This is a genomic window from Grimontia sedimenti (genome assembly GCF_011045095.1).
Taxonomy (GTDB): Bacteria; Pseudomonadota; Gammaproteobacteria; order Enterobacterales; family Vibrionaceae; genus Enterovibrio; species Enterovibrio sedimenti.
Genome location: NZ_JAALDL010000001.1, coordinates 115,344 through 230,686 on the forward strand (window position 1 = coordinate 115,344; position 115,343 = coordinate 230,686).

The following is a 115,343-nucleotide window of genomic DNA, read 5'->3' on the forward strand; positions in this document are numbered from 1 at the left end:
CTCAATATCACTTCTGCGTGGATGCCGATAACGGTGTCAGCCAAAAATTGAAGGCAATTATTCAACAGAAACCTCTGGCAGTGTTTCATCAAATCCAAAACACTCAAGCCCAGCCACCTGGGTGCCATATTGTTTATTCCACTACCGATCAGGCTGACCAAGTGTCGGCACTGAAAGCGCGCTTTCCTGATGCGTTGCTAGTGGGAGAAGGGCGCCGCTTCGTCAGGGCGGGTGGCATGATGGCATTTGTTCGTATGAATAACCGGATTAAGCCGTTGATCAACAGAAGTCATTTAGTGGGTGTTCCGTTCTCGCTTCGTTCTCAACTGCTTTCAATAGCGGTAATCGATGAGGAGGACAAAGCATGATTGTTCGTTGGCTGAATAACCTCCCGCTCAGAATCAAACTGGTGTTACCGACCTGGTTTTTGATGACTGCAGGTGTTGTGCTGCTGGGCTTTGCGATTGAAAACGTCGCCGAAGACAAAATGGAACAAAGCCTGATTGGACGAACCAAAATCCTGACTAATGCTGCGGCAGTTAACCTGACGGCAGCACTGGCATTTGATGACAAACAGACAGCATTGGAACAGCTTGAAGCGCTGCGTGTTGACCCAGACCTGATTGGCGCAAAAGTGCGCACGTCCAATGACGCCAATTTTGCGTCTGTCATGGACTTACCAGAAGACTGCCAGTTGGTGGGCGCTGCCATTAGCTGCACTGACACACAGTTTGAGCGCGTGAAAAACCGATAGTGCTTGGCGAAGAAATCCTTGGTTTTATCGAGGTGTATGTCTCCCGCGCTGCGATTGAAGAGGAGCGCCATTTCTTGGTGGGCTATCTCACTGCAGGCACCAGTTTGCTTTCTCTGTTGGCATTGGTTTTTGCGCAATTATTGCACCGTCTGGTTTCTCATCCACTGGCTTCACTGCATCAGTCGATGTCTTCTATGCTGCGATTGGGTGTATTCGGGCGTGCGATTCCCATCAAACACAACGACGAGCTAGGGCAGTTGACAGCGTGCTTTAACGATCTGGTTTCCAATTTGTCTGAGCGCGATTATCAGTTAAAGCAAACCCTTAACCAGTTGGAAAATAAGAGTCAGTACATTGGAGAGGTGCTGGATACTATGGAGCATGGGGTCATGGTTATCGCACCGGGCGATGTCGTGACTTATTTCAACCCTGCGGCGGAGTATTTGCTGCGTCAGGTAAACTGCTCACCGAGAGATCTGCCACAGCTATTACAAACCTTCTCGCCTGCCTCCCGGGTTCATGCGATCTCTCATGCTATTGACAATCACCAGCCGATGAAGGGCATTGAGCTGACACATACGTTGACTGGAAAGATCTTTCAGATCAGCACTCAACCCATGTTGGCGGCGCAACATTCTCTGGTGCAGTTTGAAGATGTCACGGAGCAGCGAGAGGCTGAGCAGCGCCGTAAACTGGCTGAGCTGATCTTCGATAAGAGTCAGGATGCGACCTTGGTGATGTCTCGTGATCTCACTATCAAAACACAAAACGCTGCCTGCATTGATACCTTCGGTGTCCACTACTCGTGGCGTACCCTGTCGACAGACAGTGAAAGCCATCTGAGCTTTGCGGAGCTGAAGACGTTGCTGACCGAGGGCACCATGGAGTGGCACCGCACACTGGTTGGACACGGTGGCATTGAAATGCCTTGTCAGGTCGTTGCGCGAACCCTCACTAATCATCGAGGTAGTGTGGAAGGTTTCGTGATTACCATTGTTGATTTGTCGACAGAAATGGAGATTCAGCGCCTTAACTACATCGCAAACCACGATGCGCTGACAGGCTTGGCGAATCGCGCTCATGCGCTGGAAAAGTTAACCCAAGACCATGATAAAGAGCGCGACATGCACATTCTGTTTATCGATTTGGATGGCTTTAAATCGGTGAACGACCAGTTTGGTCATCAGGTGGGTGACGAGCTGTTGAAAGTGGTGGCTGAACGTATGAAAGCGTCTGTGTCTCGTCGTGATTTCGTTTCCCGTTTATCTGGTGATGAGTTCCTGATTGCGTTGTATGGCAATGCTCCGGTCGATACCGTTGCCAATCGACTTCTCGAAAAGCTCAGCGATGAAATTGTGATTAACAACTGCAAACCAAGGGTGAGTGCGAGTATTGGTGTACGTTATTGGTCAGCGAATGATCCGTCATCGCTGGCACAAGTTATCGAGCAGGCTGATAAGGCCATGTATGACGCGAAAGCCAATGGCAAAAACCGTTTTTCAAAGTCAGAAAAGAGTGCATTAAACCTTAGCTCAGTGTGAGCGTAAAAACTCAGTCAAAACTCAACTCGAGGCAACCGGTACATTTTGCTAGTGTCGATCAAAAGAGCAACAATACGGGACGTTAAAATGACACTGGAAGGCGCGATTACATTCACCATCGCCATCTTCATTTTTGTTATCACACCGGGACCGGGCATTTTTGCGATTCTGGCGCGGGCGATGATATCAGGCTGGCGTGATTGTGTGGCAATTTCGGCAGGGATGGTGACAAGTGACCTTATTTACCTGACGTTGGCATGTTTTGGTTTGGCAACGATCGCTGAAAACTACGCGACGTTGTTTACCATTATTCGCTATGTCGGCGCGGCGTACCTGATTTACCTTGGTTACAAGATGTTTAAGGCGTTGCCACAAGCGGCCGAGCTTACTGAGAAGCCAGCCAAGAAATCTTCAGGTGTGATGGCTGACTATATGCAAGGTGTTCTGATCTCAGCGTCTAACCCGAAAGTGATCCTGTTCTATATCGCGTTTCTGCCGACCTTTATGGACCTGACGATTCTGAGTATGGGTGATGTGGTGTTGGCGAATGTGCTGGCAGGTTTTGCTTTGATGAGTGGCGCGATGCTGATTGCTGTTTGTGCAGACAGAGCCGCCAAGCTACTGAAAACTGAGAAAGCCATTAAGCGCATGAATCGAAGTGCCGGCTCTATCATGATTGGTGCGGGTGCCTATTTGGCCGTCAGCCGGTAAGTTTAAGAATTCGACAGTAAAAAGCAGCCTAAGGGCTGCTTTTTTTGTTCCCTTGATTCCCATTAAGCAATTTTGGTCTGAGAAGCCGTGAACTGATGTGAAATGGAGGAAATCACAGATGGCGTAATCATTGGATGTGAGTGGGTCGCTGAAACAATCACAATATCAATGGCAGGGAGTGGCGGTAAATTAGCGCCTGAAAGCACCTTTAGATCTGGTGGTACGCTTCCCGTCGCCATCGCGGAAAGTGCTTGTTGGCTTCGTACCAAGCCCACCAAGGTTGAAGCACTGGTGGTGAAGGCGACCAAATCGACATCAATACCAAACTTGCCGAGTCCATCGAGTGCGGTAGTGTGGAACTTACAGCTCTTATCAAACAGTGCCATTGGCAGGGGGCGGCGCTCCACCAGTGTTGTGTCCTTCCCACATACCCAGACGCCTTTATCATGCTTTAACAGCCAACCTTCGTCTGAATCGGGGGCTCGGGTGACGATGGCTAAGTCCAAATCACCACTGTCGAGTCGTTGACGCAAACGTACACTGGACGCGCAAAGCACATCAAAGGTCACCTTGCCGAGCTGCTGTCTGAAAGCCTCAAGTAGCTCAGGCAGCAATGATTGGGCGTAGTCGTCAGGGCATCCGATACGGATAGGGCGGGTATTGTCTTCACGTTTGAATGCATCTAATGCTTCGTCATGTGAGGCAACCAGCCTCCGGGCGTGGCTGACCAAACGCTGACCGGCCAGGCTCACGGTAAGTGGCCGTTTATCTCTATCAAACAGCGGACTGCCAAGTTCTTCTTCCAGCTTTTTAATTTGCATACTGATGGCAGATTGCGTGCGGTGAATCTGTGCCGCGGCGCGGGTAAAACTGCCTGTGTCCACGATGGCTAAAAAGCTTCGCAGTGAATCGATATCCATTCCCGATCTGTCCTTGCATCATGAAATCGAATACTAGGTATCAAAACTATGCGTTAGAAACCTGTCCTGCTTCTGAGCATACTCGTTCACATCAACAAAAAGCAAAAGGAAAGGAGAGCCTGATGAAACTGATAATCGCCAACAGGAATTACTCAACATGGTCACTACGTGGCTGGCTGGTTCTCCGAGGCTTTGATATTGATTTTGAAGAAGTTGATCTCGATTTGTTCACGGATGCTTTCTACTCCGAAGTGGGAAAATACTCAGGTGCTGGAAAGGTCCCTGTGCTGGTGGATGGTGAGGTTGCCGTTTGGGACTCTCTGGCTATCTCTGAGTATGTCAACGAACAATATCTCAACGGAAAAGGCTGGCCTGAAGATGTCGCACATCGTGCCAAGGCGCGTGCACTCTCTGCCGAAATGCACTCTGGATTCACCGCACTTCGCGAAGAGATGCCGATGAATATCCGTGCGCGCCGCAACGTTTCACCTTCAGATGCGTGCTTAAAGGATATCGCGCGCATAGATGCCATCTGGACTGAGCAAATGGCACAATTTGGTGATAAAGGTGGCTGGCTGTTTGGTGACTTCTCGATTGCTGATGTGATGTATGCACCTGTCGCGTTGCGCTTTTTGACCTATGGGGTTTCTGTGTCCGCTGAAGCGCAGCGCTACATGGACAAAGTGTTGGGTGATTCGGCTATGAAGCAATGGATTCAAGAATCCAAGCTGAACACGGTTGTGGTTCCGCAGGGAGAAACGGGCGAAGAGATCACAGTTTAGGAGGAAAGGATGCTTGTATACGGAGACATGAAGTCCGGAAATTGCCTGAAAGTGAAACTGATTCTTTCATTTCTGGATATTGAACACGATTGGCAGCATGTCGATATCTTGAAAGGCGAGACGAAAACGGCTGAATTTCTGGCGGTGAACCCAAATGGGAAGATACCCGCAGTGGTTTTGGATGATGGCCGTGTATTGTCAGAATCAAACGCCATATTGGGCTATTTTGCAGAAGGTACTTCTTATCTGCCGACTGACAACTTCTTGAAAGCCAAAGTCTACGAATGGCTTTTCTTTGAACAATACTCGCATGAACCTTTTATTGCGGTAGCCCGTTTCATTCAAAAATATCAGGGAATGCCTGCAGAGCGGCTTGATGAATACCACTCGCTTCAGGCTGGTGGACACAAAGCACTGAAATTGATGGATCAGCAGCTTGGAAAATCGGCTTTCCTTGTTGGTGATACCATGACGATCGCAGACATCTCGCTATACGCCTACACACACGTGGCGCACGAGGGCGGGTTCAGCTTGGAAAACTATCTAAACATTCTGCGTTGGATAAATGCTATCACCGACAGTGAGCGCTACGTCGGCATGCCCGATTGAAGCTCTGACAAATCCAACATTAAAACCGCCGCATATGCGGCGGTTTCTCATTCAATTCACAATATCCATTACTGCGCAGCTTGAATGCTGATCTCTACTTCACCAAAGCCAAGCGCACGCATTTCATCAGTGTCCAAATTGGTTTCCAGCTCAATATCACCCTGACGAAGTGTTTCCGTCACACTGCGTTTAGAGCGACGCGACTCAGAGATAGATTGTGCCTGCCCAATATCGATGGTGCCTGCATACTGGGATTCTGCATAGAAATCACCGGAAACAACAGCTTCGAACGGACGAAGGCTTTGGCTGGTGACGCTCTGCATGTTCTGTAAACCATTTTCCTGAATGGCCCAGCTCCAATCCCACCATTGTGATGCGCCCGGTATATGACGAATATTCCACTGGTGCCGAATATCGGCAGAAGGCTCACTGGCTCGTCCCATGGTGAAAGTATGTTTGTGGGTAGGGCGGTTGGTTGGGTGGGTATGCCATGCGTTACCACTCCAGCGAAGGAAGCCGTCGAATTCGACATCATAACTAACGTCTGCGCTGAACCGGTAAGGGTAGGAGATACTTGAACGGTATAGCTCCACGCGAATGGGGATCTCAGAATTGGCAGGTACCATAGGGCGAGCCTGAAGCGTGACTGCTTCTGAGGTCGCACCACCATTGGTGTTCGCCCAGCTTTGGTTAGCTTCCAGTTTGATCGTCAATTCTGTTTCGCCGACCAAAGGCCACTGGAACGTGTTTTTGGTTTGCACGGATTGTGAGAAACCATAAGTGTTGGTTTTCGACCAGTTGGTGGATTCATCCACTTTAAGGTCAATGACCACCTGCTGTGCAATGTCGCTGCGGTTTCTAGCCGTTACATACACGGTTTTTACCAACTGCTTGCTGGACTCAGTCACATCACCGTGCCAGAAATCATCACTGTTCAGTGTGTAGTTGAAGTTGCTGACTTTGATAGCCGTTTTCTCGTCGCACCGGTACCCGTCACAGGAACCACGGTTGTTGCCTTGAATTACCCATTTGTCACCTTCCTGACGGACCGACATGTCTCTGCCAACATAAGGGCTACTGTTTCCGCCGACCCAAGCGTACCCTAAGTTGTGAGCTAGATTGCTTAGCGGGCGGATAAACTTGCTTTCATCCGAAACCAGATTGTATTGAATATCGATTTCTTCTCCTTCAGGCAAAGTATGTTTCGCGACGTCAGGAATCCCTGTATTTCCCGTGTTGGTTGGATGGCACCACGTACTGTAGTTGGGTAAATCCTGTTTTATTCGCCCTTCATGTCCAGTCCCCATGATGACCCAGTTATCTTTCAAACCGGTAATTTGCCACTGACCCATTCTCGATAGCAGATAGTCGCGATGTAAAGTGGCTTCACTGCGTGTGATAGGACGATAACCAGAGCGACATACATCTTCTCCCTGGTAGTCGACAACAAGCTGATCAGGAAAAATCTTCGCAAAGCTGGGTGTAGAAAACGCTGAAAACAGAGACAGGGTGATCAGCGATAGGGTGACTCTAGGCATGGCTTTTTCTCCATTGTTTTTAGATGTTGTGTTCCTGCGTTATTGGTAACGCAGAGTCAGCATGGCACCGCTCTTGGGTGGTGCTAACTGAAAAACAATGAAAAGTAATCACCAATAAAATCATCGTATTACGATTATATTTTCAAACTTACTCTTGCTTCATAAGCGGGTAATTAACTGGGTATGCTCGGAGACTTCATCCTTGATGAGTAAGAATTCTGGATCTTCATAGATGACATCCAGTTTTGCCAGACAGCTTCCCTCTTCGAAAAACAAGTAAGGCGTCGCATACAAAAAATTGGTGGTCTTGTTTAGGTTATCGACATAGACCAATTCGACATCACATTGAAAAAGGAAACTGGAATCGAGTGTTGATGCTAGGTGTCCCGTCAGCTTCACCAAACTGGTTTGTTCAGTACTACCATCTTCTATGCTTGAAACATGAATGATGGAACGACCATCAACAGCAGTCTGGCCTTTGGCAATGGTAGTACTGCGATCGGGATGAACTTGCACGAGGAAGTGCTGGTAATGACCCGACATTAATTGTTGTTGCCAGGGTAAGGCCAGTACACCGATAAACACGCTAGTGCTAAGAACGAGAAAAGCAATGGTGACTTTCATTTTCTTTGCTCCACAAATTGAGTGATTTGAGCTGCGACGACGGGAAACTGCCCCGAGCGATAAGTGAGGTTAATGGCGTCTTGTGCTTGGCGATGGAACCATGAAAGCTCATTTTCACCACCTCCGAGCCCGACAAAAACGACACAATCACACTGGTTTGAAGCGAGTAATCGCCTGAGAGGTAGTGAGAGCTTTACGGACGGGGATTTAATCAGCACCAATTCACCAACATGCTGTTTGGTTAATGTTAAGTGGGAGGCTGGCCAGGGCACGAGATCCAGTTTGACGGAGAGAGTGGCAAGTGTGGTAAATGCCAAGGCGATAGAGAGTGCGTTGAGTGCTGCTTTAATATAGCTACGGCGGATGGGGAGCTGATTATTTTGATGATTGCTCTCCAAAGCGACTTGTTGTTGCTCGGGCAAGGAATCGAGATCCATCTTTGGATTGGGTAATGCTTCTGAGTGGCTCTGCTCGACGGTACTTTCCAAAGGAATCTCAATGCATTGTACTCTGCCCGGTAGTGCGCGATATCCCACTCTTGGAGCCGTAACGATTGGGCTCTCTTTGACACCAAGTTTTAAAAAAGCGTGCCTTAAAGTGCTGATGGATTTGGCCAGTGAGGTATCACCCACACAGACGTTTCCCCAAGCGTGGGTAATAATTGTTTGCTTCTCGAGCACATCTGGAGCGCGCTCTAGCAGTAACTCGAGAATCAGTCCTTCCCGGTGACCAATACCCACACTTCGTGTATCAGTAAATATCCGGTTTTCTACTGGATCAAATTTTATCATTTGCATTCCTGCTTGTATTGTAAATTTAACAAATGCATAAGAGATAGAATCTCCCTAAAGGATATCTATATGGGATTTTAGTTGATTGTTAAAGCGAAATTTACAACGTTAAAAATATATTCTTTGTTTGGTGTTTATATTTAAATTTCATTGTTAACTAATATATTAATAAAGTGGTTATGACATGATCTCTCTAAGTGTTTGAAAAATCTCTAGGTGAATCATAAGTCTATTATCTTATATTTATCAGTGTGTTGGGTGTAATTTGTTGCATGGTTCGAATGTGGTTTTAACTGAATGCCATTACTTGCATAAATTCGAGAAAAGGTGTGTAAATAAACTTCTGACACTGTTTTTCTAGATTCTATTTCTACTGCATTGTCATGGTTTTGTTATTTTTATGTCATTCCTAAAATTTACTTTTCCACCATAAAAAGGGTTCTTTTATCTGCATGTCATTCTAGTCATTAATATTTCTGTTTTTAAGAGGGATATTTCGATGACCTTGATGGACAAAACCGATGTGTAAGGAGCAAGTTGAGGCTTTTGGTAACGACGGACCTGATAACTGGAAGATTTCGGCGGATAGACAACCAAATCGACCTTTTCTTTGATGTAGCCCATCAAAATGTTCTGCGGGATAGGTTTAAGGTGTTGCCTCATCCCGCAGAGAAGAAGTCGCACACCGATGACAAAGATTAATCAAGAAAGACTGGTTGAGCATTTTATTGAGCTGGTGAAAATTGACAGTGAATCTGGCAATGAAAAAGCCATGGCAGAAACACTGGCAGAGCAACTGGGTCAAATGGGCTTTGAAGTCACAAAACTTCCTGTGCCTGAGCACATCACTAACGGTTTCAACATCTATGGCAAGCTGGCAGGCTCGCAGGAAGGCAGCATTGTGTTCAGTAGCCACATGGATACTGTTACCCCTGGCAACGGCATCGAGCCAGTGATTGAAGACGGTATTATCCGCTCGAAAGGTGACACCATTTTGGGTGGCGATGACAAATCTGGTATTGCTGCTGTTATGGAAGCGGTTCGCACTATTCAGGAAAATGGGGAAGCGCACAAGACCATCGAAGTTGCGTTTACCGTATATGAAGAGCTGGGCTTGGAAGGTGCTAAACACTTCGACATGAGCAAAATTGAATCCCAGCAAGCGATCGTGCTGGATTCAGGCGGCCCAATCGGCACCATTATTACAACTGCTCCTGGTCAGCAAAGCCTGAAAATCACCATCAAAGGTAAACCGGCGCACGCTGGCCTTGCGCCTGAAACGGGCATCAATGCCCTGACTGTAGCATCTGATGCGATTAGCCAAATGAATCTGAGCCGTATCGACGAAGAAACCACGGCTAACATTGGTGTAGTTCGTGGCGGTCAGGCGACAAACATTGTGATGCCTGAACTGTATATAGAAGCAGAAGCGCGCTCGCTGAATGATGACAAGCTGGCGAAGCAGGTTGAGCATATGGTTTCAACCTTCGAAGCTGCGGCGGAAAAACATGGTGCCGGTATTGAGATCGAGTCTACCCGCTCTTACAACGCTTACCAGATTGCAGACAGCGATCTACACGTTGTTGCCATCAAAGCAGCCTTCGAAGCCAACGGTGTTGAGCCTGTGACTAAACCAACAGGCGGCGGCTCAGATGCGAATATCTTCAACGAGAAAGGCCTGAAAACCGTGAACCTTTCTACGGGAATGGCGAAAGTGCACACGACAGAAGAGTTCATCGCCATTGCAGATCTGATTGCGATCAGTGAATTTGTGCGTACCTACCTGACGCGTTAATCGGCTGATAAATAAAAACCGCCTTCGGGCGATTTTTTAATCCTTCCTTTATTGTCCAAACCAAGGAAGATAAGTTTGCTGATGGGCGATGTCTAATGCAACGTAGACCAACAGCATCGACATGCTGATATTGAACACCCAGAAATAAATGGGGTTCGCGATGCGTTTGCCAAGCAAGCTGCCGATGAGCGAATAGGAGGCGGGAGCGCCAAAAGCCAGTATGGTCAAGATCCCAATCCAGAACAGGCCCTCTATCCCGTGGATGCCAGCAGCAGGAAACTGTATCGTCACAATAGGAAGCGTCGCAATGATGCCCTTTGGGTTAAGCAATTGCAGCACTAATCCATCGCGGAACGTCATCATATTTTGATTACGTGAACTCTCATCGATGTCCACTTTCGCCTTTGCCAACTTCCACGCGATGTAAAGAATATAGCTGCAACCAATAATGCTGATGTAAGGAAGGGACGTGGTGGAAACCAGCGTACCACCAACCAGTGACATTGAAACGAAGAGGATCAGCATTGCGGTAGCGACGCCTGCGAAAAATCCGAGATCCTCTCGTGTGCGATTTTGAAGTCCGCCATTCAGGCCTAGAAGATTCACAGGGCCTGGAGAATACATAATGCCAAAGGCATATGCCCAAAGTTCGAACATAGGAAGTCCTTTATAGAATTCAGAGAGGGAAGTTAGTCAGAGATTTGAAGCTGGTATTGCTTAGGCGTCATACCATAGACGCGCTTGAACCTTCGATTGAAGTGGCTACTGTCGGCAAAACCGAATTCCTGAGCAACATCGCTTGCGGGCTGTCCGCTTTCCAGCGCTTTGCGAGAACCATTGATACGACAATTGATGACGTATTGGTGAGGTGTAATACCAAACTGTGCCCGAAACTGACGGATAAAGTGATACTTTGACATGTTGGCAGCATCAGCAAGATCATCAATGGCGATATCTCTAGCTAGGTTGTCCTGCACAAAATCTTTGGCGCGTGTTAGCAAGGTATCTCTGCGGTTTGTTGGCTTAGCTTCATCTAACATGCCAGCTAATGACACTAGAGTATGTGAGAGGTTAAAGAGTGCAGATTGCTGCTCAATACGATGGCAGGAGGGATCTTTAATCAGGCTGGAAAGGATCAACGCCTGATTGCGGAGTTTAACATCGTTGAGTAAGCAGCCTTTGATTCGTAGCGACGATGGTGCCTTCACGCCAAGCGCTTTGATTTGAGCAGTAATACTGTCTGGGTGGACATAGAGCATCAAATACTCGAGGTTTTGGTCTCCTCCCGAACTCCCATCATGAACATCTTCCGGATTGAATAGGATAACGCCGCCTTCAGGACTTTTATGGAAAGCGCTCTGACAGAAAAAATCCTGCCTGCCTTTAAGCGTCACACCAATAGAAAACTCTTCGTGGGCGTGTTTGTCGTAAGTGAAGTCGCTCATATTTGCGTCAAGCACAGCTACACCTTCAAGGTGCTCACTGTTTACAAACTGGAAGCGATTGTCTGTGTCCACGTCCGTTCCCTCATCCATCTCTTTAACATCTTTGCAGAATATAGAAGGGAGAGGAAACGAAAACTTGAACAAAATTGCGCGATTTTTCTATTTATCGCGCTATTCGGTGGGTATTACCATTTGGCGAATATGCTGTCGAAGCTCCTTCGCGTTCGACTCTGTCAGTAAGAGATTGGCGAGAGAGACCATCGCGATGGAAAAATAGGCGCCTGACGATAAAAATGATCCCCAGCTAAAGGAAGCAAAGGTCATAAACGAAAAAAGGCCGATAAGAAAAAGTTGGGCGAGCTGATTATAACTAACACTCAGGATCCCACTGACAGGGTCATTTCCTATGGTGACTGGCAAGGTACTCCATCCCCATTTCACGCGCACCTTGCCGTCTTTCAATACTGCGTTAAAGCCGTTTTCCCTTAGATGCTGGCTGAGTTTGTCTAAATCCACTAAATGCCACCGATACTGTCTGTGTGTCCAAATGTAGAACCACAACAATCGCATTGCTGATAAGAACTGCCAAGTACCATATCCATAGAGTTCGAAAGCACTATCGTTGCGCGCCGAAACAAAGTTGCATCCGGCTCTGCCTTTCTTGGCTCAAGTTGCACCAGCGTGTGGGCAGTCATTTTCCCGCAATCACTGCAGTAAAGTTTGTTCTCTTGTTCTGCCATATTTACCTTCCTTGGTTGATAGGCGTACATCCTTTCTGGTTAAAACCCATGAAAACGCCGTTCAAACAGAATTTCAGACTACTTGAGCCATCTTGGTGAAATGAAGCCAAGGCGATAAAAGTGTGAAGTGATTCGAAGTTTGGATGCACTATTGTCTAATACTTGTCCGTTTAGTCTCTGGGTACAGACATTCTGACGCATTCAAATGCTCTTGGTATGGATCTAATGATCGGGCGTAAAAAAGATCCAAATGTTAAGGAATATCGACATGAAAAACTGATGACAAGGCTCTCAATGATCGAAGAAAATAAGATGGATTGTTCTCAATAACTATTGGCAATAATGAGAAAAGAGAAAAACTTTAGTGATATTTGCCTAATAAATGTTGATAGAGGTCTCATTAATAAAATAAAAACGGATCAGATCGCATTTTCTGTTGCGTGATCATCAAAATGATAAAAAATAACAAAGTGTGGTGAGGAAATAATTAAAAACGCATCCAGCCACATCAATATCATTACCATCCAAAAAGGAAAAAGGATCGTTTCCCGGTGATGATATGGATCCTTTCTTAGTTTTGTACTTAGAAAGGATCGTAAATAAGTTAGTGTGTATTGTTCGGTGATAAATAATTTGATCGTTTACAGCGATCAATATTCTGAACATACAAACCTTGAAAACGCAGCGGTGCACTGGAAGCGAATTTGTTGGAGATGTGGCATGTTTGGGCAAGGCGATCTACGAAATAAGCTCGTTGATTACGGTCGTAAACTCTTTTTGCAAGGACACGATACAGGAGAATCCGGAAACCTGTCGGCTCAATTAGAAGATGGAACTGTCGTGGTAACGACGAATGGGCTGAGAATGGGTCGTTTGAAGCAAGAGCATTTCTCGGTGGTCTCTCTTGATGGGAAACTTATCTCCGGCGACTCTCCTAGTTGGGAAGTCGATCATCACTTAGATATTTATAATGCCAACCCGAAACATAAAGCCATATTTACTATTACACCAAAGCATATTTCCAAGTTAGTTCAGAAAGACGAACTGGATGTCGAAAACGTACTGCCGACTCTCTCTCCTATCGTGGCAATGAGAACGATGACGCTTCCTAAAATTCCGCTATTTAGATCTTCTGGATCTTTTTATCTGGCAGAGAAAGCCAAGCATCACCATGCCATTTTAATCGCCAATTTGGGGTTAGTAGTTATGGGAAAAGATCTTGAAGATGCACTTTGTAATGTTGAAGAGTTGGAAGAGACTGCAGCACTGAGAATGCAGGCTGCGAACGACAACTTCCAATATCTGAGCAACGAAGAAATTGCTGAAATAAACTCGGTATTCGCGCATTAAAAAACTGACAATATAGAAAGGATCCTAAATAGAAGCTGGCTATCATGCCAGCTTCTTTGTTTGGGTATCTTAATAATGGATCGCGCGAGGAAGATCTTTCGCTTGTGCTATCCAATCTTCTACTTTGCTTTCGCCTGGCAATTGGCGAACGAGATTTTTCTCTTCATTTACCTCTGCCATTTTCGCGGTTAGATTTGCTGCGTTGCGCTGTGCTAATTCTGGCACAGTATCAACCCCTGCAAATTCCAGAAGATCAGCATATTGAGTACTGATCCCTTTAACACGTGCCAAGTCAGCGCGGTTTAGCCACTTCAGCACGAGTTTGCTGCTGATGCCACTGTCTTCAGCAATGGACTTACGACCTGAAGGTTGAGCGCCTTTTTCCAGAAGTTGCTCAATGGTTGAAATACCAATTGCTTCAAGTTTTTCCGCGTAGGTTTCACCAATACCTTCGATATCAACAAGCTTAGTCATTTGCTCTTTCTCCTTAACTAGTGAGCGAGAGGCCAGCATTTCCTGAGTGAAAAGAGACGAATTGCGGTGGTGGAAATACAGGCTCATTTAATCTACTCAAGCAACTCCTCATAAAAGTGTCTTGAACTTGGTACTGGGATAGAAAGAGCTGGTGGGCAATACAATTGAGCTCAAATAACCTGAAAATGCTGGGTAGGGGAGCTCTGAATAAGGAGGTTTGATTTACGCGTGATCACAACGATGTCAAAGTCACAGTACCCTGCATTATCAGGTTTGTTTTAGCGTTAAAGGTAGCAAGGAAAAGAAGCCAACATCACAGTAGATGATGTTAGAAAATGAAGGCGGTTTACATTAAAAAATAGTCACTTAAGATGAATTGTATTCGTTATCGCAAAGGATCCATTTATGTCATTTGACTATCAGATTGAGGACGACCCGAGCCCAACGCCGCGCGGCGCACTTGAACAATTCAGTTTCGACGCTCCCTCATTAAAAGACAACGTTGCGGGCGAAAATGCTAACAGAGAGATCATTGTTTATCTTCCTCATGGTTACTATGCCGATACCAACCGAACTTTCCCTGTCATCTATGTCCTTCATGGTTACGAAGGTGAACCGAGCGCCTGGTTTGATGAAGGATTGAATGACGAAGCTGGCCTTGACGATATTTTGGATGAACTTATTGATGAAGGGGATCTTGAGGCTTCCATTGTTGTGGCTGTTGACGGCCGAAGTTCATTGAATGGCTCTTGGTATATCAATTCACCAATATCTGGGAATTTCCTTGATTACCTGACGACGGATATCGTTAAGGAAATTGATATCCGTTATCGGACCCAGCCAGGAAAGATAGCGATCATGGGACATTCGATGGGAGGTTTTGGCGCGATGATGGCCGCCTTTGAATTCCCAGAGCGATATCGCACCTGCGTTGGCTTAAGCCCGGCAGGCATGATGATGAAAAGGCATGACTATCAGCAGCATTCAGACTTTTTCGAGCAGGAGCTCGCCAAGCTCACAAGGGGAAGTGAACCGGAATGGTTTATTTATGCATATCTCACGATTCTCCGTGCCATTGCACCTGATCCAGAAAATCCGCTGCTTTATATATCAAAGGACATCAATCAAATTGTCGCTGCATTGGAAAGCTTCCAGCTTTCAGAAATGGCAATAAACCGGGCAGAGAAAATAGCCGACTTACCGATTTACACTGAGATAGGCGATAACGAAGGGGAGTCCGTCGGTGAGCCTATATTAGATAACTTTAGCGCCATGATTGAGACGTTTGAGACACTGCAACTTAATGTTACTTCCCACGTATTTGCTGGTGGACACACAGATAAAGTGATTGAACAAATCTATCGAGGTCTTAGATTTATTGGTGGTGTATTTCGGGATAAATCCTCAGTGTAAATTCTATTTAGATATTGAAAAGACGAGCTTTTTTTACAGCTCGTCGTTTTTATTTGCCCATTGATTTATACAGGGGAATTCAATAAATAATTCTGTAAATTCGCAAACTTAAAAAGTCTGACCACTTAAGCCTCATACATAATCAGCCATATATTCAGGCAGCAAAAACTCGTTTTCGACGGCTTGCTGAAGTGCTTTGGGTATAACCAAAACATCAAACGCCACTCTGGCGTTTTTCTTTAACAAGAAGAGGCTTGGCTATGGAAAATCATTCAACTATTACAAAAAAACTCCCTTCTTTTATCGATGCGCGTCTTAACTCTTTTTTGCGGGATATGACGGAACCTTATAAGAATGCCAGACCGCTACCAGTGAGTAGCCGGCCGGGAGAAGGCGCTGTTGTGATGCAAAGTAACGATTATTTATCGCTGAGTCTTGATGACAATATCCAATCAGCTCATCTCAATGCCATTGCCAGTTCCAGTGAGAACGTGGTGATGTCAGCGGTATTTTTACAGGACGAGGATCATAAACCTGATTTTGAAAATAGATTGGCAGAATTTGTCGGTATGGATGGCTGCGTGCTGTCTCAGTCGGGGTGGGCTGCGAACGTTGGTTTGCTTCAAACCATTTGTGAGCCTGGAACCCGCGTATATATCGACTTTTTTGCTCATATGTCGCTTTGGGAAGGGGCGAGAATTGCCGGCGCACAAATTATTCCATTCATGCATAACAGCGTGAGTAATCTAAAACGTCAGATTAAAAAGCACGGTGAAGGCATTATTTTAGTGGATTCGGTTTATAGCACCATTGGCACGGTGGCACCGCTCCCTGAAATCTGTGATGTTGCTGAGGCACTCGGTTGTGCTCTGGTTGTGGATGAATCTCATTCACTAGGAACACATGGACCAGAAGGTTCTGGCCTTATCAATGAAATGGGCGTGCGTGACCGGGTGGACTTTGTGACGACCAGTCTTGCCAAAGCTTTTGCCTATCGCGCAGGCGCTGTGTTGGGGCCGCATAAGTTGATTACATCTTTGCCTTTTGTGTCGTTCCCCGCGATCTTCAGCTCTACTGTACTACCACAGGAAATCGCACGCTTGGATGCCACGCTTGACGTCATTATGAAGGCTGACCCTAAGCGAAGGCGACTGTTTGAAATTTCCGACTTACTGCGTGCTGGGCTGCAAAACATTGGGTTCAAGATACGAAGCGACTCCCAAATCATTTCTTTAGAGTGTGGTGATGAGCAAAACACAGAATTGGTGCGGGATTTTCTGGAAGCCAATGGCGTCTATGGCGCGGTGTTTTGCGCGCCAGCCACGCCAAAAAACAAAGCGATCATCCGGTTCTCTCTGAGTGCCGACATGAGCAACAGGGATATCGATCAAGTGCTTACTGTGTGCCAGGCAGCGTATGATCATCCTGACCTTTGTTTCTACTAACTTTGTTGAGCCTCTAGGGTCAACAGACCCTAGAGGCTTTTACTGCAGCCAGATAGTGATTTTGTCGCGTAGCTTACAAAGATCTGATGGCTTCAAAATGAAGTCAGACATGCCTGAGCTAATGATCTTATCGAGTGTGGGCTTAGAATCATCACCAGTGTGGGCAATGATGGGGACGTTAGCGTGGCGATGTTTCGCATCACGGATCCTTCTGGAGGTTTCAAGTCCATCCATAACAGGCATTTCAACGTCCATCAATATCAAATCAATGGATTGGTCATCATCCATTAAGGTTTCTAACGCACTATTGCCGTTGGGGCACTGGATGACTTTAAATCCCTGCTTCTCTAGCAGTATTGATGTGAATTGCCGCAGTGTTTCACTGTCATCAACGACCATAATGGTCTGGTTGAGTGAATGTCCTGGCGTGACCACTGGACCGGTTGGCGCCACTTCTGCGGTATCAAAAAACAGCTGCTCGATAACAGCAGGGGTGTTGATACGCCAGACCAGCGTTTCAATCCAGATAGGCTGATAAACCGAGTGCGATGAGTGGAGTGCAACCGAGCCATTGTGTAGATACACAATTTGCGCTTCAGTGAACGACAGCAAAGGTTCGATGTGGCTAAGCACATCGCCGTTAGATTTAACGCTCTCAAGGTCAACCACAATCACATCGTATTCGAATTCGTAGTCCCGCCTCTGCAATGCTTCCAGTACGTTGAATACCTGCAGTTTAAACCCGGCTTCCTTGCTGATTTTGTTGGCACGCGCAATCAAGTCTGTTTCGTCACTGACGACCAACATCGACTTCAGTTTGATGAGGTTAGATTTAATGTCATCAACTGTCGGGGAGTCGATATTTGGGAAAGTCAGGGTAAACGCTGACCACTCGCCAAGTTTTGAATCGCAGGAAATTTCGCCCCCAAATGAGCGCATCACTTTCCGGCAGAAGGGGAGGCCCAGACCGTAATTTCCTGTCCTGCCTGTGGTGTAGAAATCTTCAAAGATAGTTTCAAGCAGTTCTCGTGGAATGCCCTGACCACTGTCTCTGACAATGATGCGGTTATCGTACTGATCGCTTTCCAAAATGATATCAATCGTGAAGTTTTCATTGCTGCGATGGTGAAAGGCATTTTTGAAAAGATTGTAAATGACGTACTTGAGCAGGGTATCACTACCTAAAAACTCAAAGTCTTCCTCAGTGCGTAATACGATAGCGGATTTATCGGTTGTGCTCTTGTAACCGAAACTGTCTATTGCCCCTTTCAATACATGATTGGCCGAGTGGCGTCTGAAGGTGGATCGAGAGACACGGCTTTCGTCAATAGAAGTGAGCAGCAGGTCGATGGTTTCGTTTCCAGCGCGGATGATGTTCATTGCATCGCTACTGACTTCTCGCATCAGCCTGATGTCTTCTTCGCTGAGTTGATAGACCTGTTTGTTGCTGTTGGATGGGTCGGGCAGGGTAGAGCGAATTAAATCCAGCGTGGAGCAAAGTCCACCAAGTGGATTTCGCATCTCATGGGCAATGCCAGCGCCAAAGACCTTGGCAATCGAGACTTTGGTTTCATGTTCCTGCTGGTTTCTGAAAAAGAAAATATTGCCGAAAAGATAGATGAAAAGAAAAACCGGCACATAAGTCCAGTCCATCGAAAACTCAAGGTGATACCCGCTAGCTACCCATGCGAAAAGCATTGCGGAACTGAGGCCAATCAGGGTCTGAGCAAACATGACCCAAGTGATGTGTACCATCAGAATATGCAGGAAAACCGCGGCCATAAATGACAATAACCAGACGGTTGACCAGTTGTTCATCAGCAACATGTAGAAGAAGAAAAACGGTAAAACGATGGTGATAGCAATTTGATAAAACCAATGCATTTGGTCTTTGAGAGGCGGCTTGATTTTGTTTCGCATCAATACGATGACAAAAAACACACAGCAAAAAAGTCGTAATGGAAGATTCTCATAGGTTTGCGGCAGGAAATCAGTCCAGACAAAGTAATAGAGGGGAAAGCCAATAAGCCCCATCCACCCGACCAGTGTCAGGTTGGGTTCGGCGTATTGGTAGACTTTGCGGAAGGCCGCTTCCATGCTTTTGATAAATGCTGTCCTAATCCAAACGTTTCGCCACAAGCGTTTTTGTCTTTGATATCGAGAAGTTGCCATTTTTATTTCGGTTACAACATTGAATAGAAAATTGGCTAACTCGCTTATTGGCCTCGTTTATTTTTCTTCTGCAATGAAAAATAAGAGAAATTCAATAAATCAGTATGTTAGTCCGAGTTGCTTATATGATGTCATGTTCATATTTTGGTCTGCGCTTTTTAAAATAATTAGACGCAATAGCAACTGTTGAAAGAAACTTTATACAATGGTTAATCAGTGGGTTGTCTTATTAATCGTACAAGATTTGTTTTTCATGAAAGGCAACTATTTGACTTCAAATTTCTATGATAAATGCGCGGATAGGACAGATTTTAAGGCCATTTTTAGACAAAAAAGCCACTTTCGAAAAAGTGGCTTTTGACAAAGATATTTGAGTATCCCCAAACCCGCTGAATTCTATATCTTCAGGCTGTTTTGGGTATGAGGGTCAAATTGAAAATTGGCTGGTGTGATGTTCCAACGTTTTCGCCAATTTCGTCAGTTCTGTACTGGCTTCGGTGATCTGGTGCATGGCTGTTGCTGTACTTTGGGACATTGAATTGATGTCGACCAGATTTTTATTGATGTCGATTGCGACTGTAGATTGTTGTTCTGACGCGCTCGCCATCTGAATCGTCATATCCGCAATACGCTCGACAGAAGCGACAGCTGATTCCAAACGCTCAGTGCTTTCCATGGCTTGATTCGCCACCTGCTCGGCATTTTGCGCGCCGGTCTCCATTGCTTTGCGGGTTTCATCAGATACTTTTTGTAACGAGTTGATCAAGCTAGCGATTTCTTCGGTAGCATTTTGCGAACTTTGCGCCAAGCTCCGGACTTCATCTGCCACGACGGCAAAGCCTCGTCCCTGATCCCCTGCTCGAGCCGCTTCGATGGCCGCGTTCAGTGCAAGTAGATTGGTCTGCTCGGCAATTTGCCCAATGGTCACCAAAATGCCGGAAATATCATCGGCACTTTTTACCAACAAATTGGTTTTTTCTTTGGCGACATTGAGATCAGAAACCAGGTTCATCATTTTGTTGGAAGCGGAATGAACGACCTGATTACTCTCTTTGATGAGCTCCTGCGCGTCAGCCGCTGCACGGGCGGTTTCAGAGGTATTGTTGGAGATTTCATTGGCAGTCATGGTCATTTCTTCCATGGCAGTGGCAACTTGGAGCGTACTGCTGTTTTGCTTCTCAATGTTCTGCAAGGTATCACGCGTGCTTTGCGACAGCTGATAAGACGCCGAAGATTGCTGCTCGGTCGCTTTCACCACACTACCTGTCAGCGTCTTAAGATTGTTCGTCATGTCGTACATTGAGCGATAAACACCACTGCTGGCGTCATCAATCGCGAAGCTGAGTGTCAGATCCCCCTTAGAGATAGTATCTGCAATTTTCTGCATTTCTTTTGGTTCGCCACCGAGTGGACGGGTGATGGCTTTGGCAAAATAAATCGCCACAGCCGCGATAATGCCCAACGCGATGGTAATGGTGACCAATACCGAGTTACGAAGCGTTGTCACAGATGCAAAGGCTTCAGCCACATCAATTTCAGCCAGAATCGCCCAATCTGCTCCCAGAATGGAAAGGGGGGCATAGGCTGACAACACGGGATTTCCGTTGTAATCCATAATGGTTTCCACGGAGGAAATACCATTCAACGCTTGTATCGCAGCCTGTGTTTTCACCGCGCCTTTAACTGGGTTGCTGAATGATGCAATCACAGAGTGGTTGACGGGATCGAGATAAGAATCAGAACGCATCAGATTGTCAGCCCCGACCAGATAGGTTTCACCGGTTTCGCCCAGCCCAGCGCGTTCTCCCATGATGGCGTTGAGGCGATCAATTGGAAATTGGTAAGCAAGGATGGCAACGGCCTCACCTTTGTCATAAATCGGCGTAGCGATGAAGCCTGCGGGGTCATTGAACGATGGCAGATACTTCGCGAAGTCGACAAAAGCGACTTGTCCTTTCTTCAAGCTTGTTGCTTGTTGATATGCATCCGCCAGACCGCTATCTGAGAATGGCCCTTTTTTAAGCGAGGTGGCGAAGTCAGTTTCCTTACTGACGGAATAGACAACGTTACCGCTTTCGACGTCGATCAGGAAAATATCGTAATAGCCAAATTTCTCTTTGGTCGAAGCGAGGTACTCATGAATGGCCTTGTGGTGGAAATCATAGCGTAGACCAAAATTACTAGCCGACATAAAGGCCTTGTTGCTGTTGTCGTTATCGACAAGGTAAGCGTACTGCAGATATTTCGCAGAAGTGCTGAGTTCATCGACGAGAGACGAAGCATTTGTGTCGAGCCTGGTTCCGCGTTTTTGCTCAGTCGGTGATATCAGTGTTTTTTGGTAGTAGGAGACAAGTTTTTGTTCTGAAATTTGGTCAGCATTGATTTCAGTTGGCGCGGTTCGATAGGCATCAATCATTCCAATTGCACTTTCTGCCAATGCAGATGAATTTGCAGTAGTGGTCAACTGAGCAGCTGCACTGTCAAAGTAACGCACTACGGCATCTTTTTTCACTTCACGAAGTGCTTCAAGTTGACTGAACGTTTGCTGCTCCAGCGAGGCGCTGGCCATTTGTAACGAAAACACAGAAATAATGGCAGCGGGGATTAACCCGATACCAAGAAGGATCAACAACATTTTCTGCTTAAGCTTCATTCTTAGTCCTCTAGCCAATGTTATTTATTTGTTAATTATCTGTGTATCAATAGCGAGAAATTGTGCTCAATGAAATGAAAATAGTGTTAGTAACTATTAACTGCCAATAAATGAAAGTGATTCTCATCACGAATCTGTCTTGTAATGCATATGTTTGTGTCGACAAATATGAACATTTGTTGAGCGAAAAATGGGTGGTGTTTATGGGGGATTTGTACTAACTGCCTATTTGCAAATAGATGAATTAGAGAGAGGTTTTAATGAAATGCATTGTACGGGATGTTAGTTCCAAAAATACAAAAGCGAGCCGATGGGCTCGCTTTTGGTGGTGATACCGTGTCACCTGCTAGTCTTCAATGTAACTCTCAATGCTCGGGCAAGAGCAAATCAGGTTACGGTCACCGTAGACGTTATCGACACGGTTCGCGGTTGGCCAGTACTTCGCATCTTTCGATTGTGCGCTTGGGAAGCAAGCCAACTCACGGCTGTAAGGGCGCTCCCACTCTGCAGCCATCAGGTCATTTTGCGTGTGTGGTGCGTTAACCAATGGGTTGTTTTCCAGTGGCCATTCACCATCCTGAACTTTAGCGATCTCTTCGCGAATCGCGATCATCGCGTCACAGAAGCGGTCCAGCTCAGCTTTGTCTTCACTTTCTGTTGGCTCAATCATCAGTGTGCCAGCAACTGGGAAAGACATGGTTGGTGCGTGGAAACCGTAGTCCATGAGACGTTTTGCGATGTCTTCCTCAGAGATGCCAGATGCATCTTTGAGAGGACGAATGTCGATAATACATTCGTGCGCAATGCGACCGTGAGTACCGCGGTACAGAACCGGGTAGTAAGGACGCAGACGCTCCATCACGTAGTTTGCACTCAGGATGGCAACCTTAGTTGCTTCCGTCAGACCTTGCTCGCCCATCATGGCAACGTATGCCCATGAAATTGGCAAGATGGATGCGCTACCAATCTGTGCAGCAGAAACTGCGTAGTTGGTGCCTTCAATCACGTGTCCTGGCAGGAATGGTGCAAGGTGCGATTTCACACCGATTGGACCCATACCTGGACCACCACCGCCGTGCGGGATACAGAAGGTTTTGTGCAGGTTCAGGTGAGAAACGTCTGAACCGATAAAGCCTGGGCTGGTGAGGCCAACCTGTGCGTTCATGTTCGCACCGTCCAGATAAACCTGACCGCCAGCTTCATGAACCAGTTCGCACACTTCCTGTACCGCTTCTTCATACACACCGTGCGTAGAAGGGTAAGTGATCATGATGCACGATAGGTCTGTGCGGTGTTTCTCGATTTTTGCTTTCAGGTCTTCAATGTCAATGTTGCCGTCTTCATCACAGCCAACGACAACAACTTTCATGGACACCATGGCAGCAGATGCCGGGTTAGTACCGTGTGCAGAGCTTGGGATCAGACACACGTTGCGATGAGCTTCGCCACGGCTTTCGTGGTAGCGCTGAATCGCAATCAAACCTGCGTATTCGCCCTGTGCGCCTGAGTTAGGCTGCAGAGACATTGCATCGTAGCCTGTGATTTCACACAGCATCTTGCTGAGAGAATCCGCTAGTTCGCCGTAACCTTGTGCTTGATCAGCAGGAACAAATGGATGCAGTTCTCCGAATTCTGGCCACGTCACCGGAATCATCTCTGCTGCGGCATTCAGCTTCATGGTACAGCTGCCGAGCGGGATCATGCCGTGGGTCAAGGAGAAGTCTTTGTTTTCCAGCTTCTTCATGTAACGCATCAGCTGGGTTTCACTCTGGTGAGTGTTAAACACAGGGTGCGTCAGGTAGTCGCTGGTGCGGCGGCATGATTCCGGAATCGCCGCGTATTCGTCTGCTTCGACAGAAGAGGCGTATTGCGCTACGTCCGTTTCGTCAGTCAGCGCGGCAACCAGTGCGTTCACTTCAGCCAATGTGGTGGTTTCGTCGAAGCTCACGCCCAATTGGCCATCCAGCTTGCGAAGGTTGAAACCTGCGTCCTGCGCTTTTTGGAACAGTGCGTCAGTCTGATCGCCCGTGTTTAGCGTAATCGTGTCGAAGAAATCATGGAATGCCAGCGCGATACCAGCATGGTTAAATGCTGCTGCAGCCAATGCTGTCAGGTGATGTACGCGACGACCGATTTTCTTGAGGCCTTCTGGGCCGTGATATACCGCATAGAAGGCAGCCATATTTGCCAGCAGTGCCTGTGCAGTGCAGATGTTTGAGGTCGCTTTCTCGCGGCGAATATGCTGCTCACGGGTCTGCATTGCCATGCGCAGCGCCTGGTTGCCTTTTGAGTCGATAGACACACCAATCACTCGGCCAGGCATAGTGCGCTTCAATTTGTCACGTGTTGCCATGAATGCAGCGTGTGGGCCACCGAAGCCCATAGGTACGCCGAAGCGTTGTGCAGAACCAATCACGACGTCTGCGCCCATTTCACCCGGCGCTTTCAACAGGGTGAGTGAGAGCAGGTCAGCAGCAACCGTCACCAGCGTTTTGTTCGCTTGTGCCGCAGCAATAAGAGCGGTCAGATCACGCACTTGGCCCGTTGTGCCAGGGTATTGCAGCAGGGCGCCAAACACATCGTGCTGAGGCAGGTTATCAGCAGCATCAACGACGACATCAAAGCCCATGAAGCCAGCACGGGTGTTGATCACGTCAAGCGTTTGCGGGTGAACGTCATCTGCCACAAAGAAAGTGTTGCTCTTACTCTTACCACCACGCTTACACAGCGTCATGGCTTCTGCAGCAGCCGTTGCTTCGTCAAGCAGGGAAGCGTTAGCCAGTTCCATGCCGGTCAGGTCCATCACCATTTGCTGGAAGTTCAGCAGTGATTCAAGGCGACCCTGAGAAATTTCTGGCTGGTAAGGGGTGTACGCCGTGTACCAACCTGGGTTTTCCAACACGTTACGGAGAATAGGGTTTGGCGTGTGGGTGCCGTAGTAACCCTGACCGATAAAGCTGCGCTTGATGACGTTTTTGCTGGCAATAGCTTTCAGCTTGCTCAACATCGCCACTTCACTCAGTGGCGCGTCCAGAGTCATAGGTTGCGGCAGGCGAATACCCGCTGGCACAGTTTCTTCGATGAGATGCTCAAGGCTGGTGGCATTTACTGTGTTCAGCATCGCTTGCTGGTCTGATAAGCGCGGCCCGTTATGACGGGAGACAAACTCGTTGTCAGCCTGCAGTTGATCAAGTAAGCGTGATTCTGTCATGACCTTCGTCCTGAATTAGTCTTCGATAGTTTCCTGATAAGCGTCAGCGCTCATCAGATGATCAAGGTTGCTGTCGTCAGCCAACTTGATTTTTGCAATCCAACCGCCTTCAAAAGGTGCTTCGTTAACCAGCTCTGGGCTATCTTCCAGATCTTCGTTAACTTCTACCACTTCACCGTTTACCGGGCCGTAAATATCTGACGCTGCTTTTACAGATTCTACGAGTGAGAAACCTTCGCCGATTTCTACTTCAGAACCTACTTCTGGCAAATCAACGAATACCACGTCACCAAGCAGACCTTGTGCGTGATCAGAGATACCGACAGTCACAGTGCCGTCGCTGTTGTCTTTTACCCACTCGTGGCTCTCAGTAAACTTCAAGGTTGCATCCATTTTTACTTCTCCGTGTGAAACGTGTTATTCGCCGCGTTCAATCGCGACATAAAGTGGTTGCGGGTTGAGGGCTTCACCAACCCGCAAAAATCTGTGTTAACTAACAGGCGACAACATTGATGCGATCGCATTGGTAGCAAGGCCTCCTTGGGACGTTTCCTTGTACTTGCTCATCATGTCGAGCCCTGTTTCGTGCATGGTTTTAATCACGCTGTCTAGCGAAACGTGGTGCTCGCCGTCGCCATTGAGTGCCAGTCTTGTTGCGTTTATCGCTTTCACCGCACCCATGGTATTTCTTTCAATACATGGCACCTGAACCAGACCGTTGATTGGATCGCAGGTCAGTCCCAAGTTATGTTCCATGCCGATTTCTGCAGCATTTTCTATTTGTGCTGAGGTCGCGCCCATGGCGGCGGCTAATCCACCTGCTGCCATTGAACAGGCAACACCAATCTCACCCTGACAACCCACCTCTGCAGCGGAAATAGAGGCATTGGTTTTATAAAGAGAACCAATCGCTGCTGCGGCTGCCAAGAAGGTTCTTATCCCTTCCATATTGTTCGGTGACACAAACTTGTTGTAGTACGCCAACACCGCTGGAATCACGCCAGCTGCACCATTGGTTGGCGCGGTAACAACGCGACCACCTGCTGCATTTTCTTCGTTGACCGCCATGGCAAACATATTGACCCAGTCATTGGTGTCGAGCGGCAGGCCGTCCAAGTCTTTCTTGATAATGCAGTCGTGCAATTTCTTTGCCCGGCGTTTTAACTGTAAGCCGCCTGGCAACACACCATCTTGCACTATGCCTCGCTCAATACAGGCGTTCATCACATGCCAGATAGCATCAATGTGTTCGTTGACCGTTTTCATGGTTGCCTTTTTGTCGTGCGCTTTGGCACGAGCCAGTTCATTGGCAAACATGATCTCGGCGATACTCTTTTTCTGTTGCTCGCAATGGGCGAGCAATTCCACCGCGCTATTAAACGGAAACGGCGGGGTAAAATCTGATGCAAGGGCATCAGTTTCACCTTTTTCTACGACAAAACCGCCACCGACTGAGAAGTAAGTCCGACAAAGCAGCACTTCACTGTTGTCGCCCTTCACGGTCAATGTCATCCCGTTTGGATGTTCTGGCAGCACTTTGTCGAAATGGAAAACCAAGTCAGTGTCCCAATCAAAAGGAACAAAGCGGTGTCCATCTAGTGGTAGCTCTTTGCTGCCTTTCACCATGTTAGTCATGGTAGGGATGTCGTCTGGGTTAACGCTGTCAGGCCATTCGCCCATCAGTCCCATCACACACGCGACATCCGTAGCGTGACCTTTCCCTGTCAGTGCCAACGAACCGTAAAGTTCGACTGTCACGGTTTCCACATTGTGGAGGATTTCTTTATCGCGCAATTCTTCTGCAAATCTTGCGCTGGCAACCATTGGCCCCACAGTGTGGGAGCTAGACGGACCAACGCCGATTTTAAACAGGTCAAACATGCTATGACTCATTGCACGTCTCCTTGCTTTTTGTAGGTTACGCACCACCGTTCTTGGCTTGGGTGCCGGTTGATGACTATCCCGTCATCGCTTGCCCATTTGTCACCAAGTGATGGCGATTACTTTGGGTATAGCAAGCGTGGCGTTTTATTGTTATTTGGACTTCAACATTTGCGTAACATACAAAAGGTGTTTGCGCCCTGCAAAACAAAATTTCCTATAGGAAACTCTTGATGTGATCTCCTAAGCACTTCTGACAATTTGCTCATTATCAGACTTTCTTGAATTGACCACTTTGCGCAAACGTTTGCTTTTTTACTCTTTTACACGCAAGATTGCAAATGCTAAATCCTTTCAGGATAAGTGTGGACAATGAATTCAATGCTTTATGTGATTGCAGCCACAGTCGATTTATATCGGCAAGAATGGGGTGTTTATCGGTGTAAATTCATGTGCTGATAAGTTGACCTCAATTCGATGATGAAGATTTAGCCAAGTTTCCAATAGGAAACTTTTTGTTAAAAGTGTTAACTTGTTCGTGTTGGTCTTCGTGATGACTGTGTCAGAATGGCCGCCACCAGCAACATCAAGTCGAGAGTCGAGCTATGTCAGAGCCAGATGCACAGGACGTGTATCCGTCAGTTACCGTTGAAAGAGCCAGCGTGCAGGCCGATGCGCCAATTGCTCCGCTGCGTTTGGGTGAACGGCTGAAAGAGATCAGAACCAATAGTGGTTTGACGTTAGAAGAAGCTAGCAAGCTGACCGGTCTGGCTCGCTCCACGCTGTCGAAAATCGAAAATGAACAGATCTCTCCAACATTTCAGGCCATGCAAAAACTGGCGGTTGGATTGAAGATTGATATTCCGCAGCTGTTTGCGCCACCAAAGTCTCGCCAGGCAACCGGACGTCGCGATATTACCCGCGTAGGCGAAGGTAAGTGCCGCCCGACAGGGACATACGAACATGAATTGTTAGCGACGCAGCTCACTAATAAGAAGATGTTTCCGTTCAAATCCCGTGTGAGGGCACGCTCGTTTGAAGAGTATGACGAATGGATTCGCCACGATGGTGAAGAATTTCTTTTAGTGCTGGAAGGCAGCATTGCTTTCTACTCTGAATTTTATGAAGCGATTGAACTGAACGAGGGCGACAGCGTTTATTACGATGCTGCGATGGGGCATATGCTTGCCTCGCTCAGTGAAGAAGATGCTCTGATCCTTTGGGTCACTGCATCTTAAGATTGGATTTTATCCCCCGCAGATTAAGCGGATGATTATTTAGCAAGTCGGCAAGCGCCGTGATCATGGAGTGAAACATGTCTCAGGATCTACTTAAAACCCCACTGCACGCCCTTCACATCGAAATGGGCGCGAAAATGGTTCCATTCGCTGGCTATGACATGCCAGTGCAATACGCACTTGGTGTGCGTAAAGAACATATTCATTGCCGTGAACACGCGGGCCTGTTTGACGTTTCTCACATGGGTCAGCTGCGACTTCACGGTGAGAATGCAGCGAAGGCGCTGGAAGCGCTGGTGCCGGTAGACATCATTGATTTGCCAGAAGGTAAGCAACGTTACGCGCTGTTTACTAACGAACAAGGCGGCTTGATGGACGACCTGATGGTGACCAATTTTGGCGATCACCTGTTTGTGGTGGTTAATGCTGCCTGTAAAGAGCAAGACATCGCACACTTGCGCGCGAACATCCCAGCAGATGTCGAACTGGAAGTGATTGAAGATCGCGCTCTGCTTGCACTGCAAGGCCCTGAAGCCGCTACTGTGCTGGCGACGCTGAACCCAGCGGTTGCTGACATGGTGTTCATGGATGCAGCGAAAATGGATTTGGCAGGCATTGAATGTCTGGTCAGCCGTTCTGGCTATACCGGTGAAGACGGTTACGAAATCTCTGTCCCATCAGACAAAGCAGAAGAGTTTGCACGCCGACTGCTGTTGAAAGAGGAAGTAGAGTGGATTGGTCTGGGGGCTCGCGACTCACTGCGTCTAGAGTGTGGCCTTTGCCTGTACGGGCACGACATTGATACCACGACGACGCCGGTAGAGGGCAGCCTGCTTTGGGCAATCAGTAAGCCACGCCGTGCCGATGGCGAGCGTGCAGGCGGTTTCCCTGGTGCAGACATCATTCTTGACCAAATCGCGACTAAAGATGTTTCCCGCAAGCGCGTTGGCCTATTGGGCTCAAGCAAAGCGCCAGTGCGTGAAGGCGCTGTGTTGTTTGATGCTGACGACAACGAAATTGGTGTAGTGACCAGTGGTACATTTGGCCCAACCAAAGGCCAGCCAGTTGCCATGGGTTATGTGGCAACAGCCAGTGCTGCTATTGGTACTGAAGTCTTTGCAGAAGTACGCGGTAAGAAATTGCCGATGACCGTCGAAAAAATGCCGTTTGTTCCTCAGCGTTACTATCGCGGTTAACGCTAGAGAATAACCCCAGAGAAAAGGCTGATGCTATGCATCGGCCTTTTTCTTTTGTCTCTCAATCAGCTGCGAGATATGCGCACTTTTACTGTCGAAAAAATTTACACCAAGTTGCAAAACTGGCACCGGATATGCTGGCCCGATTAAGTGAGCTTTCTATCAATAGGAATGCAATTTCTTTGGCACAGGAAGCAAGAGACTGTGAAATCGGACAGAACCGCTTAATTAAGCAGGCGATTCACGGAATTATGGATTAATGTCTTATATGTACGACATGAGGTCGATAGGAGAAAGAGTTGTATGCTTGCGGAACAACGGGATGATATTGATAACCCTCTGATCTGGCCGATTTTGAGTGTACTTGAAGCGTCAAACCAAAGCTGGAAAGTGCATTACCTGATGGCAGAACTGCAGAAAAATACCATCATGGACCATCTAGATGACGACCCTCAGCTGGACTTGTTCAAGCGTAATTTTCTTATCATGAACGCGCTTTACCAATTGCAGGAAATGTTGCTGCCACAGCAATGGTTGCAGGTAGAGTCGATGGATATCCGCCTCATGTGGCGTGGTGCAGGATCGGGTTTTGTACAACATGAAGTGAATCGCGATGACCCACTTCGCGGCTACTACATGGATTGGAATAACTACGACGCGCAAACGGAAGACGTTCGCGAACTGTTGAGTTCATTCTGGAAACGCTATCAGCAACATGTGGGCCATTGCAGTGAAACGACTGTTGAGCGCCGAAATGCACTGGCAGCTTTAGGGTTGGCTGAAAATGCATCTGATTCAGAAATCCGACGCCAGTGGCGTAAGATGGCGCTGAAATGGCATCCAGACAGACCGGAAGGGGATGCTGCCACCTTCCGCACTATGTGTGAAGCCTGGCAGAGCCTGCGGTTATGATGGCAAATGGGTATCAAACCCAGCTTATACCTAGCTGGGTTTTTTGTTTAATGTGCGATGTTTTTTGGCAGCAGACAGCGTAAACACCACCAAAGTCAACAACACAATCCCACCACCAATCAGCACATTGTTACTTGGTACTTCTCCCAAAGCGGCCCAAACAAACAGCGGTCCAAGAATCGCTTCAAGGAGCATGAACAAGTTTGCGTGCGCAGCGGGTAGGTATTTGGGGCCAATTGAAATCAACACAAACGAAATTGGTACGACAACACCGCATAGCAGCAAGGTGTATTTCCATTCCTGGGGAGTCAGTGAAAAAGGCTCTGCACCCGCAAACAGTGAGATCGTTGAAGTACAAAGCCCGCCTAGAACCAGATAAAGCGGAGCATTGGCACTTTTACTTTTCCTCAAAATCACAAAGTAAGTTGCCAGCATAAATGCAGTTATCAGCGCCATCAAATTGCCAAAGGAGGCCGAAGGCATCGCCTTTCCGTAGAAAACGAAACCAACGCCGACCATTGCCGCCACGATGGCGATGAGGGTTCGGCTATCAACCCGCTCTTTCAGAAACAGGAATGCAAGAAGGGCAGAGATCAGCGGACTGATGTTGATAATAATAAGGGTGCTGGCGACCTGGGTATGGTCGATGGAAAGGACAAAGCAAACTGTCGAAATAGAGAATGCAAATGAGCCTACCAGCAACGCTTTAGTGGGCTTTTTAAGTGCCGAAATTGTCTGGGCAGGGCGGGTCGCCATCATAAAGCTAGCGATGATGAGGGCAGAAAGCAGCCCTCGCCAGAACAGCAATGTCCAACCGGACGCTTCAATCAACCGAATGAGCAGCGCATCAACACTGAGGATCGTGATCCCCACCAACATGGCTGTGGTGCCTTTGAAAATCGGTGTCACGCCTGTTTCTCCTTGTTTTTATGCCCAATTCCTTGCGGGCAAACTACCAAACTGATGCAAAAATCTTCACCAAAGGTCAACAGCCCCTAGGGACAGTTAGGTAGTAAAAACGCTATGTTTAATTTTTATTCGATGACAGTAGCCCATTTATTCTGAGTTAAGTCAATAAGTGCAAACAAGTTTTGTCCTTTCTCACTTTATCAAGCAGCAAGTGGGGTCTACTCTTATTTGATAAGAGTGTCACCATATAGAGAATTTGGAGACAAAATGAGATCTATACGCCACATCTTTTTCGCGTTGATGGGATTAATCCTTTTTCTCGGCGTAGCAATCATCATCGCCCATTTACGTTCTGATTCGTTGACTCAGCAAATCAACGCCATCTATGAGCAGCGTTATCAGCAATACAAATTGGCTATTGAGCTGAAACACAGCTCTGAACTTCTGACAAAATTCGCGCGTAGTTACGCGGTGACATCTAACAATCGTTGGCGCTATCTGTTTGAACAGGTTCAGGCGGCGCGTAACGGGCAACTTCCTACACCTAACAACTACAATTTTGACTACTGGTCACAGCAGTCTGATCCCAATAAAGAAATTATTCAGCCTGATATCCCAAACCGTCCCGCTCACCCCTCACTGCTAGCGAGGATGCGTGAGGCAGGGATCAGTGAAGCGCACATGTCTTTCTTGACCCAAGCGCTCTCACGCTCACAGGATCTCATCAGTATTGAGCAAACGGCGATGGATTTGATCCAAGGCCGAAAACGTACAGCCCGTGGCATTGAACGTGTGATCCCAGACCCGGAACTTGCCCAGCAAATGCTATTTGGACCGGACTATATTCACGCTACCAATAAAATCATGGGCCCAATCGGCGCTTTCTATGATGCAGTTGAAAAGAAGACTTCCGACGACTTGAAAGTCTTGAAACAAGAGCGTGCCAATATGGATGGCATCGCCATTACCATGGCTGGCATGTTATTGATTGCCGTGCTTGCTACAACCACCTTACTTTGGTTTCGCTTCCTCAAACCACTCGATAACATCCGAAGTACGATTGTCAGCAAGGTACGCGACAAAGAATTTGAATTTAAGTTGGATGTAGATAGACAGGGCGAGTTGAAAGACCTTGCCCAGGCGCAGAATGAAGTGTTGCGTGAAATTGCGGAACGCTTTGAATTCAGCCGCCAGGTTAAGGCATTTTCAGACTTGATTCGCGGTTGTTCTGGCATGGAAGAACTTGGCTTCCAGGTCGCGAATTTCTTTTCTCAACGCCTAGAGTTACCGTATTCGGCGCTTTATGTCGTAAGAAATGACAGCATGAATCTGGTCGGTGGCGTCGGTGTTGATGAGCAATCTGAAGCGATGCAGAAAGAAACAGTTTCTTTCCACCGCACCATTCTGGTCACAAAAGAAACGTTAAGGATTCGCAACGACAAAGACCACTTCGCTTTGACCTTGCCGGTGGGCAAACTTTCTTTGAGTGAAATGTATTTCATTCCTCTGATTGTGAATAACGAAATGGTCGGCGTGCTTGAGTTAGGTTCAGTACGTTTACTTTCTGACAAAGAAATAGACTGGCTCAACGAAGTGCAGGAAGATTTGGCTGTCGGCATTCAGTTGACCCTCAATGCTGAACTTCAAATGGAAGCCGAACAACGCGTTTCCGAACAGCTCAAACTTAATCAACAAATCATCAACGCCATTCCCAATCCAACCTACTTCCGCGATACCGAAGGCACTTACATCGGTGTTAATGATGCGTTCACCGATTTCCTTGGTCTTTTCTTTGTCGATGTCGTGGATAAAACACCTGCAGAGCTTTTCGACAATGATGTCGCCACCATGTTTGTTGAAAAAGAAAAAGAGCTTCTTGAAAACTCGGGATCTGCGGCTTATGACATTGAACTGGCCAATGCGAGTGGCGATGTTCGGATACTGACCGTTTACGAAGCGACGTATTTCGGCGGTGACGGGGAACCGATGGGTATTGTCGGCCTGTTCGTAGATGTGACGACTCAGAAACGCCTCGAATCTGACTTGATTGCGGCGAAAGACCAGGCGACTGAGGCAAGTAAAGCGAAAGGGGAATTCCTGGCGAACATGAGCCATGAGATCCGCACGCCAATGAATGCGATTCTCGGGATGTCTCACCTTGCGTTGCTGACAGATTTGAACGACAAACAGCGCAACTATGTCGGTAACATCGAGAAAGCCGGTAAATCCCTGCTGGGCATCATCAACGACATTCTCGACTTCTCGAAAATTGAAGCGGGCAAACTCACTGTTGAACATATCGAGTTCCGATTCAGTGAGGTGTTGGACAACATCAGCAACATCATTTCAGTGAAAGCGAAAGAAAAAGATCTGGAGCTTATCTTTGATATCGACCCAGATCTCCCAGACGACTTGGTGGGTGACCCGCTTCGTTTGGGACAAATCATCATTAACCTGACCGGTAACTCCGTGAAGTTCACTGAAACGGGCGAAATCATCATTCGTGCCCGCAAAGTCAGTGATGCAAACGAGATCATCGAAGTTCAGTTCGACATTCAGGACTCCGGTATTGGTATGAGCGAGGAGCAATTAGGGCGCTTGTTCCAGTCGTTCTCGCAAGCTGACGGTTCTATTACCCGCAAATACGGTGGTACGGGTCTCGGCTTGACCATTTCGAAGAGCTTTGTCGAACTCATGGGCGGTCGAATCTGGGTGGAAAGTGAGCCGGGTAAAGGATCGACTTTCTCGTTCACTATTCGCTGCGGCCGCAGTGAATCCAGCATCAAAGAGCAGGTTGCACGTACCACGATTCTTCATGATAAACGTGTGCTGGTGGTGGATGATAACCAAGCGTCCCGCGACATCATGTATGCGCTGCTGGATAACCTCGATCTGCGCGTGGCAGCCGTTTCGAATGGTGAAGAAGCGGTTTATGAAGTGGAGTCCGCAGATAAGAGCCATGACGGCTTTGATGTGGTTGTCATGGACTGGAAAATGCCAGGTATTAACGGTGATGAAGCGACACTGCAGATCCGGGACAAACCTCTGAACAAGATGCCGAAGGTTATTCTCGCCAGTGCCTATGGTGAGGACTCAGGGTTGATCAATGAAGAAGTGCAGAAAGTCTTTGACGCTTCATTGGTGAAACCCATCAACCCATCATCTTTGTTTGATGCGCTGATGGAAGCCTTTGGCAGGGAAGAAATGAAACTTGCCAACTGTCGTGAAGCAGAAAAAGACGAAACGGAGGAAATCGACTTTACTGGGCTGGCTATCTTACTGGTTGAAGACAACATGATTAACCAGGAGGTGGCGAAAGGGATTCTTGAACAATTCAACCCGACCATTGAGGTGGCAGATAATGGTCAGGTGGCGCTGGATATGGTGCAAGAGCAGCAATTCGACATCGTGTTGATGGACATGCAAATGCCAGTGATGGATGGCCTGACAGCAACCCGGAAAATACGAGAAATCGAAGCCCTTGCCAGCTTGCCAATTGTTGCGATGACAGCGAATGCCATGGAGCGGGATGTGAAGCAATGTAAGGAAGCGGGGATGAATGATCACGTTTCCAAACCTATTGATGTGAATGAGCTGCTCAAAGCTATTCAGCGTTGGACGTCTGCATCCAAAGAAGCGGTGAAATCTTCCGTAGTGCTCAATGGCAAAAAAGAAGAAATGCCAACGCCAGATATGGACAACATCGACCCGCTCGTACTGGACGCAAGTGAGGGGATCACACGGATTGGCGGCAATGTGGATGCCTACTGGAAAGTGATCACGGCGTTTACGGAAACCAAGCTGGCGGTGATAGACAAAATCCGTGAGCAGCTCGCGAACGATGAGCGGGAAGACGTGGAACTGTTTGCGCATTCCCTCAAGGGTGCTGCGGCAAATGTCTCTGCTAAAGGTCTAGCTGTGTTGGCGGGTAATTTGGAAGATCAGGCGGGTTCTGATCTCAAGATGGAAGCCTCGCTGGTGGATAAAATCGAACAATGCCTGCAGGAGATACATACTTACATTCCAGGCGCAGAGCCTGAAAAAGAGAAAGCAGACGAGGTACAGGCGTTTGCAGGGTACACACCGAGAGAGTTCCGTATTGAGCTTGAACAGCTAAAAATCCTGCTGAATAATTTTGATACGCAGGCTGTCGATTTCATCACAGGTATCAAAGAGAACTCAAAGAGCATGGATGTGGATCTTTCGGGTGTGGAAGATGCGATTCGTAAATTTGAATACGAGGCCGCGGCAAGCAAACTAGAAGCGGTGATTGAATCGCTGGGTGTCGATGAGGTAGATGAAACACCTGAGTTGTTCTGATTTGCTGAGCGAATTGCAGGAAAGAAAAAGCCGCGTGTGGACGCGGCTTTTTTGAACGCGATTTACAGTGAGCGACTGCGCAGTTCGAAAATCAGCTTTTCAGCACTGCATTCGAACTTCAGTTTTACTGTGAGTGGACTCAATGAAAGCTCGGCATTTTCGTTAAGGTCATGGATAACCTTTTCGTTTACTTGCTTTGCCAGATCCAGATAACGTTGAAATTCAGCAACAGCAGTCGCTTTATCTTCTGCGAAGATCTCTACTTCTGCAACTTCATCACCTTCACCGATAACAAAGCCCATTTCCGCTGTTACACCGCATGCATCGCATACTTGGTATTCTTCTTGGCTCATCGCTTTCTCTCTCAATAGCAGCCGCTGGTTGGGTATTTTACCTAGCGTCTGTATGTTGGAATTTATGTAATATTACTACATTAGAGCTTGGGAAATGTAGGGCTTTTCGAAAAGAATTTTGAAAGAAGGTGATGAACCGTTTTGCTATACCCAAACTAAAAAAGCGCGGGGTAGAACCCGCGCTTTCCATGCTTATTTATCGAGGCTTACTCTTCCCACTGAACCAATGTGCCAGATGGCCAGTTCGCACCTGTGTCGTGGTATTTCTTCTCTAGCAGGTGACGGCGGATTTTGAGTGTTGGCGTCAGAAGGCCATTTTCGATGCTCCATGGTTCTTTGATCATCAACACGCCTTTGATTTTCGCGTGTGATTCCAATTCGCCATTAATAGTATCAATCACTTTCTTCACGCGGCGCTCATAGCGTTCTTTGTCAAAATCAGGGAAATGGTGTGGCAACGCCAGCAGGATAGGCCCTGGCATACCAGACCCCACCAGACACATCATTTCTATATTGCTGAGCTCGAACAAACGCTTCTCGATAGGCACTGGCGCAACAAACTTACCTTTCGCTGTCTTGAAGGTATCGTTCTTGCGACCTTGGATGGTGAGAAAGCCTTCGTTATCTAAGAAGCCGATATCGCCAGTGTGCAACCAGCCATCAACAATGGTTTCAGCGGACGCTTCAGGGTTTTTGTAGTAACCGGTGAACAAACCTTGGCTGCGAACCAGGATTTCTTCGTCTTCCGCAATTTTGATTTCGACACCCGGCCCAGCGTTACCCACTGAGCCGATTTTATCGCTGCGGAACGGATAGTTCAGGGTGCTGTACGCGTAGGATTCGGTCATACCCCAGGCTTCAGTAATGTTAAGCCCCAGTTTTTCATACCAGCGCAGCAACGCTGCTGAAACAGGTGCAGAACCACACCCTAGAACACGAGCCTGATCTAAACCGAGATTCGTCGCCACTTTCTTCTTAATCAAGCCAGAAATGATCGGCAGTTTAAGCAAGAAGTTGAGTTTGCTATCCGGCAGTTTTTCTTGAATACGTTGCTGGAACAGCGTCCACAAGCGAGGCACCGAAATAAACAGGGTAGGGCGATGCATCTTCACGTCTTCAATGAAGGTATCGAGAGACTCTGGGAAGGCTGTGCAGATACCTGCATTCATTGCTGTCGCCATGATATAGACGCGCTCTGTGATATGCGCCAGAGGAAGGTAAGAGAACAGTCGCTCCCCTTCACGCATACCGATGTGATTAATCAATTGCTGCGCAGACCAAGCATGTGCACCGTACGTCAGCATTGCACCTTTCGGTAAGCCTGAAGTGCCCGAGGTATAAACGATAGACATCAGGTCATCATCTTGATGCTCTGGTTTTACATCCGCGCGATCATTTTGGGCAATCAAGTCTTTCCAATCGTAACCGCAATTAATGGTTGGGTAAGGGAAAGCAATGGTAGGAATATCTGCACGTTCAACCAAAGAATCTTTCAGTGCTTGTGTGTCATCCAGTTTACCCACGAACAGGGCTTTCGATTCACTATGATCTAGCACATGGGAGATGGTTTCCGTGCCGGCTGTTGGGAAGATGGGCACACTGATGTAGCTGCCGAGCATCATAGCGAGGTCAGCGGTGAACCATTCCGCACAGTTTTTTGAGATCAGTGCGACGCGGTCTCCTGGCTCTAGACCCATACCACGCAGGGCAGTGACGATACGTAACGCTTGGTCAACGACATCGGAGTAGGTGAAGTCGTTGAACTTGCGGTTAATTATCTGTCGAAGAAAAATTTCATTGGGGCGTTCTTCAGCCCAGCGCAGCATTTGTAGATATGGTTTTTGTTGAGCCATAAAAGGACCCCGTATAACTGTAGGGAAAAAGAGTTTGTTTTTAATTCTATGTTACTAGCTTGTTAAATTAGGCGTCTTATAGGACAAGGGTCAAGCTATTCATTCAAACGCTTGTTCAAATTATGATGCATGTAACGCTGTTACAATCGGCGTTAGAGATTTACTGACAAGAATAGCATTTGTCTTTCAGCGTGTTACACCTTGATAACACTTGTTGGTCCACCTTATGCAATGCCCTTCACGCTTCTCATTTTTTGCATCTATATGGCTCAAAATGTAAACGTATGTACTATCTTTAAGACTGTTAAGTTAAGGGTCGGTAGTCGGTAAACCCTCTTTGTACCAACATAATCAAGCTCTACATACGTGAAATCCATTCTAACAACAGCGTTAACAGCGGTAGTAGTGATGTCTTGATTGTTAAAGCTTACGGAAGCCAAAAAACAGGGATAAAGCTATGCCAAAGAGAAGCAAAGAAGATACAGAAGTAACCATCAGGTTAATTCTGGATGCAGTGGTCGATCAGTTGGTGACCTTGGGGTATGACAAGATGTCGTATACCACGCTGAGCCAACAAACGGGGATTTCCAGAACGGGAATCAGCCATCACTTTCCAAAGAAAACGGATTTCATCACGCGCTTGGATGACAGGCTGCTAGGGATCCTGATTGACAGATTGGACTTGGAAGGCGATAAGCGTTCTTTTATAGAAAGCTGGCTGACAGCCCTTCGCTCAGACAACCGTTTTATTGCCGTTCTCCGTCTCTTTTTTCTACACACTGTTTCGTCGGAAAACGCCGTGGAATTCACCAGTCATGCCAGCAGAAAACTGCATGATGTCTGCTGCAACCGCTATGGTGAAGAGTTTGAAAAAGACCTCGAGTGGCTGCTGGGTAAATCCTTGCTTACCATGGCTTGATAAAGCCAGCTCGACAGATTTCTGAGGCTCCTCCTGAAGGAGCCTTTTTTGTGTCCTTCACTTTCTTCTAAAGTGTCCGTTTTCTGTGCGTGAGGAGCCTATTTTTGATCTGAAACAGTAAAAGGCCAAAAAAGGGCTTCTCATTCAAATTTAGGTTGAATTGTTCAAAATTAATTTAATAATGGGCTCTCGAGTTCGAATCCTACACCCATTTGCCAACGAGATTTTTCATGAGCAATTCACTAGTACTGGTCCTTAACGCGGGCAGTTCCTCTCTTAAATTCGCATTGATGAACGCACAAACCGGAGAAGCGATTCTTTCTGGTCTGGGCGAGTGCTTCGGCCTAGAAGATGCGCGCATTAGCTGGAAACGCGAAGGCCAAGACAAGCAAGAAGCCATGCTGGAACAAGGTGGTAACCATCACGAGAAAGCAGTTAGCCTGATTGTTGAGCTGGTGGAGAGCATGGATGTTGGCAGCCAACTGGTTGCAATTGGCCACCGTGTTGTTCACGGCGGCGAGAAATTTGCTGATGCGACGCTTCTAAACGAAGAGGTATTGGCAGAAGTTGAAGCTCTGAGCGATCTTGCGCCGCTGCACAACCCAGCTAACGTGATGGGTATCCGAGCGGCAATGAAAGCTTTCCCTGCGCTGCCTCAGGTGGCAGTGTTCGACACCGCTTTCCACCAAACCATGCCGCAGAAGGCATTCACTGGTGCAATCTCTAACGAGTTGTACACGGACTACGGCATTCGTCGCTACGGTTTCCACGGTACCAGCCACTACTTCGTGACCCGCGAAGCAGCAAAACAGCTGGGCAAACAAGTTGAAGAAGCTAACTTCATCTCTGTTCATCTGGGCAACGGCGCTTCTGTGTGTGCAGTTCGCAATGGTCAGTCTGTTGATACCTCAATGGGCTTCACACCACTCTCAGGTCTAATGATGGGTACTCGCTGTGGTGACCTTGACCCAGGTATTATTGAATTCCTGCTGAAGAAAGGTTGGAGCCAAGAGCAAGTGTTCGAAGCTCTGAACAAGAAATCAGGTTTCTTGGGTGTATCAGGCCTGACGTCAGATGCGCGTGGCATTCTGGAAGCGATGGAAAGTGGTCATGAAGGTGCGAAACTGGCGTTCGAAGTCTTCACTTACCGTGTAGCCAAGTACATCGGTTCTTACATGATTCCTTTGGATAGCATCGACGCGATCATCTTTACCGGTGGCATTGGTGAAAACTCGCTGCCTATCCGCCGTGAAATCCTCAAGAACCTGAAGCTCCTTGGCTTTGTAGAAGATGAAGCTGGCAACGAAGCTGCACGTTTCGGCAACGGCGGTGTTATCGCTAAATCTGACATGCTTGGCGCGGTTGCGATTGTTATCCCAACCAACGAAGAATTTGTTATAGCTTCACAAGCTGCTGGGTTTGCTAAATAAGCGAACAACACCTAACTGAATTTAAAAAGCCGCTGATGAAAATCAGCGGCTTTTTTGTTAATTTTTAGTTCTATTGAAATAAAACTCTCTTTGAAGATTTATTTGTCATTTCATCAAACAGGATTGTCTTACGGCTATTTATTAAATGAAATATATTTTTCAGTCTGCATAAATATAATAACGATTTAAAAAGTTATGATTTTTTTATCGTTTTATTTTCTTGCTTGGCTGTAATTATTGTATTAATGGTAATTAAAAGGTTGTAAATTGATTTTTATATTGAATTTCCCATCTTTCTTGATGTGTATAGGGATCTAATTTTACTAGCAATGAAAGATTATCCTACTAAAAGATACTAGAGTGGCTTTTGATGGTGATTGAATTGGGTTTTAATTTAAAGTGAACAAGACAGTGCCATAATCCTATAATAGTCTGAGTACATAATTATTAGCCCCGTTTTTTTTGGATGGCAAGTTGTTAAGCTAATTGCTGTTATCTAAATTGAGGGTTCATTATGTTAAATATAAAACTAAGTAGTTCAGTGGGTAAAGGTGGTGTAAATCTTTACGAAGATGTGGTTGAAATTCAGCACTCACTAAATAAAGTGGCAAAGAAAATTGGCCTTGACAGCTTGTTGATTGAAGACGGAAAGGTAATAAATGAGCATGAAAGCTCTCCCACATGTTTGGCAATTGGTACTTTTCAGAAAAAAGTCCTTGGGTATAGATACCCAGACAATAAGATCGATGTTAATGGAAAAACTCACCGCGAGCTTAATAAAGTTATAAATGAAAAAAGTGACAAGAGAAGCAGTCTTTTCTTGCCGCTAATTGAACCTGATGTTGGTATTAAAGAAGTAGACTTTGAGCACGCTGCAAGTTCTCTCGACTGTGAACTTGCTGCAATACAAGCTGTGTCGGCGGTGGAATCTGCAGGCTCTGGCTTCTTTCCTTCAGGGCTTCCGGCAATTCTGTTCGAAGCACATATTTTTTCCAAATTTAGTAACCATAAATACGATGAATCACACCCAGACATTTCATCAAAGCGGTGGGATCGTAATCTGTATTCAGGGGGAGAAAAAGAGTACGAGCGTCTACAAAGAGCTATCGACTTAGATCGCAAAGCAGCGTTGATGTCGGCTTCGTATGGTCGGTATCAAATCATGGGATTCAACCACAAAGCATCAGGCTATGACGATGTAGAGACGTTTGTGCGAGATATGTTCTTCGCCGAATCCAATCATCTTAAAGCTTTTGTGGGATTCATAAAAGCAAATCCTAAATTGCATGAAGCGATCAAAGCGTTAGATTGGGCGACGTTTGCTCGCTATTACAACGGACCTGCTTACGCTGAAAATCGCTATGACGAAAAGCTCAAAGCAGCATTTGAAAAATTCAGCGCATGAGCAGGAGGTTAACTATGAGACTTGAAGAAATAAAGCAGAAGCTAAAACTACACGCAAAATCTGTAGCCGTTGCTTTATTAGGTGCTTTGTCCGCGATAGCCATCCCAGTTTGGCAAGTCTATTTTGTCGAAACATCAGACATTAATGTTGAAATTGGAGAAATCCGTCGGGTTAATGCTGAAACCTATCGCGTTGCACTGGCGACTGAGGAACTCCAGTTACTCAAGCCATATATTGATGAAGCCTTGTTCTATGAAGTTGAACCAAATGGGGATAGAGGAGATAAGATTCGTTACCCTAACTTTGACGTAGACACGCTGATAAAAGCCTATGACAGTGCAAAAGTTGATCTGAAAAATATTGCGGAAACAAAAAGGCAATTGTCGCAGTACATCACGACTATTGATGCTTACCTAGATCCAGAAAATAACGAATTTTTGTTGACTGAATTCCGTGTTGGAGAAATGAAAAGCTGGGGTTTAAGTAATTATATTGATGACGATGAAGCGGTTTATTATGAGCGACAAGTTCTGTCAATAACAAGAAACTACTCGGGAATGAAATTTAAAACGGATAGTGGTCCGGCCTTAAACGTACCAGCGCTAAAGTTTTTATTGTCTGATGTGAAGGAAGATCTACAAGAGGTCATTGAGGAAAATGATGCAACGCTGGAAAAGCTACGTGACAACATGCGAGGGATTGATGCGCAGTTGGCAAAAATACAAGGAGAGCAGCAGGGACTTTATAGTTTTTTTGAAGTCGATATCGTAGCAACAAATAATGGACGAGCAAGTGCGTCGTTTCGTCCCGTAGGGATGGTGAGGGTCAACATTAGCGACAATAACTATGTTGATATCAAATTGGAAATGGTCGATTTCCAAAACGCATCAGAGCTACCTCCATCTTCAACTCGTCTATTGAGCTATCGCTCCAAAGAGCTGCATCAGATGCCAGTGGAGGACAGAGACTTGGTCAATGCATTTTGGGGCAGTACAGGACAAGCCAGGTTGCTAAATTTAGACACAAAACATCAGGTCTATTCCTCAAAACCGACGGCTTTTGCGGACAACAGCAATCAAAAAATACTGTTTGATCATCTAAAGAAAGCGGCGGCTTCGCTTTAGATTTTATTTAAGTCACTTTCCGGTTGAGCAGCTAATCGCAGTACCAGAAATTTGAATATAAAACCCCATATCAAGGAGAGAAATGTGTCTGTAGTAATCACTAAAGTTAAAAAGCCACTACTTGAATTAGTTGAACAATTAACATCGATACCACCGAAGGATAAACATCAAATTGATGACCTTTGGATGAAACTGAACCATCTTCAAGCAAAAAGTCAGGTGGAGATCGTACATGTCCACTTCCACCCAGAAGGCAAACAGCTTGATGAGTATGTAGAAATCAAAAACCGTGGGGAACTAACCATTGATATCAGCGGTTGGAAGGTAGAGGCAGGATCGCCAGATCAGGTTTTTGTTTGGCCTCAGGGCAGTTATCTGTCTCCTTTCGAAACCATCTCTGTATATACCAAAAGTGGGTCTGAATATTCCTTTAATTCGAAGAGGCCTATTTGGAATAACCGAGGAGATGTTGCGACATTGACAGACGCGAGCGGTGAAGAGATTTGCGGCTTTGCCTATGGAGATAAAGCGCACCATTCAGTGCTAATTAGCCATATTGAAGTTGATGGGAAGGAAAAACGCACAGAGGGTGATGAATTCGTAGAGCTCACTAATGTATCGGAGAGCATAGTGGATATAGACGGATGGAGACTAAAAGCGACGCGTAACGATGCGGTGTTTGTGTTCCCCAAGGGGGTAAAGTTGGAGCCATCTAGCAGTATCAGAGTTTTTACCAACAAAGCACCTTTGGACTTAAATGAGTTCAGCTTCAATAGTCCGAGCGCTATCTGGAACAATCAACGCGGCGGCTGCAAGTTACTCGATTACAAAGATCGGGAAGTGTCGAGTTATCACTATTAACCTTTAGCGACGACTTAGAAGTGATGGGCGACGGAATGGAGAGAATAAAGATGACCTCAAATATTGATGCCCAAGATGCATTGAAGGTGCTTATTTGTGAAGGTATCCAGATGCTTGAGTACGTCGCCCGTCATGGTGAGCTTTCGATTGATCCCAAGATTGCAGCAGGTGTTTATCGGGCTAAAGAGCGGATTGAAAGCAAGCAGTGGAAAGTGGAAGATGAAATTCTGCTTTTACAGTGTTACGACCAATTAGCAAAGCAAATATACCCTGTCACTTTAGAAAGCCTGAAAGCTGTGAAACCACCTATCAAGCGTGGTAAGTGGATCTCACCTAGTGCCGCTAAAGTGATCAATTGGTATCGGCGTTATACGGTGATCACCTTGCTTATTCTGTTAGTGGTGCAGATGTATTCTCTGTTTGGACACACCTTAACGGAAGCTCTGTACAAAGAGAGTGAGCTAACGTCCAAACCTATGATTGAGTGGTCTCCTGAAACGAAAGCCAATTACCGCTTATTGGCTCATTGGAATAGTGTTTGGTTGTTTGGTGGGCAATTTGCGTCAGATGACGAAAGTGCAGATAGCCAAATGGTTAACCTTTCGGCACAACTGATCGCCGCTGAATCGGTGCTTCAGATGCTGCAAAACTACGTCCTTCCTCTGTTTTATGGCCTTTTAGGCGCGTTCATTTTTGTGCTACGAAGTTTGCTAAACCAGGTTCGTACATTGACCTACACCTCGAGTAGGGAAGTCGGTTATCGCTTAAGGCTCACACTAGGTTGCCTTGCTGGAATGATTACAGGGTGGTTGATGAAGCCGGATATGGGTGAAATGGCTCTCTCACCAATGGCGGTAGCATTCTTGTCCGGATACAGTATTGAAGTCCTTTTCACACTTCTCGATCGTCTGATTGATCAGGTTCGACAGAATCAGCCTTCTCCCGTGGCAAAGTCGCGCATGCCTGACTAGCTTTTGCAGCCGCTTCTTTAACAAAGGTTTTCGCCAATTCTACGAGTAACTTGGTGGTCTCTTCTGCTAAAGCATCCAATGGTTCAGTTCCATTAAGTACTTTCTTAACGCGTATTTCCACTTTTGCTTTCTGTTGGAATTGCTCGGGGGTGAGTTTGGGCTTCTGCGGTTTTGTTTTATAGGCTTTTTTAACCATTTCCAGCGCTTTTATTAGATCAGTCATAAGCGATCCTTCTCTAGTTTAAGCGCAATGTAATCAAACCAAACGGCATGTTCTCGGCTAGATAGCCAAAGTATTCAGTCAATCCCCCTGAGATTCGCAAGTAGGGAATAGATAGCCTGAATACCAATATAAAAAACGAAGGAATATCAAATGATACAAAAATCAAAGTATGTCGTATGGCTGTTCGTCTTTCTTGTTACGGGCTGTTCACTGCAATTGGTTGCTTCGTACGATCCACAAACAGAAAGACAAATGATCCTTATTGAAAAGAAAGTGGACTATTTGTATCGCACTGCTGAATTAACACCACCAGAGCAAAGGCAGTATGCGAGGTTTGAAAAAGAGTATTTCGACATTGAATTGGAAATTCGCTCACTGATACGCAGACAGCTACGACGAGAAAATAATGAAGAGACGATCAAACAAGTCGAAATGTTGGCAAATCTCTGGATCCAAGACCGCCAGGCCCACCAGAAAAATGATGCGCTGGCAGACTTCACAATCAAACGACGTACTTCTCAATATCAACGGATGTTCACTGCACTAATTGAAGGTGAAACCGCCAAAAAAACGGACTAGGGGCAAGCCATGAACCAAAACGTAGAAAATGCTATTCAGCAAGTTTTAGATCAAATCGACGATTCACCGGTAATGAGCGTGCTGGCTGGGGTGCTGAAAAGCCAGATAGACAGACAAAAAGTTGAACTTGAAGAGTTACTTGCTGCAAGAGAGCAAGGTCTTCTGACTGGAGATGAGTTTGAAGTAGAACTTGAAAGAGAAAAACTTATCGCGGAAGCGGAAGTACTAACTGCGCAAATTGCTACAAAGGCGGAAGTGCAAAAGGCAGTGAATAAAGCGTTCAATGTGCTTTTGAAAAGCGTCGCGGTGTAAAGGTGATAAAAGGCAAGCATCGCTTGCCTTTCTTCAACGTAGCTTTAAGGCGAATTAACAATGAAAAAAACGAAGCGAATAATCTGGGTACCTTATGGCTATCGCCGACGTTCTGTCATTCGAAAAGCATCTCGTACTAGCCATTCTGAAAGTGATTTACCAACAAGGTCTTCTGAAGAAACTTTTGAAAGAGGGCAGGAGAGGACTAGCTCTAATAGCTGTGAAATCCAAGTTAAAGCTAAAGGCACAGAGATAACTAATACTGAGCCAGCGTCTAGTTCAAAAAAAGAAAACACCTCAAAGGTGGCGAGTTTTTCTCCGGATTTTAATCCCTACAAGGCTTATCTCAATGACATGATGCATTGCCTCTCGGGTATTCCAGCAGAAACATTCATATATGAACCTAGGATCACGAAAGAGTCTGAGCAAGTGGTCCCAACAGATGAACCTCAAAATAGCACCAACCCAAACGATGTGGATGACGCTGAAACTGCAAAATTGAACAATGCATCAACGGTTAATGACACAGGTAGCGATGAATCGATATCCAGGAAAAATGAAGCAAGGGGATCAGACAAGCAGACCGCTCCTAATGCAGATACGCAGAGCGAACAGAAGTTTACTCAGGTGTTAAAAAAAAAGAATCATGAAGCTCCTGAACTTGCCAACATTTCTAACCAGTGCGACACCAAATTAACAACGCGCTATTTGCAGAGTGATAAACCTGATGTTTGTAGAGGGAGTGAATCCCAACAGGGTAAGCTTGTGCTTAAACCACATCTCCGTTGGCTGACGGGTATACGCCCTTGTTTGCTTGCTAAATAAACCCATTGATAACCCCTAAACGCCCAAGCGTTTCGCCAAGTTTTCTCCTGTTTATCCGCCTAATCTGGCTGTGTCATCACCCAATAGGAGATAAACATGAACCAATTGCTATTTCGACTGTGCGAAGCTTCTGACGGACGCATTTACGCGTTTCTGACCGACCAACCAGACACTGAAGATTTTTTTGATAGTGGCTACAAAGTAGCTTACAAACACCGTGACACTGAAACCGGCAGAGAGCTTCTTGCGCGCTGGCGCTCATCGTTTACGGTGAAGTCGCAAGAATTCGAGATGCTACCGGAACAGGATGAATTGCCCGATGGACTGCAAAGCGCGTTCGATACCATGGTCAAAGATCTGCTGCCAGGCGTAGACGTGATGTTCTGCGACTATAACCTCGCCATTAAGGCCGATCTTCCCATTGGCACGAACATGATGGACACCTACCGCTCTACCGATTTTGTGCTTTTCTCCTGTGAAGAGCTAATAGGCAATGACCCGAATACACAGCCTTACATGGTGTCTTACGCGGCCCCCCGGTATCCAGCGACGGGCAACATCGGCAGTCAGCATCGTATTTACAGTAAGACAGACAGTTTTGCTTTTGCGCGCGCTATCAGTGCCATTGTGAACCAGCGAGAACGAGATGCATTGAACGGTGGGCATATTCGGACTGAAGTCGATGGGTACATCAACCAACCGAATGTTTCAGCGGCGTTTGCCGAGCAAGTCATCAACCGCTTTGTGGAATCCCTGCCGCAGTACAACAGCAGCACCAAAGCCTTAGGTGCGCCTGCTGATTGACAGGAGAGTGGCCTATGAACGCTGAACATATGTACTATGCGGCATTCAGTGCCGCATTAATGGCAGGTGCAGAGCCTGCCTTCGCACAAAGGATAGGCTATCAAATGGCCTACCTTTCTCACCATGCTGAACATCGGGATTTAAAGTCTGAGTTTGATAAAGTTAGTCAAAGCGGCGTTGATGAATTACATGTCAGTGATGCTGATTGTATTGGAGAGCCGCACGTCTCTGAGTTTATACCCACACACAATAAACCAAGGCCGATTAACCCTTTGAGTCACGTAGATTGGCTAAAAGGCGGCGTGCTGAATCAACGTGGTTTGAACCTAACGGCATTTGGTAGGGGGCACCAGCATACTCCTAAACGCCAGAGCAAAATCATCAATGTGACAAAACCAAAGATTGCTGAATGCGAAAGGCTCGAAGAAAAGCTTAACAAGGCAATTCAACATGGCGCATCAGAAACTGATCCAATGGACCTCAACAAATTTTGTATCGCTCTAAGCGAGTTTCACCAAAAATGGTGTGCAGCTGAAAATGAGGCTGGGTATTGGCTAATGATGCACGCTGTACACTGCTTTCTTTGGGGAGCCGCGTTTGAATGGCAGCGTTGTGACGAAGCACTAACGGCGTTAAATCGTTCTAATAAGCCGATGTTTCCAGTGGTTGAAAAGCTTCGCCAGCTCATTATTGAAGGCGAATCTGAACCTTTGCTATGGCAATGCTTAGCGGAACAGATTTGTAATTTGCCCATCGCACAGCAAAATCAATGCTCGATACTGGGGGTAGCGTATCGACCGGGTCTTGTTGATGATTATGACTTGGCATATGAACCGCACCGGCAACTCATGTTGTTACATAGCATGGATGATGCCAAACACTGGTTTGAAACCGCTTAACACAAAAGCCAGTCAATATACTGGCTTCCCACGATATTCAAGATAAAGGAGTAGGATACGCTGAAGGCATTCTTGGCTATACAAAGGAGAATGCCATGCAGCAACAACGTATTCTGATAGACCTCGCAACCCGTTATCACTTTCTTCCCGCCAACATACACCTTTCAAACCCTCACACGCGCCCATTTGCCAGAAGCTGGCTGGCTGTCGATCTATCTGCAGCACTCTCGGAAAGCCTTAATGCGGAAATCGAAGGCTTCGCGGTGCCATACACAGAGGACGAAGCGTTTTATAAGTACGACCAGGCCGAAGGAAAAGCGACGGTCTGTGATAAGCGATTGGCATCTAAAGCTGACTTAGCAATGAAAGCAGGGAAGGCGAAATACTACATTGAGTTCCACTACGTGCACCAACGCCATCTCGCGGACAAAAAAGCGATGCTTAAGCTAAAACAAGATGTCGACCGCGTGAGGGCTTTGAGGGCAGCAACCAAGCAGAATGTGTATTTAGCGATTGGGCTTTGGGGAATGTTTTCGGGTAAAGATGCGGAGCTATTTCATTACTTGGATAACAACAAACACGCGGCCTATGCGTTGGACACCAATTTGACAGGCAGTTCGCAGGTATCGAGGCTGGTGCAAGTTCAAAAAGCTTCAACTGCCAGGTTGGTACTGGCGCTGATATAAGTGCGATTTTTGAGTAAAAAAAAGCCCGAATAGATATGCGGGCAAGAATGGAATCGATTAGTCTATTCATTAATGACTAATCGATACTGATGATACCAAGTTTGCCTTTCTAATAATCGTTGATACAAACGATGTATTCAGTGCTTTTGACGGCGTACATTAATTTTTTGGGTTGAATAGGATCCATACGCGAACCACTTCCCAATGGTTCGCCAGAGTATGAACAGTTAAATCGGATTGGTCATAAATAGCATATTGACCATCATTTTAAATGCTGGGTTTAGCAAGTAAAAAGAAATGGTAATAAGCCAGGCAATGATAGTTAAATCCAATATTCGCATATCTTTTTCCTTTTGGTGTTTTGATTGTTTTAATCCTTTTTTATTTAAATTTAATCGGTTGGGATTGTGACCGCGTGCCATTTCTTATTATATTTTCGTTGAAATGTCACATCTTTATAAATAAATTAAATCTTAATTAAAAGTGATTTATCCCTTGAGGTTTAATTTCAGGAATAAAATTGGTGATCAATGTTTCATTTGGATTTATATAAGTCACAGGGCTCTTTTCTAGAGATCCAAATTTTATTTTCACATTGATATTCGATTCGTAATTTTTAAGCTGTTTTGCTATTTCGCTTTTCAAACTTTCCTTGTTGATTTCTTGGTTTAATTTCGAGCGTAGTTTGTTCGAGATTTCTGATAATATTTCAATTAATCTTTCATGTCTTTCCTCTTTAACAGTATCATTCTTCGATATTATTGAATTTGCCCAATCACCAAGGTTGTTATAGGTTTGCTGGGTGTAATGGTACTTTGCTACTATAGGCGCTTTAATATATGATTTATTTGAATCGTTAGGGGGGGTATGTTTAGCTCTTGTAAGATAGGTAAAGTTGGTAGTTTCATTTCTTTTAACAATATTTTCTTTGACAAGAAAATCAATAAAGCTAGAGGGGGGATTTTTTTCATTTAAAGCCTGCGCTACACATAAATCGAGAAGATCAGTGTTGTCATGTATATCCATTATTAGGTTTTTTAGGTCTAAAAGACTGTCGGACAAACATTCATCAATATTATCATTTACCAAAGCGATGATGTACGACTCAATTGAGTCAACCACATTCTCTGTTAGAATATTCCCACATGAACAACTTTTAATAAGCATTCTAAGTAAGTGACCCTCATTATCATAGAAATCATTAAGATAAATTTTAATCTTATCTGCTAAACCTTGAAAGTCGTCTTGACTGGATTTTGAAATTTTCTTTTTATTTTTATTTTTATTTTCTTTTTTTCTATGCTTGAATAATTCGGAAATGGTTTTATCGAAGTTGATTACTAAATCTGTAACTCCTTCATCACGATAACACTTTATTTTTCCGCAAGTCCATCTTTTTCATTGTCATACAATGCATTTATATAACCTTCCTTTTTTTTAACATGTCCGTCTTGGATGTATATGTCATCGTATAGCCCAGCTCCTTTGGTATCGAGAGCCTCTCTTACTACGCTGCCAAGAGTTTTTAATAGTGGGCCCATTATAAATGATTGTGCAACAGCATTTAAAGTTAACATAAAAACTCTTTGAGGGCTGACACCAGGATGTAATTCAGTCTTAGCCCAAATATTTTTAATTTTCTTTTCTATTTTGTTATATTCTGATTCATGTTTAAGTTCAGCGACATCTAACCTAAGTGATATTTTTTCTAGTTCGTCAATTGAATTTGGGTATTCCCATTGTTTTCTTACTCGCATTGATGAGAGTATTTCTATATCCTTCAAGAAAGTTTCAATTAGAGAAATTTTCTTATCTATAATTTTTAATAAATCTTTTTGGTTGTATTTTTTTATATCTATATTTAACTCATGGTTATTTGAGAATGTAATGGATGCTGAGCCAATAGTCTTGCTATATGTTATTTCATTTTTAAGAGCTTCTTGATCTAGAAACTTCATTAGCCTTGCTGAAGGGCAGCTTAACAAAAATCCACATCTAAAACTATAAACATTTAGTATTAGATCATCTAGGAAGTTTAATGTTTTTTGTTCGTCACTACTTATTTTTCCATCTTGTGGGTTAATCGTCAATGCTCTTTCATTCTCAGTTTCAATGCCAATGGTTAATATATGTTCTGGTGTTCCTCCCGGAATTGGTACTGGTTCTGCTTTTATTGTTACACCTATTTTTGATGCGTATTTTATACAGTCTAGAAGTTTCTCGCTCATTGTCTCTCCTTATCTTTCGCTTTTTATTGGGTTTTTATCACTTCTTAATGTGATAATTAATTTCTTTACTTGGTGATTGTATTGTTTGTGAGGGTTTTATCTTGGTGTTTTTCATTGTAAATCTGGGCTAAGTGTTTTTCCACTTAACTTTTGTTCTATATGATGAAATCATTTTTTAATTTTCAGTGTGTGTAGGGCTATTATTATTTTAAGTGGTGGCTTTTAAATTTTTAGGTCTGATGTGAGTATTGAACTTTGCATGAGTTGGATATTGGTTTTTGATGAGCATATTTAGTGATTGCCGCACAGTTCTTGATGGTTGGCCTAGATTTTTTATTTGTCACGGATTGTTTTTTATAGATATTCATGAAATTTACTGAGGTTTTATGTTTGGTTGATACCTAGATATATCAGTTAGTATTTGACTCTAGGTACTACTCAAACCTCTTCGCCACCTCCGCCGCTTTATTCCCCAACTCCGCAAAATTTGCGGTCCCTTTTTCCATAATTTGCTGTGCCTGTTCGATCACCTGGATGTATTTAGGGTCACCGGTGGCGAGCAATTCTGATAACGCAACACCAATGGCAGTGGTACTAATGGTATTCAGGTTGCGCAGGTTATCGGCAGCATCCTGAACTGCAATGGCGGTTGATTGCGCCACGGACTGCTTTGCTTTCGAGGTGGTGCTCTCGCTGGCCATAACTGAAGGCTAATCAGCCGCCTCTATTCAGAATTAACGCACAAGCCGTTGAGGTTGCAGCGTTACTGATGGTTTGCATGCCTTGTTGGTTGGTCACTGCGTTTTGCATGTGAAGCCCCATACTGTCTGACATAGAAGCCTCAGTGAGCTGTGTGATCATCTCGGTCACTGGCGCTAGTTCTTCAGCGGTGATGTTGTCACTCATGGCGTGTCCTCGAATGGGCCAAGGCATCCCTTGGCCTGCTGGTTAAGTTGCTGTTTAACCTTTTTCTACGACTTCTTCGGTAGCGCGACCCAATACCGCAGTGCCCATGGCGGTTAAAGAGTTTACGCCCTGCACCGTGGCGGCTTGCATTCCGATTTGTGCTTGTTGTTGTGAGTTCGTCGCGTTGTTATTCATGTTCGACATTGCTAGTCCCATTGACGTGAACAGATTGCCCATCGCATTGGCGGGCGCGCTGCCAATGACCTGGGTATTAGTTTGCGTAATGGAATCTGTGATTTGCTCGTTAACTTTTTTAGCCATGCTTGCCTCGTATTATTGCGTTTGGGGGGGGAGCAGGTTCTGTAACTGCTCGTTGATTTTTCCTATTTCTTGCTCGAGTTGATTTTCAATATCACTCATCATTCCAGACACTTGTGCTTGGATTTCATCCGTCGACACATCGACGCCTTCAGAAAACAGTGAATGGCTGTCATCAATGAGTTTTGTCACGTCTTGCTGCTGTTTCTCTGTAAAGGCTTCGATCTGCTTTAATTGTTCGTCCACGTTAAATTTCAGGTAAGGGTCATCACGCATCGTCTCCTCCTTTGTTCCGCTTCAAAAATCCCATAAGACTGAATTTCTTTTTCGTTTGCGGTTCTTCTTCTGTCAGAGTTTCTGAAGCTGGGCTTCGTCCCAGCCTGTCTTCAGCGGTAACAACAATGGCAGGTTCTGCTTCTTCAATGGGACCGAAATTGGAAGGTTTAGCTTGTGTTTGCAGTAAACGCGCGCATGCATTGGTCACGGAAGCAGCGGTGGTCATTTGCGACTGTTGCTGATTGCTGACAGCGTTATGCATAGATAAGCCAAGCGTATCCGCAAGCGTTGTTTCTAATAGCCCCGTAGATTGGTTTGAAAATGCTTGTAACGTGTTGAAATGGTCAATGGCGTTGTTGGATACGGGGTGCTCAAATTCGTTTTCGAACTGAAAGTCTTTGTTGTCCATGCTAACTCCTGTTGTGACGGTAGTGCCCATCCGGCAGCAAGCGAGTTGATGGGGCAGTGTCAGTAACGTGGTGATTGAAAAATGTATTCGTTAATTTGATTCATTGAGTACAGAGGCAACTTTGTCGCCGACAATGCCAAAGTTATCCGCGCCTTTGGTAATCACTTTCTGAGCCTCATCGATAATGGTGAGATATTTAGGATCTCCCGTTTCGAGTAGTTGACTCAAGGCTGTGCCAATGGCTGTAGTGCTCAGTGTGTTCAGGTTTCGAAGATTGTCTGTTGCGTCGGCGAGTGCCATCGCGGTGGATTGAGCAACAGATTGATTCGCCGCTTGATAGGCGGATTCCGCTGAGCTAGGCGGTTGGTTTACGGTTTTCATGGGTTATCTCCTAAAACTGAAACCTCCTTTGCCAGTTGCCCAGCAAAGGAGGAACGGCATTAAGCGTCTTTCTCAATAATGCCTTCAGCACTGCGACCGACCACAGAAGCGCCGATTGACATAAGTGCGTTCACACCTTGAACGGTAGCTGCCTGCATAGTGATCTGAGCTTGTTGTTGCGCGCTGGTAGCGTTGTGAGCAGCAGTGCCCAGAGCTTGACCGGTAGACATGAGCAGGTTGCCCATGGCCATGGCAGGCGTTTCGCCTACGACTTTGGTGTTTACCTGAGTAACTGAGTCTGTGACTTGTTCATTTACTGGCATGTTAGTTTCCTTTTATTGATTAAGTTTCAGAGTAAAGAGGCTGCAATTAGCCTTTTTCGATGATGGACTCAGCACCGCGTCCAATGACAGACGAGCCGATAGCCATCAGTGAGTTAACACCTTGCACAGTTGCTGCTTGCATGGTGATTTGTGCCTGTTGCTGAGCCGCTGTTGCGTTGTGCGCTGCGTTGCTCAATGCGTGGCTGGTGGACATAAGCAAGTTGCCCATTGCCATTGCTGGCGTTTCACCGACCACTTTGGTGTTTACCTGGGTTACTGAATCTGTGATTTGCTCATTAACTGTTGCCATGGTTTGCTCCTATTGATGGTTGTTTAGCTTGCACTTTTCTCAAAAATGACCTGAATGCTTCGGCCGAGTACTGCACCGCCCGTTGCAAAGAGGCTATTAATGCCTTGCACCGTTGAGGTTTGATGGACAATTGTTGCTTGTTGATTAGCGCCCGTACTGTTTAACGCTGATGTACCCAGCGCCTGACTGGTGGAAATCATCAGATTTCCCCCGGCCAATGCGGGCGTTTCTCCAACGACATTGGTATTGACCTGTGTTACTGAGTCAGTAACGGCATCATTTACTGGCATTTTCATGCTCCTTCGTGGTTATGAGGCTTCACTATGACGCCCCAGATACCTGCTATTTGCCTTTAGCGGCGATGGCGTAAATAAGCCCAGAACCTAAGGCTGTATTTGTCACCATAATGGTCTGAATTTGCTGTTGAACCTGTGTAGCGTTCTGCGCTGATTTGCCTAGCGAGTCGGCGACCATATTCATCACCATGTTTCTTGATGCTGTAGGGCAAAATTGATTCATGATTTTTTGAATATCCAAACTCATTATCTAGACTCTTCTTTGTTCCGATGAGAGAAGTTTATTCATTTGCTCTGCTGTAAACTTGGTTAGTTCAATTAACTTTTTGGGTGTTTCAATGTTATTGGGTTATTGATGCTATATTTTTCTCTCGGTAAATGTTTCTGTATACACGGGGTGAACTCCCAGTATGTCTCTTGAACATTTTTTCAAAATGACTCAGGTCGCCAAATCCCGATTGCATACAGACTTCGGTGATTTTTAACGAGGGTCGATTATGAATTAATGTTTTGGCATGAAGAATCCTGAGTTCGACAAGAATGTTTTTAAATGATGCGTGTAAGTTACTTCTAAAAAGATATGAAAGGTGGGATGGGCTAGAAAACGCATTATTAGCGATTTTTTCCAACGTTATCTCTTCGAGAAAGTTCTCGCTAATAAAGACTAAAGACTTGTAGAGAGAAGGATGAAGTTTCTGAAATTGGGAAATATCTTTATTGTATAGAGATTCGATTAGTGTGGTTTTTTTCTTTTCATGTAATTTAAGATTCTCTACATCATCTCTACAGATATATGATTTTTTTAAAGAGATTAGCTGAACGACTACATTCCTGAGTTCATTTACATTGCCGGGCCAAGAGTAGGCATAGAGAAGGGCTTTTGCATCATCGCTTAGCGTTAGGTTGTTGGAGCCTTTATAAAAGTCAATGAAGTTGTCTATGTAGTAGAAAATGTCTTCTGGGCGCTCGCTTAGAGGGGGAATGCTTAACTCCAAATGGGCCATGCAGCCTCCGAGCGCTTCTCGCAAAATATCCGATCGATTGGAGGATTTCTCTGATGTTGAAACGACCAATTGTATGTTGCTGTCTTCTAGTCTTCTATAGATATCGTTGTTGGCAAGCACATAGGTCAGAAAGTCTTTGTGTTCTTCAGTTAGCGAGTCGACGTCTGATAGAACAAGCGTACCATTTCTAGCGGCTTGGATTCCTTCATCCAAAACAGACTTAAAGCCGTTACTTGTTCTTGCATAGGATGGAAGGAATATTATTTTACCTTTTGAGTTTTGGTTAATTTCATGAACTAACTTCGCTATGGTCCTTTTCTCTGTTCCTGGTTCGCCTGATATGAGGATAGGTATATTTATTGTTGATGCGTATGTGATTTTTTCTTTGATTTCATTTAGCGGTTTGCTATTTGCAAGTGGAATAGGTGCGCAATGTATAGATTGATATCTTTCATTACTGGTGTTCTTGATATTATTGAAGTCCATTTTATCTTCCATAGAATTATCCTTATAAATACTAGCCATGTCGAAGAATATCTATGCTATTCGTGGTACGAGTTTGATGGATTGGTTTAAATGGCTTTTTTTACGGTGATATATATGAAAATGATAGTCTCTGGTTTGTTTTATAATTATTTGAGATGTGAGCCGCAAATGTTTTTATGCTGAGGGGTTGTATTTGTTAATTTGACCAGAAAGTGAGTTTGGTCATTATTGTTTATTTTTGTTGGATTTCATTTTCTATGGGGGGTGCTTTTTGGGTTGTTAATCAATAACAGTGAATAGTCTTGACTTTTCACTGTTATAAATATAATGGAAGGGATGCGAGTGGGTTAAGATATAATGCAGTCTTTCACCGGACTGGTGGTTTTATGCAATCAATTTTTCTAAAAAGATCAATTCGGGGCATTTTTCGCTAAATTGCTTTTAGGACTCACTAAATACAGTGTTTATTGAAGCAATACGAATAGAAACCCTACCAACGAAGAATTTGTTATAGCTTTACAAGCTGCTGGGTTTGCAAATTAATCCACGATAGCTGAATTGGATACTCAAAGCCGCTGATGGGAGTCAGCGGCTTTTTGGTATTGGTGGTTTGCTTCTGGGGTGTGTATGCACCAATGCGGGTTCAATCTAAACGGTCGACACCGAACTGGTGTTTGCCCTCAGTCCCACCTAACATGCTGTAAAACAGCAAATGCGCTATGAAGCTCGAAAGGTGAGGAATGTGAGAAAGACAGACAAGAAAATCGATAATTCACTCAGAAAAGCTCTAACCCAAGTGTGTGACATTGCCCAGTCAGAAAATGATGGCTTCGAGTGGCTGACCCACTTTGTAAATTACGACAGGTTCCCGAACTCGCTAAACATCGTTTGTGTCTTTGACACACAGGAAAATTTGGCGTTAGCCAACCAAGAACGCTTCCATCAGCTTATCAAAGATGCATTGGATTCTATCGATATCAAAGTGAAAGATATGAGCAAGCACGTGCAATTTGATACGGAAGAAAACTGCGAGAAAGAAAACAAGGGTAAATGGAATGTGCGTTTCCAAAAACAAGGCTTTCAGGTGTGAGGGTTTCAAGAAAGCCTCGATGGAGGCTAAAGTGTGTTCGAACGTTTCTTCTGGGCTCTTAAGATTCACCATTAAGGTAAGCCTTTCCTCAATTGTGGCGAATGAATCATTACTGATTCACACCCTAAAAGGGTGACCTGACAAGGTTTAGCTCTGTCTATACTCCCGAATTAATCAATTGAGCGCATGAAGTGCGATATACACTAGGGAGTATTGATGAGAGCGATATCTTTGGCACCGGGTTTTGTTTCCATCAGCAGCCTGTTGTTTTTCCCTTCAAGTGCTGTAGCAGCTATCGAAGGACTATCTGCCCACAAAGACAATTACTTCCTTCCTTTCTATAAAGAGCGTCGTGTTAACCAACAACAGTTCGAACCGCTAAACCCGAATGGAACAGAAGCTAATGACACGTTTATACAGTTTCAGTTCAGTGCCAAATATCAATTGATAGAAATTGGTGGCGATGGACTCTATTTGGCTTATACCCAACGCTCAAACTGGGAAGCATATGACAGCTCTGCCTACTTTAGAGACAGCAACTACAACCCTGAACTCTTCTACAGGCTCCATATTGAAAATTGGCAAATCGACCTGGGTGCTGAACATGAGTCCAACGGGGCGGGCGGTGATAACGAAGTTAGTTGGAATCGGATCTATGTGGATGCGCGACATGATTGGGAGTGGGGCTACATCAGCTTCAAGCCCTGGATCAGAGTAGGTAATGTAACGTACAACCCTGAAATCGCAGATTTTCTGGGATATTCGAGACTGGAGCTAGGTTGGCAGCCCACAGAGTTACAAGAAATCAAACTGCAGGTCAGTAATCTGTTTGCGGATGAGTTTGACCATCTGTATTACGGCGTCAGTTGGAACTTCCCTATCTATCAGGGCCTGAGAGGCTATGTGAAGGCAGAAACTGGGTATGGCCTGACTATTTCAAACTACAACTTTGATGAAAGTGCCTATGGAGCCGGGGTCGCATTCAGTTTTTAGGTGTCAAAGACCAACAGACCCTAAAGCTCATAATGGTATGAGATTTTGGATGAAAGCTAATTTTTCGTCATTAAAAATGTACATGCAATTTACTAGTTCTTTTCTCATGCTTTGGAGTTAGCTCGACTCATCAAACGTTGTCAGATTTAGACAATGATATCAGGGCAAAAAATGACCAGTTGGGCAACTAGTTACCTGAAAGGTGGGCAATTTCTTGCTCAAACTGGTAAGAGCAGACGTCTAACTCTTTGAATGTTTGGCGAGTAATTTATGGTCTGCTAATTGCTTTGTATCACACAGGAATCAGATTTATCAGGGTAGGAGCGTGAAATGGGAAATGCGGTAGTACTTGGCAATATTGGGACAGATCATGATGGTTTTCATCCTTCTCCCGTTGTCGCCGCTTCTCCAGATGTGAAAGTGGATGGCATTCCGCTTGCGCGTCAAGGAGACGCATTGGCTCCGCACGACAAACCCAAATCTCCGCCTCATGGTAGAAGCATCGCCGCGGGTTCTCCGACGGTTTTTGCAAACGGTAAACCCGTTGCCAGAACTGGTGATCCGGTCAGTTGTGGTGGTGTGGTTGTTGGCGGTGGAACAGTGAATATTGGATAAATTCAATATTCAATTTATTACCCAGCTCTTCTTATATAAGTGACAAATAAAACACAACAAGTGTATTGTTAATTGTTGCATATAACAATGCAGCCAAATGGGCGTATTGTTTTTTATTAATAAAGTATTAGTTCGAAAGTTAATACTAAAGTGGTCAGCTTTCTTGACTCTAGTGTCTTGAATTTAATAAATAGAGACTCAGGTCTTGTTTCTTTATTTTGTCTCTCCAAATTGTCTCATCCCCCTTGTCTGTAAAGTCCAATTTGAATAATGATATGGGCATAAATTAAATCCGTTCGATAGAGATTAGATTTTTTGCAAACGAACTGTTTGACAGAGTCAGCTCCTTTTAATTTTGAATGGTCGGGATGTGTTTAAATGTCATGTCCAGATAAAATATAATAAATACAAAACGTTGGTTGGCAAGGTTCTAAGGTGGTACAAGCTTAACAAGTGATCATGTTTGAGTGTTATGCATATTGTCGCAAGCATTGACGACGTAGTTATTTCTGCATTTCACCAGACTTTCCTTGTTCTCTTCTTTTTCCCTCCAAAGTTCTTTTTGCTGTACATATAGATTAATTAGCAATGTCTAACTTAGCCGTTTCTTAATGCAAGAAATCCGGTTGGGATCCGTTTTCTTTAATTTCTCCTGCTTCTAAGTTTTTCAGGGGTTATTGGCTGCTTAATAGCATTTACATCTATCTGGGTGTTGCTTTTTCTGCGGTGAAAAGTCGAAACGTAAACATGTTTAATCCATAAAGTCTCTATAGCGAAAGGAGAGCGTAAAATGGCGAAAGAGGGAAGTGTTGCTCCAAAAGAACGTATTAACATTAAATACGTTCCAGCAACCGGCGATGCTCAGGCGGAGATTGAACTCCCGCTGAAAATGGTCGTTTTGGGCGACTTCAAAGGTCACCCAGAAGACACCTCAATCGAAGAACGCGAAGCCGTTTCTGTCGATAAAAACAACTTCACCTCGGTCATGCGAGAGAGCAACCTTTCGGTGACTACTTCAGTGCCAAACGTGATGACAGAAGAGGAAGGTCAAGATCTTCCTGTCGAATTGTCGTTCAAGTCTTTGGCGGATTTCTCCCCAGATTCAGTAGCAAACCAGGTGCCTGAGCTGAAGAAGCTTGTTGAGCTTCGCGAAGCACTGGTTGCTCTCAAAGGCCCGCTAGGCAATATCCCTGCTTTCCGCGCCCGTCTCCAAGAGCTACTGGCATCTGAAGATTCCCGCGAGAAGTTACTCGCTGAACTGGAGCTGGTGGGTGCTGAAGAGCAACCGGCTGACGAACAGTAATCAACGCAGAAGAGAAAAGGATTTTGTTAATGTCCGTACAAGAGAAAACGCTTGAGAGTTCTGCCTATGAATCTGGCAGTCTGCTCGACGACATCATGGCTCAAACCCGCATGGCACCTAGCGAAGAAGGCTATGATGTCGCCAAAAAGGTGTAGCTGCATTCATTGAAAACCTGATTGGTTCAGACCAGCAGGAAGAACCAGTCAATAAAGCGCTGGTAGACCAGATGCTGGTTGAACTGGACAAGAAAATCAGTGCCCAGATGGATGAAATCCTCCACAGCGAGCCTGTCCAGCAAATGGAATCTTCATGGCGTGGCCTGAAGTTGTTGGTTGACCGCACTGACTTCCGCGAAAACATCAAAATTGAAGTGCTCCATGCTACGAAACAAGAACTGCTGGATGACTTTGAATTTGCTCCTGAGACTACGCAATCTGGTCTGTACAAGCATGTATACTCAGCAGGTTATGGCCAGTTTGGTGGTGAACCAGTAGGTGCTATTGTTGGTAACTATGCGTTCACGCCAAGCACACCAGACATGAAGCTGCTGCAATATGTAGGTTCAGTAGGTGCAATGGCTCATGCGCCATTCCTGTCTTCAGTGGCGCCGGAGTTCTTCGGTATCGACTCTTTCGAAGAGTTGCCAAACCTGAAAGATCTGTCTGCTACTTTCGAAAGCCCGCGTTACACCAAATGGCGTTCACTGCGCGAGTCTGAAGATGCGCGCTACCTGGGTCTGACTGCACCACGCTTCCTGCTGCGTGTTCCTTACGATCCAGTTGAAAATCCAATCACGTCTTTCAACTACCGTGAAAACGTATCCGATTCACACGAAAGCTACCTGTGGGGTAACACTGCGTTCGCACTGGCTTCACGTTTGACTGACAGCTTCGCGAAATACCGCTGGTGTCCGAACATCATTGGTCCACAAAGTGGCGGTGCAGTGGAAGATCTGCCTGTTCACCTGTTTGAATCACTGGGTGCGCTTCAAGCAAAAATCCCTACCGAAGTGCTTATCACTGACCGCAAAGAATTTGAGCTGGCCGAAGAAGGCTTTATCTCTCTGACAATGCGTAAAGGCAGCGATAACGCCGCTTTCTTCTCTGCAAACTCTATCCAGAAGCCAAAAGTGTTCCCGAACACCAAAGAAGGCAAAGAAGCAGAGACCAACTACAAGCTGGGTACCCAGCTGCCATACATGATGATCATCAACCGTTTGGCGCACTACATCAAAGTGCTGCAACGCGAACAGATCGGTTCTTGGAAAGAGCGCCAGGATCTTGAGCGCGAGCTGAACACTTGGGTTCGTCAGTATGTGGCAGATCAGGAAAACCCACCGGCAGAAGTCCGCAGCCGTCGTCCACTTCGCGCAGCGAAAGTGGAAGTGATGGACGTGGAAGGCGATCCGGGTTGGTACCAGGTTTCTGTGGCTGTTCGTCCTCACTTCAAGTACATGGGCGCGAACTTCGAACTGTCTTTGGTAGGCCGTCTGGATCAGTAATCCATGGCTGTACCTGACGCAGAGGACTCCGCGTACGGCGTCAGCTTCTTCCAACGGTTAGAAGCTGACGCACCAAAGCGGTCTGTCACTCAGGGACCAGATACCGATGAGGTTCTGCAGTCGTTGAAGAGAAATGTCACCAATCTTCTGAATGCGCGAATGGGTGAGTCCTTGAGTGCGCCGGATCTTGGGTTGGTTGATTTCAACGATGCGTCCCTGAGTTCACATGACCTCGCTTTGCAGATACGCCGAGCCATTCGACGATGCATTGAAACCTATGAGCCGCGGATAAAGAGCATGGAAATTCATGTACTGCCGGATAACGGATCCCCGCTGAATCTCAGGTTTCAAGTTACCGCATCAATCAATGCAGGAGCCTTGCACAGGAATGTGCAGATGGAACTTCTGTTGGATAGCAATCGAAAGTACAGAGTAGTTTAAGTGTCACGGAATCGATTTTTCAGGGATGAGCTGGCGTTCTTGCGTGAACAAGGCGTTGAATTTACAGAAGTCTACCCTCAGCTTGCCCGCTTTCTTAACAGCAGAAATACCGACCCGGATGTCGAGCGTTTGCTTGAGGGTTTTGCGTTTCTGACGGGAAGATTGCGTGAAAAAGTCGAAGACGAATTTCCTGAACTCACTCACTCGATTATCAATATGCTGTGGCCGAACTATCTTCGTCCGGTCCCCAGCATCAGCATTGCACAATTCTCCCCAGACGAAAAAGCGCTGACTTACGCTCAACAAATCGAGAAAGGCACACAACTTGATGCCAATCCTGTGTTTGGCACTGTTTGTCATTTCAGGACTTGTCGTAGTGTCGATATTTATCCATTGCGTCGTGACAAAGTCTCTACCGTTCATACCCGAGATGCATCGCTGGTTGATGTTGAGCTGACGATTCTCGGTGATCAAATGGCGGGTCAACTGGGCTTGAACTCACTGCGTTTCTTCCTCGGAGGTGAAACCTACAGTGCTGAAATGCTTTATCTCTGGTTGAGTCATTACCTCGATAAAGTGGAAGTGGTGACTGGCGACAAAGTTGTCACTTTACCCAAAAACAGCTTCAGAGCCGTAGGCTTTGACAGTGATGATGCCATCTTGCCGTATCCGAAAAACGTCTATGAAGGTTACCGCATTTTGCAGGAATATCTCTCGTTTCCTGAAGCCTATCTGTTTTTCGATGTGCCAAATCTTGGCAAGTTTGTCCCCGAGGAAGCGCAAGGCAAAATCACACTGAGATTCAGCTTCTCAAAAACGCTTCCGCCAGATGTTCGCGTGAAAGATGAAAGCTTCGAGCTCTACTGCACGCCAGTCATCAACCTCTTTTCTCACGATGCAGATCCGATTGATCTCAACGGGAAAAGCACTGAATACAAGATTACACCTTCCAGTCGTTATGCATCTCACTACGAAATATTCAGTGTGGATTTGGTTCAGGGCTGGCAGGAAAACAATGTCGGACGCATTCGCGGTCAGGTTCGCACCTATACGCCATTTGAAAGCTTTCAGCATGAAATCGAACGTGCACGCGATAGAAAAGCGCTCTACTACCGCGTTCGTGTGAAAGACAGTGTTCATACCGATGGCTTTGATCACCACATCTCTTTCGTCCGAAGCGATGAGACCGAGTGTGTGGATTTCAGCGAGGCGATCTCACTGAGCTTGACCTGCACAAACCGTCAATTGCCTTTGGAGCTAGGAAAAGGCGATATCAGTATCCCGACGGATTCTTCTCCCGCGTATGCAAAGTTCAGCAACCTGACCGAACCGACTGCGCCTATGCGGCCAATGCTTGATGGCACATTACTTTGGACGCTGATTTCCAATTTGTCGCTTAACTATCTGTCGTTACTTTCCAAGGATGCGCTCTCTTCAGTTTTGCGAGCTTATGACTTCCGCGCCTTGGTTGACCGTCAGGCAGAGCGTGTATCACGCCAGCGTTTGGATGGCATTGTCGATATCCAATCCAAACCCATTGAAAAACTCATTCGTGGACTTCCGGTTCGCGGATTGCGTTCAGAAATCACCTTAACCCAGAGTGCGTTTGGCTCTGAGGGCGAGCTTTACATTTTCGGCACCGTACTCAGCCGATTCTTCTCACTTTACGCCAGCATCAACTCCTTCCACGAGTTGGTGATCATCAATGCTGATAATCAGGAAAGGTATACATGGGGCATTCAGAACGGACAGCAACCTCTGATATAGAGGAAACTGTTGCCCCTGACTTTCATGAAAAGGACGGGGGCGATAGCAAGGGATCAGGCCTGCCTAAGAACGTCAGAGCCTATAACTTCTATCAGTTGGTGGAGCTTATGCACCACCTCAACGATTTGGATCCGGAAAGTGAAAAGTCGACCTCCAGCAAGCTGCTGTTTGGTAACCATCCTGGTCTAGGTTTTGCTGCCAGCGATGTTACCGCGCTGGAAGAAGTGAACGGTGACCGCTATCGCCTTGAAACCACATTCCTTGGAATGAGTGGTGCACAATCGCCACTCCCTGGCTTCTTCCTCGAAGAAATACTGACTGAGAGCGAGGAAACGGGCCTTAGAAAACCGTTTCTGGATTTCTTCAACCACCGAATTATCACGCTGGTTTACCAAATCTGGCGCAAGTATCGCTACTACATCCGCTTCCGTGAAGATGCTTCAGATGCCTTTTCTGCGCAGCTTTTTGCACTGGTTGGATTGGCTGACAGTGACCTTCGCGGCGAGACCCCGATTAACTGGTGCAAGATGTTGTCTTACGCCGGCATGTTGGCAGGACGTAGTCGCTCACCTCAAGTGGTCTCCGGCATCATCGCGCATTGCTTTGATTTGGAAGATGTCACTATCCGTCAATGGGAACTGCGTCATGTCGATATTCCCCAAGAACAAAAAATGAGTCTGGGAATGGCGAATGTGGCGTTGGGCATGGACACCGTGATTGGCGACAAAGTCGCTGACCGAAGCGGAAAATTCGTCATCTGCATTAATGGACTCACGCAAGCGCGCTTTCGCGACTTTCTCCCCTCTGGCAAGGAATACATGCCTCTGCTGACGTTGGTGGAGTTCGTGCTGCGTGAGCAAATGGCTTTTGATTTGGAACTTGGTTTGAAGCCTGACCAGGCACCGCCGATGCGTCTTTCTACGCAAAACCCGGCATCGCTTGGTTGGTCATCCTTCACGGGTGAGGTGGACCGACCGCGCATGGTGCGCATTCAGGCCAGGCAGTAGAGGGAAATATGTCTCAACACTATCCCAAGATAGAACAGGAATCGCAGTTGCTGCAGGCAACACTCACGGTAACCAACACCCAGCACTTAGAAGCAGGTTTGTCCGCCACGCATGTGTTTACCCATGAAGGTGGCTCAATTGGTTCCAGCGGTGCCGACGAGTGGAACCTGGTCGACAGAGAAGGCCGCGTGTTCCCGCATCACGCAGAGATCGTTGAAATCGATGGCGAGCTTTGTCTGCTTGATGTTCGCGGCGCCAGCTACATGAATGGCGCCACGATTCCCGTCGGCGCAGGCAAATCAGCGCGTTTGAAAGACAACGACATGGTTCTGATTGGTCCTTATCAAATCCGCATTCATTTAAGTGCCGCGGGCTCAGACGGTTCGGCGAATCAGCATGGATTAGAAAATGTCTTTCTGACAGAAAAAGACGCGACGCAGATTGGCGCCGAGCGTGACGATAGCGATGTTGAAAATCCTGATGATGCAGTAATCGATGACCCTTTGGCCGCCCTTGAGGCTGCCACTCCCCAAATTTCTTCTGGTGATGATCCACTGAGTGAACACCAGGAAATGTCTGCCGAGCAGTTGAAAGAAAGCTACCTGCTGGCAAAAGACACCGAATGGCACGGCGCAGAGAAAACTGTGCATGCAGACAGCGAATACGAAATGAGTTCGGCGATTACGCTGAAACGGACTTTACCCTATGAGGATGCCCTGATGGATGACAAAACCCTTGAACGCCTGGAACAAGAAGTAGGGCGTGATTACGCAAATGCTGACAAGCCAGAAAATGCATACGGCGAAAACGGATTCAGTGGTTATGCATCGGGCGAATATGGGAGTGAGGCCTCTGCACAAGACGGCAATCACTTGGTAACAGGTCCTATCTTCCGTGGTCTTGGTGTTCAGGCGGGTAACAGCAGCAACATGGCTGAAATGCAGGCACTGTCAGAAGAAATGGGCGCTTCACTGCAGTCTGCTATCCGTGGCCTTTTGGCGCTGCATCAGCAGGTAGAGGAAAGCCGCTTTGGCATGATGAACAAGAACCTTCAACCGATCGAAGACAACCCGCTTCGCCTTGGTCTGCCTTATGAAGAAACGGTTGAAACCATGTTCGATCGTGACCGCAGTATGGTTCACCTGTCTGCCCCTTCCGCGATCAGCGAAAGCCTGACCAACATCCAACACCATAACGAAGCTGTGCAAAGCGCTACCGTGGAAGCGCTTGGCCAGATTCTCCGTGCATTTTCGCCGGAAGTGCTGATGCGTCGATTCAGCGCTTATCGCCGTCCTGGTGAAGTGTCACCAGAATCCGCAGATGCCTGGGCATGGAACATGTACAAAAACTATTACAAAGAGCTGACTTCCGACCGCCAACGCGGTTTCGAAAAGCTGTTCTGGGAAATTTTTGATCAGGCTTACGACCGAAAGATTCGTGAGAAACAACTGGAGGTATAAGGCGATGAAACGTCTGCTAGGTTGCTTTCTGCTATTCACGCTTTTCGGTTGTTCGAGCAGTGATGACGCACTGCCAAAAGATCAACCGACAACGGTGACGTTCAGTTTGGTGGCGACGCAGAAGGTGAATCCCAACATCAGTGGCGATGCGACACCAATTGAAGTGCAGGTCTTTGAACTGGAAGACGACTCCATGTTTCTGGCGTCCGGCTTTGACCAACTGGCAGGCGATGCTGAAGCCGCGCTGAAAAGTAATTACGTCGACCACCGGGATTTTTCTTTGATTCCGGGTCAATTCAAATTTATCGACCATTTCCAGATTGATGAAAGTACGCGCTATATCTCCGTGATGGCGCGTTTCTCTGACCCAGATGTCAGTGATTGGAAGAAAGTCGTTAAGGTCCTGCCGGTTGGTCGGGTTTACCACCTGCTTATGTACTTCGATGGCACCGAAGTCGTTCTGGATAAAGTGGAGTAAAAATGTCAGCGAGAAACCGGGTTGTCTGGAACGAAGGGCTTTTTGTTAAGCCGCAGCATTTTCAACAGCAGCAGCGTAATTTGGAATATCAGCTGGATGAGCGCGTAGGCTCTGTCAGCCGCTATCTCTATGGCCTGACTGAAATGACGCTGAACGCGGAGTATCTGAGCTTCGGCCGTATTGCGCTCGATAGCGCATCCGGCGTGATGCCTGACGGGACTGTCTTCCGCATTCCTCAGGAAGACATGCAACCAGAAGCGCTGGAAGTGGTTGATAGTTCGCTAGCGAATCAGATTGTCTATCTTGCTATTCCGCTTCGCAGTGATTCGATCACCGAAGTGACCTGGCCGGAAGGCGCAGGTTCAGGTCGATACACTTCTGTCAGTCAGGAAGTACGTGATATTCACACCTTCCAAGGCGACATGGCACCGATTGATGTGAGTCCGGTTTGCCTGCGTTTGATGCTGGAAAAAGAAGACCGCAGTGCATACGCCTCCATCGCGATTGCCCGCATTCTGGAAAAGCGTCCTGACGGCAGCGTGTTGCTCGATGACAGCTTCGTACCTTGTCACTTGAACGTTGGTGCAGTGTCCGTGCTTCAACGTTTTATTGGCGAAATGGCGGGACTGATGCGTGAACGTGCAAAGAACATTTCCCAACGTATCGGCGCGCCAAGCCAAGGTGGTGTGGCAGATGTTTCCGACTTTATGTTGCTTCAATCGTTGAATCGCATGCAGCCGCAACTCCAACATCTGTCGCGACTGCGTAGCCTTCACCCTGAAAGACTGTATGAAGCTTTGTCTTCCATGTGTGGTGAGCTGGCAACCTTCACCGATGAAAGCCGCATGGCACCCGAGTTTGGTAGTTATCAGCACGACATGCCGGTTTCTTCATTCAAGCCGGTGATGACCAGACTTCGTCAGTCTCTCAGCATTGTGCTGGAGCCGCGTGCAGTCTCTATTCAACTTCATCAACGCAAGTACGGCCTTATGGTGGCACCGCTTCAGGACCCTTCGCTGGTCCGCGATGCCGACTTCATTCTGGCAGTACGCGCTCGCATGCCAATGGAAGAGCTTCGCAAGCTGTTTGTACAGCAAACCAAAGTGGCTTCCGTGGAAAAAATCCGCGAACTCATCTCACTGCAATTGCCGGGTATTCCGGTTTCTCCGTTGCCGGTTGCGCCACGCCAGTTGCCTTACCACGCGGGATACACCTATTACCAGCTGGATAAAACCAGCGCTGCCTGGGCGATGTTGGCCAATGCCAGCGGTTTCGCCTTCCACGTCGCCGGTAACTTCCCGGATCTCGACCTGCAATTCTGGGCAATAAGGAGCTAAGCCATGGCAGAAATGTATATCGATGCGCCGGATAAAGAGCGCCATTACGACCACCTCCTGTTTGATGAAGCGACCAATATCGACGCGGATCAGGATTATTGGTTCAAGCTTCGAGGCGACAACATCAATCCACTGATTGATGCAGCGACCCCACTGCTGGGGATGGCCCTTCGAGTGAGAAAACTCTCCGAATGCCACAACGTGGAAACCATCTACAAGCAGGCTGTAGAAGAAGTGAAAGCCATTGAAGTGGAACTGACCGAAAAAGGATATGACCACGCAGTGATCTTGGCTTACCGCTATGTGCTTTGCTCCTTTGTCGATGAAGCCATCATGAGCACGCCTTGGGGGGCAGACAGTGTGTGGGCTGAACATTCGCTGTTGACTCGCTTTCACAACGAAACCTGGGGCGGCGAAAAAGTCTTTACGATTCTGTCCCGTCTGGAGAGTGAGCCAGAGCGCTACAAGTCGCTGCTGGAATTCATCTTTCTTTGCCTGACGCTTGGGTTTGAAGGGCGTTACAAGGTGATGGAAAAAGGACGCGAAGAATATGAAAAGGTGATCACCAAGCTTCACCAACTGCTGCGTCAACTGGATGACAACGAACAAGTCTCGCTGACAAGTGCTGCGAATAACGTGGTTTCTACCAAATACCGCCTGAGTAAACAGGTACCGGTGTGGACGATCTTCGCAGGCTTTATCACTTTGCTTGCGGTGGTGTTTACGGGGTACTCCATCGCACTCAGCAATAAAACATCCAGCGTGCTTGAACAGCTTAATCAACTTCTTCAGTAACAGGTGAACCCGTGATCCGAATAGAACTACATACGTTAATTGGCAAACTTAACCAGCAGACCAAACTGGCGCTGGAGCAAGCGGGCGCGCTGAGTATTGAGCGACAAAATCCGGAAGTGACAGTAGAGCATTTGCTTTTCACTTTGTTGGATAACCCGTTATGCGACGTACGCGTATTGCTGAAAAGCGCGGAAGTGGACCATATACACATTCGTCAACTGACGGGCGATGCACTGAGCCGCGAAAATGTGCCGGAAAATACGCCGTCGTTTTCTCCGCTGCTGGTTGAACTTCTTCAGGATGCATGGCTTCTGGGATCAACTGATCTGGGTCATTCAGAAATACGCTCGGGTGTTATTTTCCTCGCGGCACTTATCCGCCCGGATCGTTACTTGCCGCTGAACCTTATCCGTCAGCTTGAAAGCGTCAATCGCGAAACGATGAAGAAGCATTTCGCGCGACTGACAGAAGACTCCGCGGAAACAGCGGTCAAAGCGGATTCAGCCAAAGGAAAACAAGCGGTACCTGCTGAAGCTGAAACCGCACTGGCGAGATTCTGTACCAACTTCTCGGCAATGGCCAAGCAAGGTGAACTCGACCCTGTGCTTTGCCGTGATGATGAAATTAATCTGATGATCGACATTCTATGTCGTCGCAGAAAAAACAACCCGATTGTCGTTGGTGATGCTGGTGTTGGTAAAAGTGCCGTTGTAGAAGGTCTTGCACAGCGCATCGTTGATGGCAACGTGCCGGACTCGCTGAAAGGCATCGATCTGATGTCCCTGGACTTGGGTTTGCTGCAGGCGGGCGCTTCTGTAAAAGGTGAGTTTGAAAAACGCCTGAAAGCCATCATTGATGAGGTAAAAACCTCTCCGGTTCCTATCATTCTTTTCATCGACGAAGCCCACACCATGATTGGTGCAGGTGCACAGGAAGGTGGCGGTGACGCGGCGAACCTGTTGAAGCCAGCTCTGGCACGTGGTGAGCTGCGAACCGTCGCGGCAACCACATGGAAAGAATACAAAAAGTACTTTGAAAAAGACCCAGCATTGAGCCGTCGCTTCCAACTGGTGAAGCTGGACGAGCCGAATGTCGAGCAAGCAGTGGATATCATGCGCGGTCTGCATGGCGTTTACGAAAAATCCCACCAAGTGCTGATCAGTGATGACGCGCTGGTGGCAGCGGCGGAGCTTTCCGAGCGTTACGTCTCTGGCCGTCAATTGCCGGACAAAGCCATCGACGTGCTTGACACCGCCTGTGCACGAATCGCGATTAACCTTAGTTCACCACCGCGTCGTCTGGCAGAACTGGAAACTCGCACTATTCAGCGTCAACGCCAAATCGATATGTTGAACCGTCAGGCAGAGCTTGGCTATGACGTAGACGAAGCGTTGCTTGCATCACTCGAAGCTGACGAAGCAAAAGATCTCGAAGAGCAGGGAGCTTTGCGTGAAGCATGGCGTGTTCAGAAAGATCTGGTTGCTGATGTGATTGAAAAGCGTCAGCAGATTCTTGCGGTGCCATCAGAAGATGAAGAGCCACTGAGCGACGAGGATCGCGAAGCCATTCGCAATGAGCTGCGCGGTTTGTATGCCGAACTTGAATCCATTCCGCACACAGAGCGCTTGGTACATCCCCACGTGGATGCACAGCAGATCGCCGAAGTGATTGGTGATTGGACGGGCGTTCCTGTTGATCAGATGAACACTGATGAGTTGAGCCGTATTACCCACCTTCCAGAACTGCTGGGTAATGAAATCAAAGGGCAAGATGTTGCGCTGGAAGTGATTCACCGTCACTTACTGACTGCACGAGCAGACCTGCGCCGTCCAGGTCGTCCGAAAGGGGCTTTCTTGCTGGCCGGGCCAAGTGGTGTCGGCAAAACCGAAACTGTGGTGCAACTTGCCGAACTTCTCTATGGCGGCAAGCAATTCCTGACCACCATTAATATGTCTGAATATCAGGAGAAGCATACCGTTTCACGTCTGATTGGTTCGCCTCCGGGGTATGTAGGCTATGGAGAAGGCGGCATCCTGACGGAAGCTATCCGAAAAATGCCTTACTCCATCGTGCTGCTTGATGAAGTAGAAAAGGCGCACCCGGAAGTGTTGAACCTCTTTTATCAAGCGTTTGATAAAGGTGAACTGGCGGACGGCGAAGGCCGCGTGATTGATTGCCAAAATGTGGTGTTTTTCCTCACTTCGAATCTGGGCTATCAGACCATCGTCGATTACGCAGAGCAACCGCAACTGCTGGAAGAAATGCTGTACCCAGAACTGGCCGCCTTCTTCAAACCAGCACTGCTGGCGCGGATGGAAATTGTGCCTTATCTGCCACTTAGCGGCGATACGCTCAATGCCATTATCAAAGGCAAGCTAAGCCGTTTAGTGAAAGTGTTTGCCCAGCGTTATGACGCGGAAACCGAAATTGACGATGCGCTGGTGGGCGAAATTCAACGCCGTGCTACGCGCTCGGAAAATGGCGCCCGCATGCTTGAAGCAATCATCGAAGGTCAATTGCTGCCGCCAGTATCGTTGGCTTTGCTCAATAAGCTTGCCGCTAGAGAGCCTGTGCAGCGCGTTTATCTCACCGCAGAAGACGGCGAGTTTGTCAGCGAGGTGGAATAAGCAATGGCAGATTGGCTTTCACTGGCAGCAACACTTTCTGGTATCCGTGATCAGCAAACGCTCGCGGACACCTTTGTTGATGCGCTGAAATCAAACCTGCAGATCAGCAACGTGTGGGTCATGCTACCTTGCCAGCAGGGTAGAAAGCTGTGCGCCAAGGGTAATGGCCAACATTTTGACTGGGAAGTGGACGATTTCAGCCATCCGTTTGCGCATGTTTTCCAATCCTCATCAGCCATGCTGCTGGATCCAACCAAGTTAAATTACTGGCAGGAAAATGCGGTTTTCGTTGAGCTCATGAATCATCGCAAACGCGGTGAAAGTGTCTTGGTGATGCCGCTTCCGCCGGGCGCGAGAAAAACCAAAGCGATTCTGACTATCACAGGTTCATCCCATCAACTGAGCAGTTTGCTGGCTGATCCTCAGTGGCAAAGCATTTGCGAGATCTTTATTAACCAAAGCCAGACTATTCAGGATTTGGGTGAAGAGCATCGCCAGATTTCAGCGCTGAGTTCATCCATCAAGCGTATTCGCAACGATGAGCAGAAGCGCGAACAAGCTTATGAGCTGAAAAACGTATTGATTGGCGAAAGCCGACTGATGCAGGAAATGCGAGAGAAAGTCGTTACTGTCGCGCAATCTTCGTTGAACGTGCTGATTTGTGGCGACACAGGAACAGGTAAAGAACTGGTTGCCCGCGCGGTACATGAACTTTCAGACCGCAAAGGAAAGCCGTTTATCGCCATCAATTGCGCGGCGATTCCTGAAAATCTTCTGGAAAGTGAGCTGTTTGGTCATGCGAAAGGTGCATTCTCTGGTGCTGATCGCGCCAAGCAAGGACTGATTGCTGATGCGCAGGGCGGCACATTGTTCCTTGATGAAATCGGTGACATGCCGTTGGCACTGCAAGCCAAGCTGCTGCGTGTGCTGGAAACCCGTACCTATCGCCCTGTGGGCGCTTCCAGCGAAGTGAACGCAGATTTCCGCTTGGTAGCGGCGACACATGTGGCGATGGAAGAAAAAGCCGAAGAGGGCAGTTTCCGTCGAGATCTTTACTACCGTCTGAATCAGTTCCCGGTCTTCATGCCGGAGTTGAATATCCGCAAAGAAGACGTCCCTGAGCTTTGTAAACACTTCATTGCTGAATACAACAAGCAGGCAGGTGTACACATTGCTGGTATTCGCTATGCCGCGCTGGATTTGCTGAATCGACATAGCTTTCCTGGGAACGTACGTGAATTGAGAAACCTCATTGAATACGCCTGTGCGCTAACGGCGAATGGTGAAGAAATTACCCCTTCAAGCTTTAGCGGGCGTGTGTTGCAGCAAACCAGCCCAGTCGCCGCGAATTCGGATGATGTGAATTCTGAAAGTTATATCGGCGTGGATATTGATGACATCAACAACCTCAAGGCTGCTGTTCAGAACTTCGAAAGCAGCGTGATTCGCTATCGTCTGTCCAGTTACGGCGGCGATCGCTCAAAAGCAGCGGAAAGCCTTGGCTTACCCAAACGTACTCTCGCGCATAAGTGCCTGAAAATGGAGATTGACTGACATGACGTACCGACCAATCTCTTTGTGTGTAGTGGCGGGACTGGCGCTTTCAAGCGCAAACACGCTGGCAAACGAGACTGACAACAATGCACTGATTCAAAGCGCCTCAGAGTGTGTGAACATTTCCGCTAGGCTCGACCGATTGGCGTGTTTTGATGAGGTGTTCAAAACCCCTGTTTCTGGTCAGCCAGAAGCTCCTGTCATTGTGCAAAAACCGGAAGCATGGGAACGCGCAAAACAGAGCGAATCTGAGCGAAATGAAGATGAAACCGGTTTTGCGCTTCGCTATGCCAATCGGGCTGAACCTAAATCTGGTATTTGGATGACAGCGACTGCATTGCCTGACAGAAACCAGAAAAAGAATGAAATGCCCATTCTGATGTTCAGCTGTATCGATAATATCAGCCGGGTTGAGTTGATACTGCCAACCGCAACATCTGAGGGTAAAGCGGAAGTAATGGCGTCTGCAGGTTACAGTGTCACTCAGCGTTGGTTAAGCGATGATACTGGCAACATCATGCGTGCGGGTCGTGGCATTCCAGCTATTGATGTGATGAAGGCATTAATGTCCGGCCAACGCGCGGTACTTCGCTCTGATTTGGAGGCGATCGGTAACCTGACGTTTGATACTGCCGACTTGCGCGAGAGCATCAAACCCATGCGCCAGACATGTCGTTGGTAGAGGAGCAAATCATGGATATGCAAACCTACCGAGAAAGAGTCGCTAAGCCGATTGCCGGAGAAAATCCGGTCGGTGAACGTCTGCTTGACGATGCACTGTTGGACTTTGTTGAAACCCAAATGATGAAAGTCGGCTCACTTTCTCACGCAGAAGTGCAGTGGGGGGAAGCTGAGCAAAGCGCGATGAAGCTGATTGAGACGCAAACCAAAGACCTCAAACTGCTGACTCATCTTCTGCAGTGTTTGCAGTATCAGTCTTCACCGGAGCGTTTCACTCTATCGGTGTTTATCCTGGCGGATTTCATCGCAGCTTATTGGGAGACTTGTTATCCCGCTCCCGGCCCGCGTGGTGTATTGCCGCGTCGTAAGTTCTTTTCCCAGATTGTCCAGCGCACTGAGAAAGCGGCTGAGAAGCTCGACTTCTCCATGTTCGATATCGATCAGAAAGAAGACGTGGAGAAAGCGCTGAAAGAACTTGAAGCGGCGGCAGAAGAAAAAGATCTGCCGACAGAAGGTGTGTTAGATATCGCTTCCTTGCTGAAACGAAAACTGGCAAATCCAGAGCCGCAAGTTCAACAGGCACCTTCATCTGCGCCCTCTGAAACGGCGTCCTCGCCAACCAGTGCACCTTCTCCGAAACTGGAGATAGATGGTAGCTCTGACCGTGCAGTCAAACAAACGCTACTGAAAGTGGCTGAATTTGTCTCCGAGTTGGACGGCGGCATTGCATTGGCACTGCGTCTTCGTCGCTTTGCCGTATGGTTCTCTATTACCTCTGCGCCGGATGCCGAGGCGAACGGTGAAACACAGCTTATGCCAGTCTCGGCAGATCGCATTTCAGAATATGAAGATCAGCTCAGCCGAGGTGCGGATCACGCGCTTTGGCGCAAGGTAGAGCAAAGCCTCACTGTTGCTCCTTACTGGATTGACGGTCATTTTCTCAGTTATCGCATCGCGCTCAAACTCGGCAACACAGAGTGGGCAGATACCATCGCATCGGAAGTGCGTAGTTTTGTTAAGCGTGTGCCTGCAGTGGCTGAACTTAGCTTCAAAGGCGGCATGCCTTATGTCGGCGAAGAAACACGTCGTTGGCTGGATGAAGGTGAGACCACAAGTACGGGCTCAGCAACCACCTCAGATTGGGATGGAAAGCGCAAAGAAGCGTTCACCCTCGCAGATGAAGGCGGCCTGTCGGTGGCGTTAGCCATGCTCAATGATGGCCTATCAACGTCTAAAGAACCCAGAGACCAGTTTTATTGGCGCATGCTCTCAGCAGATGTCATGAAGCGTCACAACCTTTCTGCCATGGCAGATCAGCACTACCACCAACTTTTAGAGCAGGCCAACCATACCTCGCTCACCGATTGGGAACCCGCATTGATTCAACGTTTAGAAAACATTGCGAAGTCATAATTTAAGCAGGGATCGAAAGAAATGTTCAGCAAGTTAAAATCGCTTCTTCTGAAAATGCTACCCGCCATGAAATCGGCGTTACCTATATTGCTGGTGGCCATTTTCGTCTTGATCAATGTCGCGATATGGTGGGCGGGTCCGTGGCTTAAAATTGACGAGAGCCACCCACTGGAGCCTGTTACAGCGCGCCTTATTACCAGTGTAATTTTCTCTCTTTTCTGGCTGGCGGTTTGGGGCTTTTTGCAATGGCGAAAACTCAAAGGCTACCATGCAGATCAGGCGCGTGAACGTCAGCTTCAGGAAGATCCGATTCAACGCTATGAAGAGCGTCAGGAAGCTGAACTCAATCAGGTGATGACTGCACTGCAAAAGAGTCTGAACAAGCGAAACTACCTGTATGCTTTACCTTGGTATTTGGTTTTGGGGCCAGAGAATGCAGGTAAAACAAGCCTGATTAACCGTTCAGGTCAGAACTTTGTTTTCTCATCGGTCATGCGTGCATCGGGCAAGAAAAGTGAAAATCCGTTTTCCTTCGACTGGTGGATTGGTGATGACTCGGTACTTATCGACCCTGATGGTGAGCTACTAACCCAACGTGCAACCAGCAGCGATGGTGAAGGGGAGATGGAGCGCCGCCTCTGGATCCACTTTGTCAGATGGCTTGAAAAAACGCGAAGCCGCCGCCCGTTAAACGGTGTGGTGATTGCGCTGGATGTGGCAAAGCTTGCCACTGCAACGACGACTGAGCGCCGCGCACATGCAAATCTGATCCGTGCTCGCCTGCGTGAGCTAATGGAAACCCTTTCTACCCGTCTGCCTGTTTATGTATCGCTGACTAAGCTCGACCTGCTTCACGGCTTTGAACCCTTCTTCCGTAACTACTCCAAAGCGGAGCGTGAAGAAGTCATGGGCTTCACTTTCACGTTGGATTCAGTGGACGATCTCGATAGCTGGCTGAATGAATTTGATAAAGACTTCGGGCAGTTTGTCGAACGCGTTAACAAGATGCTGCCGACAGCCCTGATGCAGTGTTTCGATGGTGAAGATCGCACTGCAATGTACAGCTTTAGCCGTCAAATGGCAGGTCTGCATGATGTGTTAAAGCAGTTCCTGCAAGATGCATTTGGTAGTGACCAGTTCTCTACTTCCGCACTGGTGCGTGGGGTGTATTTTACCTCTGTGTATCAGCAAGGTGTGCCGACCAATGCGTTTATCGATTCTGCCTCACGTCGCTACGGTATTTCTCATGCGGTGAATACGGCACAAAACGCAGCAAACTCCACGACTTACTTTACTCAGAATCTATTCAATAACGTGATTTACCCGGAAGCAGGCTTGGCGTCGGATAACTTCCGTGTCGCTAAAACCAAGCGCCGCGTGATTATGTTGTCGGCCGTTGCCTGTGGTATCGCGTCACTTCTACTGATCGGTTCCTGGCACAAGTACTACCTGAAAAACGTTAAACAGGCGGATGCAGTATTAGCTAAGGTTAACGAATACGAGAACAACTATGCGTCTGAGGCGATTATCGATAATGGCGTCGATATCCTCGCGCCGTTGGATACGATTCGTCAGGCCACTCTGGAGTTTGGTTTTTTCCGTGAAAAACCGAAATTCATTTCTGACTTAGGTTTATATCAAGGCCACGTCATTGGGCCACAAGTCGAAAGCACGTATCTCAGCCTGCTTGAAAATCGTTACTTGCCAGCTTTGATGAAAGTGGCAGCTGCCGATGTTGTTGGTGCAGACGATGACGAGAACAAACTGGGTTCGTTGCGTGTTTTCCGCATGATGACGGACGATGATGGTCGTTATCAGAACATGGTGCAGAACTACTTTGCCAGCAAGTGGCAAGAACAGTACGAAGGCGACCGTGAAACACAAGAACGCTTGATGCAGCACTTGGATTACGCGATGGAACACACCGATCTGGTGGGTGATCGTATTGATGGACAGGAAGACGCAGAGCGGGTACTGGCGCCGTACGATGGACTTATATACAACGCTCAGCGCGAACTGAGCCGTATGCCAATCGAACAACGTGTTTACCGTAATCTCAAGCAAGCATCGACGGCGATTTTAGGCTCTCCAATCAATTTGGCGACCTCTATCGGTCCTGTGTTTGATGTGGTCTTTACTGAGCGTGTTTCGGAAGCGAACAACCTTGATATTCCGCGTATCCTGACCAAGAAAGGTTTTGAAACCTACTTCATTCCTGAATCAGATTCTGTTTCAGAGCTGGCGCTGGTAGATAGTTGGGTACTGGGGCAGGTTGAATCGATAGATTTCTCTGATGAAGATAAGCGCGTATTGAGAGATAAAATCCGCAGCCTGTATGTGGCGGATTACTCGGATACCTGGCGTCGTGCGACCAACGATATCGACGTGAAATCTTTCCCGGATATCTATAACGCTGTGCTTGTGCTGGAAAGCATTACAGGTAACAACCAGCCTCTGCATCGCTTGCTTGAAGAAGTCACGGATAACACAGACTTATTCCCGGCCTTGCCTGAAGGCGACGCAGCAAAAGAAGAGTTGATTAAGTCTCCACGCTATCGCGTCGCAGCGATGGTTGATAACCAATTTTCTTCACTGAATGGGCTTTCGGAAACCGAACCGGGCAAACCGATTTACCTTGATGAAGTGATGGATGCGGTCACCCAATTGACTGCATACATGAAGTCAATCAACGATGCTCCGGATGTTGGTAAAGCGGCATTGGACGCGACTAAAGCGCGTCTCTCACTGAATAATTCTGACCCTATTTATGTGCTTCAACGCATCGCATCCGGCATGCCACAGCCTTACGACATCATGCTGAAAAAACTGGCAGATGAGAGCTGGTATGTGATTCGTCAGGAAGCGATTCGTTATCTGGAAGTTCGTTGGGCGGCAGATGTATTCAATCCATTCCAAAGCAAACTCGCTTCGCGTTACCCGTTTAACGTGCGTTCGTCTAAAGATGTGGCGTTGGAAGACTTCGAAGCTTTCTTTGCCCCTAATGGCATCCTGAATAACTTCTACGAAAGCAACCTGCGAATGTTCCTTGAGGACACAGGCGAGTTTACTTCAGAAGAAGGGGACAAAACCCTTATCCGCCAGGATGTGTTGAACCAAATTGACCGTGCAAGGGCGATTCAAGGTGCATTCTTCAATCGCAAGGGCGTGCTGGATGTCGAGTTCACGCTTGAGCCGATTGAGCTGAGCGCGAATAAAAGACGTTCTGTCATCAACATTGATGGTCAGTATGTTGAATACAGTCACGGACCACGCAAAAACGTAGGGTTGGTCTGGCCAAATACACTTCGTGAAGCTGCGGTCAGCAAAATCACTCTGGTTCCTGTGGCAGCGAATGCTTCGCCAAGAGGGATCAGTATTCGAGGACCTTGGGCGTTTTTCCGCTTGCTGGAACAGGCCGAGGTTGTGGGTTCAAGCTCAACCAGCGTTGATTATCGCTTTAACATTGACGGTGGAAACGTGATGTACCGTCTGCATTCTGAAGCAGACAGCAATCCGTTTACTGCGTCGATATTCAGAGGATTCAACCTGTCGCGGACCCTATATTAACGACAATAAAATCAAGCCACCAAAGGTCAACTGACTTTCGGTGGCTTGAATATAAAAACAAGGACAAACACAGTGTCGCAGTGGATGTTGACGGACATCGATGGCGTAAAACTGGCAGAAAATAGCGCAAAACTGCGGGACTCTTCTGACTACCAGAAAATACGCAGCGAGATAAACCGACGCTTTAACCCGCTTGCTGGCTCGACGGACTGGACCAAGGTTCGTGAGCTTTGTGAAAAAGTAGCGACAGAAGAAGGGGCAGATCTTCTCGTTGCTATCTACTTCACCGTTGCCTCGATGAAAACGCAGGGCCTATCTGGATTTGCCAACGGCTTGGAACTTCAGGTGGCGGTGTTGCGTGCACCTGACGATGAGAACATGCCTCATGCTAAACGTGCTGAGCTCTATCGCTGGATGCTCGGACGCATCGGCGAGGAGGTTCGCGCGATTCAGCCAAGTATCGGTCAGCTTCGTGATTTATACCGTTGTGAGCGTGCCCTTGAAGCGATAGACAGAAACCTTTCCAAAAATGGCGGAGGTAAAGTCGATGATTTGGATGTGCTTGGCTTTACTGTCTTCGAGCATATCGATCGCTTAGAGCGTCAGAGTAAAGGTGTTGCAATCGCGCCACCTCCCGTTGAGGTAGAAGTGAAAAAGCAAAACGCCAGTGCACTCATTTTTATGGGTGGTCTGGCCGTTGGTGCGGCACTGCTATATGGATTGTTGGAAGTGCAGGGCAGCGCAGAAACGCCTCTTTCAACCCTGACCATTGCCGGCGCTGAACCCAAGGTAATTTCCTTGGAAGAAGCACAGTCAATCCGTGCGGAATATGGCTCTCAGGCTTTGAAGGAATATCAGTCACAGTTGCTTCCAAGTTACGCAGATAAAGTCTCGATACTCACAGCATCGAATATTGGCGATAACTATGCAGCGGGTATGGAGTACGCCGACAGTCTTCAATTCCTTTTCCCTGATACGCCGGAAGCGGAACAGGTTGCCAAGTCACTTCAACACTGGCAGTCAGGACTGGTGGCAGAATTTGATGCAATGAATGAGAAGTTCGAAACCGCCCGAACCCGGGCTGCAAATATCAGCTTGTATGCCAAAAGTGGTCGAGCAGACCAGGTTCAAGCCCTCGCCAGAGGATTGGAAAACTACGCGATTAGTTTGTCTCCGCTCGTTGCCCGCATTTCTTTTGCTGAAAAACTGATCAGTGATGGAGAAATTAAAAAGGCAAAAGAGGAGTTGGATATTGTTGATAAGCAATTGAAAGCTCTGGTGATGAAGAAAATGTTGGTGAGAGAGACGTTGCCTGAGCTTGCGCAAACAGGAGCTGAAAAAGAATAGGGAGCCATTTGGCTCCCTCTGTTTTCAATGGATTGTGTTATTGAACTGGCGGTGTCACCTGAGTGACGGTATTGATTGCCAGCGGATCACGGGTCGGTTTTGGTAGGTTGAGTGCTTTAACCGCTGCAATACCTGCATCAGTAATACCGCCAGAGTATTGCGGTTCGGCGATACCCGGCAGAATGTTCGCAACAACACCCGGGTTCCAAGCCTGGAAGAATTCAGTCAGATCAGTTTGAGCAGCATAAGAGGCACAAAGCATCAGGTTGTCGCTCTTACCCAGCTTTGAGTCAAAACAGGCGTTGGTGCCGCTGACTATCAAGTTTTCTTCTGACGAATTGCGGCTTAAGCGGTGCATCAATGTGTAGAAATTGAAACCGTTCATGTCTTCGCGATCGGAATAGAAGGCTGGAATTTCACCTTCCTGATACCAGCTCGACAAAGTGAACTCGGTGTCTGCCCATTCTTTTAGCTGTGCAAACATCAGCAGGCGTTCACCCGCACCGCCAGCTCCCCAGGCATGTCCATATTCAGCTTTTACGAAATCCGGTGCGATACGGATATCAGCAGCCACACGTGGCATATATCCAAGGTGCTTCTGTTGCATATATAGGCCGAGCACGTTGTTGGCCACTTCAGTAGCACCCTCAACAGTGAGCGGTTGTTCTGCGGCATTGTGCCCGACTTCATGCCAAATCAGCCAGTTGTTCAATGGATCTGTTGGGATGTTTTGACTGTTCGCGTTGAAGCTGCTGTTCATGACCGGATAGCCGGAGTGGGCGGCACCTATGCTGATGGCAACGTCATTCACAAAGGCGTGTCTGTTGTTGTCGCGTTCGGCATGGGTGACGGCTTTGTTACTGGTTCCAGCCAAGCCTTCATCACGGGCATAGAAGTCATTCAGGTCTTGAGCAAAAGTGTCTAAGTCAGCAGCGAATTGTTCAATGCCGCCTTCAATATTGGCTGCATTCAGATTCGCTTTCGGTGCTGTGTAGACAAAGCTGTCTGATACCACATCACCAATTGGTGCTGGGGAATCTTGGTCATGCACCCAGCCACCTTTAGCTGCGTCATACAAAGGCGCTGCGACGGTGCCTTCGAACTTGATATCAACGCTTTCGCTATTGCCGCCTGAGACATAGATCAGGCCGCCATAAGGAACAGTAAAGGTACCGACCGAATCTACGGTAAAGCTCTTTTGCATGCGCGGTGGGCGTTTCAGTGCCAACTCGTGTTTTTCGCGACCTGTCAGATCATCGTGGAGACCGACGATGACCGTTACGGGAGTTGTGTTACCAGATACGGTGACGGTGAACGGCTCATGAGCGACTGCCCAATGACCTGTTGCTTGACGGTTACCCGCATAGTAGGCGACAACCTTATTGCTCATATCTAGCGTTAAAGCTCTTCCGGCTGTCCATCCATCAGGTTCCCCGGGGAACTGGCGGATATCCACTTTTACGGCATAGTCCCAGAATGAGCGACCCAGCATCAGACGTGTCAGCGGTTTTTCCATGTAGTTCAGCGGGTAACTTGGATTCATCATGCCGCTGTATTGGTTAGCATCAGAACCGTAAACCATTCCCATGTCGATTAACTGCTTACCCAGATCTTCCGGACATTGCGTGCCTGTTGCACCTTGGTTTTCGGTGTAACAGTTCAAGAACTGGGTGAACCGTTCGAAGCCTAACTCGTCATCAATACCTGATTGATAGCGATAGTCGAGGTCATTCCAAAGCCACACTGACATATTGCTGTATATGCGGTTTAGATCGACGCTGCTTAAGCGTTCGCCTTGGTTGCCGCTAGTGCGGAAGTAGCGTTCATGCTGATATAGGCGTTCAATGTTGGTGCCTAGATCAGCTGCTTTGATCATGGCTTTCGCTTCTTCCGTGCCCAAATCCAGCTTGGAGTAGATAGGGCGTGCCATACCTCCTGTCAGTGGAATGCCATTACCCGGGCGATACTCGAGGCAGTTGATCTCATAGTGGTAGTTTGGCAGCGAGCATTCTTCGTAAGTACGTTTACCGTTGATGGCGAACTTATCCAGTAAATCATCAATAGCTTTACGAAGCGATTTTGTATCGACAACTGGCTCACCGTTGGATACATCAATTTTTCCGTTGTCATCGCGAACAAAATGGTCTTCTTCCCGGATAAACGCTTTAACGGTTACATCGTTACCTTCGGCATCTTTATCCATGTAGTAAGCGGTTTCGAGACTTGGTGTGCCATCCGGTTTGTTTTCCAGAATATGGTCCCAGGTGACATTGCCCTCTTCGTCGATATTGTAAGGCAGTTTTGGTTGTTCACCTTCTCCACCAGTAACAGCGGCATAACGCTCAATGATGTAAAGGCCATACTCGCGATTTGAGCGCACGCGGTCAGCATATCCATCGTTTGGTCCATTGCCGTTTGGTACAACAGATTCGCCCATACCAAACGCAATACCGGCTGCATCCAAAAGTCGACCCAGTTCACCTGCATTATTGGTCGCTCTGACGGTTTCCATTACCAGAATGCTGCCGCCTTTGGTTACGTACTCAATCAATGCGTTTACGTCTTCTTGTGACAGTTTCGGACTGGCCGTATTGGCGGTATGTGGTGGAAGGTAAACATCTCCCGTTCTACCGTTGTAATCAAAGCCGTTCAGTATCAGCAGCGGCATGTCGGCAGGGTTTAGGTTTTCAAAGCTACTGAGTTGAACCGTTTCCGCGTTAAATTCTTCAGCTATTTGATACTCAACTTGGTGGCCCAGCGTGATGCCGGCCCGCGTGAAATATACATGAGGAATATTGGTACCTACCTGAATGCGTTCGCCAGCCTGACGATTAGTGAGGTAGCGAATGACGTTGTTGAAGAAATGCTTCATGTCATCGCCATCTTTCTCGCTGGTGCATTCTGTGCCGCCATTCCATGAATAGTTGGTTGGGCAAACCAGAATCGAGTTGTAGCGGGCATTACCCATCACCATGATTTTACCTTCACCCAACTCGCCAATACTGACGAACGGTAGGCCATAGGTAGCGGTGTTTTTGCCCGCTAAATCAGGTGTCACTTGAGAAGGCTTTTCGGTGATGTACGCGAGGCCTCGTTCGTCATAGGCTTTCTTGTCACCAAAGGAGATCCAGTAGTTGTTGTCGTTACGCGCCATCATCACCGGGAAGGCCGTATTACTGATGTTAACGGCAGCCTGACCTCGAGCAGTCCCAACACTGCCATAGAACCATGTGGCATCAGCGAATACGTGGAACTTTTCCACCTTGTCCCAACCTGCTTCTATACCCCACAGTTTGTTGATGTCAGCTTCGATGTTGGCTAAATCGTCAGTGACAACACGCACTGTTTGCGTTGATTTAAAGCGGTATGTGTGAGTGTTACAGGAGGCACCACAGATCGCCTGATCGATTTGAGCGGCAATACCAGTTTCAAACTGTTCTTCGAACTCTGCAGGGACAACTTTTGATGTCCCGTCACCGATGAAAAGCTCAGTATCAATGTCACTCAATGAGAGTGAAATCGCCTCGTTAATGACGTTTGGATATTGGGCAAAAATGCCAGTGACGCTATCGGTCAACACTAATGTCTCAGACTGCTTTTGTGCGTAGCGCTGAACCAGTGATTCGGCATTTCGCCCGCGTTGTTCAACACCAAGGTCGGTCAGTAAAAACTCGGTTTTGTTGCCACGGAACCCGCCCAACTCAAAGGTGTCGATACCAAAGGAGATAGCATCTCCCCATACGAATTCAAATTCGCCAAGCTCATTGGTTTTTCCGCGTGAAGATCGGCTGAAATAAGAAAGCCCCTGAACAGGCAAACCAGCTGAATCTCTAATGACAGCTTTAGAAAGGATGACTTCAGCAGGCTTGTACTGATAAGCCTCTTCCGCATTGGCAGAAACAAAACTTGCGTTCAGGTTGGTTGATGTACCTGGAGACACTTCCGGTTCCACGTCTGGAATATGGGTTGATGGAAGTTTGTCGACAAGGTTTTCTTCAGCAGGTTTCTCAGCGATAAGTTGGTCAAACTCTTCAGCAGCCAAAGTCAGATCATTTTCATAGATGGCAGAGAATGCCAGCTTATCCTGAGTGGTGGTCAGTGAAATATCGATTTGGTTGCCGTGCGAGGGAGAAACGGTATTCAGAAGGGCAATGGCATTGCGTGCCTTTTCCGGTTGGTTTTCAAATTCAATGGCATCAGCAAGGTTTAGCCGATGACGCGAGGGCGAGATAGTGGATGAACGTGTTGGGATATCGTCAAATACGTTGTCGAATGTCGCCAGCACTGTGCCTTCATAATCACAGGTGATCACGTCATTTTGTGAGAATTCAAACTGATCTGCGGGCGCGCCGTTACAGGTGATTGAATCACCAAATACGCGGTTTCCGTCTAATGAAAACTCACCTGCAATCATTGGGTCTGGAACGCCGATTTCCGGCAAACCATCAGGCCCCTCACCAGGCAGTGCGGGAGATGGGATTTCGGTTTCTATATCAGGCTGAACAAACTGGGTGTCATCGTTACAGCCAGCAAGCGCTGCAAAAATCAATACTGAGAGTAGCTTCTTTTTATGCATTCTTGTTCTCTTAAACCGCTGTGCGGCAGTCGTTAAACTTTTAGGTCTACGTAATAAAAACGGCACGTTTTACTTCAAAATTAAACATCAGACGAGAACTAATTACGGGAATCTGAATGAATGCACTCTTTATGTCCATATTGAAGAGTTAAGCTTCGCAATTAAATGTAAATGTTGCAGATTAAGAATTTATTTTCGATGGCTTTTTACTCTTCATTGATGATGATTTCATGATCTTTGGTGCTGAAAAGGTGAATGAGTGATATTGGCTAAACAGTTTTTCGTGATGTAGGCAGCAATCTGGGAATATATTCGTTGAGCAATATGGTATATGCGATTTTTTGCGCTAGTGGTTTCTATAACTATCTGTAATATCTAAACAATTGATATTTTACTTAATTAAAAGTTATAAAAATCGAGGGGATCGATGTCTGTTCTAGAAGCTGAGCAACAAATAAGTGACGAGTCGAATGAGAGTGCAGAACAAACGAGATTGAGAGATAAAGTCCGTCAAAAATGGGCTCGAATGATTGCTGTTGTCTCCATCGTCGCTATTGCCTTAGGTGGCTTAAACGACACTTTTGATGCGATTGAGAAAATCTACAACCTAACACTTTCTCAATTTACCGATATTCCGTCGCACAATAAGCTGAATCGAATTTACATTCGAGCTTCTGAAGGCGTGCTCGAAGAGACGTTTGGTGCGCCGGTTTATATCAAAGAGAATAAGAGCGGAGAGCAGATAAAGTATTATCACGATAGTCGGTTCATCTTATCTGTGATTACGAAAAATGGCGCCATTGCCGCGTTTCTTGTGTTCCCCGAAGATGGGTTTATTCCTGATACACGTGAGCACTCAGGTGGTGAGTTACTGATGGAGCGTGTGCTTTCAAACAATGAAGAAGTGATTGATATTCGGGTGAGCTATTCACGTTCGGTCAGTTATTATTTGGAAGAAAACCCAACGGGTGAATACAGCAATTTATATAGTTCTGTTGCTGGCTTTAGTGAATATCACGAGCCTCTGGATATTGAGAAGAGGAGGCTGTTATTTGAGCTTTCTGACGCCATTATTCTTGAAGAGTACATCAAAGAGAAAGCCGTCGCTTTAAGGGAAAATGTCACGCCAAATTTTTACGGATATAGCACGCAAGGTCTAGAATCGTTAGAGCAAGCGATTTTAACATTGACGGAATATCGCTTGATTAGCAAACAATAAAGAAAGGAGCCCGCGTTACGCGGGCTCTTTTCTTTATATCTATTAAAAACTCAACGACGCACCGAATACAAATGCATTGTTGGTGTTATCACCTTGGTTGCGATACTCAAAGTATGGCTGAACACCGTTACGGGTCCAGGTTGCGCGAAGCTCGTGGTCCATGCTGTGGTCTTTTGCATCGCCTTTAGCATCGTAGTCACCAGCATACATGTACACATTGTTGTAGCTTAGTGCGACATCGCTGTTTACCGCGTATGCGATACGGGTGTCGAAGCGCCAGTCGGTGTCATTACCACTTTCTTCATGGATGTGAGCACGGGTACGGTTGCTGATCTGCACGCCGTTATCGAAGTTGTATCCGATTTTCACCAATGGACGGTACTGGATTGTATCGCCTTCATGCAGAAGGTGCTGGTAACCTGCAGCGACCCAAAGGTTTTCGTTGATGTTGAAGGACTGTTCACCGCCAAGCGTTACGTATGCAGAATCAGCGTCGTATACTTCGCCAATCTGAATGCCGTCAAACTCTGTATAGAGGGTAAAACCACCCATATCGTTGTTAAAGGTATGGCCTGCTTCTAATGTTGAAGTGGCATCTGAACCATGCATTTTGTCGCCATGACTGTGGAACTGCAGGTTACCGGTGACGTAAGAAGAAGCCATAGCGCCTTGAGCCATAAAAAGTGCGGCAGAAGCAATAACAACACGTTTCATAAAATATCTCCTGAATGGGATTAAACAATCCCAAAAGTTAAACGGGGCTCTTCGCGCTATTTCTGAGGGATGGTCGGTGCGTAAAATGAGTGACCACCACGCTTATATTTATCAGCCGTCAATAATTGTTTAGAGCTGTAAATCCCTGCGTTTTTCTTTCCCTTGTAAATAGCGAGACAATCAGAGCACCCAAGCGTTAAAAACGAAAGTTGGGTCTAACAACTTGTTTCGTATGCAAAGTAATGGATGAAACTTAACGCTTCCTGAATAACTTTTCGGTATTGGAGATACTATAAATCTGTGAATTACCTCACCTTAAAAGCGAAGCGAAAATTGATGAGTGTCATTGGTGTTGGAAGGCGATGTGTGGTTTGAGAACGCGGGAATACCCCAAATATGAAGTACAAAAAAGGCCAGACGTCTGTCTGGCCTTTTTCCCAAAATTTGCTGAATCCTGCATCTTAGGGATGTTTTGGGATAGGGTTATTCGCGAATCAGTAATTGCCCCAACTGACTTTTACGCTGTCGCCAGAAGATTTTCGGCGCGATTGGTTGGGTTTGCGACTATTCGGTTTGTTTGCATTCCCTTTGTTGCCATTGCTGTTCGCATTGCCAGCGCGGCGTGGCTTACCTTCACCATTGTTCGTGCGATTGCCAGTATTGTTACCCGCTGGCTTTTGGCCTTGCTGTCCGCCATTACGAGGCTTACCTTTATACGGCTTTTTCTTCTGTGGCGCTTTATCAGTTTTTGGCTGACCGTCTTTGGCTTTTGCTGTGCCGGATTTTGGCGCCGCCTTTGCTTCACCATTTTGTGCTTTTGGCTTCTTAGGCTTTTTCGGTTTCTTTGGTTTGATAGGGCGAGTATCCAGCGCTTTTTCTGACAGCGCATTGGTTGGCTTGAAGCCTTCCAGTTCCTCACGGCGTAGAAGCTGCTGAATCAGACGCTCGATGCCAAACAGATCGTCCGCTTCATCCACACACACCAATGAAACCGCTTTGCCAGGCTCACCCGCACGACCGGTACGGCCAATTCGGTGAACGTAATCTTCAGCAACATGCGGAATTTCAAAGTTCACCACTTGTGGCAGCTGTGGAATATCGATACCACGGGCAGCAATGTCGGTTGCAACCAGCACGCGAACATCTCCCGATTTAAAATCTGCCAGCGCTTTGGTACGGGCGCTTTGGCTTTTATTTCCGTGAATCGGTGCGGCGGTAATGCCTTCATCGTTCAGGAAGTGGGAAAGCTTGTTGGCGCCGTGCTTGGTGCGGGTGAATACCAGTACCTGTTTCCAGTCGCCATCTTTAATCAGCTTTGCCAGCATCGCCGGTTTCTTTTTCTTGTCCGCAGGGTAAATCCACTGCTCTACAGTGCGTGCTGTTGAGTTCGCAGGTGTTACTGAAATCTCGACAGGGTTGTTCAGCAGACCTTTGGCCAGATCGCGGATTTCATCTGAGAAAGTCGCAGAAAACAGCAGGTTCTGGCGGTTCTTCGGCAGCAGGTCGAGGATCTTTTTAATGTCGCGGAAGAAACCCATGTCCAGCATGCGGTCTGCTTCGTCCAGCACCAGTACTTCAAGTTGCGAAAATTTCACTGCGTTTTGCTGGTACAAATCAAGCAGACGACCTGGTGTTGCCACCAGAATATCTGTGCCTTTACGCAGGTTCATCATTTGCGGGTTAATCTTCACACCACCGAAAACCACGCTGGAGCGCAGACGAAGGTGACGGCTGTATACTACTGCGTTTTCGTGGATTTGTGCAGCCAGTTCGCGTGTTGGCGTTAGGATCAGCGCACGAATATGGTTTGGACGAGTACGCGAACCTTCGCTCAATCGCTCAAGGATCGGCAGCACGAAGCCCGCAGTTTTACCTGTACCAGTCTGCGCAGCGGCCATGACATCCTTTCCTTCCAGAACAGCAGGGATTGCCTGAGCCTGAATTGGAGATGGCGTGTCGTAACCTTTTTCCTGAATAGCACGGAGGATTGGCGCAGAAAGACCTAGATCGGTAAAACCCATAAATTAACTTCTCGGTAAGTGAGTGCCCAAAAGCAGGCTTGGTCGGCAAGTGTGCCGAAGACTGGGACAAAGGGGCGCTATTCTGCGCTTTTACCTTGGATAGGGCAATGAATATATGAAAATGGCTGGATTAGGTATATGTATGTGACGATTTACGCCAAACATCAATCGTAAATACTGGCACTGCATCAAGGATAAGACGTTGACGATCAGTGCGCTAGATATACTCAGTTGAATATCCATCCGGACCTATCCTATGCAGAAACCTTCCCATTTACTTATCGCATGCAATGAATGTGGATTAGTTTCTGCCATTCCTAATATGGAAGGAAGCAGTAAAGCGAGTTGTCCTCGATGCGGGCATACGCTGGTTCGTCAGGTGGAAGGCAGTCCGGCGAAAGTGCAGGCTTACGGTATTTCCTGTCTGGTTATGCTCACGCTCAGTTGCGTATTTCCTTTTATGTCTTTCAGTGCCAGTGGTATCAGCAACAACATTTCGTTGATGGATGTGCTGGAGGTTTTTCATACCTTTGACAACAATGCTCTCGCTGCCATGTTGCTCATCACAATCATTGTTTTGCCAGCCATATACATCAGTCTGGTGATGTTCCTTTTTCACGTTGCCAGCAAATCTTCAAAGGGAAGGGGTGTCAACACACGGCCTTCACTGTTGAAACAACTTAGCCGCTTGGTATTTCGCGTAGAGATTTGGCTGCTGGTAGACATCTTTCTGGTGGGGGTAATTGTCAGTCTGGTGAAGATTGCCGCACTGGCAGACGTTGAGCTGGGCGCTGCTTTCTGGGCTTACTGTGCTTACTGTGCGCTGGTGGTGTTTTTCTCCCGGGCGATTGATAAAGAATGGCTTTGGGAAAACCTGTTTCCCTCGTATCCCACCGGCAAAGTGAAACCGGGAGACACTCATCTTTCTGGCAACCATGTTGCCTGTCGGGTGTGTCAGCAAATCAACGACCCACACCACAAGCATTGCCAGCGTTGCGACAGTCGATTACACCCATACAACCCCGACATGAATATTGGCTGGGCATGGTCATTTCTTATCAGTGCGATCATCTTCTACGTGCCTGCCAACCTTTACCCCATGATGTATACCGTGAGCCTCGGCAGCACCGAACGCTCAACCATCATGGATGGAGTCATTCTGCTTTGGAACCTCGGTTCTTACCCCATAGCGGCCATTATTTTTATTGCGAGTGTTTTCGTGCCGATGACCAAAATGCTCATCATGATTTGGCTATTAAGGGCGGAAAAGCAAGGGAAGGAAGATGACACTAATGCGTTGAAGAAACTGAAGTATTACCGATTTACCGAATTGATTGGCCGCTGGTCGATGATTGATGTGTTCGTTGTCGCCATCCTTTCTGCGTTGGTCAACTTAAAGGGTTTGATGAGTATCAGCCCTGGCCCCGCCGCATTTTATTTTGCCTTGGTGGTTTTCTTTACCATGTGTGCCGCTTTGATTTTTGACCCTCGTGTGTTCTGGGGCCCACTTAGACACCGTGACCATGCGGCAAGCCCACCAGTCTTACCAAGCGCTGCACAACCACAAGAATAAGAGATAAAAACGTATGAGTGAGGAAGAACAAGTCACCGCTACAGTGAAAAAAGGACGCTCATTTTCCGCAGTGTGGATTCTGCCATTGGTGTCTCTCGCGGTCGGTATTTGGATGTTTTATCAATACGAAAGTAATCAAGGCACCTTGATCACCTTACATGTTCAAACCGCTGACGGACTGGAAGCAGGGAAAACCGAAATTCGCGCCCGTGATGTCAAAGTTGGCGTGGTGACAGACGTTCAGCTTAATGAAGATTATTCAGCCATCGTTGTTAAAGCGAGGATGGACAAAAGTGCGGATCGCATGTTGCGTGAAGATGCCACATTCTGGGTGGTGAAACCACGCATCGGCAAAGAAGGGGTATCGGGCCTTAGTACCTTACTTTCTGGGGCATACATCGCCCTACGTCCTGGCGTGTCGGAAGAGTCTCAGGATACCTTTACCGTGCTCGATATTCCGCCGATTGCCCCACCAGATGCCAAGGGGTTACGGGTTGTCTTAACGTCGCCAAGAGCAGGGAAGTTGTCAGTGGGCGACCCCGTGCTTTTTGAAGGTTACACCGTTGGTCGGGTAGAGAGGGTTGGGTTTGATTTGGAAAAAGAAAAGGCGACCTATCAGCTTTTCATCTTCCAGCCATACGATGCGCTTATCCAGAGTGAAACCCGTTTTTGGTTAACGTCAGGTCTGGATATTCGGCTCAATGCCCAAGGCTTTGCGGTGCAAATCGCCTCTCTGGAGTCACTGGTCAGCGGCGGCGTGAGTTTTGGTGTGCCTGATGGGCAATCAAAGGGATATCCCATTACAGAGCAGATGACCTTGTTCAAGCTCTATGACGACCTGAAGCAAGTTCAGGAGCAAATGTTTGATAACTACATAGAGTACGCCTTGCTTTTCAGTGAATCAGTCCGCGGGTTAAACCCCGGCGCACCCGTGGAATACCGGGGTATTCGGATTGGTACGGTGGAGAAAGTGCCGCTGCATCTGACAGATAAAAAACGGGGCTTTGCGTCCAAACAAATTCCTGTACTTATTCATATTGAAGTCGAGCGGATCCTTGAGCCGGACGTTGAAATCACGCCGTCAGAGTTGAAAGAGGCCTTTGCAGCCGAGTTCAAACATGGCCTGCGTGCCACGCTAAAAACCGGCAACCTACTGACTGGAGCGCTGTATATCGATACGGATTTCTATCCCGATGAAGCCAACAAAACGTTTCAGACGACTTACCGGGGCTATAACTTCTTTCCGTCTGTTTCGGGAGATTTTGTTCAGTTCCAACGGCAGATTGGTGGCATTCTTAACAAGATCAACAAGCTCCCTGTCGAAGGTGTGCTGAGTTCCCTTGAAGAAACACTGGATGCTTCCCAAGAAACCATGGCGACACTGAATTCTGCGGGTAAAGAACTGGATAGTCTGATTCAGCGTCTCGATGGCTTGCTTGCACAGGATGGTGCCCAAAAGCTTCCTCAAGAGCTGAGGGATACACTGGAAGAGCTTCAGCGAACCTTGCGTGGCTTCAATCCTGACTCGGAGTCCTACCAAAAACTGCAAGAGGCGCTGACAGGTTTCAACGATGCTATGGATGGATTCAGTCCGTTAATGAAGAAGCTTAACCAGAAACCAGACTCTCTGATTTTCGGTGAAAGCCAGTTGTCAGATCCAATTCCAGTGAAGGGAGAGCGCGAATGAGAAAATCATTGCTTAGTTGGCTATTCGTCGTGGTGATAGCGGGGTGTAGCAGCGCGCCTGACACCGCAACCACAACGTATCTCTTGCCTCAAGCGGAATTGAAAGAGGCAGTGTTGCGAAAAGAACAGCCCATCTTGCTAATCCAGCCTGTGAAAGTTGCGGGCTATTTAGCAGGAGAGGGAATTGCCTACCAAACGTCACCCTCCGAGATTGTTGTTGCGCAAAATAACCTCTGGGCTGAAAGCCTTTCCCAACAGGTGACAGAACGTTTGGTTAATCAACTGCGTACGCCAAAAGCAAACTATTGGCCAATGTATCCGAATGCTTCTTTGAACAGTGCAAAAATGCCTAGACTCCAACTCAACATCAGCCGGTTTGATGGTGATTACCAAGGTAACGCAACCGTGGCAGGAGACTGGGTGTTGGTGGATGGCAACGGCGACATCGTTCAATCCCAAACCTTCTTCGCGCAGTCGCCATTAGAACAAGAAGGGTACCAGGCGCTTGTTAATGCACTCTCCAAAACGCTGGATAAGGTCATAGGTACATTAGGCTTTGACTTATCTAAGGCAAAAATCGGGCAGTAGGCGCGCTGTCATCCAAATGTCATAATTCATCCCCAAGATCCTGCACCGAAAAATAGAATTAGGGAGATTCGGATGACACATCCAACTTGGGAATTGCCAGTGGAATCTGGCGCTTTGATTTTGACCCCTTGCCCGGGAACCAAAGACTTGTCACTGTTGGAAAGCCTTCAACAGCTTAAAGCGCAAGGTGCGGTTGCTGTTGTGACTGCTATCAACGAAGAAGAAATGGCGTCAAAAGGCGTCGAGCAACTGGGCGAACTGGTTCAAGAACTTGGCATGAAATGGTTCCACATTGTTATCGAAGACGATGAAGCACCAGACGCTACTTTCATGGAAAAGTGGCAAGCCAGCCAATCAGAATTGCACCAAGCCATTGCAAATGGCGATAAGGTTGTCATGCACTGCATGGGCGGTTCAGGCCGCACCGGTTTATTGTCTGCTCACCTTCTGCTTGAGCGCGGTTGGGAGTTACAAGACATCATCCGTGATATTCAGGCATTGCGCCCGGGTGCCTTCACCAAACAGCCTCAAATTGACTATATCCACGCCTTTGTGAATCAATAATCTTGCAAAAAATGACTCCGAACAGCCGAACACAAGGGCTGTTCGGAGATATACCCAAACAACTCAATCGTACGAATACTTTCCTTCTCTGTCTGAAAAAACATACCGCGCAAGTCAAGCGACACTATTTTTGTTTAAAAAAAGCGCATCAGATATAAGAACGATTACATTTTTGCTAATACTCTGAAAACTGGTGTTTAAAACGCTCGTGCTTTTTTGACGCTTTCGCCCACATGACCAACCCTCTCTTGCTTTTGCGACACACTGTCACGCAATAGTTAGCCATCATCCTTTGTGTATTGCAGCACTGATACTGTGTCTGTGGTGGCATATTCTGAGCACGGCGATTTAGTCAAAATGCTGAAAGAGTATTGTCAGACCGCTGTGCCGCTCCCAACGCCAATTCATACGAGTTCTGCCATGGTTGAGGAGGTCACTCATGCCCGTTGCACTGACATATCCCGGCGTTTACATCCAGGAAATTCCCAGCGGCAGCCGCTCCATCAGTGGTGCTGCCACATCTATCGCTGCGTTTGTTGGTGGCTTTTCACGAGGGCCGATAAACACGCCCGTGCGCATGTTCCATGTCGGAGATTTTGACACCCATATGGGCGGCGTTCATACCACCAGTGAAACCAGCTATGCAGTGTCGCAATTTTTTACAAATGGGGGCGGTGAATCCTATGCTGTCCGTGTTGGAGGAGGAACCAATGGCAGCGTGTCGGTCGATAGTTGGAACGGCAACACGACACTGGTTTTTAACGCCGGGCGTCAATTTCAGGGAGAGCCTGTTGAAGACCCCGGCGCGTGGAATAATCACATTCGTATTGATGCCGATTACCTGACCACAGATCCCACATCACTGTTCAATCTTTCAGTGACCGAAATCAGGCACGTAGATGGTCTCGAAGTGCCCGTGCGAAACGAGACTTACCGCAATGTGTCTATGGTCGCGACCCATCCTAGGTTTGTGCAAAGTGTTGTCAATGACAACTCGATGATGGTTCAAATTGCGGACTTTGCCGGCACAGACATGCCTGCGCCAACGGGTTACTACTCTGGTACACAGACAGTCGCAAATTACGCCGCAATGGCTGACAACAACACCATGGATATCGATCTGGGTGATGGCGTTACGCGTTCAGTTGTTGTTGACGCGACGACGAAACCGACAACCATCGCTGGTGCTGCGCTCATGCTGCAGAACGCGATTAGAGATACCCATCCTGCGGATCCGCTGTGGGCGCAATGTCAGGTCGTTGCTAGGGGTGACCGAATTGCCGTTTACACTGGACGCAACAGCACCGCTTATCGAGCTGGTCACATGGTGTCAATTACCGATACGGCAGGGGACTTTGCAGTGACTACCGCTTTGGAGGGCAGTGCAGAGGCCAACGTACAGCAATACGCCATGAATACGGCTGCAGCAGCAGGATTTCAGACCGCACAAACCGCGGGCGCTGATGGTGGCGCACCGACGGCAGCCCAATTGCGGGGTAACCGCAATGCCCGAACAGGTATATACGCGCTGGAAGATGTCGATATTTTCAACCTTCTGCTGATACCGGAAGCGTCAGATCTGAACAACGGTAATGTCGCGGACATGTCGACCGTGATTAGTCCTGCGATCGCTTACTGCGAAGAACAGCGGGCATTCTTGCTGATTGACCCGCCAGAGAACGTGAACAGTGCGGAAGGAGCGATTGAATGGTTGGATGAAGTCGCTGGGGCAGGGCTTCGTCACCGTAACACAGCTGCATACTATCCCCGCGTTCAAGTACCGGATCCTAATAACGACAACCGCTTACGGACTATCGCGCCAAGCGGAACTGTCGCTGGCGTCTATGCCCGCCGCGATTCGGAAGCGGGGATTTGGACCGCAGCAGCAGGTATCACTGCCAGCCTTCGCAATGTGATTAGCTTCAATCACAACCTCACCAACAACGAGATTGGTCTGCTTAACCCCATTGGTTTGAATTGTCTTAGAAACGGCGGCATCAGCGGCAACATCGTCTGGGGGGCAAGAACGTTGCGTGGCGCAAATGAGCTCGCCTCCGAATGGACATACGTACCCGTTCGGCGCACGGCGCTTTTCATCGAAGAATCCCTGTTCCGCGGTTTGCAATGGACCCTGTTTATGCCCAATGACGAACCGCTGTGGTCAGAAATTCGCATCGCGGTAACCAGCTTCATGCAGGGACTTTTCCGCCAGGGTGCATTTCAAGGGAGCTCACCGGATCAAGCCTTCTTCGTCAAATGCGATGCGGAGACGACTACTCAGGCAGATATTGATGCCGGCATCGTCAACGTACTGGTGGGCATGGCGCCCCTTAAACCTGCGGAATTTGTTGTTGTCAGTTTCCAACTGATGAACAACAGCGGCAGTTAATCTCTCCGCCGATGGCGGTGGCTGTCGGCAACTTCAATGTATGACTCGATAGGTAGCGAGGGGGCGTTATGTCTCAGCTCAATGTGAATGGCCAGCGGGTAGTCCCGTATCCTGGGTACAAATTCATCATCAAAGAAGCCGGTGGTGATGTGCTGGCGGCGGTGCAGAAAGTGTCAGGTCTCAGCCGCACGGTGGAAGTGAATGAATACCGCGCAGGAGGGGATCCATCCCACACCCGTAAATCTCCGGGTCAGGTGAAATTCGAAGCCATCACGCTTGAACGTGGTGTGACGGAAAATCTCCAGTTCGAACAGTGGGCAAATAAGGTTTGGCGAATCGGGACCGAGCCCGGCGGTGAAGTGTCGCTGGCAGACCTCCACAAAAACCTGATTCTGGAAGTGCTGAATGAGGCGGGTCAGAAAGTGCTGAGCTACAGCATTTACCGCTGCTGGGTATCGGAATACAAAGCGCTGCCGGGGTTAGATGCATCCAGTTCTGCGTTCATGATTCAGTCCATCAAACTCGAAAACGAAGGCTGGGAGCGCATGGCGGTGACCACGCCGAAAGAACCCAGTTTTGTTCATCCTGAGCAGTGAGTAGACGCTGATGGCGATGGTGTTGCAAGCATTGAACGATAACCGTCAGGTGGAAGTGTGGGAAGCCGCTTCAGCCCGTCGCGCGCAGGAGCGAGCGGCAATACTGGCGGGCGCTTTTGTGCCGGATTCGTTGAAACCGACATTGCCTGATTGGACAGTGGCAGGTCGCGATCATTTATTGATGCTTGCTTACCAGCGCCAGTTTGGGGATGCCATCGAGGTTGAAGCCAAATGCGGTGAATGCGGAGAAAAAACGCAGCTTTCGTTTACCGTTTCACAAGTGTTAGGCACCGCGTCCCCTGAACTCTCCAAAGCCTGGGACGAGGTGCACGCTTTGCTGGATACGGATGCGTATCTCCCCGTTTATCACGATGTGATTTTTGAAGGGATCCCCTGTCGGTTTCGTTTACCCCGCATTGCGGATCTGAACATGCTGGAAAACAGCGAAGCCATGCTGTTTCAGTTTGCACAAAGGGTTATTGAACCCGAGGATTTCCCGCGAATCCGTTCAGCGCTGGCAGAAAAAGAGAATGCGCAAGAAGCCTGGAAAATGCTGTTCGATCAGATCGAACAACAGATGTTGGATTCTGAACCTCTCTCCATTGTGTCGCTGAATTCAGCCTGCCCGGATTGCGGCGCCGAAACCTTGCATCAGTTTGATATTGCCAACCAGTTTTGGGCGCAACTCTCCGCCAGTGTTGAGAAGCAGCTGTGGGATGTGCATTTACTGGCAACGGCTTATGGCTGGTCGAGTCAGGATATTCTCGCTATGAGTCCTGCCCGCCGTCGTCGTCATATTGCGATGATTATTGAGTGAGGAGGGGGAAGAAGATGAGTCGAGGCCTCAGCCAATTTCTTCGCCGAAATGTTTCGGGTGAACAGTCGCTTAAACCTGTGGTGCGTTCTTATTATTCCCACGTGAGTGATGATTCTTCGCCCACATCACCTCAATCATCAAGTGACACTGTCACTGAGTGGTTGGTACCAGAACCGACGAAAACAAATCTCGAACCGACTCTAAGTGAGCAGAGTGAAGTTTCATCATCAGTGCGACCAGAAAATGCATCCCGCACTGGCCGGAATCTTGAATATGGTTTTGACAGGGAAGTTGATCCCTCATCCTCCTCAGTTTCTCTGGAGAACCTTGAGAATCGCTCAACCCCAAAGGACGATTCGTCAGATATAGAGGCCGAATTTCCTGACCATAATGCAGAGTCTTCAAGCAAAGAATGGCATAGACAAGAATGGCAGAGAGAAGCGGAAAACAAATCAACGCTTTCCGCTAGATCAGATGCATCATCAAACGATGTAACCCAGCATTCTGCAAGTGCTATGACCCTCGCCGAGTTGAGAGACTTAGAGCTGGAATCTTCCTCTGTCGCACCTGAAAACCGTCAGCAACCTGCGAAACGCCGCGACTTCACTAAGCAGGTTGCCGCATCAATATTGGGAGACGAAAAAGTGTCGCCTAATACGGAGCGCTTGGCCTCTGTGACTCCCGTTGAATCAGCGCTCTCTCCAGAAAAAGAAGGGAGTCCACAAGACCACCTCGAAGTGTCCGTGACCATTGGCCATGTTTCGATCGTGCCGGCTCCCAAAGCACCAGAGAAAAAAGTACCAAGCTGGAAGCCACCAGTGAGCCTGTCCGACTACCTTCGTGATCGTCAGGAGGGCAAACGATGAGTAGCGCGCTGGCGATAGCAGGTATCACGCAACTTCTCCGGGATTTGCTGAATGATGGCTTGGTGGATCACGACGTGGCAACCATGGTCAACACCAATGTACCTGTTCACGCGCTTCCACCCGACCAAATGCTGGCGCAGGAAGAAGATAGTGCACCTGCGCTGAATGTGTTTCTCTACCACACCGAAGTCAACGCTGCCTGGGCAAACCAATGTTTGCCAACCCGAAACAGCGACGGCGATAGAATCAATAACACACCGCTGCCGCTGGATTTGTATTACATCGTGAGTGCGTATAGCACCGCGGATTTGCACAACGATGTATTGCTTGGCTACGCCATGCAAATTCTTCACGAGCATCCGGGGTTTACCCGCGCAGAAATTCAAACTGCACTAAACCCTTCACCCGCCATTGCTGCGGGCCTTCCTCTGCTTCTCCAAGCGCTGGCAGACACAGGTTTGGCTGATCAGGCTGAGGCGATTCGTATCGCGCCCCATCCAATGCCCGTGTCGGAAAAATCCGCGTTATGGAGCGCATTGCAAAGTCAGTACCGTCCCTCCGCGACTTACCGCGTATCAACCGTGTTGATGCAAGTTGAACAGGGCACGCGGGAAGCGCTTCCGATATTGACCATTGGCCCCGGAAATACAGGGCCCGATGTCCAGCCAAGTCTGGTTCCGTCAGTCCCCCAACTGGCGCGCATTATCCCTCCCGCCTTGCAGTCCAGTGCAAGGTTGGGAGATACCCTGGACACCGAAGGGTTTGCGCTGGATGGCGCGAATCCTCGATTTACGCTCTCTCATATCTCACAGGAGGTGGAACATACAATCAATGCAGAGGCGGGCGGAACAGCACGCGCGCAGTCAGTGACACTGCCGAATGCTGCAGCCAATTGGGCAGCAGGTATCTATTCACTTTTCTTTACTGCTGACGTTGGTGGTCAACCATTACAATCTAATCAACTTTCCGCCCAAATCGCCCCAGTCATGACCTTGCCACCCAACAGTGTGGTGCGAAATGGTCAAACTGTGGTTGTCACGTTAAGCGTTACCCCGCACGTTCATCCCGGACAACAAGCCATGATGTGGCTCGGTTCAGAAGGGGCGACGGCGGAATCTGTCGCTGTGGCGACAAACACCCTCGTTTTTATCTTCGGGCCTCTGATTGCAGGCAGTTACCCAGCCAGATTGCGTGTTGATGGTGTTGATAGCTGGTTTATCCTTCGAGACAGACCACCAGTTGCTCCAGACTTCATCCCAAGAGCACCGATTTTCGACCCGACTCAGGTAGTGGTGGTGCCATGATGTCTGAGTCCATCCAATTTTCTGTTTCTGAGCAGCAACAAGCCAAAGAGCAGCAATCTCTTGAGCGCTGGCAGGCGTTGAACAACGCTCATTTAGCCGCCTTGGTAGATTGGGCGCTCAAATTGCTGTCAGACGAAGACAACACCACATCGTTGGAGTCGGTTTCATCCATAAATGCTCGATTCCGCTCCGAAACTAAAGCGGGTAACCCGAGTTCAATCAATGTCTTGAACGATCAGTTTGGACTGAATGAAAGCGACCAGAGCGTATTGGCCTTGGTGATTGCTGCCGCCCTTGAACCATTGGTGGGAGAGCGTTGCGCGACACTTTCCGGCAACCACTCAAATCCATTTCCGAATGCGATGCTTTGTGTATCACGGATTCCGGAATGTGACTGGAGCAGCTTTTCACCGCATTCCCCACTTCGTTATTGGTTGCTGGTGGAATGGCAGCCGTTAGGTTCTGGCGATGGAGTATTGAGTGCCGATGAGCGGGTGGTGAATTTTGCCCGCGGTCTGAGCTACATCGATGAACGTCTTTCCGTATTGCTTGAACCTGCCAATGTGGAATCAGTCGTTTCTCTCATGCCATCCCAGCGCCAACAGTTGAATGCTGCATTAAATTACCTTTCTCAAAGCCAGCACTTCGAAGTGAATAATACGTCGACCGTGTTTGAGCTTTTTGGAGACGATGCCTTCGCTAAGCGCACAATGGCGGTCTCTATTTCGACCGAATTAAATATCGGTTTGCAACGTATTAATGCCGCTAACCTACCTTCCCGCGCGAACGATTTAGATGCGCTTGCAAGGCTCTGGCTGCGGGAAGCGAGCCTTTTACCCATGCTGCTATTGGTCGAAGAAGCGGACGATGCGCCAAAACAAAAGCTGGCAGCGCAGTTTGTCGCGAGATTGCGTGGATTGGTGTTGATTGATACAGGTCACGCTTCTGCAGCCCTTTCAAGTAGAAGCTTTCCGCTTGAAGTGAAACGCCCAACGGTGCAAGAGCAGGAGTCGATTTGGTCAGAGTTACTTCCGGTTGAAGACAAACAGCTCCCTGCAAGATTGGCCGAACAGTTTTCGATGAGCGAGCCAGACATTTTCCGATCCGCTTCAGTGGCCGCTGCCCAAAGTGGCTCAGATAGCGACTCAGAGTTTGAAAAAGCACTTTGGAAAATCTGCCAACGTGGCGCGTCTACTGAGCTTTCGAAACTCGCCCAACGCATCGAGTGCAAAGCCAGTTGGGAGAATCTGGTGTTACCGGAATCCCAAACGAAGATGTTGGAGCAGCTTGCTTCTCAGGTTGCTCTTCGCAGCCGTGTTTATCAGTCCTGGGGATTTCGTGAACGCATGAGCCGGGGCATGGGCATCAGCGCCATGTTCAGCGGTGAAAGCGGGACAGGGAAAACCATGGCAGCAGAGGTAATTGCCAATACCCTGAACCTCGATCTTTACCGTATCGATCTTGCCAGTGTGATCAGCAAATACATTGGCGAAAGCGAAAAGCAAATGCGCGCCTTATTTCAGGCGGCTGAGCGCTGTGGAGCCATCCTCTTCTTTGATGAAGCTGATGCACTGTTTGGCAAGCGAAGTGAGGTGAAAAACAGCAATGATAGATTCGCCAATATTGGCATCGATGACTTGCTGCAACGGATTGAAATGTTCAACGGATTGGCGATTCTCGCCACCAATCTAAAATCCCAAATCGACAAAGCCTTTATGCGTCGTCTGCGCTTTGTGGTGGATTTCCCATTTCCTGCGCCAGCGGAAAGAGAGCGGATCTGGCGCTCTGTATTCCCGATCCAAACACCATTGGCTTCCGACGTTAACCCAACTCGGCTTGCTCGACTTAACCTCACAGGCGGCAGTATCCACAATGTTGCGTTGAATGGTGCGTTTCTCGCAGCGCAACACAATGAATCGGTGTCTATGCGCTGGCTGATGGAAGCAGCCGCGGCGGAGCTTCAAAAACTCGAACGTCCCATCAAAGCGGGGGATTTGAATTATGGCTGAATTCACTCCACTGACACCGCAGAAATCCAATGCCGAGAAAGCGGTCAATACTCCGCAAAACGGCTTTGTGATTCAGAAAAAATGCGGCTGTGGGAATGCTGCACCGACAGGAGGCACTTGTTCTACTTGCGCCGCTAAAGCAGCTGCGAACAGCCCAGTTTTGAAAAAACCTGCAGCCAGCTCGAGCACAACCCAGCCAGACGGTGCGATTCCGCAATCGTTAAGAGAGCGTGCGGAACAAACCTTCGGTACAACGTTGCCGGATGTGAATTTTTATACCGGCGGCATGGCACAAAACTACGCCCGACAACTTCAGGCCAAGGCCTTTACTGCGGGTAACGACGTGTTTTTCGGCAACGGATTCTATCGTCCTGACACGCCAGAAGGCTTGCGTTTGATTGGGCATGAGTTGACGCATGTAGTGCAGCAGCGCCGTGGGCTCGCGTTCTCGAAACTTCAGGGCGCGGGTGACACTTATGAGCAAGAGGCTGATCGGGGAGGTGATGCATTTGCTGTGGGTCAGCGCTTCAGTGTGTCGTCACCACAAGGCTCGATCGGACGTTTCCCACAAAGGATGGGCGCGGCAGAGTCTGCGGAAGTCGTGGGCACTGAGAGCCCCAGCCATGGTTTGGATTTCATTGGTGAGATGTGGGATCAGGATGAATTGATCAACACATTAGACAGCTTTCGTGACATGGAAAATGATGAGCGAAAACTTCTGTTAATTCCAGAGTCAGCTGTCGAGCGTTTCGGCAGCGCACCAACAGAAAATGCCCCGCCGGCCCAAGCAAAGCTTCTAGATTCTACCAGGGGAGGTTTTCCACAAAAAGCGCCAGTGATTCAAAGGGCAGTTGTCGCTGGATGCAATGTTCCCGCCATGACAGCCAGTCAAATAGGCGTGGCTGCCCATGTCCAAATTGGCGGTGCATGTGGGTTGTTGCATGCAGCAAACCCCGCATCGAATTGTTTGGGTGGAGGGCACCCGGGCTTTCAAATCCCCGGCTCGACCAGACCAGACATGGTAATTCAATATCCCTTTGGGCCCTTTATTGATGAAGTCGGAGAAATCAAACCTGCTTCATGGCTTAACCCTAACAACAACCGACAGGCTGTTGCCGAGCAGCAACTCAATACCGATATCGCCAACTATCAACGAATTATTGGTCCGGCGACATCCATGTGGTCTTTCGCTTTTCCACGAGTGACCTTTGTAGCAAATCCAACCCAGTGGATTCGAGTGTGGCCAGCGACGGGAGCCTCTGCCTCTAATGGTGTTCATTACTACAGCTGCTCTAACAAACCGCGAAGAAGACCAAGACCAGTGCCAATTACGGTTCCTCAACCAGTTCCTGTTGTTAACCCTAGACCCGTAACACCAAGAGTGCGTACGCCAGTGGTAACGCCAGAAGTTGTTGTGGGTGGCGCTGCTGCCGTTGGCATCGGTTATCTCATTTACCGTGGCGTCAGGATGATCCCTTCACTGGCACCACCGTTGTGGCCAACCATTCCCGCCAACCTGGCCATTCCATAGGAGGATGAATGAAAATCACGATTAGATTCGATCACATCGACATCGCTGAAAACGCCTCCTATCGCGAAATTTATCGCGTGATGTCTGATGCCGTCCGGGAAAACTGGCCGGGTATGACATCCGTCTCATCAGAGCACCAAAGGCTGGCACAACAGCAAGCAGCGGCTTCAGCAGCAAGGCAATTATCCCGGACTATTGCAGCTAGGAGGGTGCGCTAAATGCTGTCTTCCCAACCTAACTACCTAAAAGCGGGAATTGTGCTGTTGGATCCACAAAGCACGGAGCCAATGAGTGCTATTCCTTTGCTGATTAATCCTGACTCACTCAATACCCAGTTTGAGGTGAAATCGCCATCGACCTCTGAAGCCCGCAGTGAGCAACTTCGTCTGAATGGCCCGCCAAAAGAAACCATTACGTTTGACGCCATTCTCGATGCGACAGATGCCATGTCACGGGGAGACGAGGATGCAGTGAAATACGGAATAGGGCATTACATCGCTGCGCTTCGCAGCCTGATTTCACCAACCAAACGCCAGCTTTTAGACAATGACACGCTGGCGCGACAAGGCAAGCTCACCATTATTCCGATGACCCAACCTTTGCCTGTTTTCAGTTGGGGATTGCGCCGAAGAATGCCTGTGAAAGTCGGTAGTCTTTCTGTGGCAGAAGAGTTTTTCAGCGCGCAGTTAAATCCTATCCGCGCCAAAGCCAGCCTGTCACTGCAAGTGTTGTCGGTCGATGATTTAGGCTTTGACCATCCTGCTTCGTCGCTCTTCCTGCATTACCTTGATGGCATCGAGAAGCAAGCAGCGAAAGTCATCAAACCAGCAGTAGATGGATGATTAGGGGCGAATAGCATGACTGATCTTACCCAGTACCTTCTCAGTAACACCGACGAAACCGCAGACTTTGCGCCAAGCAGTCGTTATGCGGGTGCGCCTTTAAAAGTGATGATGGACAGCAATGGCACTGAGAGAGTCTTTGTAAGCCGTCGTTTCGTTCCTCAACCCGCGGCGGAAGGCACCGCTCCCATGCTTTTGGTTAGAGAAGGAGACAGGTTGGATTTGCTGGGGGCAGCGTACTACGCGGAGCCATCGCGTTGGTGGCACATTGCGGATGCCAATCTTGAAGTTTATCCCGGTGATTTGGTGGCGACTCCGGGTCGGAAAATTGCCCTTTCTTCGGGCGATGGGGAAGGCTGATGTCTGATGTTGTCATGAGCCTTTACATTGGCCCTGTTGCGCCGGTTCCGGTTTCAAAAGCGGTTATTAACGCCTTTGTTTCCTGTGAAGTGCAATCCAAAACCGAGGGGCCTTCCGGTTTTCAGTTGGTGTTTGAAATCGACAATAATTCGCCGCTGCACACTATCTTTATGCTTGCCAGCAACAATCCCATCCCGTTGGTGCGCACCGTGATTACGGTGGAAATGCACGGCAAGCAAAGTGTGTTGATGGACGGTGTTATCACTCAACACAATGTCAGCCCGGCCAGCGCTCCGGGTGTATCTCGGATGACCATTACAGGGAAAGACCTGACTCATGTGCTCAGCTATCTCGATTTCAGCTTTATGCGCTTTCCCGCCATGCCCGATTTTGCCCGAATCAATTTGGTATTGGCGAAGTATGCGTTCCTTGGGTTGGTCCCAAAAGTTATCCCGTCTGTGTTGATTGATGTACCAGTGCCGACAGACCGCATACCCACTCAGCAGGGAACCGATCTCGCCTATATCCAATCGTTGGCCGACCGCGTGGGGTATGTGTTTTACACAGAAACCACGGATACCGTGGGTGTGTCTGTCGCGTATTGGGGGCCGGATGTTCGCATCGGGAAAGTACAGAAACCACTCAATGACGACTTGGATGCCAACCGTAATGTGACCTCGCTGTCTGGCTCCTATGACGCGCAGGAAGCCTACATTCCACTGATCACCATTCAGAATCCACAGACCAAAATGCCACTGACGATTCCAGTGCCAGATTTCAATCCACTCAATCCGCCACTGGGCTTGATTCGCCCCATCACTTTAAAGACCAAAAACATCTATGAAACCGCTAAATATTCGCCGGTTCAGGCGGCCATGATCGGCATGGCGAAAGCGGCACAGTCTGCGGTTCGCGTGTTGAAAATGACAGGCTCGTTGGACGTGCTGGCTTACGGTTCTTTGCTGATGGCTAGGCGCTTGGTGTATGTGCGAGGCTCTAGTCCAGCGTTCAATGGCATTCACTATGTGGAATCTGTTACCACCACCTTTAAGGAAGGCGAATTGAAGCAGGATTTTCAATTGAGTAGGGACGGTTTGCTGTCGACCGTTAACAGGGTCTCCGCATGACAACACCTCTTTACGGTAAATTCCGCGGCACCGTGGTCAACAATGTCGACCCAATGCAGCAAGGGCGGATCCTCGCCACGGTTCCCAGCGTGTCAGGCATGGTTCCCGGAAGCTGGTGTATGCCTTGCCTGCCTGTGTTGGGCTTGAGCTCAGGAATTTTCTCGGTCCCACCTATTGGTGCAGGCGTGTGGATAGAGTTTGAACAAGGGGACGTGGATTATCCCATCTGGACGGGATGTTTTGCAGGTTCGCCTTCGGATGTACCGACGCTGGCGAGAACCGCAGTGCCGCCCATTTCTGCCATCACGCTGCAAACTATGGCGAAGAACGGCATCGTGATTTGCGATATCGGCGGGCCAATGGGCATGGGTGGTATCACGCTGCAAACAGCAACAGGGGCAACGCTGTCAGTGACTGACGCGGGCATTTTCATCAACAACGGCAAAGGGGCGCAGATATCAATGGTGGGACCAACCGTGGATATCAATAACGGCGCGTTAACCATCACCTAAGAGGAATGCAGCAATGCCAGGAGCGATTCTTCATGTTGGTGCCACAGTCACCTGCGCCCATGGTGGGCAGGCGACACCCACTGTGCCTAATCCAAGGGTGATGGTGTCTGGCCAACCTACTGTGCTGCAAACCTCACCTTATGCCGTCGCTGGTTGTGCTATGCCGCCGCCGAACGCTGGTAATGGCCCTTGTGTGACGGGGCAGTGGTTGTCGGGTTCGGTGCGCGTTTTGTCATTGGGGCAGCCTTTCGCGTTGCAAACGGGGCAATCTGTTTGCGCACCCACTGGCACGCCTTTGCTCCCATCTGTGGTTCAACCGCGTGTACTGGCGACCTGAGGGAGTGAATCCTTATGGCTTATCCCGATTTTCCTTATCGCATTGATACCCAGGGCCGGACAGCGACCACGACGCGGCTGGATGTCATTCGCGATCGTATCGAGCAGGTGCTTTTCACTGAGCCAGGCGAGCGGGTGATGATGCCAACATTCGGCTGCGGGCTGAACCGCCTTCTTTTCGCGGGTGTCAGCGAAGCGGTTATTGAGAATACACGGAGTCTGGTGGCGACCTCGCTGCAAACCTGGATGCAGGACGATATTGATCTTTCTGAGGTAGACGTCTATTTCGACAATGGCGCGCTTTTTATCAATGTTGCCTACATCGTTCTCCCTACCGGAGAGTCACAACAGGCCACGTTTGAGCGGGAGGTGTCAGCATGATCTATTTTTGCTGCGACCAACGCCGACGTGAGGCAGTGCGCCAGTCCGATTTGAATGGCATCGATTTCGTTGAAGTCATCGATCGTGAAGCGGCGCTGGAAACTGATCGTCAACGGTTTCTTCATCTGTATTTGGTCAATGATCCCGCCGCGTTTGTTTACACCATCGATAACATTCGCATTGAAGGGCCGAATGCCAGTGAAATAGTCAATGTCACGATGGGACTGGACGGACAAACCAATGTATTGGTAATTGAAGTCGCCGAGCCCGGTGATTTCTCGCCTTACACCATCAACATTGTCACCAGCGCATTAAATCCATTGCCACCACCAGAGATAGATCCTGCGCTGGCATCTGTTGGCTTCTCTTTCAAAGTAGAATGCCCCTCGCCATTCGACTGTCAAAGCAGTTGCGATTGCCCTGAACCTGAAACCCTTGATACAGAGATAGATTACACGGCGAGAGATTTCTATTCCTTCCGCCGCATGATGCTCGACAGGCTTTCCGTAACTGCACCAAGCGCAGCGACCGGACACCCCGCAGACCTTTCTACTGCACTGGTGGAAGTGCTGGCCTATACCGCGGACCAACTGGCTTACCAACAGGATGCCGCCACGACGGAAGCCTATCTCAATAAAGCGCGCTCACGAATTTCGCTCAAACGCATGACAAGGCTGGTGGATTACAGCGTGGATGAAGGCTGTAATGCCCGTTGTTTTTGCCACTTTGCTGTGTCGGCAGATGTACATCCTATTGCCCCAGCCACCTTGGTCATTCCCCAAGGCAGCGCGGTGTGTACCCAACTGAGTGAGCAACCCAGAACCTTCGCGAGAGACGACGCTTTGCTCGCGCAAAGTGGTGCTGTGTATGAAACCTGCCATGACGTATCAGCGCTTTTTTCCCTTCATAACGAAATCACTTTTTATACCTGGAGTGACGCTCGTTGCTACCTGCCAAAAGGCGCTATAAGTGCCACTTTAGATGGCCATTTTCCTGACTTGGAAGCGGGCATGTATCTGGCGTTTGAAGAAATCATGGGGGCGCGAAGTGGCAGTCAGGCTGACCGACAGCTGTCGCAACGTCAGGTGGTTCTCCTCACACAAGTGCAGGCATTTGATGCAGATGGTGAACCGCTCCTCGATCCGGTAACGGAATTGCCAATCACAGAGGTCAACTGGCATGGCGCAGATGCCTTGCGCTTCCCTATGTGCATTTCATCAGAAACTTCCATTGAGGAAGGGCGCCGATACCTTGAACCTGTCACCGTTGCCCGGGGCAATATGGTGCTGGTGGATCACGGTCAAACGATCTCGGGCGAGCGTTTACCGGAAGTACCACTGCCAACGCTGAGTTGGGCGCCGGGGCAGGGTATGCAAGTGGATAGTGCGAAAGGAGCAAGCTGCGCAGAAGCTAATTGTGAGCAGGAACAGGCTGAAACCATCACCCCAAGATACCAGCCAACTCTCGTCAACCGTCCACTGACGTTTTCCCCTGACTATACGCTAGGTGCGCCTGCGACGGAGCTTTTGAAAACACCTTCACCGAGCGAAACATTCGCCAGTGTTTCTCTTGATGCAGATGATGGCGTTGAAGTGCGTCCTTATCACGTTGTCAGGGATATGCTCGCGGCAGACGATTCGTCCTTGGTATTTACCACGGAAATCGAGCGGGATGGTACGGTGTCACTGCGCTTTGGTGACAACGTTTATGGCCGTCGTCCGTTGCCCGAAACCCAGTTTACAGCCACCTATCGTGTAGGCGTTGGGTCAGCAGGTCATATCGGTGCGGACAAGCTCTATCATCTCGCATTACCTATTCCTGAGGTAACGGAGGTGCGCAATATCACCCCCGGTGAAGGAGGGCGAAACCCGGAAACCAATGCGCAAATCAGAAAACGTGCGCCTTTCCTGTTCAAAACACAAGAGCGGGCAGTCACGCGGGATGATTATCAAACGCTGGGTCGACGGGTGGCCGGTATTCAGGACGTCAGTTGTGCCTACATCCATACGGGCAGTTGGATGACGACCTTTGCCTTGCCCGATCCAGACGATAGGGTAGAAGTGTCTGACACATTGCGAACCACGCTTCGTGACCATTACGAAAAATTCCGCCTCGCCGCCCATGATGTGGAAGTGTCGTCACCGGTTTATGTTCCCCTTGAAGTGACGCTTCATGTTTGTGTTGCGCCGAATACGTCGAAATCCCATGTTCGCCAGCGCTTGTTGAATCTTTTCTCACCAAACCGTTTGCCTGATGGCGCTTTGGGTTTGCTACACCCTAATCGGTTCCGTGCAGGAGAAACGCTCCATCTCTCACCTTGGTTGGCTGCCGCTCAAAATGTGGAAGGGGTGATAGCAGCCAAAGTGACACGATTCCGCCGTTTTGGGGATCCAAGAACCAGTGGGTTGGTAGACAGAAAGCTCGAATTCGGCCGCACTGAAATCGCACGGATCGACAACGACATCAGCCATCCGGGTAATGGCGTGTTCATTCTCGATATGGATGGAGGGCGTTGATATGGCAAACCATGAACCCCATTGTGGCGCTTGCAGCGGCATTGAAGTGCTGACACCGAAAGCGCCACAAAATACCCAAGGTTTATCCCGAATCGGTTATCGAAGCGGAGAATACCAAGATTTTTACGCCAGCATGACCGCGAGACTCTCTTCTGCCAAATATGGTGCTTTGGGTGTACTGACTTCCCGCGATTCTGGCGATTTTTCTTTGGCCCTCATTGATGCCTGGGCTGCCAGCTGTGATGTGCTGACTTTCTACAACGAAATGTGGTTAAACGAAGCCTACGTTAATACCGCGATGGAAACCGGATCGTTGCATGAAATGGCGATGCTGATTGACTATGCGCCTCATCCTGGCGCAGCAGCGACAGCAGACCTGGCTTTCACCATCGCTGCTGGTGAAGGAATACCGGAAGAAATCACAGTGCCAGCAGGCACCAAAGTGCAGAGTACGCCGGGGCAGGACGAGAAGCCTGTTATCTACGAAACGCTGGAAGACCTGAAAGCGCGGGCAGCTTGGAATGCGATGCGCCCTAAGCTCACTGCGCCTCATCCATTAACCGCATCCACGACCCGTATTCCATTGCCGGGGACCAATCTCAATTTGAAACCGGGCGACGCCGTGTTTTTTGTCTCCGACGATGAGCAGCAGGTCTTTGCAACCATTAACACAGTGAAGCCTGTGTTGGCCGACATCGCCATAGACCCAGATGCGAAAGATCTTACCTGGCTAGACATATCGCCAGTCGGCGAGGGGCCATTGGTTAAGACCCATTCCGGTGCGACGGGCTCCATCACCACAGTATTTGCTGCCGAAGCGGGAGGGTATGTCGATAAAGCCATCAAGGGGAAAGAACTTCGCACCGTACTGATGGAAGAAAAAACCAGTGAGAAAGCCTTCTTTTCCGCGTTGGCGGCACAATCCAAAACCGTCAGACAGGTTCAGGTATTCCGCACCAAAGCGGCGATTTTCGGCCACGCTGCGCCACCACTCGATACGCTCCACTATTCGTTGACGGGGACATCGCCTGTTTTCAAGAAAAGTGGCAGTGATGTGATTGTAGAGGACGTCGTTTCTGGCCCTTACGCCGGGTTGGAAGATGCTCAGTGGGCAGATGGCAAACTGGAGGTGATGGATGAAAGCGCCAACCGCGTTTATCTGGAACGTGCGGTGTCTGAAATCAGCAAAGGCAGCACGGTTGTTCTGAAAGACGGTAGGAAATGGGCGCGTTATAACGTGGCAGACACTGCCGAAACCTCTGCTTCATTCTTCTCTGTCACGGGTAAAAGCTCGCGTTTAACCCTAAACGATGATGATCACTTTGATGATCTGTCCATCCGTGGCACCACGTGTTTTGGTGCCAGCGAATGGATTGATATCGCAGATCCGCCTATCACTGAGCCAATGGATGAAAATAGTATTTCGTTGGAGCTGAACAGTCTGTTTACTGCAGAAGAAGGGCGAAAAGTTATTCTGAAGGGTCAAGCGGATGGGTTCGGGGAAGAGCCTGTGGTGACAACACAGATAATCCAATCTATCACGCATGAAAACAGCACATCTACACTAACGTTCTCCGCGCCGATTGGCGTTGCCTATTTGCCACAAAGCTTGCGCATCCACGCCAACATCGCCGATGCAACACAAGGTGAGTCGGTGGCAGAAGTGCTGGGCGATGGCAGTGCGACGCCCCATCTTGCCTTCACTGCCAAACAAATGCCCCAAACCTTTGTGCCAGCAGCAACGGCGACAGGCGTGAAACCAACGATGGAAATCCGCGTTAACAAGATCCTTTGGAAGCAAGTGCCGCACTTCCTCGATGCTTCACCAACAGATCGGATTTACACGTTACGCATCGATGAAAACGGCTACAGCCATGTGGCGTTTGGTGATGGTGTCTTGGGGGCAATGCCGGGCAAAGGGCAACAAAATATCCGAGCCAGCTACCGTAAAACCTTGGGTTTGGAAGGACGGGTGAAAGCGGGGCAACTTAATCTACTCATGTCCCAACCTTTGGGTTTGCAGGGCGTAAACAATTTACTTGATGCGGAAGGTGGGGCAGACCCTGAAAGTTTCGATGAAATCCGCGTCAGTGCGCCGCTTTCCTGCCGAACCTTGGGACGCGTGGTTTCCCTGACAGACTACGCCGATTTTTCCCGCGCCTATGGCGGCATTGCCAAGGCGACATCGCAATGGCTGCATCTCAGCAATGGGCCTCAAGTTGTGGTCACCGTGGCAGCAGAAGAAGGCGCTCAAGTACCTGAAGGTGGCGATTTACATGATGCCTTGACGGAAGCCTTGGTGGCGGCTGGTGATCCATTTGCACGTTTTGTCTTGCGCAGTTTCAGGCAAACGTTTTTCCGCCTAGGCATCAAAATCAAAGTCAACGAAAACTATCTTGTTGATGATGTAATTTCCCGTGCGGAAAGCCAGCTTCGGGATGCGCTTTCCTTTGAGGCCCGCGATTTCGGCCAGCCGGTTTTTGCCAGTGAAGTGATTGCTTTGCTCCACAAAGTCGATGGCATAGATGCAGTGGTGGTTGACAGACTCTACACCGGAAACACGCCGACACGTCATGACGGCATTGCCGCTCCCGTTGCCGAAATCGTCTCGGGGGAAGTCGTAGGTGCCACCATATTAAGCCTGCACCCTGAAGCGCTTGATTTTATGGAGGCCAGCTTATGAGTAGCTTGTCACCGGAATCCTTATACAACCTCTTGCCCGAGGTTTACCGTCGGCGTGACGAAGAGCAGGGCTATCCGCTCAAAGCGCTGATGGAAATATTGGCTGAGCAGGCAGCGATCGTGAAGCATGATATCGACCGGCTTTACGACAACCAGTTCATAGAAACCTGTGACGAATGGGCAGCACCATATCTGGGCGAGTTGGTGGGTTATCGGTATGGTCCGGAGATCCCCGGTGTCAGCCAACGCGCATCTGCTGCCAATCAGATCCGCATCACCCGTCGTCGCGGCGTTGCCTTAGCGTTAGAGCAACTGGCGACGGACACCACACGCTATCCCGCCAGAGTGGTGGAATTCTTCCGTCTGTTGTCGAGGCCTGAGCATTTGGCAGCACTTCGTCCAAACAATCACTACACATTGGATGTGAGAAACAGCGCCAAGTGCGAATCCATCGGCACAGCCTTTGATTCTGCCAGCTATAGCACCGCAGTGGGTCGGATCAGTCAGGGTGAAGGGCAACATCATTTCCGGAATGTCGGTGTATTCATGTGGCGCCTCACTCATCATCGTCAATCCATTGTGCCTGCCTATCAGGTGGATGCACGACGCTACCTGTTCAATCCGCTGGGGTGTAATACCCAATTGTTCAATCAGCCTATCCCAGAGCCAAATATCAACCATCTCGCCGAAGAAGAAAACCTGCCTGTGGCGCTGAAACGAAGAAGCATTTCAGGTTCGCGTTTGGCGACTTTTTATCCTCATGCTTTTGCGGTGGTGATTGACGGAATTTTGCAGACGGCTGATCAACTCCAAATCTGCAATTTGAGTGATGACGGCGCAGGCTGGGCGCATTCGCCAGTCGACCGTATTTCCGTTGATCCTGAGTTAGGCAGGCTTTCACTTCCGACCTCAATACCCGTGCCCGACACCATCGAAGTGAACTATCACTATGGTGCTGCCGCAGATATTGGTGGAGGGTCTTACCCTAGAAGCGAAGGCTTTATCGTCTTCAATACGCCATCCCAAGAGATTGGTGAAGGCGAAGCCATTCAGCCTGCGCTGGATCTGATTCAAAACGGTGGTGTTGCCGAGATTGGTGTTTCCCATGTGTTCAGCGAAGCCCTGAATGTTTCGGTGAATGCCGACCAAACATTGTCGTTGCGTGCTGCTGATGGGCATCGCGCCTTTGTTGATCTTGATGGCGATGACATGACGCTCATTGGCGGTGAAGAAGCAGAGATTGTCCTTGATGGATTAGTGGTAACAGGTGGACGTTTGCTGATCCCCGATACCGGCGACAACGCACTTCGCCGCTTGGTGCTGCGCAATATCACGCTTGTGCCGGGGCTTTCGTTGGACATTAACGGAGAGCCGACTTCGCCAGAGCAGCCTTCGCTGGTGGTTGAAATTCCCAATGTGACTATTGAAATTGAACGTTCTATTCTCGGCGGAATTCGCACTGTCGAAGGCGCATCAGTCACGATAAAAGACAGCATTCTGGATGCCACATCCAATTTCCGAACAGCTTTCGCTTCTCTTGATGGTACGAGCCATGGCGGTGTGCTGACACTTTGTGAAACCACCGTGATTGGCAAAATAGGTGCCCGCTCATTCCCCCTGATTTCCAACAGTATTCTGGATGCGGCGTTAGCGGAAGGCGACGATTGGACTGCGCCCGTTTGGGCACTTCAAAGACAGACGGGCTGTGCGAGATTTTCCTTTATTCCGCCAGATTCGAGAGTGCCACGTCAGCATCGTTGTCAGCCACAGTTTGCGGCATCAAAAGCAGTGGAAGCAGCAGAAGCAAGAAACCCTGCGCTTTCTGACTCGGCGCGCACCCATATTATTCGGGGTGTTCGCGCACGCGTTGTGCCTGGGTTTACGTCAACCCGATACAACGACCCTGCCTATGGTCAATTGTTGCTTTCTGCTCCTGAGGAAATTCGACGCGGCGCGGACAGTGGCAGTGAAATGGGCGTTTATCACCACCTCTATCACCCGCAGCGGCACGATGCTTTGCTGTTTCGTCTCAATGAATTTCTACCCATCGGCCTTGATGCGGGCTTGATCTATGTGACCTGAGGAGGAACTCATGGCTATAGATATTTCAGGAAAAACGTTTGACCCACGCCATAACTACTCCGAACTGGTGTCAATGCAGGGAAGGGTGGTGTCGGATACGCCACTCAATGAAGGTGCGGCGATTGTGGATCGACGCTTTCGTGCAGAAAGCATTGATTTAGCCGGATTCAGCGGATATCCGGCTCATCTGCCGGACAGTTTCCGGATTGAAATCGCTGGTGGAGAATTGCTGATCCACCCCGGCCGCTATTATGTCGATGGCTTAATGGCAGAAAACTTCGGTCACGGGGAACACGACTTCTATCTGCCATTGGAAGAGTTGCGGAGCTCAGAACCTGTCCATTTTGATGCCCAGCCGTATCTTCCAATCATGGAACCGCTTGAACTGGAAGATGGTCGCTATTTGGTTTTTCTGGATGTTTGGAAACGTCCGGTCACGTTTCTTGAAGATCCAGAACTCATCGACCCGGCCATTGGCGTAGATACCAGCGCGCGGGTACAAACCGTTTGGCAGGTAAAACTCTTTGCTGTGGATGACGGTGTCACCTGCAATACCGATGATGAGGATATTGAAGGATGGGAAGCGTTTACTGAGCCTTCTTCTGCCCGTCTTTCTACCCGTGCAAACCCAGCATCAGCGGTCGATGATCCTTGCTTACTGCCACCAGAAGGCGGTTATCGAGGTTTGGAAAACCGCACCTACATGGTGGCCGTGCATGACACTAATGAAGATGAAGTGCCACTGCTGAAATGGTCCCGTGTTAATGGTGCGTTTGCCGGACGGATCCTCGCACAACCTGCGAACAATACCCTGACGTTAGAGCAGGTAGCGAAAGACGATTACCTCAGATTCAACGCGGGAGATTGGGCCGAAATAACGGATGATGTGCGAGTGCTGGAAGGTAACCCTGGCACCATGGTGCAAATCCTTTCTGTGAATGATGCGACCAACACCGTTGTGCTGACAAACTCTTTGGGCGTTGGCGAAATCATGCTGATGCCCGCATCGAATGCCGCTAATCAGTCTATTCATCCAATACTGCGCCGCTGGGATCAATCTGGCGTGGTTTTGGACACTGACGGTAATGAAATCGTCAATCTGGATGCGCCAGGAGGTGATGGTTTAATCCCAGCACCAGAAGGCACATTCATCGCTTTGGAAGATGGCGTGGAAGTGGCTATCTCGCTGGAAGGTGGCGCCGGAGAATATCACGTCAGCGACAACTGGAGTTTTATCACCCGCTATGCAGACAGCTCGGTAGAAACGCTGAGAGAAGCGCCTCCTCAGGCCTTTCATCACCACTACTGCCGACTGGCGGTTCTGGATGTAGTCGGAGGAGAGTTTGTTGAGCCGATTTTTCAGGATTGCCGTGACCCGATTGGCACCGCTGGCTGCTGTACCGTGGTGGTTCGTCCGGGCGAAGATATTCAAGCCGCGTTGGATAGCCTCTCCCCAGAATTTGGTGGTTGTGTGTGCCTGAAAGTGGGTGTTCATACCATTCGTCGAGCACTCCGAATTCGCTATCCAAACGTGACGCTGCATGGGGAAAGCCATGGCGCACAAATCAGAAACCTTTCCGGTGAATCTGCTATTGCTGTCCGTTCGGACGATGGCAGCGTGCTCGCTGGTATTCATCTTTCTACCGTTTCCATTTTGAATCGCGGCGTGACGGACAAGCCGGAAGGCATCATATCGATAAGAACAGCTCAGGACAGTCTAATCGAAGATTGCCGAGTACAAACGCTCGATGGGAGTGTTCAATCGATTGATAACCCTGCAGTCGGTTTGTTTGATTGTCAGAGGGTGAGAGTCAGCCATTGTCAGTTCGAAGGTTCACCGATCGGTGTCTGGATTGGTGACGGTGGCGAAGATGTCACCATCAACAACAACCTAGTCCGCTTTAGCGCGGAGCAACTACCCGGGTTGATTGGCGTCGCGGTAGCCAGAATTGCCGGTAGGGCAAGGATCATTGAGAATGATATTGACGGCTTTGCCCGTGGTGTTGTCATCAATAACCAGCCTGTGGGACCCGTGTTCTCAACGGCTTCATACAGCGAAGTCAAAGGAAACCGCATCACACTGAGCCGAATGGCCGGTGAGCTTGATGCGGTTGCAGTGGAATCCAACTGTGCATACGGCACGGTGTCTGAAAATCAAATCCTTCTGTTGGCGGAAGAGAGTACGGGCATCATGGTTAGTGGTGTTGGCACCTTGATTGAGCGCAACCGCATCCAAACCGAAGAACAGGTTGAAACCCAAGTCGCAATAATGATCGGCAGTGAGGACGATGAACTCTTTACAGGAGGTATCACCGCCGCGCAAAACTGGATCAGCGGATGTAGTGGCGGTGTGATTGCAGACCAGGTCGTTGGGCTTCGTATCGACAACAATGACATTTCAGGCGACAGAGGCACTGAACTCGCGGTATCTGCCACAGAATGTACTTTGGTCAGCATCGAAAACAACACCA

100 protein-coding genes and 1 pseudogene (2 of these 101 cut by a window edge) are annotated in these 115,343 nt (G+C 48.0%); 67 read left to right on the plus strand and 34 right to left on the minus strand.

Annotated features, from left to right (window positions below):
- The 4 genes from G5S52_RS00510 to G5S52_RS00520 form a co-directional block, all read left to right on the plus strand.
- Positions 1 to 368: the 3' portion of a YfiR family protein gene (locus G5S52_RS00510; protein WP_235956031.1), read on the plus strand. The gene continues 208 nt to the left of window position 1, outside the view; the window shows 368 of its 576 coding nt (coding positions 209-576); its start codon lies beyond the left edge, outside the window; it ends in the stop codon at positions 366 to 368.
- Complete coding sequence (locus G5S52_RS23670; RefSeq protein WP_235956032.1) at positions 365 to 754, plus strand: CHASE sensor domain-containing protein; 390 nt, start codon at positions 365 to 367, stop codon at positions 752 to 754. The genes G5S52_RS00510 and G5S52_RS23670 overlap by 4 nt, the downstream gene beginning before the upstream one ends.
- Positions 754 to 2,295, plus strand: a complete 1,542-nt coding sequence (locus G5S52_RS24330) for a diguanylate cyclase domain-containing protein (protein WP_368737432.1) — start codon at positions 754 to 756, stop codon at positions 2,293 to 2,295. Before G5S52_RS23670 ends, G5S52_RS24330 begins: the two co-directional genes overlap by 1 nt.
- A gap of 87 nt (positions 2,296 to 2,382) precedes the next feature.
- Positions 2,383 to 3,006 carry a LysE family translocator gene (locus tag G5S52_RS00520; protein ID WP_165011335.1) on the plus strand — a complete coding sequence of 208 codons (624 nt, stop codon included), beginning with the start codon at positions 2,383 to 2,385 and terminating at the stop codon, positions 3,004 to 3,006.
- Positions 3,007 to 3,068: 62 nt separating this feature from the next.
- Here the strand turns inward: G5S52_RS00520 and G5S52_RS00525 are convergent, their stop codons facing one another.
- Positions 3,069 to 3,926: a LysR family transcriptional regulator gene (locus G5S52_RS00525; RefSeq protein WP_165011336.1), complete on the minus strand. Its 858-nt coding sequence runs from the start codon at positions 3,924 to 3,926 to the stop codon at positions 3,069 to 3,071.
- A gap of 122 nt (positions 3,927 to 4,048) precedes the next feature.
- Between G5S52_RS00525 and G5S52_RS00530 the strand changes: the two genes are divergently transcribed.
- Together G5S52_RS00530 and G5S52_RS00535 are read left to right on the plus strand one after the other, a co-directional pair.
- Positions 4,049 to 4,708, plus strand: coding sequence for a glutathione S-transferase family protein (locus G5S52_RS00530; RefSeq protein WP_165011337.1), 660 nt, complete (start codon positions 4,049 to 4,051; stop codon positions 4,706 to 4,708).
- Between the two features lie 9 nt (positions 4,709 to 4,717).
- Positions 4,718 to 5,317, plus strand: coding sequence for a glutathione S-transferase family protein (locus G5S52_RS00535; RefSeq protein WP_165011338.1), 600 nt, complete (start codon positions 4,718 to 4,720; stop codon positions 5,315 to 5,317).
- A 68-nt stretch (positions 5,318 to 5,385) separates the two neighbouring features.
- Here G5S52_RS00535 and G5S52_RS00540 read toward each other — a convergent pair whose 3' ends face one another.
- The 3 genes from G5S52_RS00540 to G5S52_RS00550 form a co-directional block, all read right to left on the minus strand.
- The gene (locus G5S52_RS00540; protein ID WP_165011339.1) at positions 5,386 to 6,855 is read right to left on the minus strand and encodes an aerolysin family beta-barrel pore-forming toxin; all 1,470 of its coding nucleotides are present in this window, start codon (positions 6,853 to 6,855) and stop codon (positions 5,386 to 5,388) included.
- Positions 6,856 to 7,014: 159 nt separating this feature from the next.
- A complete protein-coding gene (locus G5S52_RS00545) occupies positions 7,015 to 7,479 on the minus strand; it encodes a hypothetical protein (protein ID WP_165011340.1) in 465 nt (154 codons plus the stop codon).
- Positions 7,476 to 8,270: a winged helix-turn-helix domain-containing protein gene (locus G5S52_RS00550; RefSeq protein WP_165011341.1), complete on the minus strand. Its 795-nt coding sequence runs from the start codon at positions 8,268 to 8,270 to the stop codon at positions 7,476 to 7,478. Before G5S52_RS00550 ends, G5S52_RS00545 begins: the two co-directional genes overlap by 4 nt.
- A gap of 688 nt (positions 8,271 to 8,958) precedes the next feature.
- On the opposite strand from G5S52_RS00550, the gene G5S52_RS00555 reads away from it, so the two are divergent.
- Positions 8,959 to 10,065: a M20/M25/M40 family metallo-hydrolase gene (locus G5S52_RS00555; protein ID WP_165011342.1), complete on the plus strand. Its 1,107-nt coding sequence runs from the start codon at positions 8,959 to 8,961 to the stop codon at positions 10,063 to 10,065.
- Between the two features lie 48 nt (positions 10,066 to 10,113).
- Here G5S52_RS00555 and G5S52_RS00560 read toward each other — a convergent pair whose 3' ends face one another.
- From G5S52_RS00560 to G5S52_RS00575, 4 genes are all read right to left on the minus strand, one after another.
- Positions 10,114 to 10,722 carry a LysE family translocator gene (locus tag G5S52_RS00560; protein WP_165011343.1) on the minus strand — a complete coding sequence of 203 codons (609 nt, stop codon included), beginning with the start codon at positions 10,720 to 10,722 and terminating at the stop codon, positions 10,114 to 10,116.
- 32 nt (positions 10,723 to 10,754) lie between these two features.
- On the minus strand, positions 10,755 to 11,582 hold the full coding sequence (locus tag G5S52_RS00565; protein ID WP_165011344.1) for an AraC family transcriptional regulator: 828 nt from the start codon (positions 11,580 to 11,582) through the stop codon (positions 10,755 to 10,757).
- 99 nt (positions 11,583 to 11,681) lie between these two features.
- Positions 11,682 to 12,026: a hypothetical protein gene (locus G5S52_RS00570; protein ID WP_165011345.1), complete on the minus strand. Its 345-nt coding sequence runs from the start codon at positions 12,024 to 12,026 to the stop codon at positions 11,682 to 11,684.
- A complete protein-coding gene (locus G5S52_RS00575; protein ID WP_002538632.1) occupies positions 12,026 to 12,250 on the minus strand; it encodes a hypothetical protein in 225 nt (74 codons plus the stop codon). The genes G5S52_RS00570 and G5S52_RS00575 overlap by 1 nt, the downstream gene beginning before the upstream one ends.
- A gap of 720 nt (positions 12,251 to 12,970) precedes the next feature.
- Here G5S52_RS00575 and G5S52_RS00580 point away from each other — a divergent pair.
- A complete protein-coding gene (locus G5S52_RS00580; protein ID WP_039849971.1) occupies positions 12,971 to 13,600 on the plus strand; it encodes a class II aldolase/adducin family protein in 630 nt (209 codons plus the stop codon).
- Between the two features lie 69 nt (positions 13,601 to 13,669).
- Here the strand turns inward: G5S52_RS00580 and G5S52_RS00585 are convergent, their stop codons facing one another.
- Positions 13,670 to 14,074: a DUF4332 domain-containing protein gene (locus tag G5S52_RS00585; RefSeq protein ID WP_002538638.1), complete on the minus strand. Its 405-nt coding sequence runs from the start codon at positions 14,072 to 14,074 to the stop codon at positions 13,670 to 13,672.
- A gap of 405 nt (positions 14,075 to 14,479) precedes the next feature.
- Between G5S52_RS00585 and G5S52_RS00590 the strand changes: the two genes are divergently transcribed.
- Positions 14,480 to 15,487: an alpha/beta hydrolase gene (locus G5S52_RS00590; RefSeq protein WP_165011346.1), complete on the plus strand. Its 1,008-nt coding sequence runs from the start codon at positions 14,480 to 14,482 to the stop codon at positions 15,485 to 15,487.
- Between the two features lie 260 nt (positions 15,488 to 15,747).
- The gene (gene cqsA / locus G5S52_RS00595; RefSeq protein WP_205743722.1) at positions 15,748 to 16,932 is read left to right on the plus strand and encodes an alpha-hydroxyketone-type quorum-sensing autoinducer synthase; all 1,185 of its coding nucleotides are present in this window, start codon (positions 15,748 to 15,750) and stop codon (positions 16,930 to 16,932) included.
- A gap of 39 nt (positions 16,933 to 16,971) precedes the next feature.
- Here cqsA and G5S52_RS00600 read toward each other — a convergent pair whose 3' ends face one another.
- The 5 genes from G5S52_RS00600 to G5S52_RS00620 all read right to left on the minus strand — a co-directional run bounded on the left by G5S52_RS00600 (position 16,972) and on the right by G5S52_RS00620 (position 26,861).
- Positions 16,972 to 19,029: an ATP-binding response regulator gene (locus G5S52_RS00600; protein WP_165011697.1), complete on the minus strand. Its 2,058-nt coding sequence runs from the start codon at positions 19,027 to 19,029 to the stop codon at positions 16,972 to 16,974.
- A gap of 502 nt (positions 19,030 to 19,531) precedes the next feature.
- The gene (locus G5S52_RS00605; protein ID WP_165011347.1) at positions 19,532 to 21,757 is read right to left on the minus strand and encodes a methyl-accepting chemotaxis protein; all 2,226 of its coding nucleotides are present in this window, start codon (positions 21,755 to 21,757) and stop codon (positions 19,532 to 19,534) included.
- A gap of 346 nt (positions 21,758 to 22,103) precedes the next feature.
- Entirely contained in the window at positions 22,104 to 24,968 is a 2,865-nt protein-coding gene (gene gcvP / locus G5S52_RS00610) for an aminomethyl-transferring glycine dehydrogenase (RefSeq protein WP_165011348.1), read from the minus strand.
- 15 nt (positions 24,969 to 24,983) lie between these two features.
- On the minus strand, positions 24,984 to 25,361 hold the full coding sequence (gene gcvH / locus G5S52_RS00615) for a glycine cleavage system protein GcvH (protein WP_165011349.1): 378 nt from the start codon (positions 25,359 to 25,361) through the stop codon (positions 24,984 to 24,986).
- A 96-nt stretch (positions 25,362 to 25,457) separates the two neighbouring features.
- A complete protein-coding gene (locus G5S52_RS00620) occupies positions 25,458 to 26,861 on the minus strand; it encodes an L-serine ammonia-lyase (RefSeq protein ID WP_165011350.1) in 1,404 nt (467 codons plus the stop codon).
- 593 nt (positions 26,862 to 27,454) lie between these two features.
- Between G5S52_RS00620 and G5S52_RS00625 the strand changes: the two genes are divergently transcribed.
- From G5S52_RS00625 to G5S52_RS00635, 3 genes are all read left to right on the plus strand, one after another.
- Entirely contained in the window at positions 27,455 to 28,087 is a 633-nt protein-coding gene (locus G5S52_RS00625) for a helix-turn-helix domain-containing protein (protein WP_165011351.1), read from the plus strand.
- Positions 28,088 to 28,164: 77 nt separating this feature from the next.
- Entirely contained in the window at positions 28,165 to 29,283 is a 1,119-nt protein-coding gene (gcvT, locus tag G5S52_RS00630; protein WP_165011352.1) for a glycine cleavage system aminomethyltransferase GcvT, read from the plus strand.
- A 303-nt stretch (positions 29,284 to 29,586) separates the two neighbouring features.
- Complete coding sequence (locus tag G5S52_RS00635; RefSeq protein ID WP_165011353.1) at positions 29,587 to 30,195, plus strand: DNA-J related domain-containing protein; 609 nt, start codon at positions 29,587 to 29,589, stop codon at positions 30,193 to 30,195.
- A 30-nt stretch (positions 30,196 to 30,225) separates the two neighbouring features.
- Here G5S52_RS00635 and G5S52_RS00640 read toward each other — a convergent pair whose 3' ends face one another.
- Entirely contained in the window at positions 30,226 to 31,104 is an 879-nt protein-coding gene (locus G5S52_RS00640; protein WP_368737433.1) for a DMT family transporter, read from the minus strand.
- A gap of 267 nt (positions 31,105 to 31,371) precedes the next feature.
- On the opposite strand from G5S52_RS00640, the gene G5S52_RS00645 reads away from it, so the two are divergent.
- On the plus strand, positions 31,372 to 35,424 hold the full coding sequence (locus G5S52_RS00645) for a response regulator (protein WP_165011354.1): 4,053 nt from the start codon (positions 31,372 to 31,374) through the stop codon (positions 35,422 to 35,424).
- Positions 35,425 to 35,486: 62 nt separating this feature from the next.
- On the opposite strand, the gene G5S52_RS00650 is transcribed toward G5S52_RS00645, so the two are convergent.
- Positions 35,487 to 35,777 carry a DUF406 family protein gene (locus tag G5S52_RS00650; protein WP_062663733.1) on the minus strand — a complete coding sequence of 97 codons (291 nt, stop codon included), beginning with the start codon at positions 35,775 to 35,777 and terminating at the stop codon, positions 35,487 to 35,489.
- 206 nt (positions 35,778 to 35,983) lie between these two features.
- A complete protein-coding gene (locus tag G5S52_RS00655) occupies positions 35,984 to 37,630 on the minus strand; it encodes an AMP-binding protein (protein ID WP_165011355.1) in 1,647 nt (548 codons plus the stop codon).
- A 457-nt stretch (positions 37,631 to 38,087) separates the two neighbouring features.
- On the opposite strand from G5S52_RS00655, the gene G5S52_RS00660 reads away from it, so the two are divergent.
- The 6 genes from G5S52_RS00660 (at position 38,088) to G5S52_RS00685 (ending at position 44,340) form a co-directional block, all read left to right on the plus strand.
- The gene (locus G5S52_RS00660; protein ID WP_002538662.1) at positions 38,088 to 38,549 is read left to right on the plus strand and encodes a TetR/AcrR family transcriptional regulator; all 462 of its coding nucleotides are present in this window, start codon (positions 38,088 to 38,090) and stop codon (positions 38,547 to 38,549) included.
- 230 nt (positions 38,550 to 38,779) lie between these two features.
- Positions 38,780 to 39,979, plus strand: a complete 1,200-nt coding sequence (locus G5S52_RS00665) for an acetate/propionate family kinase (RefSeq protein ID WP_165011356.1) — start codon at positions 38,780 to 38,782, stop codon at positions 39,977 to 39,979.
- A 514-nt stretch (positions 39,980 to 40,493) separates the two neighbouring features.
- Positions 40,494 to 41,384 (plus strand): N-acetylmuramidase family protein, encoded by an 891-nt coding sequence (locus G5S52_RS00670; protein ID WP_165011357.1) that lies wholly within the window; start codon positions 40,494 to 40,496, stop codon positions 41,382 to 41,384.
- A gap of 14 nt (positions 41,385 to 41,398) precedes the next feature.
- Positions 41,399 to 42,508: a hypothetical protein gene (locus G5S52_RS00675; protein WP_165011358.1), complete on the plus strand. Its 1,110-nt coding sequence runs from the start codon at positions 41,399 to 41,401 to the stop codon at positions 42,506 to 42,508.
- Between the two features lie 84 nt (positions 42,509 to 42,592).
- A complete protein-coding gene (locus tag G5S52_RS00680) occupies positions 42,593 to 43,369 on the plus strand; it encodes a lamin tail domain-containing protein (RefSeq protein ID WP_368737434.1) in 777 nt (258 codons plus the stop codon).
- 50 nt (positions 43,370 to 43,419) lie between these two features.
- A complete protein-coding gene (locus G5S52_RS00685; protein ID WP_235956033.1) occupies positions 43,420 to 44,340 on the plus strand; it encodes a hypothetical protein in 921 nt (306 codons plus the stop codon).
- Here the strand turns inward: G5S52_RS00685 and G5S52_RS00690 are convergent.
- Entirely contained in the window at positions 44,261 to 44,563 is a 303-nt protein-coding gene (locus G5S52_RS00690; protein WP_165011359.1) for a hypothetical protein, read from the minus strand. The genes G5S52_RS00685 and G5S52_RS00690 overlap by 80 nt on opposite strands.
- 150 nt (positions 44,564 to 44,713) lie before the next feature.
- Between G5S52_RS00690 and G5S52_RS00695 the strand changes: the two genes are divergently transcribed.
- From G5S52_RS00695 to G5S52_RS00720, 6 genes are all read left to right on the plus strand, one after another.
- On the plus strand, positions 44,714 to 45,142 hold the full coding sequence (locus G5S52_RS00695; protein ID WP_165011360.1) for a hypothetical protein: 429 nt from the start codon (positions 44,714 to 44,716) through the stop codon (positions 45,140 to 45,142).
- A gap of 9 nt (positions 45,143 to 45,151) precedes the next feature.
- Entirely contained in the window at positions 45,152 to 45,454 is a 303-nt protein-coding gene (locus G5S52_RS00700; RefSeq protein WP_165011361.1) for a hypothetical protein, read from the plus strand.
- Between the two features lie 60 nt (positions 45,455 to 45,514).
- Complete coding sequence (locus G5S52_RS00705) at positions 45,515 to 46,279, plus strand: hypothetical protein (protein ID WP_165011362.1); 765 nt, start codon at positions 45,515 to 45,517, stop codon at positions 46,277 to 46,279.
- Positions 46,280 to 46,375: 96 nt separating this feature from the next.
- Positions 46,376 to 47,083 carry a hypothetical protein gene (locus G5S52_RS00710; RefSeq protein WP_165011363.1) on the plus strand — a complete coding sequence of 236 codons (708 nt, stop codon included), beginning with the start codon at positions 46,376 to 46,378 and terminating at the stop codon, positions 47,081 to 47,083.
- A 14-nt stretch (positions 47,084 to 47,097) separates the two neighbouring features.
- Complete coding sequence (locus tag G5S52_RS00715; RefSeq protein WP_165011364.1) at positions 47,098 to 47,982, plus strand: hypothetical protein; 885 nt, start codon at positions 47,098 to 47,100, stop codon at positions 47,980 to 47,982.
- 95 nt (positions 47,983 to 48,077) lie between these two features.
- The gene (locus G5S52_RS00720; protein WP_165011365.1) at positions 48,078 to 48,668 is read left to right on the plus strand and encodes a hypothetical protein; all 591 of its coding nucleotides are present in this window, start codon (positions 48,078 to 48,080) and stop codon (positions 48,666 to 48,668) included.
- A gap of 477 nt (positions 48,669 to 49,145) precedes the next feature.
- Here the strand turns inward: G5S52_RS00720 and G5S52_RS00725 are convergent, their stop codons facing one another.
- From G5S52_RS00725 to G5S52_RS00785, 13 genes are all read right to left on the minus strand, one after another.
- The gene (locus G5S52_RS00725) at positions 49,146 to 49,694 is read right to left on the minus strand and encodes a hypothetical protein (protein ID WP_205743723.1); all 549 of its coding nucleotides are present in this window, start codon (positions 49,692 to 49,694) and stop codon (positions 49,146 to 49,148) included.
- 347 nt (positions 49,695 to 50,041) lie between these two features.
- Positions 50,042 to 50,896, minus strand: coding sequence for a hypothetical protein (locus G5S52_RS00730; protein ID WP_165011367.1), 855 nt, complete (start codon positions 50,894 to 50,896; stop codon positions 50,042 to 50,044).
- 434 nt (positions 50,897 to 51,330) lie between these two features.
- The gene (locus tag G5S52_RS00735; protein WP_165011368.1) at positions 51,331 to 51,597 is read right to left on the minus strand and encodes a hypothetical protein; all 267 of its coding nucleotides are present in this window, start codon (positions 51,595 to 51,597) and stop codon (positions 51,331 to 51,333) included.
- Between the two features lie 13 nt (positions 51,598 to 51,610).
- Positions 51,611 to 51,802 (minus strand): RebB family R body protein, encoded by a 192-nt coding sequence (locus G5S52_RS00740; RefSeq protein ID WP_165011369.1) that lies wholly within the window; start codon positions 51,800 to 51,802, stop codon positions 51,611 to 51,613.
- A 54-nt stretch (positions 51,803 to 51,856) separates the two neighbouring features.
- Complete coding sequence (locus tag G5S52_RS00745) at positions 51,857 to 52,123, minus strand: RebB family R body protein (RefSeq protein WP_165011370.1); 267 nt, start codon at positions 52,121 to 52,123, stop codon at positions 51,857 to 51,859.
- A 12-nt stretch (positions 52,124 to 52,135) separates the two neighbouring features.
- Complete coding sequence (locus G5S52_RS00750; RefSeq protein WP_165011371.1) at positions 52,136 to 52,396, minus strand: hypothetical protein; 261 nt, start codon at positions 52,394 to 52,396, stop codon at positions 52,136 to 52,138.
- Positions 52,389 to 52,805: a RebB family R body protein gene (locus G5S52_RS00755; protein ID WP_165011372.1), complete on the minus strand. Its 417-nt coding sequence runs from the start codon at positions 52,803 to 52,805 to the stop codon at positions 52,389 to 52,391. Before G5S52_RS00755 ends, G5S52_RS00750 begins: the two co-directional genes overlap by 8 nt.
- A 90-nt stretch (positions 52,806 to 52,895) precedes the next feature.
- Entirely contained in the window at positions 52,896 to 53,186 is a 291-nt protein-coding gene (locus G5S52_RS00760) for a hypothetical protein (protein ID WP_165011373.1), read from the minus strand.
- A 59-nt stretch (positions 53,187 to 53,245) separates the two neighbouring features.
- Complete coding sequence (locus G5S52_RS00765; protein WP_165011374.1) at positions 53,246 to 53,509, minus strand: RebB family R body protein; 264 nt, start codon at positions 53,507 to 53,509, stop codon at positions 53,246 to 53,248.
- Positions 53,510 to 53,555: 46 nt separating this feature from the next.
- Positions 53,556 to 53,819 (minus strand): RebB family R body protein, encoded by a 264-nt coding sequence (locus G5S52_RS00770; RefSeq protein WP_165011375.1) that lies wholly within the window; start codon positions 53,817 to 53,819, stop codon positions 53,556 to 53,558.
- A 23-nt stretch (positions 53,820 to 53,842) separates the two neighbouring features.
- Entirely contained in the window at positions 53,843 to 54,109 is a 267-nt protein-coding gene (locus G5S52_RS00775; RefSeq protein WP_165011376.1) for a RebB family R body protein, read from the minus strand.
- Positions 54,110 to 54,161: 52 nt separating this feature from the next.
- Positions 54,162 to 54,362, minus strand: coding sequence for a RebB family R body protein (locus G5S52_RS00780; protein WP_165011377.1), 201 nt, complete (start codon positions 54,360 to 54,362; stop codon positions 54,162 to 54,164).
- 94 nt (positions 54,363 to 54,456) lie between these two features.
- A complete protein-coding gene (locus G5S52_RS00785; RefSeq protein WP_165011378.1) occupies positions 54,457 to 55,617 on the minus strand; it encodes an AraC family transcriptional regulator in 1,161 nt (386 codons plus the stop codon).
- A 730-nt stretch (positions 55,618 to 56,347) separates the two neighbouring features.
- Between G5S52_RS00785 and G5S52_RS00790 the strand changes: the two genes are divergently transcribed.
- From G5S52_RS00790 to G5S52_RS00875, 18 genes and pseudogenes are all read left to right on the plus strand, one after another.
- On the plus strand, positions 56,348 to 56,695 hold the full coding sequence (locus G5S52_RS00790) for a hypothetical protein (protein WP_165011379.1): 348 nt from the start codon (positions 56,348 to 56,350) through the stop codon (positions 56,693 to 56,695).
- Between the two features lie 216 nt (positions 56,696 to 56,911).
- Positions 56,912 to 57,688: a phospholipase A gene (locus tag G5S52_RS00795; RefSeq protein ID WP_205743725.1), complete on the plus strand. Its 777-nt coding sequence runs from the start codon at positions 56,912 to 56,914 to the stop codon at positions 57,686 to 57,688.
- Positions 57,689 to 58,018: 330 nt separating this feature from the next.
- Positions 58,019 to 58,303: a type VI secretion system PAAR protein gene (locus G5S52_RS00800; RefSeq protein WP_165011380.1), complete on the plus strand. Its 285-nt coding sequence runs from the start codon at positions 58,019 to 58,021 to the stop codon at positions 58,301 to 58,303.
- Positions 58,304 to 59,093: 790 nt separating this feature from the next.
- A complete protein-coding gene (gene tssB / locus G5S52_RS00805; protein ID WP_002538780.1) occupies positions 59,094 to 59,606 on the plus strand; it encodes a type VI secretion system contractile sheath small subunit in 513 nt (170 codons plus the stop codon).
- Between the two features lie 29 nt (positions 59,607 to 59,635).
- Positions 59,636 to 61,107: pseudogene (gene tssC / locus G5S52_RS00810) on the plus strand (type VI secretion system contractile sheath large subunit).
- Between the two features lie 3 nt (positions 61,108 to 61,110).
- Positions 61,111 to 61,548 carry a type VI secretion system baseplate subunit TssE gene (gene tssE / locus G5S52_RS00815; RefSeq protein ID WP_165011381.1) on the plus strand — a complete coding sequence of 146 codons (438 nt, stop codon included), beginning with the start codon at positions 61,111 to 61,113 and terminating at the stop codon, positions 61,546 to 61,548.
- Positions 61,549 to 63,315 carry a type VI secretion system baseplate subunit TssF gene (tssF, locus tag G5S52_RS00820; RefSeq protein ID WP_165011382.1) on the plus strand — a complete coding sequence of 589 codons (1,767 nt, stop codon included), beginning with the start codon at positions 61,549 to 61,551 and terminating at the stop codon, positions 63,313 to 63,315.
- Positions 63,279 to 64,322: a type VI secretion system baseplate subunit TssG gene (gene tssG / locus G5S52_RS00825; protein WP_165011383.1), complete on the plus strand. Its 1,044-nt coding sequence runs from the start codon at positions 63,279 to 63,281 to the stop codon at positions 64,320 to 64,322. The genes tssF and tssG overlap by 37 nt, the downstream gene beginning before the upstream one ends.
- An 8-nt stretch (positions 64,323 to 64,330) precedes the next feature.
- Entirely contained in the window at positions 64,331 to 65,782 is a 1,452-nt protein-coding gene (tagH, locus tag G5S52_RS00830) for a type VI secretion system-associated FHA domain protein TagH (RefSeq protein WP_165011384.1), read from the plus strand.
- A 4-nt stretch (positions 65,783 to 65,786) separates the two neighbouring features.
- Entirely contained in the window at positions 65,787 to 66,260 is a 474-nt protein-coding gene (tssJ, locus tag G5S52_RS00835) for a type VI secretion system lipoprotein TssJ (protein ID WP_062663834.1), read from the plus strand.
- A gap of 2 nt (positions 66,261 to 66,262) precedes the next feature.
- The gene (gene tssK, locus G5S52_RS00840) at positions 66,263 to 67,597 is read left to right on the plus strand and encodes a type VI secretion system baseplate subunit TssK (RefSeq protein ID WP_165011385.1); all 1,335 of its coding nucleotides are present in this window, start codon (positions 66,263 to 66,265) and stop codon (positions 67,595 to 67,597) included.
- Between the two features lie 3 nt (positions 67,598 to 67,600).
- Positions 67,601 to 68,392: a type IVB secretion system protein IcmH/DotU gene (gene icmH, locus G5S52_RS00845; protein ID WP_002538789.1), complete on the plus strand. Its 792-nt coding sequence runs from the start codon at positions 67,601 to 67,603 to the stop codon at positions 68,390 to 68,392.
- An 11-nt stretch (positions 68,393 to 68,403) separates the two neighbouring features.
- Positions 68,404 to 71,019: a type VI secretion system ATPase TssH gene (gene tssH / locus G5S52_RS00850; protein ID WP_165011386.1), complete on the plus strand. Its 2,616-nt coding sequence runs from the start codon at positions 68,404 to 68,406 to the stop codon at positions 71,017 to 71,019.
- 3 nt (positions 71,020 to 71,022) lie between these two features.
- On the plus strand, positions 71,023 to 72,573 hold the full coding sequence (locus G5S52_RS00855) for a sigma-54 interaction domain-containing protein (RefSeq protein ID WP_165011387.1): 1,551 nt from the start codon (positions 71,023 to 71,025) through the stop codon (positions 72,571 to 72,573).
- A 1-nt stretch (position 72,574) separates the two neighbouring features.
- Positions 72,575 to 73,255 (plus strand): type VI secretion system-associated protein VasI, encoded by a 681-nt coding sequence (gene vasI / locus G5S52_RS00860; protein ID WP_205743726.1) that lies wholly within the window; start codon positions 72,575 to 72,577, stop codon positions 73,253 to 73,255.
- Between the two features lie 11 nt (positions 73,256 to 73,266).
- Positions 73,267 to 74,667: a type VI secretion system protein TssA gene (tssA, locus tag G5S52_RS00865; protein WP_165011388.1), complete on the plus strand. Its 1,401-nt coding sequence runs from the start codon at positions 73,267 to 73,269 to the stop codon at positions 74,665 to 74,667.
- A 21-nt stretch (positions 74,668 to 74,688) separates the two neighbouring features.
- Positions 74,689 to 78,234, plus strand: a complete 3,546-nt coding sequence (tssM, locus tag G5S52_RS00870; RefSeq protein ID WP_165011389.1) for a type VI secretion system membrane subunit TssM — start codon at positions 74,689 to 74,691, stop codon at positions 78,232 to 78,234.
- A gap of 72 nt (positions 78,235 to 78,306) precedes the next feature.
- The gene (locus G5S52_RS00875) at positions 78,307 to 79,581 is read left to right on the plus strand and encodes a type VI secretion system ImpA family N-terminal domain-containing protein (protein ID WP_165011390.1); all 1,275 of its coding nucleotides are present in this window, start codon (positions 78,307 to 78,309) and stop codon (positions 79,579 to 79,581) included.
- A gap of 37 nt (positions 79,582 to 79,618) precedes the next feature.
- Here G5S52_RS00875 and G5S52_RS00880 read toward each other — a convergent pair whose 3' ends face one another.
- Complete coding sequence (locus tag G5S52_RS00880) at positions 79,619 to 84,157, minus strand: SslE/AcfD family lipoprotein zinc metalloprotease (RefSeq protein ID WP_165011391.1); 4,539 nt, start codon at positions 84,155 to 84,157, stop codon at positions 79,619 to 79,621.
- A 427-nt stretch (positions 84,158 to 84,584) separates the two neighbouring features.
- Here G5S52_RS00880 and G5S52_RS00885 point away from each other — a divergent pair, with 427 nt between their 5' ends.
- Positions 84,585 to 85,376 carry an ETEC_3214 domain-containing protein gene (locus G5S52_RS00885; protein ID WP_165011392.1) on the plus strand — a complete coding sequence of 264 codons (792 nt, stop codon included), beginning with the start codon at positions 84,585 to 84,587 and terminating at the stop codon, positions 85,374 to 85,376.
- A 42-nt stretch (positions 85,377 to 85,418) separates the two neighbouring features.
- Here G5S52_RS00885 and G5S52_RS00890 read toward each other — a convergent pair whose 3' ends face one another.
- Both G5S52_RS00890 and G5S52_RS00895 read right to left on the minus strand, forming a co-directional pair.
- Positions 85,419 to 86,090 (minus strand): oligogalacturonate-specific porin KdgM family protein, encoded by a 672-nt coding sequence (locus tag G5S52_RS00890; protein WP_046303138.1) that lies wholly within the window; start codon positions 86,088 to 86,090, stop codon positions 85,419 to 85,421.
- Between the two features lie 494 nt (positions 86,091 to 86,584).
- Positions 86,585 to 88,111, minus strand: a complete 1,527-nt coding sequence (locus G5S52_RS00895) for a DEAD/DEAH box helicase (protein WP_165011393.1) — start codon at positions 88,109 to 88,111, stop codon at positions 86,585 to 86,587.
- A 256-nt stretch (positions 88,112 to 88,367) separates the two neighbouring features.
- On the opposite strand from G5S52_RS00895, the gene G5S52_RS00900 reads away from it, so the two are divergent.
- The 22 genes from G5S52_RS00900 to G5S52_RS01005 form a co-directional block, all read left to right on the plus strand.
- A complete protein-coding gene (locus tag G5S52_RS00900; protein WP_165011394.1) occupies positions 88,368 to 89,684 on the plus strand; it encodes a paraquat-inducible protein A in 1,317 nt (438 codons plus the stop codon).
- A gap of 13 nt (positions 89,685 to 89,697) precedes the next feature.
- Positions 89,698 to 91,371, plus strand: a complete 1,674-nt coding sequence (gene pqiB, locus G5S52_RS00905) for an intermembrane transport protein PqiB (protein ID WP_165011395.1) — start codon at positions 89,698 to 89,700, stop codon at positions 91,369 to 91,371.
- Positions 91,368 to 91,958 carry a PqiC family protein gene (locus G5S52_RS00910; RefSeq protein ID WP_165011396.1) on the plus strand — a complete coding sequence of 197 codons (591 nt, stop codon included), beginning with the start codon at positions 91,368 to 91,370 and terminating at the stop codon, positions 91,956 to 91,958. The genes pqiB and G5S52_RS00910 overlap by 4 nt, the downstream gene beginning before the upstream one ends.
- A gap of 72 nt (positions 91,959 to 92,030) precedes the next feature.
- The gene (locus tag G5S52_RS00915) at positions 92,031 to 92,522 is read left to right on the plus strand and encodes a phosphatase domain-containing putative toxin (protein WP_165011397.1); all 492 of its coding nucleotides are present in this window, start codon (positions 92,031 to 92,033) and stop codon (positions 92,520 to 92,522) included.
- A gap of 439 nt (positions 92,523 to 92,961) precedes the next feature.
- On the plus strand, positions 92,962 to 94,911 hold the full coding sequence (locus G5S52_RS00920) for a phage tail sheath C-terminal domain-containing protein (RefSeq protein ID WP_165011398.1): 1,950 nt from the start codon (positions 92,962 to 92,964) through the stop codon (positions 94,909 to 94,911).
- A gap of 68 nt (positions 94,912 to 94,979) precedes the next feature.
- Positions 94,980 to 95,507 carry a phage tail protein gene (locus G5S52_RS00925; protein WP_046303131.1) on the plus strand — a complete coding sequence of 176 codons (528 nt, stop codon included), beginning with the start codon at positions 94,980 to 94,982 and terminating at the stop codon, positions 95,505 to 95,507.
- A gap of 10 nt (positions 95,508 to 95,517) precedes the next feature.
- Positions 95,518 to 96,324, plus strand: coding sequence for a T4 family baseplate hub assembly chaperone (locus G5S52_RS00930; RefSeq protein ID WP_165011399.1), 807 nt, complete (start codon positions 95,518 to 95,520; stop codon positions 96,322 to 96,324).
- Positions 96,325 to 96,338: 14 nt separating this feature from the next.
- Positions 96,339 to 97,190 (plus strand): hypothetical protein, encoded by an 852-nt coding sequence (locus G5S52_RS00935; protein WP_165011400.1) that lies wholly within the window; start codon positions 96,339 to 96,341, stop codon positions 97,188 to 97,190.
- A complete protein-coding gene (locus G5S52_RS00940) occupies positions 97,187 to 98,494 on the plus strand; it encodes a Pvc16 family protein (RefSeq protein ID WP_165011401.1) in 1,308 nt (435 codons plus the stop codon). Before G5S52_RS00935 ends, G5S52_RS00940 begins: the two co-directional genes overlap by 4 nt.
- On the plus strand, positions 98,491 to 100,503 hold the full coding sequence (locus tag G5S52_RS00945) for an ATP-binding protein (protein WP_235956034.1): 2,013 nt from the start codon (positions 98,491 to 98,493) through the stop codon (positions 100,501 to 100,503). Before G5S52_RS00940 ends, G5S52_RS00945 begins: the two co-directional genes overlap by 4 nt.
- The gene (locus G5S52_RS00950; RefSeq protein WP_165011402.1) at positions 100,496 to 102,034 is read left to right on the plus strand and encodes an eCIS core domain-containing protein; all 1,539 of its coding nucleotides are present in this window, start codon (positions 100,496 to 100,498) and stop codon (positions 102,032 to 102,034) included. Before G5S52_RS00945 ends, G5S52_RS00950 begins: the two co-directional genes overlap by 8 nt.
- Positions 102,035 to 102,042: 8 nt before the next feature.
- Positions 102,043 to 102,252: a hypothetical protein gene (locus tag G5S52_RS00955; protein WP_165011403.1), complete on the plus strand. Its 210-nt coding sequence runs from the start codon at positions 102,043 to 102,045 to the stop codon at positions 102,250 to 102,252.
- On the plus strand, positions 102,253 to 102,876 hold the full coding sequence (locus G5S52_RS00960) for a CIS tube protein (RefSeq protein WP_165011404.1): 624 nt from the start codon (positions 102,253 to 102,255) through the stop codon (positions 102,874 to 102,876).
- A gap of 15 nt (positions 102,877 to 102,891) precedes the next feature.
- Entirely contained in the window at positions 102,892 to 103,236 is a 345-nt protein-coding gene (locus G5S52_RS00965) for a LysM peptidoglycan-binding domain-containing protein (RefSeq protein WP_165011405.1), read from the plus strand.
- Entirely contained in the window at positions 103,236 to 104,363 is a 1,128-nt protein-coding gene (locus tag G5S52_RS00970; protein WP_165011406.1) for a hypothetical protein, read from the plus strand. Before G5S52_RS00965 ends, G5S52_RS00970 begins: the two co-directional genes overlap by 1 nt.
- Positions 104,360 to 104,875: a phage baseplate assembly protein V gene (locus G5S52_RS00975; RefSeq protein WP_165011407.1), complete on the plus strand. Its 516-nt coding sequence runs from the start codon at positions 104,360 to 104,362 to the stop codon at positions 104,873 to 104,875. The genes G5S52_RS00970 and G5S52_RS00975 overlap by 4 nt, the downstream gene beginning before the upstream one ends.
- 13 nt (positions 104,876 to 104,888) lie before the next feature.
- Positions 104,889 to 105,212 (plus strand): hypothetical protein, encoded by a 324-nt coding sequence (locus G5S52_RS00980; RefSeq protein ID WP_082111348.1) that lies wholly within the window; start codon positions 104,889 to 104,891, stop codon positions 105,210 to 105,212.
- 14 nt (positions 105,213 to 105,226) lie between these two features.
- Entirely contained in the window at positions 105,227 to 105,592 is a 366-nt protein-coding gene (locus G5S52_RS00985) for a GPW/gp25 family protein (protein WP_062709518.1), read from the plus strand.
- Positions 105,589 to 108,108, plus strand: coding sequence for a baseplate J/gp47 family protein (locus tag G5S52_RS00990; RefSeq protein ID WP_165011408.1), 2,520 nt, complete (start codon positions 105,589 to 105,591; stop codon positions 108,106 to 108,108). Before G5S52_RS00985 ends, G5S52_RS00990 begins: the two co-directional genes overlap by 4 nt.
- A gap of 1 nt (position 108,109) precedes the next feature.
- Positions 108,110 to 110,791, plus strand: a complete 2,682-nt coding sequence (locus G5S52_RS00995; protein WP_165011409.1) for a baseplate J/gp47 family protein — start codon at positions 108,110 to 108,112, stop codon at positions 110,789 to 110,791.
- The gene (locus G5S52_RS01000) at positions 110,788 to 112,872 is read left to right on the plus strand and encodes a hypothetical protein (RefSeq protein ID WP_165011410.1); all 2,085 of its coding nucleotides are present in this window, start codon (positions 110,788 to 110,790) and stop codon (positions 112,870 to 112,872) included. Before G5S52_RS00995 ends, G5S52_RS01000 begins: the two co-directional genes overlap by 4 nt.
- A 10-nt stretch (positions 112,873 to 112,882) precedes the next feature.
- A protein-coding gene (locus G5S52_RS01005) for a DUF6519 domain-containing protein (RefSeq protein WP_165011411.1) crosses the window boundary here: on the plus strand, positions 112,883 to 115,343 show its 5' portion. It continues 875 nt past the right edge of the window; 2,461 of the gene's 3,336 nt are visible here — the first part of the coding sequence; it begins with the start codon at positions 112,883 to 112,885; the stop codon falls past the right edge of the window.

Bases quoted from the DNA above. Each gene is read 5' to 3' on its own strand.
- G5S52_RS23670 (WP_235956032.1), top strand. From the start codon at position 365: ATGATTGTTCGTTGGCTGAATAACCTCCCGCTCAGAATCAAACTGGTG.
- G5S52_RS00520 (WP_165011335.1), top strand. From the start codon at position 2,383: ATGACACTGGAAGGCGCGATTACATTCACCATCGCCATCTTCATTTTT.
- G5S52_RS00525 (WP_165011336.1), bottom strand. From the start codon at position 3,926: ATGGATATCGATTCACTGCGAAGCTTTTTAGCCATCGTGGACACAGGC.
- G5S52_RS00530 (WP_165011337.1), top strand. From the start codon at position 4,049: ATGAAACTGATAATCGCCAACAGGAATTACTCAACATGGTCACTACGT.
- G5S52_RS00535 (WP_165011338.1), top strand. From the start codon at position 4,718: ATGCTTGTATACGGAGACATGAAGTCCGGAAATTGCCTGAAAGTGAAA.
- G5S52_RS00540 (WP_165011339.1), bottom strand. From the start codon at position 6,855: ATGCCTAGAGTCACCCTATCGCTGATCACCCTGTCTCTGTTTTCAGCG.
- G5S52_RS00545 (WP_165011340.1), bottom strand. From the start codon at position 7,479: ATGAAAGTCACCATTGCTTTTCTCGTTCTTAGCACTAGCGTGTTTATC.
- G5S52_RS00550 (WP_165011341.1), bottom strand. From the start codon at position 8,270: ATGATAAAATTTGATCCAGTAGAAAACCGGATATTTACTGATACACGA.
- G5S52_RS00555 (WP_165011342.1), top strand. From the start codon at position 8,959: ATGACAAAGATTAATCAAGAAAGACTGGTTGAGCATTTTATTGAGCTG.
- G5S52_RS00560 (WP_165011343.1), bottom strand. From the start codon at position 10,722: ATGTTCGAACTTTGGGCATATGCCTTTGGCATTATGTATTCTCCAGGC.
- G5S52_RS00575 (WP_002538632.1), bottom strand. From the start codon at position 12,250: ATGGCAGAACAAGAGAACAAACTTTACTGCAGTGATTGCGGGAAAATG.
- G5S52_RS00580 (WP_039849971.1), top strand. From the start codon at position 12,971: ATGTTTGGGCAAGGCGATCTACGAAATAAGCTCGTTGATTACGGTCGT.
- G5S52_RS00585 (WP_002538638.1), bottom strand. From the start codon at position 14,074: ATGACTAAGCTTGTTGATATCGAAGGTATTGGTGAAACCTACGCGGAA.
- G5S52_RS00590 (WP_165011346.1), top strand. From the start codon at position 14,480: ATGTCATTTGACTATCAGATTGAGGACGACCCGAGCCCAACGCCGCGC.
- cqsA (WP_205743722.1), top strand. From the start codon at position 15,748: ATGGAAAATCATTCAACTATTACAAAAAAACTCCCTTCTTTTATCGAT.
- G5S52_RS00600 (WP_165011697.1), bottom strand. From the start codon at position 19,029: ATGGAAGCGGCCTTCCGCAAAGTCTACCAATACGCCGAACCCAACCTG.
- G5S52_RS00605 (WP_165011347.1), bottom strand. From the start codon at position 21,757: ATGAAGCTTAAGCAGAAAATGTTGTTGATCCTTCTTGGTATCGGGTTA.
- gcvP (WP_165011348.1), bottom strand. From the start codon at position 24,968: ATGACAGAATCACGCTTACTTGATCAACTGCAGGCTGACAACGAGTTT.
- gcvH (WP_165011349.1), bottom strand. From the start codon at position 25,361: ATGGATGCAACCTTGAAGTTTACTGAGAGCCACGAGTGGGTAAAAGAC.
- G5S52_RS00620 (WP_165011350.1), bottom strand. From the start codon at position 26,861: ATGAGTCATAGCATGTTTGACCTGTTTAAAATCGGCGTTGGTCCGTCT.
- G5S52_RS00625 (WP_165011351.1), top strand. From the start codon at position 27,455: ATGTCAGAGCCAGATGCACAGGACGTGTATCCGTCAGTTACCGTTGAA.
- gcvT (WP_165011352.1), top strand. From the start codon at position 28,165: ATGTCTCAGGATCTACTTAAAACCCCACTGCACGCCCTTCACATCGAA.
- G5S52_RS00635 (WP_165011353.1), top strand. From the start codon at position 29,587: ATGCTTGCGGAACAACGGGATGATATTGATAACCCTCTGATCTGGCCG.
- G5S52_RS00645 (WP_165011354.1), top strand. From the start codon at position 31,372: ATGAGATCTATACGCCACATCTTTTTCGCGTTGATGGGATTAATCCTT.
- G5S52_RS00650 (WP_062663733.1), bottom strand. From the start codon at position 35,777: ATGAGCCAAGAAGAATACCAAGTATGCGATGCATGCGGTGTAACAGCG.
- G5S52_RS00655 (WP_165011355.1), bottom strand. From the start codon at position 37,630: ATGGCTCAACAAAAACCATATCTACAAATGCTGCGCTGGGCTGAAGAA.
- G5S52_RS00660 (WP_002538662.1), top strand. From the start codon at position 38,088: ATGCCAAAGAGAAGCAAAGAAGATACAGAAGTAACCATCAGGTTAATT.
- G5S52_RS00665 (WP_165011356.1), top strand. From the start codon at position 38,780: ATGAGCAATTCACTAGTACTGGTCCTTAACGCGGGCAGTTCCTCTCTT.
- G5S52_RS00670 (WP_165011357.1), top strand. From the start codon at position 40,494: ATGTTAAATATAAAACTAAGTAGTTCAGTGGGTAAAGGTGGTGTAAAT.
- G5S52_RS00675 (WP_165011358.1), top strand. From the start codon at position 41,399: ATGAGACTTGAAGAAATAAAGCAGAAGCTAAAACTACACGCAAAATCT.
- G5S52_RS00685 (WP_235956033.1), top strand. From the start codon at position 43,420: ATGACCTCAAATATTGATGCCCAAGATGCATTGAAGGTGCTTATTTGT.
- G5S52_RS00690 (WP_165011359.1), bottom strand. From the start codon at position 44,563: ATGACTGATCTAATAAAAGCGCTGGAAATGGTTAAAAAAGCCTATAAA.
- G5S52_RS00695 (WP_165011360.1), top strand. From the start codon at position 44,714: ATGATACAAAAATCAAAGTATGTCGTATGGCTGTTCGTCTTTCTTGTT.
- G5S52_RS00700 (WP_165011361.1), top strand. From the start codon at position 45,152: ATGAACCAAAACGTAGAAAATGCTATTCAGCAAGTTTTAGATCAAATC.
- G5S52_RS00705 (WP_165011362.1), top strand. From the start codon at position 45,515: ATGAAAAAAACGAAGCGAATAATCTGGGTACCTTATGGCTATCGCCGA.
- G5S52_RS00710 (WP_165011363.1), top strand. From the start codon at position 46,376: ATGAACCAATTGCTATTTCGACTGTGCGAAGCTTCTGACGGACGCATT.
- G5S52_RS00715 (WP_165011364.1), top strand. From the start codon at position 47,098: ATGAACGCTGAACATATGTACTATGCGGCATTCAGTGCCGCATTAATG.
- G5S52_RS00720 (WP_165011365.1), top strand. From the start codon at position 48,078: ATGCAGCAACAACGTATTCTGATAGACCTCGCAACCCGTTATCACTTT.
- G5S52_RS00725 (WP_205743723.1), bottom strand. From the start codon at position 49,694: ATGGATATACATGACAACACTGATCTTCTCGATTTATGTGTAGCGCAG.
- G5S52_RS00730 (WP_165011367.1), bottom strand. From the start codon at position 50,896: ATGAGCGAGAAACTTCTAGACTGTATAAAATACGCATCAAAAATAGGT.
- G5S52_RS00735 (WP_165011368.1), bottom strand. From the start codon at position 51,597: ATGGCCAGCGAGAGCACCACCTCGAAAGCAAAGCAGTCCGTGGCGCAA.
- G5S52_RS00740 (WP_165011369.1), bottom strand. From the start codon at position 51,802: ATGAGTGACAACATCACCGCTGAAGAACTAGCGCCAGTGACCGAGATG.
- G5S52_RS00745 (WP_165011370.1), bottom strand. From the start codon at position 52,123: ATGGCTAAAAAAGTTAACGAGCAAATCACAGATTCCATTACGCAAACT.
- G5S52_RS00750 (WP_165011371.1), bottom strand. From the start codon at position 52,396: ATGCGTGATGACCCTTACCTGAAATTTAACGTGGACGAACAATTAAAG.
- G5S52_RS00755 (WP_165011372.1), bottom strand. From the start codon at position 52,805: ATGGACAACAAAGACTTTCAGTTCGAAAACGAATTTGAGCACCCCGTA.
- G5S52_RS00760 (WP_165011373.1), bottom strand. From the start codon at position 53,186: ATGAAAACCGTAAACCAACCGCCTAGCTCAGCGGAATCCGCCTATCAA.
- G5S52_RS00765 (WP_165011374.1), bottom strand. From the start codon at position 53,509: ATGCCAGTAAATGAACAAGTCACAGACTCAGTTACTCAGGTAAACACC.
- G5S52_RS00770 (WP_165011375.1), bottom strand. From the start codon at position 53,819: ATGGCAACAGTTAATGAGCAAATCACAGATTCAGTAACCCAGGTAAAC.
- G5S52_RS00775 (WP_165011376.1), bottom strand. From the start codon at position 54,109: ATGCCAGTAAATGATGCCGTTACTGACTCAGTAACACAGGTCAATACC.
- G5S52_RS00780 (WP_165011377.1), bottom strand. From the start codon at position 54,362: ATGAGTTTGGATATTCAAAAAATCATGAATCAATTTTGCCCTACAGCA.
- G5S52_RS00785 (WP_165011378.1), bottom strand. From the start codon at position 55,617: ATGGAAGATAAAATGGACTTCAATAATATCAAGAACACCAGTAATGAA.
- G5S52_RS00795 (WP_205743725.1), top strand. From the start codon at position 56,912: ATGAGAGCGATATCTTTGGCACCGGGTTTTGTTTCCATCAGCAGCCTG.
- G5S52_RS00800 (WP_165011380.1), top strand. From the start codon at position 58,019: ATGGGAAATGCGGTAGTACTTGGCAATATTGGGACAGATCATGATGGT.
- tssB (WP_002538780.1), top strand. From the start codon at position 59,094: ATGGCGAAAGAGGGAAGTGTTGCTCCAAAAGAACGTATTAACATTAAA.
- tssE (WP_165011381.1), top strand. From the start codon at position 61,111: ATGGCTGTACCTGACGCAGAGGACTCCGCGTACGGCGTCAGCTTCTTC.
- tssG (WP_165011383.1), top strand. From the start codon at position 63,279: ATGGGGCATTCAGAACGGACAGCAACCTCTGATATAGAGGAAACTGTT.
- tagH (WP_165011384.1), top strand. From the start codon at position 64,331: ATGTCTCAACACTATCCCAAGATAGAACAGGAATCGCAGTTGCTGCAG.
- tssJ (WP_062663834.1), top strand. From the start codon at position 65,787: ATGAAACGTCTGCTAGGTTGCTTTCTGCTATTCACGCTTTTCGGTTGT.
- tssK (WP_165011385.1), top strand. From the start codon at position 66,263: ATGTCAGCGAGAAACCGGGTTGTCTGGAACGAAGGGCTTTTTGTTAAG.
- icmH (WP_002538789.1), top strand. From the start codon at position 67,601: ATGGCAGAAATGTATATCGATGCGCCGGATAAAGAGCGCCATTACGAC.
- G5S52_RS00855 (WP_165011387.1), top strand. From the start codon at position 71,023: ATGGCAGATTGGCTTTCACTGGCAGCAACACTTTCTGGTATCCGTGAT.
- vasI (WP_205743726.1), top strand. From the start codon at position 72,575: ATGACGTACCGACCAATCTCTTTGTGTGTAGTGGCGGGACTGGCGCTT.
- tssA (WP_165011388.1), top strand. From the start codon at position 73,267: ATGGATATGCAAACCTACCGAGAAAGAGTCGCTAAGCCGATTGCCGGA.
- tssM (WP_165011389.1), top strand. From the start codon at position 74,689: ATGTTCAGCAAGTTAAAATCGCTTCTTCTGAAAATGCTACCCGCCATG.
- G5S52_RS00880 (WP_165011391.1), bottom strand. From the start codon at position 84,157: ATGCATAAAAAGAAGCTACTCTCAGTATTGATTTTTGCAGCGCTTGCT.
- G5S52_RS00885 (WP_165011392.1), top strand. From the start codon at position 84,585: ATGTCTGTTCTAGAAGCTGAGCAACAAATAAGTGACGAGTCGAATGAG.
- G5S52_RS00890 (WP_046303138.1), bottom strand. From the start codon at position 86,090: ATGAAACGTGTTGTTATTGCTTCTGCCGCACTTTTTATGGCTCAAGGC.
- G5S52_RS00895 (WP_165011393.1), bottom strand. From the start codon at position 88,111: ATGGGTTTTACCGATCTAGGTCTTTCTGCGCCAATCCTCCGTGCTATT.
- G5S52_RS00900 (WP_165011394.1), top strand. From the start codon at position 88,368: ATGCAGAAACCTTCCCATTTACTTATCGCATGCAATGAATGTGGATTA.
- pqiB (WP_165011395.1), top strand. From the start codon at position 89,698: ATGAGTGAGGAAGAACAAGTCACCGCTACAGTGAAAAAAGGACGCTCA.
- G5S52_RS00910 (WP_165011396.1), top strand. From the start codon at position 91,368: ATGAGAAAATCATTGCTTAGTTGGCTATTCGTCGTGGTGATAGCGGGG.
- G5S52_RS00915 (WP_165011397.1), top strand. From the start codon at position 92,031: ATGACACATCCAACTTGGGAATTGCCAGTGGAATCTGGCGCTTTGATT.
- G5S52_RS00920 (WP_165011398.1), top strand. From the start codon at position 92,962: ATGCCCGTTGCACTGACATATCCCGGCGTTTACATCCAGGAAATTCCC.
- G5S52_RS00925 (WP_046303131.1), top strand. From the start codon at position 94,980: ATGTCTCAGCTCAATGTGAATGGCCAGCGGGTAGTCCCGTATCCTGGG.
- G5S52_RS00930 (WP_165011399.1), top strand. From the start codon at position 95,518: ATGGCGATGGTGTTGCAAGCATTGAACGATAACCGTCAGGTGGAAGTG.
- G5S52_RS00935 (WP_165011400.1), top strand. From the start codon at position 96,339: ATGAGTCGAGGCCTCAGCCAATTTCTTCGCCGAAATGTTTCGGGTGAA.
- G5S52_RS00940 (WP_165011401.1), top strand. From the start codon at position 97,187: ATGAGTAGCGCGCTGGCGATAGCAGGTATCACGCAACTTCTCCGGGAT.
- G5S52_RS00945 (WP_235956034.1), top strand. From the start codon at position 98,491: ATGATGTCTGAGTCCATCCAATTTTCTGTTTCTGAGCAGCAACAAGCC.
- G5S52_RS00950 (WP_165011402.1), top strand. From the start codon at position 100,496: ATGGCTGAATTCACTCCACTGACACCGCAGAAATCCAATGCCGAGAAA.
- G5S52_RS00955 (WP_165011403.1), top strand. From the start codon at position 102,043: ATGAAAATCACGATTAGATTCGATCACATCGACATCGCTGAAAACGCC.
- G5S52_RS00960 (WP_165011404.1), top strand. From the start codon at position 102,253: ATGCTGTCTTCCCAACCTAACTACCTAAAAGCGGGAATTGTGCTGTTG.
- G5S52_RS00965 (WP_165011405.1), top strand. From the start codon at position 102,892: ATGACTGATCTTACCCAGTACCTTCTCAGTAACACCGACGAAACCGCA.
- G5S52_RS00970 (WP_165011406.1), top strand. From the start codon at position 103,236: ATGTCTGATGTTGTCATGAGCCTTTACATTGGCCCTGTTGCGCCGGTT.
- G5S52_RS00975 (WP_165011407.1), top strand. From the start codon at position 104,360: ATGACAACACCTCTTTACGGTAAATTCCGCGGCACCGTGGTCAACAAT.
- G5S52_RS00980 (WP_082111348.1), top strand. From the start codon at position 104,889: ATGCCAGGAGCGATTCTTCATGTTGGTGCCACAGTCACCTGCGCCCAT.
- G5S52_RS00985 (WP_062709518.1), top strand. From the start codon at position 105,227: ATGGCTTATCCCGATTTTCCTTATCGCATTGATACCCAGGGCCGGACA.
- G5S52_RS00990 (WP_165011408.1), top strand. From the start codon at position 105,589: ATGATCTATTTTTGCTGCGACCAACGCCGACGTGAGGCAGTGCGCCAG.
- G5S52_RS00995 (WP_165011409.1), top strand. From the start codon at position 108,110: ATGGCAAACCATGAACCCCATTGTGGCGCTTGCAGCGGCATTGAAGTG.
- G5S52_RS01000 (WP_165011410.1), top strand. From the start codon at position 110,788: ATGAGTAGCTTGTCACCGGAATCCTTATACAACCTCTTGCCCGAGGTT.